The organism is Paenibacillus sp. P4_A9 (assembly GCF_056402415.1).
Genome location: NZ_JBFUHL010000018.1, coordinates 1 through 91,438, shown reverse-complemented (window position 1 = coordinate 91,438; position 91,438 = coordinate 1). Strand labels below are relative to the sequence as shown.

The following is a 91,438-nucleotide window of genomic DNA, read 5'->3' as shown; positions in this document are numbered from 1 at the left end:
GGGTGCCACTCTTCGCTTACCTGGCTGATGGCGATCCTTGCCGATCGGTTCATCGATCCATCCTTCCTTCTCTTTGAAAATTCCTTGAGCCAGCGCTACATAGCGTCTATCAATTTGCTTCTCTCGCATAGCTTCATCCAAGAGGACATGCGCCCACTCATTTTTGGCATACAGAACAACGCCCGTCGTATCTTGGTCTAAGCGATGAATATGGCGAATTTCACAGGCTTGTCCAGTCTCTTCATAATAGTAAGCTACTGCGTTAGCAAGCGTCCCTCCTTGGCCGACTTCTGCCGGATGGACAGACTTACCAGCTGGTTTATTCACGACTAGAGTGAACTCATCCTCGAATAGAACGTCTAATGGGTAAGATTCAGGTTTAAACGCCGCCTTTTCCTGAGGAAAAACCTTTAATCGAATCGTACTGCCTTCAACACGAATTAGCCCCTGTGAAGCTAAGCGCAGAAAAAATTTGCGAGGTACAGGCAGGAACGCCGATAATTCTTCGACAGCACCCGGCTTAAGCGGTTTCCAATGCTCATTTGGAAGTGGCAGCTCCAACCATTCGCCATTACGAGACCACTTGATCATGATTCTATGCCTTTACGAAATGATAGGAAGATTGCTAGCAGAACAAGTAGAAATACAAAAACAATCGCCATGAGGTCGATCGGAAAATCAAAAAAGTAATAACGTTTCATAAAAGAACGATCTCCTTAAGAAAGAGGGATTATGTACACTTTATTTTAACAATTACCATTACCATTTGCATGCAAAAATATGATACTATTAGTCTTGTATTATTTTTTTTCGACAATTTCTATCAATTTATTAATAGAGCAGGAGAGGTTTACCTTGGGTAGTTCAATTGCAAATCATTTTCGAAATTATAGTTGGCTGAAGCGGACTTTACTTGTTATAGCAGTATGTACATTTCTAAGTTCTAGCTTTTTATTTCTTACCCCGCCAGGGACATTCATTCGTGAGTATTTGGCTAAAACAGTCATTACCACACAGCATCGTGATTGGGCTTGGATCTTTGTAGGTGCTGGGCGACGAGATCAGATGGTTCTTGAAATGCAGAATTTAACTGAAGTCAACTCCATCGAAAAACAAGATCTTGAGGCTGTACAATTTAATACAAATCGCCCTATCGAAAGCCTAGTTAAGGTAGAAGACATTTCAGGCACCCTATGGAAGGGTAAACGGATGTATGTATATGACCCACGTTCCATTCGTGTTGTCGTTCCTGCTAAACAAGGTGAAGGAGAACGAATTACATCCATGGTTCAGAGAACGGGAGCCGTTGCTGGCGTGAATGGTGGAGGATTCAACGATCCTGACGGCCTTGGAAACGGATTTGCCCCAATCGGTGCTATTATGTCCGGTGGTGAAATACTTTATACCGACCAAGAAGGAAGCAACCCGCAACAAATCGTCGGTTTTACTAAAGAAGGAACACTCATTATCGGTAAGTATACGATCAACGATCTATTGAAACTCGGCGTATCCGAAGCGGTTTCCTTCTACCCGCGTGTCATCGCGAACGGTAAACCGCTCATTACAAGCGGTGATGGCGGATGGGGACGTGCACCGCGTACCGCGGTTGGCCAAAAAGCAGACGGTACGGTTATCTTTATCGTCATTGATGGCCGTCAAACTTCAAGTGTTGGAGCTACACTGAAAGAAGTTCAGGATCTATTCTTAGAAGACGACGTCATCAACGCTGGATTCCTTGATGGCGGAGCATCTTCCGAAATGGTTTATAATAATGCGCTCATTACCAAACCATCTAGCCGTTATGGCGAGCGACGTTTACCTTCAGCTTTCTTAGTGTTCGATCATCCTGAGAAAGTTGACGTAAAGAACGTGTGGGCTGGTTTGACTACGATTGATGCAGGTGGTGCTTCTACACACCCTGAATTCTTGAAAGAACAAGCAGAACTGAGAGCACAAGGGAAATTACCAACACCAACGCCAAAAGCAACGCCTACACCATCTGCTAAGCCAGAAAATACGACCGAAGCAGGTAAAGTTGGCGGATCTTCATCACCTTCGAGTACGGATTCTTCGAAACCGAATTCGACCGACAAGCCGTCAACCGGTACACCAACAAATTCGACAAGCCCTACACCAACACCTACACCAACGTCAGGTAATGGTAGCACACCGGGTAGCAGCGCGAAGCCGTCATCAACACCGTCGCCATCAGTACCGAGTGCCACACCTAAGCCAACAACCAATGGAACAGGGTCATCAGTACCTACGGTTACTCCATCTCCAACGGTTAAACCAAATTGAGAAAAACTTCTATCGAAGTCATTCGAGGATGTGCGACCGCGTTTTAAAGGTTGTTTTTATCGCCAATAAGAATTTGTACTTCCGAGTATCGGAAACTAATAAATTCTTATGTGGTAAAAATTAAGGGCTGCTCTCACGTAGAGATTCTACGGAGGGCAGCCCTTTTCTCATTCTTATAGACGTTTCAACGCTTCGCGATGCGCACCAATCGTCGTTTCAATATCCTCATCGGTATGAACAGTCGAAACAAACATCCCTTCAAACTGTGAAGGTGCAACGGAAACACCCAAATCCAGTAGATGACCGAAGTAGGAATTAAATCGGCCAAGATCGGATGTTTTTGCCGTGTCATAGTTCGTCACAGCCGTCTCCGTGAAAAATGGACAAACCATCGAACCTACACGATTGATCGTGCTGGCAATACCGAACTCAGCAGCATTCGCTGCGAAGCCCGCTTCCAGTCTTGCCGACTTGCGTTCCAGCTCCTCATATACATTCGGCTCGCCTAGTAAGGACAATGTTGCAAAGCCCGCCGCCATAGCAAGCGGGTTGCCAGATAATGTACCTGCTTGGTATATCGGACCTGCTGGGGCAATCTGTTCCATGATGTCCAAGCGACCGCCATATGCGCCTACAGGCAGCCCACCGCCGATAACTTTGCCTAGACATGTTAAATCAGGCGTTACACCGTATAAACCCTGTGCGCAGTTTTTATGTACACGGAAACCAGTCATAACCTCATCGAAAATTAGCAAAGAGCCATATTGCTTGGTAATGTCACGAAGACCTTGCAAGAAGCCTGCCGCGGGAGGAACAACACCCATATTCCCTGCAATAGGTTCCACAATAAGCGCGGCGATTTCTTCACCAAACTTTTCAAAAGCCAGCTTCACTGATTCCAAATCATTATAAGGAACCGTAATCGTATTCGCAGCCACACTGCTCGGAACACCTGGACTGTCCGGTAATCCAAGCGTCGCAACGCCTGATCCAGCCTTGATCAGTAAGGCGTCTGCATGCCCGTGATAGCTTCCTTCGAATTTCATAATCTTGTCGCGCTTCGTAAATCCACGAGCCAATCGCAATGCACTCATGGTCGCTTCTGTACCGGAATTGACCATCCGAACCATATCGATAGACGGTACACGCTCAATTACAAGCTTCGCCATCTCTGTTTCCAACAGCGTCGGAGCTCCAAAGCTTGTCCCTTTGATTGCTGTAGCCTGAATCGCTTCCAAAACAGTCGGATGTGCATGACCCACGATGAGTGGTCCCCATGAACCTACATAATCAATAAAGGTATTCCCATCAATATCCGTTACCCGCGAGCCAGATCCACTCTCCATGAATAAAGGTGTTAAGCCCACCGATTTAAACGCGCGAACTGGACTGTTCACACCTCCAGGAATCAGCTTTCTTGATTCTTGAAAAGCTGCTGCTGAGCGTTTGTCGATTCTGCTCGAATTTCCCATTATTTAGCCCCCAATAACGTGATCTTGTGATAAAATGAGGTCATACCTTAACCAAGAACTACCACAAAGGCGGTACAACCTATGCTAGAGCTTATCAAAAAAGTTCCTTTATTCGCCCAATTAAATGAGCATCAATTGAACGCCGTTGTTCAAATATGTACAAGACGCACTTATAAAACGGGTACCATCCTATTTTCAGAAAAAGAAGTAGGTTCTGTTTTCTACATGGTGCTTAGCGGCTCCGTTAAGATCTACACGACAAGCAACTCAGGTGAGGAGAAAATTTTGTCGATCTGCAAAACCAGCGAAAGTTTCGGCGAGCTTTCCCTCATTGATGGAAAACCTCGTTCTGCATCTGCTCAAACCTTAGAAGAATGCGTACTGCTAACGATAACTGACCAGAGCTTCCTTGACTTGCTCCGTACTCATTTTGACATTAGCTTAGGTATCATGCAAGAACTTAGCAATCGTCTGCGCGATACGAATCAACAAGTCCATGATCTGACCTTTCTAGATGCGAGAACACGCGTCATCAAGAGCTTGATCAAGATGGCTAATTCGCACGGATTACGAAAAGGAACCTCGATTATCATTAAGCTTGTCCTGAACTATGATGAAATTTCACAGCTAGCTAGTGTTCAGAAATCAACGCTCATGCAGGTCATTCGTGATCTCGAAGAGAAGCAAATTCTGACGATATCCTCTTCTGAATTCACGCTGGATCTGACCAAGCTGCGGTAATCAGCTTACTATGACATCCTGCTTCTTCTGTGCAAGGGTGAGCTCGGCTAGCTGATTCGCCGCCTCTTTTCCTTGCCTTATACAATCGGGCAGTCCTACGCCATGAAATCCTGCACCTGTGACGAGAACTCGCGGCATTGCTGCCGTTAGTTCTTTTTTGAAATGAGCAATCTCCTCTAAATGACCAACGGGGTATTGCGGCATAGAATGCATCAACCTCGTCACTTCAGCGAATCCTGGTTCAGCCGTAATCCCAAGTAGATCCTTCATATCATGACGTGCTTTACTTATTAATTGTTCATCGGACCATGCCGGCCAATCTTGCTCGCCAGAACGACCTATATAACAGCGCAGCAGCACCTTGCCTTCAGGCGCAGTATGCAGCCACTTGGCTGAGGTTAAGGTACAGGCCGTAATGGTATATCCTTCATGCTTAGGAACAAGGAAACCGGAGGCATCTAGTTCAAACGGGATATCTTTACGTTCGAAAGTCATGATCACATTGGCTACGGATATATAGTCAATCTTCGCCAGCTTGCTTGCTGCCGGAAGCTCCGAAAGCAGCTTAGCCGCTTGATACGTAGGCGTCGTCACAATGATCCCGTCAACGATCTCACGATGACCGTCATCAAATGTAACCTCTGTTTGTCCATCCGCTATTTTACGCACGGAGTTAATACCAACACTCGCACGTAAATCCACCGTACTTAAAGCGTCTACTAAACCATTCACTAACGATTGCAACCCTCGCTTAAACGTCACAAACACCGAATTACGAACGGCCGCGGGCAAATGCGCGCTTTCCTCGGTCACATTTTTGCGACTCGCCATCATCCCCAGAATTAAGCTGCGGTTCTTCTGCTCCATAGCCCGAAATTGCGGGAATGTGGACTTCAAGCTCAGCTTATACGTATCTCCCGCATAAATCCCTGCAAGCAGCGGCTCAACAATGCGTTCAAGCACTTCCTTGCCTAATCTGCGCTCAAGAAAATGTCCAAGCGACTCATCTTCGGCAATCTCTCGCTTCGGCAAGATTAGATCCATGGCAGCTCGCAGCTTGCCCATTGGTGAAATAAGGCCTGTCTTCATAAAAGGTGTCATTTGTGTCGGAATCCCTAGGACCAAGCCAGGAGGCATGCGGTGCAGCTTTCTCCCACGAACAATGAAGGTTTTCTTGGCTTTCGGATTCGTACCCGTCAGCTCGTTCTCCATGCCAAGATCATAAGCCAAATCAATAATGGGACGTTTACGCGCAAGGAAGGAATCTGGACCCTTTTCGATAACAAAACCGTCACGCTCGATGGTATGAATTTTCCCGCCGAAAGACGGTGATTTCTCCACAACCGAAATGCGGAAGGGGGCACCTCCGCCATCCATCTCCAACCGCTTTTTCAAATAAAAAGCAGCGCTTAGCCCAGTAATACCCCCGCCTATAATCATATAATGAGGCACTTGAGTACTCATCTTGAACTCGCTGTCTCTTGCCATTTCTTGTATACAACATCACTTAATGTTTCCATGTAAAGGGGATCGGTATTGAGCGACTCCGTCCTCTCCAAATGTACGCCGAGCTCTTTCGCCAACGCTTGCGCTTCGATATCGATATCATAAAGAACCTCTAAATGATCGGAAACGAAACCGATTGGACAAAGTAGAATCTGATCCACACTTTCTTCTTGCTTGATCGTGCGCATGACGTCCAGAATGTCCGGACCTAACCAAGGCATAGCCGTCTGTCCCGCACTCTGCCAACCAAACTGCCAATTCGTAAGACCGACGCGTTCAGCAATTGCTTTGGACGTAGCCAGCAATTGATCCGGGTACGGATCCTTCATCTCCAGAATTTTCTCTGGCAAGCTGTGTGCTGTAAAGATAACTCGCACGTTATCACGATCCGCTTCCGCAAATTTCCCCAAAGCGTTCTCTACACGAGTTTGCAAGGCATCCAACAGTTTCGCATGCAGATGATAATCCAGAACGAAAGTCATGTTAAGACCAAGCGAGTCCGCTTTATCCTTCGCTCTCTTCACATATCCACCGACACTCATCGTCGAGTAGTGTGGCGCTAGAACGATCCCTACGGCCTCTGTGATGCCATCCTTGACCATCTGTTCAACGCCGTCTTCTACATAGGGCTGAGCGTGCTTAAGGCCTTGGTAACAGACGAATTCAAGCTCAGGGTGCTCTTGACGCAACACAGCTTCAAGTCCCTTCACTTGTTTATTCGTATTTTCACGCAGCGGGAAGAAGCCGCCAACAATGGCCTCGTAGCGCGTCGTTAATTCATGTAATTGCTCAGGCGTCGGCGGATGCCCCCGTCTGATATGTGTATAGTACGCTTCAACTTGATCCAAGCTTTCCGGCGTACCATAAGACATGACTAATACGCCAATGCGCGTTTTGCTCACGTTAAACACCACTCTTTTCTGCTTGCTGGGTTAAAACGGAATGAGAATAGCTATGAATAAACGTCGTTAATTCTTTCAATTTCTCTAGCGATGCTTCTGGGAATAGGCCATGTCCTAGGTTGAAAATAAACCCTGGCTGCTTCATCCCATCATCCATGATCGCTTTCGCTTGCGCTTCAATCACACTCATCGGCGCAGTTAGAATATACGGATCCAGGTTTCCTTGAACCGCATAGCGGTTCTGAAGTCTTTCACGACCAACGGAGATCGGTACCCGCCAATCCAGACCAATCACATCCGCTTGAATCGTCGTCAGATACGGAAGCAATTCACCCGAGCTAACGCCTGGGAAATAAATTTTCGGTTCTTTCAAATCGGACAGCTCTTTGAAGATTCTCATCATCGTAGGCCGTACATAGACGTCGAAATCGGCTGGAGAGAGTGCACCCACCCAGCTATCGAATACTTGCACGGCTTTCGCTCCATTGGCGATATGCGCACGTAGATACGTGATTACCATATCCCCAAGCTTATCCATTAACGCGAACCAGACTGTTGGCTCCGAATACATCATTTGCTTCGTACGAATATAGCTCTTCGAAGGTCTTCCTTCGATCAAATAGCTGGCAATTGTAAAAGGAGCACCCGCAAACGAAATCAACGGAACTTCCAATTCCTTGTCTAAAATACGAATCGTTTGTAGAATGTGGGACAAGTCCTTCTCCACATCAATAGGACGAAGATGTTCCACATCTTGAGCCGTACGAACCGGCGTATGTATGACAGGACCGATATCTTTGACAATATCAAAATCAACACCAAGAGATGCCACGGGATTCATGATATCCGAATACAAAATAGCAGCATCTACGCCAAGCTTTTTGATCGGCATCATTGTCACTTCAGCTGCAAGTTCTGGTTGCTGACAAATTTCGAGCAAGGAGTACTTTTCCTTGATCTTACGGTAGTCTGGGTCGTAGCGACCTGCTTGACGCATATACCACACGGGCAGCGTGTCTACCTGTTCTTTCCGGCATGCTTTAATAAAATTATCGTTATAACTCATGAGGCACCTTCCTCTTGTTTCCATCTATTCACATCCATTATGCCCTAATTATACCCCTCTCACAACCAAGGTAAGCTTATCTATTGCGACAAAAGTATGACAAAAAGAACCACCGAACTCTGTTTTAGATCACAGAGGACAAATGGTTCTCGTTCCAGCTTATTTTTGTAGGTATCTTGCGATATCTTTAGCAAAATACGTTAGGATAATATCGGCTCCTGCACGTTTGAAGCTCATCATGGTCTCCATCACAATCGCTTCTTCATTCACCCAACCTTGCTGCGCCGCAGCCTTCACCATGGCGTATTCTGCGCTCACATTGTAAGCGACAACAGGCAAGTCAAAGTTATCCTTCAGCATCCGTATAATATCCATGTAAGCGAGCGCTGGCTTCACCATGAGGAAATCAGCTCCCTCGACGACGTCGCTTGCCGCTTCACGAAGGGCTTCACGGCTGTTAGCCGGATCCATTTGATACGTTTTACGATCGCCGAACTGCGGTGTGGAATGCGCAGCATCACGGAAAGGACCGTAGTAGGCTGAAGCATATTTGACGGAATAGGCCATGATCGGCGTGTTCTCGTATCCAGCCTCATCAAGTCCAGAACGAATGGCTTGCACATAGCCATCCATCATGTTAGAAGGAGCAATAATATCAGCACCTGCTTTGGCTTGCGAAACGGCTGTACGAACGAGAAGCTCCAATGAAGGATCGTTAGCTACATCCGCTTGCCCTGTAATCGGGTGGTGATGAATGACACCGCAATGACCCGTATCAGTGAATTGACATAAGCACGTATCTGCGATAATTAGCAAGTTAGGGTTTATCTCTTTAATAAAACGTGTAGCTTGCTGAACGATGCCGTCGTCCATAAAAGCGGATGTTCCTGTTGCATCTTTATAATCAGGTACGCCAAACAAGAGAATCGCTTGAATGCCTAGCTGCGTAATTTCATCAATCTCCTCTTTCAAGCGGTCTAGCGAGAAATGATACACACCAGGCATCGATGCTATCTCTGACTTTACATTGGTGCCGTGAGTAACGAATATCGGTTGAACAACATCGTTAACTGTAACTTGATTCTCACGTACAAGATTGCGAATGGCTGTATTTCCGCGCAAGCGGCGGTTACGAACGATTGGAAAACTCATGATGGATTTCCGCCTCCTTGAATCATGCTTTGTACCAAAGAAGCAACGGTCGCTTCTTCAGCCATATATGTAATCGACAGACCTGCTTGAACAACGGTTTCTCCCGTTTTGGGACCAATAACTGCGATCTCCACGCCTTGCAGCAACGATAACGGATCTTCCATACCGAGTTGCTTCAAAGCTTCGAGTAAATTCGTAACGGTAGATGAGCTTGTAAAAGTTATGATATGAATGCTTTGATTTTGTAAAAGGTGAATGATCTCGTCTCCGTCATCGGTGGTCAGCACATTCTCGTACACATCCACTTCCGTAACTTCGAGCCCTAGCTCCTTCAGTTTAGAAGGCAAATAATCGCGTGCAAGATCGGCCGTCGGCAATAATACCTTCTGACCAGCGTTCAAATCCCCTTTAATGGCATCTAAGATGCCTTCCCCCGTATATTTAGTTGGAAGTACGTCGGCAATAATACCTCGCTCTGCGAGTGCTTCTGCTGTCTTAGGACCCACAGCGGCAATACGCGCGTTCCCCATTCTACGAACATCAATGCCTTTCTCACGCAATCTGCGGAAGAAGAACTCGACGCCATTCCCACTCGTAAAAAGAATCCAGTTAAATTCCTGCAAATGATCTAGTGCTTGGTCTAGCGCAAGTTGTGCTTCGGGGCGACTCGGCGGTTGCAAGCGAATCACAGGGAACTCAACGGGCTCTCCACCGAGATCATCGATGAGATCCACAAGCTCACTTGCTTGGCTTCGAGCTCTCGTAACGAGTACTCGCTTACCAAAGAGCGGTTTCTTCTCAATCCAAGCGAGCTTTTCACGGAGTTTAACTACCTCACCAACAATAATAACAGCAGGGGATTTGAAGTTCGCTTCCCGCACTTTTTCTGTAATATCTGCAAGTGTTCCTGTAATGGTCGCTTGATCAGCCCAAGTTCCCCATCTGACTAGCGCAACCGGCATTTCTGGCGGCTTACCGCAACGAATCAATTCACGGCATATTTGCTCTAGATTGGCAACACCCATGAGGAATACCATCGTGCCAATCGCTTTGGCTAGGTGTTCCCAGTTCAGACTGGAATACGTTTTATTCGGGTATTCATGACCCGTAACTATTGCAACAGATGATGTGAAATCACGATGCGTGACAGGAATTCCCGCGTAAGCTGGAACAGCGATCGACGAAGTAATTCCCGGGATGATATCGTAGGTAATGCCGTTATCAACTAGAAGCTCAGCTTCTTCCCCAACACGTCCGAACACACTAGGATCTCCGCCTTTAAGTCTTGTTACGATTTTCCCTTGTAAAGCCAAATCTACGAGTAATTGATTGATTTCTTCTTGTTTTAGTACATGTTTATCTGGGAGCTTACCAACAAAGATGAGTTCTGCTTCTGGTCTACGATGCTTTAATAAGCGTGGATTGGCGAGACGATCGTAGACGATAACGTCCGCTTTCTGGATCGCTTCCATGCCACGAACCGAGATAAGCTTAGGATCTCCAGGACCCGCTCCAACAAGAAAAACTCTTCCTTTGTTCACAGCTATCACTCCCTCACCTCAGCTAGAATCTTTTCAGCTCCTTGTGCGATGAGCATCGAAGCAACAAGTTCCCCTAACGCTTCCGGATCGTTACCGGAAGCTGTTTCCTTGAGCATGGTCACGCCATCCGGCGTACCTACCATGCCTGTGAGGGTCAGCAGCGAGGCGTCCCCGCTGCTCGTTTCGTTCACGCTCGCGTATGCGCCGAGCGGCACCTGGCAGCCTCCGTTGAGTCTGCCGAGGAAAGCCCGCTCCGCTCGCACCGCGAGCGCCGTTGGCTCATGCTGGAACTTGCCCAGCAAGTCCAGCACGAACGTGTCGTTGCCGCGGCACTCGATGCACAGCGCTCCCTGCCCTACGGCAGGGAGGCATAGCTCCGGCGGCAAGTACGCGCTGATGCGATCTTGCCAGCCGATCCGGTGCAAACCGGCAGCGGCAAGCATAATCGCATCGAAGTTCTCTTCTTCGAGCTTACGCAGCCTCGAATCAATGTTGCCCCGGATCGACTCGATCCGGAGGTCCGGGCGGTAGTGCTGCAGCTGGCTAGCACGGCGCAGCGAGCTTGTGCCGACGAGCGCGCCCTGTGGCAGCTCGTCCAAAGAGCTGTAGCCGCGCGTGATCAGTGCATCGCGCGCATCTTCGCGCTTGGGAATCGCGCCTACAACAAGACCTTCGGGTAGCTCGAAGGGCATGTCCTTCATGCTATGAACGGCGATATCAATCTCGCCGTCTGTCAACGCCTGTTCAATTTCCTTAACGAACAGGCCCTTGCCTCCGACTTTGGATAACGTGACGTCCAGAATACGATCGCCTTTCGTTACAATTTTCTTAATTTCAAATTGACATTCAATGCCATGCTCTTTCGCAAGTTGCTTTAAGAGCTCCACGGCTTGTCCCGTTTGAGTCAGTGCCAAGGCACTCTGTCTTGTCCCTACTATAATCGTTTTCATTCGTCTCCGCCTCCTAAACGTGCTGCCTACAATAAACGACTACACCGTCCTTCTTGGACTTGTCGAAGTGTTTATCCAAAAATATAAGCATTGTATGTCGTGAAACATATACTCGCTTATATTTCAATCTCATTGATGAAAGACCAAGAAGGCAGTTCATTCTCTACCTGCTCTTGCGTTTGCATCCAAGCGGCGCTCTGTAATGCTATGTCAAACTTCTGTTTCCAGTCTTCAAACGTCCCATCACGGATCAACCGTATGAGATCCCATGCCAACATTTCTTTAAAAAGGTTCTGTCTAGCTTCTTTATCCTTCACATGGTTCTGAATCATCAAGCGAGTTTCGCTGAGAAAATCCAGATAGATTTCATACTCATCGCCGTAAGTCTTGTCGATCTCTTTGGCAATTTTGCGTGCTGCTGATGGACTAGCGCCCCCTGTCGAGACCGTAATCACCAGCTTGCCCCGTCGTACAACGGAAGGTAAAATAAACGAACTCATCTCGGGTTTATCGACAATATTGACGAGTGTATCATAAATATTCGCATCCTGTGCAATCTGCCTATTTACATGAGCCGCATTCGTTGCCGCGATAACCAACGCATAGCGTGCCTCGCCCTGAGCCTTCCATATCGCTGGGTCATAGGGCTGCTTCTTGAGGATCACGTCAGCGTGATGCTCAAGCTCCAGGATGCCAGTCGTGTATTCCGGACTGACTAGCGTCACTTCTGCACCTGCCTGAAGCAACGAGCGTAATTTCCGTTCTGCAATCGGACCCCCGCCGACAATAAGGCACCGGCGTCCAGCTAAATTCATCATAATCGGATACGGATAATGCCAACCATTTAGCTCCATATCCAACCATGAAAATCAGAAACCAAATTTGAAACAACGAAATTCAACACAACAATACAGAAGGCTGCTAAGTTCCACATAGCTAGCTTATTGCCCGAAATCCGCATGGATTTATGTTGAAATAAGTAAAACGCGTAGGCTGCTAATACAAAAAAGGAATTAATTACTTTGGCATCATAAAGTAGATTGCGATCTCCTTCAAGCACAACCCAAACTACGCCAAGACTTAAAGCCATTAGAAGTAGCGGCCCCCCGATAATGACCGACAAATAGGTATAATGCTCGATTTTTTCAAGGGACGGGAGTCTCATAACAGCCTGAGAGAAATTTTTGGTCTTTAACCTTTTATGTAAAAATACGTACATGCCTGAAAAGATAGCGGCAATCGAAAATGCGGCATAGCTGCCAATCGCTAATGAAATATGAATGAATAATAGCTCATCATTGATGTCCCAATCGGATTTGATCGGCATGACATTTGGGTTTCCGAATATATTGAGTGCGAGAATTGCAAAGCCGAGTACATTCACAAAGAACACAAACAATTCAATTCGGAAAAAGCGGTTAATAATCAACGAAATCGTTACAATTAGCCACGAAAACATGAACAGGACATCTGACCGTCCGAAAGCCCACTCCGTCAAATGACCATACATACTGATAGCCAAGTAAGCGGTTTGCAAAACCCATACAAACAAAAGCAGCCCCGTCCCCATCCGTTTCGCGCTTCGGCTCGCATTCGCGAAATCCGAAAAGTAAAACAGTAGGCTCAGGGCATACATATAAATCATCGCATCAAACAACCAGCTACGTGTTACCATGGCACCTCTCCTAGGCGGTTAGCGCCTCTTTATCAAGATGGGGCTAGAACATCCGTGTTTTGTAAACCACGAACGGACAACTTCTCATCCAGCGTTTGTTTACTTTCCACTTTGTTAAAGCCAGACTCTAGCTCTTGTGCTATTTGATCTGCCTGTTCTTGTTGTTTAAGCGTATCTTCTAATGCGAAAAGCTTCGTAAAAATTTCAAGGGCATCATCGCCATGACGCTCTCCCGCCATTTCTTTGATCCGTAGAATCGGATCACGCAACACTTGATTCACAATGCTTTTCGTTAATTTGCGAATGATCTTTATTTCACGTTCATCTAGATCAGTCAGCTTATTCAGCATGTTTTCCATGGTTTCTTCGTGTATCTGATTCGCTTTCGTTTGCAGAGCACTAATCAGTGGGCTAACACCTAGTGTCTTCGTCCATTGCTCAAAGGCGGCAATTTCCGAAATGATCATGATCTCAATCTTAGCCGCTTCTTTCTTTCTCTCCTGCAAATGCTTATCGACGATATGCTCCAAATCATCAATATCGTAGAGGAACACATTAGGCAAGCCGCTAATTTGAGGATCCAGATCGCGCGGTACCGCGATATCCATCATGAAGAGCGGACGTGATTTTCTCTTTTGCACATAAGACTGAATATCGTTCTTAGTCAGAACATACCCTGGCGCACCAGTCGAGCTAATGATGATGTCCACCTCAGGTAAATACGTAGGCATTTCCTCTAGGGTACTAGCCACACCGTTGAATTTACCGGCTAAGTCCAAAGCCCTTTCCAACGTGCGATTCACAACGATAACTTTGTTCGCGCCATTCGCATACAAATGCTTCACGGTTAACTCACTCATTTTACCAGCACCAATAATCATGATGGTCTTGTTCACATAGCTTCCGAAAATCCGCTTTCCGAGTTCTACGGCTGCATAGCTAATCGAGACTGGATTATTGCTGATGCCCGTCTCTGAGTGTGCTTTCTTAGCAAGTGTAATCGCCTGTTTAAACAATGTGTTGAAATAAGATCCTGTAGCTTTCAATTGTTGGGACGCTAAAAAAGCATCCCGCACTTGACCAAGGATCTGAGTTTCCCCAATGACCATCGAGTCAAGCCCAGTTGTTACACGGAACAAATGCTCAATGGCTTTTTCATTTTCATACGTATATAAATGCTTCTGGAACTGATCCTTCGTCACTTGAAACCAACGCTCAATAAAATGAGTCAAGTAATGACTGCACAGCTGAGGCCGATCCACGACAGCATAAATTTCGGTGCGATTGCAGGTGGCAACAATGACACATTCTAAAATGCTCTTCGTCTCTTTCAATTCAGCGATTGCCATCGGTAAATCTTGATCTGAGAACGCAAACTTCTCACGAATTTCCACCGGGGCTGTCCGATAATTCAAGCCGACCGCGATAATATGCATTGTTACCACCTACCTTTCTTACTATTTATAGACCATTATAGCACAGCAAAACACGCAATCCGACAAAATTTTTGAATAAATTATGAATGCTTTGGTACTGTTCGTTAGTTTTAACAGCTCTGTGTTCCTCTATACCTAAGGCAGCAAGAATACCCTATTGAAGCCCTTTTTTTCTTAAAAAGACCGTCAGATCGCGATCCAGTTTTGATAACTCCGCATTCTGAGATGAAATGATATCTCCGTTAGACGCCATCATTTTCTCATAGGCCTCATACATGTTGCCAAATTGCTTCTGGGTTTCCTTCAGCGTTTGGGTCTCATCAGCCTTCAAGGCTCTAGATCCCCCAAGCTGCAACCTCTGAATGTATTGACTTAATTGCGTCATGAAGCTGAGGGAAGTCAACTCATCACTTCCTCCTGCCGCTAGGATCAGACGTTCATGTGTGTATTCTGCTGAATACAGCGCTTGCTTCACCGGATCCAGTTCATTCGTATTTTTACTCTGAAAGGCTTCTTCTAAGCTGCTATTCAATATCTCCATTTGAAATAAGGATACTTGGAACAATAAATGTGTGGCATCATGATCTTCCTTATGATGACCTAACATTTGGCTAAGTTGATAAATAGGCCAAATGATCAGAAAGAGTACAACGACATACAAAACCGTTTTTCTTATTAACTTTTGCTTCAAGCTTCTTCCCCCACTCCAAATGAATTGGACATGTATCACCAATATCATTGTATGGGTATCTGAACAAACAAATAACCACGGATTTCTCCGTGGTTATCGTTATGGTAAGGTGCAGAATTTTATTTAACAAGCTCTGCTTGCTTTATTTCAGGAGTTTCTACTTGTAATTCACCCATTCCGCGAACAAGCTTCTTCGCATAGAACGTTTCTGGTTTTAGTACGGATACCATAAAGTCGATTGCTAATTGAGGGTCGACTGTCTCACCGCATGTATAACAATCAAGTGCGGCAAAACCTCTCTCAGGATAAGTATGAATGGAGAGATGACTCTCGGACAACATTACAAGAACTGTTGCTCCTTGTGGTTCGAATTGCTTGGATTGTACAGATAAAACAGTTGCTCCACATATTTCGGCAGCTTCAACCATCTGAGCTTGCAGCCATTCTGCATTGTTCAGAAGTTCAAAATCTACCCCCCAAGTATCAACAGCAACGTGTCTTCCGAAAGTTGAGTATTCTGTTTCCATCTTTCGGTTCCCCCTTCCTAGGAATAAAATGTGTGAAAAAAATTTCATCCGCTAGGACCTACGTCATTCACTTCCCGAGGGTATAATCTCTCGCAACATTCAATGTCCTGAGTGAATCCTGGTTCCTATATTGTTTCAACGAGAATAAAAATAACATCTATCGACGATAAATGCAATACTTTTTTTTGCCACAACGTCATCTGTCACACTGACGCCATATCTAAATTATGTCGTTAAGCCATCGCGTGTGCGTCAAAACAAAAAGAGACCCAAAAATGGGTCTCCATTAATTTTTTCATGTATGGGTGATTATGCCTCCAAAACGAACAAACGATGTGTAAGTTCATTGAGGCGAATGTCGATTTCTTCGAGTTCATTCTTTGCCTGCAGCATGTTGCGCATATCAAGAAGATGATTGATTTGATCGTAGATCATTTCAATTTCTTGCTCAACTTCTCGCTTCTGGAACATCATCTGCATGAGACCAATGGTATCTTTGTGTTCATAAACAATCGTTAATAGTTGACCTTTGATTTCCTCGATCTTCACAACTGTTCCGCGTTCATAATAATAAACCATTGTATAGCTTGGGTAAATCCGGTTGACCTTTGCGCTGCCTTTGAATTCCGATACTGCTTTTCGCATTAAATTCGCTAATAAGGTATTACTTAATCTGCAGGATCCTGTGCATTCATATAGGCCCGATTTCTTTTCAAATGAAAGGACGATTTCTTGACCTTCGCCATCTTGAAAAACAACCTCTTGATTTCCGTTTTCCAAAACTTTGACTTGCAGGGTCACTTGATGATCCACAAACATTTGAAAAAACTTCAACATATCGGCTTCTGTTAACTGGAGGCAGGTTTTGACATATTCAGTCGCTAACCTTTGTGCCATAAAAATCCCTCGATTCTTTGTTTTCAAGCCATTAACTATTACCTTGTTTATTATTATACTACATGACCCGCGAATATTCCTGCCCGCAATTCATGATAATCAGCCAAATATTCTGAAAAAAGCTTGATAAACTGGAATGCCATCAAATTTCCCCCAGTTTACCTCGCTTTCCCGTATGCTTCTTTTTGATTTCCTCTATCTTTTAAAGCTATTCGCACATTTACGCAAAAAAAACCGCCCTATGACTAGGACGGTTGCGGATCGGTTACAGCGACTGTTTGTTCTTCGTCGGTTTGAGGCACCGGCTCGCCATAAGCTATCGCTTGCTCTAGAATTCCCCACAGTTCATCTTTGCCAAGCCCGAGCTCGGAAGAGAACATAAGCGGCTGAACMCCTTTATCCATCCCTAATGTTTCACGCACAATTTTTAAGTGCTTTGGCCATCTGCTTTTGGGGATCTTGTCCGCTTTGGTTGCAACAACAAGCACAGGTACATCCATGTGGCGAAGCCATTCGTACATCGCTTGATCATCTTTGGATGGCGGATGTCTGAGATCGACTAACTGCATCACAAGGCGCAGAGGCTCACGATTCAATAAATAGCTTTCAATGAATTTGCCCCATTGCTCACGCTTGGTTTTGGATACCTTCGCGTAGCCATATCCAGGAAGATCAACGAAATATAAGTCCTGATTAATTTTATAATAGTTAAGAGTTTGCGTTTTGCCCGGTTGTGAACTGGTTCTAGCTAAATTTTTACGAGAAATCAAACAGTTAATGAGTGACGATTTCCCGACATTAGAACGCCCTGCCAGCGCTATCTCTGGCAAGGCATCCTCTGGATATTGGCTAGGTCCAACCGCACTGATGATAAACTCAGCTTGATTGACTTTCATGAATGTTCAACTACTTTCTAAGTCGATCCGACGTTAACCGTCGGCTTATTTTTGATAAGTGCATGTTCCAGCACTTGATCCATATGGCTGACGGGGATGAAGGTCATCTCCGTGCGGACACTTTCTGGAATTTCAATGATGTCTTTCTCATTGTCCTGTGGAAGAAGGATCGTACGAATACCGGCGCGATGCGCGGCTAGTGCCTTTTCCTTCAAGCCCCCGATTGGTAGTACGCGGCCGCGAAGCGTGATCTCACCCGTCATCGCGACTAAGCGAGAGACTGGGATGTTGGTCAAAGCAGAAATTAACGCGGTTGCCATCGTAATACCGGCTGATGGACCATCCTTCGGAATTGCTCCTTCAGGAATGTGAATATGCACATCATTTTTCTCATGGAAATCAGATGCTATACCAAGGACCTCAGCTCGCGAACGTGTATAACTGAAAGCCGCTTGAGCCGATTCCTTCATAACATCCCCTAGCTTACCAGTTAAGGTTAACTTACCAGTGCCAGGCAAGACAGATACCTCGATGACAAGTGTATCTCCACCTACTTCTGTCCAAGCAAGACCGGTGACTGCACCTATCTGATCCTTCTCTTCAGCAACATTATATTTATACTTGACGGGACCTAAATAGTCGGTCAGGTTTTCTTCTGTTACATGAACAGGCGTTTCAGGGTCAGATACAATCTTTTTAGCTGCTTTACGATTCATACCTGCAACTTGCTGCTCTAGATTACGCACGCCTGCTTCTCGCGTATATTCGCGCACGATCTTCATCAAAGCGGCCTCATCAACGACAAGCTGCTCTTCTTCCAGACCATGGTCACGTTTCTGTTTAGGAAGTAAATACTTCTTGGCAATTTGGAGCTTCTCAATCTCCGTATAACCTGGAATATATAGAACCTCCATCCGATCTAACAGAGGACGAGGAATATTATGCACAGCATTGGCCGTGGTCACAAACATCACATTGGATAAATCAAAGGGTACTTCAATGAAATGATCACTAAAAGTGCTATTTTGTTCGGGATCCAGAACCTCAAGCAGGGCTGACGCAGGATCTCCGCGGAAATCCATTGCCATCTTGTCAATTTCGTCTAACAAGAAAACGGGATTATTCGCACCTGCATTCTTCATTCCTTGAATGATTCTACCAGGCATAGCGCCGACGTAAGTACGACGATGACCGCGAATTTCAGCTTCATCTCTTACGCCGCCAAGAGAGATACGTATGAATTGTCTTCCCATGGATCTAGCTATGGAACGTGCAATCGAGGTTTTACCTACCCCAGGAGGACCTACTAGACATAAGATTGGGCCCTTAAGCTTCTTAACCAGCTTCTGAACAGCTAAGTACTCCAGCACCCTTTCTTTCGGCTTCTCGAGACCAAAATGATCCTCATTTAGAATTTCTTCTGCTTTATCTAGGTCCAAATCGTCATCCGTCTGCTTGTGCCAAGGTAACCCCAACAACCAATCGATGTAATTGCGGATAATGCCGCCCTCTGCAGAGGTTGCAGGCATTTTCTCCAGTCGATCAATCTCTTTCTCAACCTTCTCGCGCACTTTATCTGGAAGCTCTGCTTCGGTAAGCTGATTACGTAGCTCATCAACCTCGCCAGCACGGCCTTCTTTATCCCCGAGCTCCTTCTGAATCGCCTTCATCTGCTCACGGAGATAATATTCCTTCTGTGTTTTCTCCATTTGCTTCTTCACACGCTGACTAATCTTGCGTTCGAGTTCAAGTACTTCTCGCTCATTGTTCAAAATATTAAGCATTTTCTCGAGCCGTTCACGTACATCAACGGTCTCAAGAATATCTTGTTTATCTTTGATTTTAAGCGATAAATGACTACAAATCACATCAGCCAAGCGACCAGGCTCATCGATATCTGATACCGCGGCCAGCGTTTCTGGCGTTACTTTTTTGGATAAATTGATATAATGCTCAAATTGACTTAGCACGCTTCTCATCAAAGCATCGATTTCAGGATCCGAAATTTCTTGCTCCGGTAATTCTTTTACCGTGACTTCGTAATACTCGTCATTCGTCAAATATTCAACGATTTCTGCACGTAATACGCCTTCTACTAGAACGCGAATCGTACCATTCGGTAACTTGAGCATTTGCCGCACTTTAGCAATGGTTCCAATGCGATAAATATCCTCTTTCGTTGGTTCTTCTATGTTGATCTCTGATTGAGAGCAGAGGAGAATCATGCTGTCATCCACCATTGCCCGCTCGAGTGCTTTAACCGATTTTTCTCGCCCTACATCCAGGTGTAGAACCATGCTCGGATAGACCAGCAGTCCCCTAAGAGGCAATAACGGCAATCTGCGCACCTTCATTTTTCCAGGCCCCATCCTCTGCACCTCCAAATAATAGGGATACTTGAACTAGTGTTCAAAGTGTCTCCTTGTCTATGTGGGATTTTCTCCCTGCGTTGCCCTTTACATTTTAACAAAACTCTAAACAAAACACCAATTGAGAGCTAACGTGAAATGTTAGATAACAAAAAGTCTCCCTTTAAGAGTCAATTGTATGCTGCGAATTCGCATGTAGAATGGGTAAAGTAGTAGCCGGAATGGTTCTTTCCATAGAGAAAGGTAATGGTATCACATTATCATGAAGCTCAATGCCTAGTGCTGCTGCAAGCACTTCCTCAATCGTATCTGCCGCGACAACTTCAACACCTGGTAAATCTACAAACAGCGCTTGCCAATTCTCCTTTGGAATAATAACTCGGGTTGCACCAGCTTGGAAAGCCGCCTCTACCTTAGCCACAACTCCGCCAACAGGCTTCACTTTCCCATGTATGCTCATTTCACCAGTCATCGCCAGCTTGTTGTCTACAGGTATTTTATGTATGGCAGAGGCAATCGCCGTCGCCATCGATATACCTGCGGATGGTCCGTCGATCGGCACACCGCCAGGAAAATTAATATGCAGATCATAATCTGACGTATTAAAACCCAACTTACGAAGAACAGTCAACACATTTTCCACAGAACCTCGGGCCATGCTTTTACGACGAATCGTCCGGGAACCTCCGCCCATTTCTTCCTCATCAACAACACCCGTAATATTGAATTTCCCTGTTCCAGCAACAGCAATGGGAATAGCAGTAACTTCAATCTCCAATAGTGTGCCCAAATTAGGGCCGTAGACAGCCAAGCCATTAACGAAGCCAATTTGCGGTTGAGCAGGCACTTTGCGCTCTGGTCTAGGCGGGATTTGGGATGAATTTACAACCCATTCAATGTCTGCAGCAGTTATCTCATCCCGCTTATCTGTTAAAGCGATACCCGCGGCCAATTGAATTACATTCACAGCCTCGCGACCATTCGTTGCATATTTGGTCACAACATTTACGGCATCTTCACATTTTTTGAAACCAATTTTATCAAGAGCTTTCCGTGCAATTTCTCCTACCTCACCCGGCAGAAGCGGTCGGAAGAAAATTTCTAAGCAGCGCGAACGAATTGCCGGAGGAATCTCGCTTGGTGTGCGAGTCGTCGCTCCAACTAAACGGAAATCAGCCGGTAGTCCGTTCTGAAATATATCGTGGATATATCCTGGAATATTTGCATCCTCAGAGCTGTAATACGCGCTCTCCAAGAACACCTTACGGTCTTCGAGCACCTTTAATAATTTGTTCATTTGCGTTGCGTGCAATTCACCAATTTCATCGATGAACAAGATTCCACCATGCGCCTTAGTTACAGCTCCCGGTTTAGGCTGAGGAATGCCGGCAACGCCCATGGCTCCGGCTCCTTGATAAATAGGATCATGCACGGAGCCAATCAACGGATCGGCAATACCTCGCTCATCAAATCGAGCTGTCGTAGCATCAATTTCTGTAAACTTGGAATCGGGTCTGAAAGGAGACTCATGATTTTTCTTAGCTTCTTCTAAAATGACGCGAGCTGCTGCAGTTTTGCCAACTCCTGGTGGGCCGTAAATAAGCACATGTTGAGGATTCGGACCACAAAGTGCCGCCTTCAGCGCCTTCAAACCTTCAATTTGGCCAACGATATCCTGCATATTAGAAGGTCTTGTTTTCTCCGATAAAGGTTTGGTTAATGAAATGGATCTCAATTTGCGTAGTTTTTCTAATTCTTTCCTAGACTCTCTATCCACTGCAGACTTGTTCGTCTGTTGATTTCGCAGCAAATTCCAGAAATACAACCCGATTACAACCGCAAAAAACACTTGAATAACCATTAGAATGATGCTTAAACTCATGTGTTGAACCTCCTTAAATACGCCATCTTCGCGCCATCTTCGATTATGTACATGTATCTCTAACCTATCTGCATTTGTTAATTTCCATTATTCCCGTGTAAAAGAAGGTTAATCCAATCCATGCAAACTTTTGCATCACGTATGATAGCCTCCTTGCGGAAGAAGGATAAGGGTAGATATTCTTGCAAAAAGGATGTGGCGAGATTTGAAGCAAAACCTATTGATTATCGTACTTACACTAATTCTTTGTGTGCCAAACTCACAAACAATAGCAGCTGCGTCAGCTAACGATCCCTTGCTTCCTTCTGCAGATGTGATTCTAGATGTCGGACATGGCGGAATCGATAGCGGAACCATGGTTGGCAAATATGAAGAAAAAGATATGAACCTTGCCATCGCCAAGAAAACATATAAGTCTCTTCAAAAAAGAGGCTATCGGGTTATCATAAATCGAACCGAGGATTATGCTTTGAGTGATGATAACAAGTGGTCCTACGGGGGGAGACACCGCAAAGATCTGGCGCAACGTTCTGGACTAGCCAACACCATCAAGCCGAGTATGATGCTTAGCCTGCATATTAATTGGTCCAAAAAATCGGGTACACGAGGTCCACTTGTTATTTATCAAAATCAATCTGAAAGTATTTTGCTAGCAAGTCTACTACAAGATTCTTTGAATAAAGTCTATGGAACGGAATGGCTCCCTGTTCTTGGCAAAAAGTATCATGTAATCAAATACACAAAATGCCCTACCGTCATCGTTGAACTCGGATTCCTATCCAATAAGTCGGATCGCAAACTGTTGAATGATAGTCATCATCAATCCAAACTTGCCAAAGCGATTACACAGGCGGTCGAGCAATATTTTAGCATGACCAATCCGAAGTAGCTTATTTAACCATTTGTGAAATGGGGACAAAGGTGGCTTCCTTTTGAATACTAGGAATTGCCTCTTTAATCACATGTGCCGTCTTCTTCCCAGGAGGGCCGACATGTCCAATAGCAATCACTTCATCTTTGTCATGAATTAATTTCTTCAGCTTGACCATTTGCTTATTAATATGACTGTACGTATACAAATCATCGAAAAATAGCTGATTGTCCGCATGCGGTACGCCACGTGAATCTGCAATTTTGCCAATTAAGCTCTTCGGCGTTGTCCGACTATCCAGCAATATCAGATTTCGTTCTTTGCAAATCTCTATAAGGATCTTCATTACTCTTTCATCCGCTGTCGCTTTGGAGCCCATATGATTATTAATACCTATGGCAAAAGGAACATCCTCAATCGCCGCTACCATGCGTTTATGAATTTCTTCGCTGGATAAGTCTGTTGTTATTGCACCTGGACCCAACCAACTCTTCTTCCCTCTTACAGGCTCCATTGGCAGGTGCAGGATAACCTCTAATCCTCTATCATGAGCTAGCTGTGCATCCTGCTTGGTTGAGGGCAGGAAGGGCATGACAGCCACTGTGAAGGGAATGGGCAGCTTAAGCATTTCAGCTGTACCCTCCATATTATTACCAAAGTCATCAATGACGATGGCTACCTTCTTCGTCACGGCTCCTGTGGGCTGCTGCAGGTTCAAACCGGGCTCTGCTCCTGAATACCCTGGATTAATTATCAAGATAGTCCCGGCAATAAAGGTAAGTGCCACCTGTCGACATACTGCAAATGTTGGAAAAAACTTCATCTTCTTCTCCTCCTGTAAATTAAGCCATGCTTTCCAGTTTTACTCATTATGCTTCTCTTCCTCTTCAAATATGCGTATAGACATGGGCATACAAAAAACCGTTAAAGACCTCAAGGCTGAGTTCTTTAACGGTTTGTATTTGTTGTATTATCTTAGTGCTCTTTGCGTCCAGGAATGACCCCAGTCTGTTCATAGGAAGCCACAATAATATCAATTTCCTTTTTCAACTCCGTAAGTAGTTCTGCCTCAGGAACTTTACGAATCATCTCTCCATAACGGAACAACATGCCTTCTCCGCGAGCTCCCGCGATACCAATATCCGCTTCTCTCGCTTCACCAGGTCCATTCACGGCACAACCCAAAACTGAAACCTTAATAGGCACTTTGATTTTAGCAATGTAATCCTCAACTTCATTCGCAATTGAGAATAAATCAATATCCAAGCGACCACATGTCGGGCAGGAAACCAGCGTCGCGGCGTTCGTAATCAAACCAAACGTCTTAAGTAGCTCTCTTGCGACCTTGATCTCTTCTACGGGGTCAGCACTCAAAGAAATACGAAGTGTGTTACCGATACCCATATTCAGCAGAGTTCCTATCCCAGCAGCGCTTTTCACAGCCCCTGTAAAGAGCGTCCCAGCTTCTGTAATCCCAAGATGAAGCGGATAGTTAAACGCCTTCRCAGCCTGTGAATACGCAGCAATGGCCATAGGGACATCAGAAGCCTTCAAGGATACGATGATATCATGGAAATCGAGTTCTTCCAAAATGTTAATATGGAATAAGGCACTTTCTACCATAGCTTCAGGCGTTGGATACCCATACTTTTCAAGAAGATGATTCTCAAGAGAGCCCGCGTTAACACCAATACGAATTGGAATTCCGCGCTCTTTACATGCCTTAACAACCGCCTCGACCTTCTCACGGCGACCAATATTACCTGGATTAATACGTACTTTGTCAATCCCATTCTCAATCGCGGCAAGCGCCAAACGATGATCAAAGTGGATGTCAGAGACAAGTGGAATATGAATTTGCTTCTTGATTTCCTTAATGGCTTCTGCGGCTTCTTTATTGTTTACGGTCACGCGTACTAGCTGGCAGCCTGCTTCTTCTAGGCGAAGAATTTCCGCTACTGTCGCTTTCACATCAGCCGTTTTCGTTGTGCACATGCTCTGCATGATCACTTCGTTACTGCCACCGATCGTTAGATCGCCTACACGCACGGCTCTAGTATCTCTTCTATGGAACATTTTGGTTTCTCTCCCCATGACACCAAACATCCTCCGCTCCAATTCCCAGAATTGGAAATCGGATTGGAGGCTGCCTGTTATTTTATTAAATTATATGTTAAGCACTTTCTTCCTTCTTCTTACCGGATGACTGTGCACCCTCTTTGGTTGTCAGAACAGGCGTGATCTTGTTTTGGATCGTTTCTTTGGAAACGACACAAGTAGTTACGTCTGTTCTTGAAGGAACTTCAAACATCACATCAAGCATAATGCTTTCAATGATGGCTCTCAGACCACGAGCACCAGTATTCCGTTTAATCGCTTCTTTGGCAATAGCATCAAGTGCTTCTGCGTCGAATTCAAGCGATACGTTATCCATCTCGAGCATCTTCTGGTATTGCTTCACAAGCGCGTTCTTAGGCTCGGAAAGAATACGCACAAGGGCAGCTTCATCAAGCGGCTCTAGCGTTGAAATGACCGGCAAACGACCTACGAATTCCGGAATCAATCCGAATCTCAATAGATCCTCTGGAAGGACCATGGATAGGTATTCACCTGGTTTCAAGTCAACTTTCATGCCATCTGTGCTAAAGCCAATGACTTTTTTACCGATTCTACGTTTGATAATTTGCTCTAATCCATCAAAAGCTCCGCCACAAATAAACAGAATATTCGTCGTGTCGATTTGAATGAATTCTTGATGCGGATGCTTACGACCACCTTGAGGAGGTACGGAAGCTACTGTGCCTTCAAGAATTTTGAGAAGAGCTTGCTGTACACCTTCACCAGAAACATCGCGTGTAATGGATGGATTCTCGGATTTACGTGCAACTTTATCAATCTCATCAATATAGATGATGCCGCGCTCTGCTTTTTCAACATCATAATCAGCAGCTTGGATAAGTTTGAGTAAGATGTTCTCAACATCTTCACCCACATAACCAGCTTCTGTTAAGGAAGTTGCGTCCGCAATAGCAAAAGGCACATTTAAAATTTTCGCAAGAGTTTGCGCAAGAAGTGTTTTACCACTACCTGTAGGTCCTAAAAGCACGATATTACTTTTTTGAAGCTCAACATCTTCAAGCTTGTTCTGGGAATTGATCCGTTTGTAGTGGTTATATACTGCAACTGCCAACGATTTCTTCGCTTGTTCTTGACCAATGACGTATTGATCCAAAATATTACGAATTTCTTTTGGTTTCGGAACATCCTTCAGATCTAGCTCTTCTTCATGCCCTAATTCTTCTTCTACAATCTCCGTACAAAGCTCTATGCATTCATCACAAATGTAAACTCCCGGTCCGGCAACAAGTTTGCGCACTTGGTCCTGGGATTTTCCACAAAAGGAACATTTGAGTTGGCCTTTTTCATCGTTAAATTTAAACATGGGATCACTCCTTTATTTCAAGTCGTTTCGAGTGATAACCTCGTCGATTAACCCATATGCCTTCGCTTCATCAGCGCTCATAAAGTTATCTCGGTCGGTGTCTCTTTCGATCTTTTCAAGCGGCTGTCCCGTTCGGTCCACGTAAATCTGGTTGAGTTTATTCTTGGTCTTGATAATCCAATCCGCATGGATTTTGATATCGGTTGCTTGACCTCTAACACCGCCGAGCGGTTGGTGAATCATTACTTCTGCATTCGGCAGCGCGTATCGCTTACCTTTGGCTCCTGCCGTCAAAAGCAAAGAACCCATACTTGCGGCCATACCTACACAAATCGTAGATACATCCGGTTTAATAAACTGCATGGTATCAAAGATACCCATTCCAGCCGTAACAGACCCACCAGGTGAGTTGATATATAAGTGTATATCTTTTTCAGGGTCCTGGGCGGATAAAAAGAGCAGCTGGGCAATGACCAAATTAGCCACATCGTCATCAATAGCGGTCCCGATGAAGATTATGCGGTCCTTAAGTAAACGCGAGTAGATATCGTAGGAACGCTCCCCACGAGCCTCTTGTTCTACAACCATAGGAATAAGACTCATTGTACCAACTCCTTTTGCGGCAATCGCCATGTTCTCTCATTTGAGATTCATTTACAGTTTAACACGATTGGGCAACAATGTCATTTTTCTGAAATCAGCTATGTAAGCGGTAATACGTATGTACTAAGGAGTTTAGACGTAAATTAGGGTAAAAGAAAGGCACGTTGCTTGCGTACGTGCCTTTACTTACCTTATTTACACGGCTGCGGAAACATGCTTGCTATTTTGAAGCAAGTAATCAACCGTTTTTCTGATAACTAGATCGTTGCTAAGACCTTCAAGAGATCCGTTTGAAGCGAACAGCTCACGAAGCTCAGCTGTTGATTTTTGGTATGACGCTGCATATTTCTCAAGTTCCACGTCAACTTCTTCATCGGATACTGTGATTTTTTCTGCAGCTGCGATAGCTTCAAGAACAAGGTTGTTACGAACACGCTTGTCAGCATCTTCTTTCATTTGTTCTTTCAACGCGCTCTCGTTTTGACCGGAGAACTGGTAGTAGATCTCAAGCGTCATGCCTTGGGAGCGAAGACGTCTTTCGAATTCTTTAACCATGATATCAAGCTCAGATTCAATCATCGAACCTGGAATTTCAACTTCTGCGTTAGCAGCAGCTTTCTCAACAACAGCTGTTTCTAGAGCAGCTTCGGAATCTTTCGCTTTACGCTCTTGCATACGTTTTTGAAGCTCTTCTTTGTACTCGACAAGTGTATCGAACTCACTTACGTCTTTTGCGAACTCATCATCAAGCTCAGGCAGGTTTTTGCGTTTGATGTCGTGAAGTTTCACTTTAAACACAGCAGCTTTGCCTTTCAGATCTTCGGAATGGTAGTTTTCAGGGAAGCTGACGTTAACGTCTTTCTCTTCGCCTTTACCAAGACCTACGAGTTGCTCTTCAAAACCTGGGATGAAAGAGTTGGATCCAAGCTCAAGGGAATACTTCTCCGCTTTACCGCCTTCGAATGCTACTTCATCAACGAATCCTTCGAAATCGATGATAACTACGTCGCCGTTAGCAGCTTGTCCTTCTTCAAGAACAACCAATTCAGCGTGACGTTGTTGCAAACGTGTAAGCTCTTCATTCAATTCATCTTCAGAAACCACAGCGTTAACTGCTTCTACTTCGATTCCTTTGTAATCGCCAAGCGTTACTTCAGGCTTCACAGTTACTTTCGCTTTGAATTTCATAACTTGACCTTTACCAAATTGCTCAACGTCTACTTCAGGGCGATCAACAGGCTCGATTTTAACCTCTTCAATCGCTTCAACGTAAACTTCTGGTAAGATGATGTCGATCGCATCTTGGTACAAGCTCTCAACGCCAAATTTAGCTTCAAAGATTGAACGTGGCACTTTCCCTTTACGGAATCCTGGAACATTCACTTTCGCTGATACCTTTTTAAATGCCTTATCCAAAGCATCTGCAACGCGCTCTGCCCCAACTTCAACTTCAAGAACGCCAACGTTCTTCTCTATTTTTTCCCAACTTGCTTTCATTTTATGCCTTCCCCTCCAAAAATGTATCATGACAATATATTTTTCACGTTAAGCTCATTATAACCATTCTATTATACCATATAACATTTTCATTTCAAGCGAGCTTTGTTCTTAGCTAGGATCTGGGCTAAATTGCTTAACAAATGCGGTAAGCACGTTGTGCGCCCTCTTCCATTGCAACGTCATCTCATCCACAATTCCATAGGTCTCTAACAACTCATCGCGATCAACCGTACCAAACAATTTGTCTTGCAAAATCGCATGCAGCGCGGAGGCCCACACGTCTACCGCACTTTCTTCTGTCCTTAGTAACTCAGAGTATATCGAAGTTCCATATGCATAGGCAAGAAACTCCTGCCAAGTCTGGGTAGCAAAGTAGACAAAGTCAGGCTGGCTTATTTCACTAATGTCCCCGACTCTGCGAATCATATCACGAATTCGTAATGGAAAATCCTCCGCTGTTAGCGGCGTCTCTTCGATTTCGACGAGAACGGTTTTACCATTTTTGGGAAACTCGATATAACCATGCTCCCCCATCTGTTTTAGCGTCTGAAGGGCTTTGAATTGAAGATGAGGGTGTCTTGCCCTTTCGCAAAGCCAGGTTTTCACGTACTGGCTCACCTCAGGTTGTTCGATATAAGCAAGCTGCTCCAAGGCACTAACTTGATCTTCTAACGTACCCTCTTGGAGCATCGTTTGAAGTTTGCGAACAAATACACCATCATCCGAAGCTGCCTTCTCATGAATGTATTGCCGCAATAAAGCGGATTCTTCCTCGGAATCCTCTTCTTCTGTTTCTGTTGATGGAAACATCGTTTCCGGAAACATGGTGAGCAACCAGTGGCGCAGGGCTTCCCATTGATCAGACTTATCGGCATCGACATTGGGAAATTGCAAAAGAAAAGTAAGCATCTCTAGTGCTTCTCTATATTGCTCGGAGCGTAACAGCTTCGTTAGCTCGTCTTCATAGAACTGCACTGTTTTAGGAAAAAGAATGACATTATCCAAATTAGGGTCTGACATAGGGATCACCTCTGTTCGTGGTCTCGCTTGTGCCAGTTTACTCCATCGCCCAAATGATTGCAAAAATAAATATTAAACGAAGTGTTGACTTCCTACAAAACGATATGATATTATAACTCTTGCTTCGCCAAACGGATTATGTCCAGGCGGTAAGAAGTGACATGGGTCTCAGTAGCTCAGCTGGATAGAGCACACGCCTTCTAAGCGTGCGGTCGGGGGTTCGAATCCCTCCTGGGACGTTGCAGTAAGAGGAAAGACCGCGAGAAATCGCGGTCTTTTTTTGTATTCAATCATGCAAATCAAGCGGCTACGCCGCCAAGGTAGGGACGAATTCTGAAGTTAGTCGATTTATTCGACTAACTCCATCTGCAGGGCGCCCGCCCTACACAAATCCGCTTGAAACAAAGCGGATTTGTGCTATAAAAACAAAGTCTTTGCATACTCAAAGATTTCATGTATAGTATTCATCAATTGCATATTGTGGGAATAGGTGCTCTTGTTTAGCCAATAAACGAGAGCTTAAAAGGGAAGTTCGGTGCAATACCGACGCGGTCCCGCCACTGTAACAGAGGAGTCGACGCCACCGGTGCCACTGATCGAAAGATCGGGAAGGCGAGCGTTTGACGAGGATTCTGGAGCCAGGAGACCTGCCTAATTCTGACAGCACTGTTTTACCTACGGGAGATAGGGAGGTGTTAGAGATCGTAAACACTGTATACACATACACAGGGTATCTTTAACCTTTTTTATTAAGGTTAGAGATGCCCTTTTTTTAACCACATAAGAAAGTATAAGTTTTCGGCTCTCGAAAACTGCTTTCTTATTGGCGATAAAACCTACATCTAAACGCGGTCGCTCATCAATGAACGGCCTCGATAGAGGTTTTCTCATTTTCCGGGATTCGTAAACAAGAAAAATTGAGGAGGATTACCCCATGTGTGCATTGATAAGCAGTAATTTAGGATATCCAAGAATTGGCGAGAACCGCGAGTGGAAGAAAGCGTTAGAGGCCTTTTGGGCCGGCAAGCTAGACGAGCACGAGTTTACAAAGCAAATCGAAGACATCCGTCTAAATAACCTGCGCCTGCATCAGCAAAAAGGCATTGACCTTATACCTGTCGGTGACTTCAGCCTTTATGATCACGTGCTGGACACATCCACGATGTTCGGACTTGTTCCTAAGCGTTTCCCCTATGAAGGCGGCGAAGTTCCACTTGCCACTTACTACGCGATGGCTCGCGGCAGCCAAGGGGCTACAGCTTGTGAAATGACCAAATGGTTCAACACCAATTATCATTACATCGTTCCTGAATTACAGGACGCACAGCCTGCACTTACGATCAACAAGCCGCTAGAGGCCTATAGGGAAGCTAAACAAAAGCTGGGTATTCAAGGCAAGCCTGTGGTTTTAGGCCTTTTCACTTTCCTTAAGCTAGCTAAGGGGTATAAAACAGAAGAAATCGATGGCCTAATCGAGTTGTTTCTACCGCTCTATTCACGTATTTTGACGGAGCTGGCAGAGGAAGGTGTGGAATGGGTACAGATTGATGAGCCAATTCTCGTGCAGTCTTTAAGCTCAACAGATTTAGGACGTATAAAGCATATCTACGCGACGCTAAAGGCAGCTGCGCCGTCACTAAAAATCATCATTCAAACGTATTTCGATGCCGTTGATCATTACCAGGATCTTATTTCGCTTCCCGTTCATGGGATTGGATTTGATTTTATCCATGGATATGAGTTGAACTGGCGTCATCTCCAGACACATGGGTTCCCAGCGGATAAAGTACTTGGCGTTGGTATTGTGGATGGACGCAATATTTGGCAGACGGATTTGAGCAAGCAGCTTGATTTCCTTGCTCACCTTGAAGCAATCGTTCCTTATGAGCGCATGCTGCTGCAGCCTTCATCCAGCCTGCTTCATGTTCCTGTTTCAACTCGTAAAGAAAGTAAGCTTGAGCCTGTATTGCGGGATGCTCTAGCATTTGCGGAAGAAAAGCTGACTGAACTTTCGATCTTGACCAGAGCTGTTCAACACGGCCAAGATTTCATTCAATTGGAATTAGACATCAACCAAAAGGCGATCGCGAAGCTTAATGCTTCCTCCTATCGGAATAAAGCTATAGTCCAGCAAGCGATTGCGAATATCGGGCTACAGCGCTCTGATAGAAATAGCAGCTTCTTAACACGCAGAGGTCTTCAAGCAGCAAAATGGCAGCTTCCATTCCTGCCAACTACGACGATTGGATCATTTCCACAAACGGCCGAGGTCCGTAACGCTCGTAAAAATTGGCGCAGCGGCGAATGGAAGCCTGAGCAATATGAGTCGTTCATTCAAGATCAGATTACGGAATGGATTAAGCTGCAAGAAGAGCTTGGACTAGATGTGCTTGTACACGGGGAATTCGAGCGTACGGATATGGTTGAGTTTTTCGGCGAAAAACTGGATGGCTTTGCTTTTACCTCGAACGGCTGGGTTCAGTCCTATGGTTCTCGCTGCGTGAAACCGCCAGTTATTTTTGGCGATGTGGAATTCGTCCAAGAGATGACGGTCAAAGAGACGAAGTTCGCCCAATCGCTTACTAAGAAACCGGTTAAGGGCATGTTGACAGGTCCGATCACGATTCTTAACTGGTCATTCGTGAGAAGTGATATTTCCCGTGAACAGGTTGCTTACCAAATCGCGCTAGCTCTGCGCGAAGAAGTTGAAGCACTTGAAAAAGCGGGTATTGAGATGATCCAAGTAGATGAGCCTGCGTTGCGAGAAGGTTTACCTTTGAAAAAAAGAGACTGGCAAGCTTATCTCGACTGGGCTGTACTCGCCTTCCGTTTGTCCACAGCAACAGTCGGTGATGAGACGCAAATTCATACGCATATGTGTTATTGCGAGTTCCATGATATTATTGACGCCATCCGCGCTCTAGACGCTGACGTTATCTCTATTGAAACCTCGAGAAGTCACGGTGAGCTGATCCATAGCTTCGAGGAGCATACGTATGACCAAGGAATCGGGCTTGGTGTCTATGACATTCACAGTCCGCGAGTCCCATCCGTAACTGAAATGGTAGAAATGATTGAGCGTGCTCTTCAGGTGCTAGAGCCTGAACTATTCTGGATTAATCCGGATTGTGGCTTGAAAACACGAGGAAAAGAAGAGACTATCGCTGCTCTACGCGTGATGGTTGAGGCCGCTAAACTGTTCAGAGCAAGCCGAAGTGATCTTATCCCTTCTTAAGATATGTATAAGAAAAGCACCCCTGCTGCTTCTGCAAGGGTGCTGCGATTACMTTCCTTTTACACAGATGGCCTGTTCGGTTGATGGTGACCTGGCTCCGTCGAATCCAGATTCGATTGAATACGCGATGATTGCTTCGAGTGATCGACTGCACTTTGGGTTTTCTGGTCCATACTTTTCTTTTTGCCCATGGTAAGCAACTCCTTCTACTCATAGAATGAAAGCTACATTAGTATGGAGGGTTTCCGTGCTGAATATGCTGGATATTCTAGGGAGCGCTTAGATTTGAAGTGCTTATGCCCGGATTCCGAGCCTATCTAAAACAAAGAGCCTGTAGGGATCAATCCCTACAGGCTTTTGCTCATGCCAAACGACGTTAGTGCATCTTATGAGGCAAATTCTTGCCTGTATGACCGTCACCTTGTGTCCTTTTATTCTTCTCGGCTTTCCTCTGCTTCTCATGCAGCTTGCTAATGAAATGACTATCCATGAGCACTCGCCTCCTGAAGAAAGAATGGCATTACCCTTTTATCATGTGTCGGTAGCTCAAAATTTAAACACCCTGCAGCTCTCCCGCTTTCTGGACAGACATTTAATACCTTCCATTTGCATACCCTTTATCATTATGCTCTCTCCAAAAGAAAGGAAGGAACGTCTATGTGCGGAATAACGGGTTGGATAGATTGGCGGAAAGACTTGACCGGGTACCCGTCCATTCTAGAAAATATGACGGAAACGCTCCAACTGCGTGGACCCGATGCCTCAGGCACCTGGATTTCACAGCATTGTGCCCTTGGACATCGACGTCTTAGCGTGATGGATCCTGAGAACGGCGCTCAGCCAATGGTCCGCAAACAAGGCGACTATACGTATACCATCGTATATAATGGCGAACTCTATAATGCTCCAGAGTTAAAAAAGGAGCTTGAGCTCCGCGGTCATCACTTTCGCACGACTTGTGATACCGAAGTGCTGCTGGTTGCTTTCATTGAATGGGGAAAAGCTTGCATTGACCGCTTGAACGGTATTTTCGCCTTCGCGGCGTGGAATGATCAAGAACAATCACTAACCTTGGTACGAGACAGACTCGGCGTAAAGCCGCTTTTTTATTCTCATCAGGATAGTGTGCTATTGTTTGGTTCTGAACCGAAAGCGATTCTAGCTCACCCTGATTTCAAAGCAGAGGTTGGCGCTGAAGGCTTAGCAGAAATATTCGCAATTGGACCGGCTCGGACGCCTGGACATGGGATTTACCGCAACATGTCGGAGCTAAAGCCAGGTCAGTTTGCTATTTTCGACCGCAACGGATTATCTATTCGAACGTATTGGAAGCTGGAAAGTCATCCGCATCCTGACGATATTCCCGCTACCGCCGCACAGGTACAGCATTTGCTAAATGATACCGCCGCGCGCCAGTTAGTCTCTGATGTTCCCATTTGTACGTTATTGTCCGGCGGTCTTGATTCTAGCGCACTTACCGCGCTCGCTGCCGCTCATTACAAAGAAAGCGGGCAAGGGCCGCTCCACACCTTCTCCGTTGACTACAAGGATAATGATAAGCATTTCAAGGCGAATATTTTCCAACCCAACTCGGATGCACCTTGGATCAAGCGCATGACCGACCATTTGGGCACCGAGCATCATTATATTGAATTTGATACGCCTGAGCTCGTAGAATCCTTGAAGGCCGCTGTGATAGCTCGTGATACCCCTGGGATGGCCGATGTCGATGGGTCTCTTTATTTATTTTGCCGCGAAATTAAAAAGGAAGCCACGGTTGCCATCTCTGGTGAAGCAGCCGACGAAATATTCGGTGGATACCCTTGGTTCCACAATGAAGAAGCGCTCGAAGCGAACACGTTCCCTTGGTCACTCAAGCTTGCAAATCGGGTCGATCTGCTTGCGCCGGACTTCAACGATTGGATTAAACCTGTTGAGTACGTAAGCAACCGGTATCAGCAAGCCTTAAGCGAGGTACCTCGCTTAGCTGGTGAAACGAAGGCACAGAACCGGATGCGAGAAATGTCCTATTTGAACATTACGCGCTTCATGCCGACTCTTCTGGATCGTAAGGATCGTATGAGCATGGCCGTTGGCCTCGAGGTCCGCGTTCCGTTTTGCGATCACCGACTTGTTGAATACGTGTGGAACATTCCTTGGGAGATTAAGACTTCGGGAGATCGGGAAAAAGGCATTTTGCGTAAAGCATTAAGAGGCGTATTACCTGAAGATGTGCTCACACGGAAAAAAAGTCCATATCCCAAAACACACAACCCGAATTATTTAACAGCTGTACGAAAATGGGTACTGGAAATTCTGGATGATCCTTCGTCCCCTATCTTACCTTTCATCGATGTCAAAAAGATTCGCGCACTCGCAAGCTCAGAGTCGAACGATTTCGATCTGCCGTGGTTCGGTCAGTTAATGACGGGTCCTCAGCTATTCGCTTATTTGGCTCAAGTGGATATGTGGCTGCGGACATATAAGATATCGATTAGGTAGAAAATGAAAAGACCTGCGTCCACAAATTCATGTGGTTGCAGGTCTTTTTTGCTTATATTAGTTGGTTTGATCCGGAAGTTGATCTAAGAACATGCGAAGAGCTTTGGCGCGGTGGCTCATTTCATTCTTCTCTTCCACTGTCAGCTCTGCCATCGTTCGGCCTAGGGATGGAATATAGAACAAGGGATCGTAACCAAAGCCACCCTCGCCTCGTTCCTCATGAATAATGTACCCCTGGCAGACATCCTCAGCTTCGATCACTTCATTCGCCACGGGATCAATCAAGGTGAGCGCACAAACGAAGGAAGCCTCACTTAGTAACGGGGGATGGCCTTCCCCAACAGACAGCTCACTTTTATCCTTCAGCTCATGTAAAACTTGGATAAGCCGTGCATTATTGTCAGCATCCGTTGCGTCTTCCCCCGCGTAGCGAGCCGAAAATACACCTGGATCACCACCTAATGCCGTAACGCATAATCCAGAATCATCAGCAAGTACAGGTACATGAAGATGCGCGGAGATAATCTGTGCCTTGATCCGCGCATTTTCAGCAAAGGTTTTACCACTCTCAACGATTTCCGGTAAATCCGTGTAATCCGCCAAGCTGCGAACTTTATATCCTTTAGCTCCGAAAAGCTTCGCGAACTCCTTCACCTTGCCTTCGTTACGCGTTGCGATGACGACAAAATTACTTTGTAGCCGCATGCTGAGCACCTCGAATACGATCAGCGATCGGTCCTAGCACACCCGATTGCACTTCAATCATGGTGTTAATACCTGCTTCGGCTAACGCCAATAATTCATCCAGCTCCTTACGGGAAAAAGGTGCATCCTCGCCCGTTCCTTGGACTTCAACGAATTGACCTTGCCCCGTCATAACGACGTTCATATCAACCTTTGCTTTAGAATCCTCTTCATAATTAAGATCCAGCTTTGGTGCATCACCAATGACACCCACGCTGACTGCTGCAAGGAAATCGTTTATTGGAAACTTGCCTAAATGTTTATCATTCGCAAGCTTGTTCATGGCAAAAGCCATTGCAACAAATGCGCCAGTAATAGACGCTGTTCTTGTGCCGCCATCAGCTTGAATCACATCGCAGTCCAATGTTATGGATCTTTCGCCTAGCGCTTCCAAGTTGACAACGGAACGAAGTGCCCGCCCAATGAGACGTTGGATTTCCATCGTCCGTCCACCGAGCTTACCTTTTGCCGCTTCACGTTGATTCCGAACTTGCGTTGCTCGCGGCAGCATGGAATACTCTGCTGTAACCCAGCCTTTCCCTTGCCCTTTCATAAAAGGGGGAACACGTTCTTCAATCGTAGCTGTACAAATGACTTTCGTATCCCCTACCTCAATGAGGACCGAGCCTTCTGCGTGTTTTATATAATGAGGGGTTATTTGCATAGGTCGCAGTTCTTGATCGGTTCTTCCGCCAATTCTCATAAATGTCTTTCTCCTCCTGTTGCTCCATCTAATGCGCTGATCCTTACGCCCATTGTAACAAACTCACCAAGGAAAAGCATCCTGCCGCAAATGAATACGGAATAAATCGAAAAACTACTAGGTTACTCCCCTGTTTGTGAACAGTTGGGTAACCTAGCAGTTCGTGGGTTCATCTGATCTTTTAGAGCTTAGAAGCAGGATTGATATGGGTAGGTCGAAGGACAGGCTTACTATAGTTTTGATTATCCGTGGACGTAATCTTCACTGCGCCATCCACTTTAATTTGCACTTGTTTAAAAGTAGTATTCTCTGTTAAAGACAAGATGACAGATTGCAACGCATCCGCAGAAGCTTTCTGATCAGCACCTAGAAGCTTATTGGAGAAATCCACCGTGATGAGTCCCTCGCCTGGCTTGATGCTATTCACGATCGTTGTTGCATTCAAGACAGCTCCAAGGCCCTTCTTCTGATCCGGCCCTTTAATCAACTGCTCCACAACCGCCTTAGCAACATCATCTGTTCGCTTAATAAGGCGAGTCACAGGGACATAATATTTGTAATTTTGATCATTTTGATTTAAGAAGTAGAGGGTTACCGGTGTGGCTTGACCAAATTCAGTATCCTCTGCTTTCTCCAAATTGATCCCCATAGAACGAGCTAATGGCGCATCCAGTGGTGTCTTTCCTTTCGGCATTTCTTTCAAATCCTTGCCGTCCACACGCAGCTGAACCTTATCAATCGTAGGGAAGTTCGTTAAGTTCCACGTAATGGCCTCGAGAAGCTTACGCTCATCCTTCACATCATAGTTGAGGAACTCCTTGGAGAAATCAACCGTGGCGCTTTTGTCTGCTTTCACATTTAAGCTAATGACTTTAGTCCCTTTAGGTAGTAGAGCTTGGAACCCGGAAGGCAGCTGACTCGTTTCTGGTCCGCCGTCTACCATGTTCTCTAATGTTGTTTTAGCAACGGAGAGTGTCTTAGGTAATGCTAGACTTAACGGAGTGACAAAGCCTTTAGCATCTTTCACATAAACGGTCATCTGGGATGTAATATCTTCGGTCATGTCGACTGTAACCGCAGCTGAAGTCGTTTTCGCGTCTACCTCTGCACCCGTTGTCGGAGGTGCATCGATGTCACTCTTCTTTCCGCTGCCCAAAATCGAACATCCCGTGGTCAGTAGAACAATCACCCCCGCTAAAGCGGCTGAACGTATCCAATGTTGATGTTTCATTTGCTTATTTCCTCCTTCGAGTTTTGCTATTCGCATGGCCTGTACGATGCTTTTTCGTATTATTATGTATACGAGGCTTTGTCCGATTTATAACTACTTTTTGTCCACCTTTTCGTAAAAAATCCACTTGTTATTTATATAAGTAACCCATCTTCGTCAATTCGAACTCATATGCTATACTGAATACCTGTACGAACTCAAAATATTCATCAAGTGAAACATAACCTTATTGATATTTGAACAAGGAGGTGCTTGTTATGAGAACATTTTTGAAAGAAAAGACCCTCATTTTCAATGAATTTCGAGAAGAGGTTTTCAGTCATTATCCACAAGCTGTCATCGAGGAAGCTGTTGCAAGATTGCTCGTTGAAATAAAAGGCATTAAGAAGATCCCCACCGACTTGATCACAACCACCTTATTAGGTGTCTTAAGTAAAACAGAAACATTTAACGTCATGTCCACCCTGATGGAGCTGCAGAAAAAGGTGAAGCATGATGCTGAGCTGCTAGCCAGCATGAAAGATCCTGCCTATAACGTACATCGCACCATTGCGATGTCGATCTGCGGTTTATATGGAAGCGGTGCGATATCGCTTTTCGGCTTCATCGACTGTAAATTCCGCTTCTTTTTTCCCACAAAAAGACCCAAATCCTTCATCTCCAAGGGAATTTGTGCGATTGTCGCATCAACCGCCAGTGTGATTATTTCGGATAGTGTGAAAAGCGATTACTCCAAACGCAATCTGCAGATGCTCGAGGCACGAGGGGTGCTTTTGGATGATATGGTCGAGATTCTTGATCAGCTGCAGCGTCCCTACAATCCAGATATGCCACGAAGTCTCTGCGAGGAAAATATCCTAGCCGTACTTCGCAAGCAGCAAACCTTTCATGCACTTCAGCTCGCGATCAAAATCGATACGGCTGTCGAAGCCAAAGAATTCAATCCCCAATACAATCACATTGTAGGGATGGACGAAGGTCTCTTCGGCGTAGATGAAAGCATCGCAACCGCTGTCCCCCTCATGTACGGGACCATTGCACTCACGAATTTCGGATACCTCGATAAAGCAAAAATTGGAATTATCGAAAGGCTCGATAGTGATCACGCGGATGGTAAATGCAATACCTTTATCGATGATATGGTATGCGGTATTGTGGCGGCGGCTTGTGGTCGGTTGGCGCATAATCATACACCGACGTATAGTAAGCCGTTGAAGTGAGACAAGTACAAACAACCAGTACCCAATTGCTTGGTTACTGGCAGTCTCAAAGTAGCTATTTTTTCAAACGATTAAAAGCTGCAGACCGCTTTCCTTACGTGAGTTAGTCGGTTTAGTTCGAAATTGTCGAATTAATCTCACTGACTGCGTCATTAATTTTTAATTAGTTCGAAATAACCTAACTAAATCGCCCCAAACAACCCTCACGCAAGAAGATTAAGTAGATAGTTCGGCGGAATCTGACTATTGGTCATTTTTAACTTGGAAGCCTCGTTTTAATTCGGTAATATCGGACTAACGCAGCTTCCGGCGAAGAGCTAAACACAAAGGAGCTAAGCCGCATTTAAGCAGCTTAGCTCCTCTTTGATTTTAAAAATTCACTTTTCTAACTCTCGAGAATGACCTAAGTCAATAACTAGTACTTTTGGACACCCTCTTCTTTCGTTATACGGTTGTCGCGACGTAGTACACACGATCTGCAAGCGGATCCACCTGCTGGATGCGGCCTTCGGCCTCCAGCAGGATCAAGTGCGCGATCGTCTCCGACAGCGCGAATCGCAGCTGATGGACGCTCAGCCGGTCGCCGAACGTCGCCCGGCACACCTCATAAGCGCTCTGCGGTGCGCTTAGCTGCCCTGCCATGAGCGCGAGCCGCTCATGGTGATGGCGCACAAGCTCCTCTGCGCGCGCTCCAAAGCCCTGCCACGGCTCCCGGTGCCCCGGGTAAGCCATCACAACCGACAGCCTGCTGATCTCCTGCAGGCTGCTCAGGTACGCGCCGAGCGGGTTTTCTTCCACCTGCGGGAGGAAGGAAACATTCGGCGATATTTGCGGCAGGACGTGGTCGCCGCAAAACATCACCTGCGCCTCAGCGTCGTAGAAGACGAGATGACCCGCGGCATGGCCGGGGGTCTCGATGGCTTCATAGACGCGGTCGCCGAGGCGCACAGGCCCTTCCCGCAGCAGGGTTATCTGCGGCTGCGGGGAAACCAACTCGACGAAGCTCACCATGTGCTTCGTCATCTCTTCCAGCCCGGCTTCGGGGAAGCCGTGCCGGGCGAAAAGCTCTAGGAGCAGCGGAGACATCGGCTGCTCTGGGCCCCAAAGGAGCTGCACTTGCGCGTATCCGGTCTCCGATAGGAGAACCGGCGCGCCCGTGCGCTCCTGGAACCAACCGGCCATCCCGTAGTGGTCGGGATGGTGGTGGGTGAGCACGATTTGTTCGATGTGCTCGAACCCAATCCCTTGCTCCTGCAGCACCTGCAGCCAGAGCGCCTCAGCATCCGGTGTGTGCAACCCTGGATCGATCACGGTATATCCGCGGCTGCCGCGAATTAGGTAGGCATTCACCCAACGTAAAGGGAATGGCAATGGCACCTTCACTTGTGTAATTTCATCTGTATGTACAATCACGACGTTCATTTCCGAGTTGTCATCCTTCCTTATGTCCAACAAAAATCATCCGACTTGAAGCCTCTGGCGAATAAGCCTGTCCTTCATAGCCCCCGTAAACATGATCAATGTGTAAACCAGCTTTTTGCATCATAGCCTCAAAGACCGGACGCTCATACAGCTTAACCTGCTCCAAATAATGACGATCAGGTTCTCCCTCTTGCGAGATCACGATCCGTTTGCGCACACAGCCATCTTCGATCACCCTCGTCTCGCGAATGGTCAAATCATTTTCCTTACGTTCAGACTGCGCCACCAAGTTCGCCTTCACAAAGACTGGATTCAGAAAATCGATGATGAATCGACCTTCTTTTTTTAACAGCCGATGCATTTCATGAAGCACCTTCTCGTTCTGCTCATCCTCATCAAAATAACCGAAGGACGTAAACAAATTCACAACTGCATCAAACGGCTCGCTTAACGGCACATCCCGCATATCCCCGTGAACCCAATTCACTTGCCCATCTCCATCGAGCTTGACCGCTTCCTGCAGCAGCACATTTGACAAATCCACACCAGTCACTGTAAAACCAGACTCCGAAAGCGCCATCGAATGCCGCCCCATCCCGCAGCACAGATCCAAAAGACGAGCCCCTTGCTCCAGATCTAACCAATTCACCATTTTTTTCACTTCGTGATAAGCGCCTTGCATGTCTCTATGTTTATAAACAAGTAAATAGTCATTTCCAAAACTTTCTTGGTACCACGCCATCTTTTCAACACCTTCAGCTTTATGATTAAAATTCTACGAATAAAATTATAAGAGCAGCCTTTGTTTCACAATCCGCAAACCCTCAATCGCTTCTTCCTTGCTAAAATTACCCGCCTTCAATTGCTCGTCCTCTACCTGCAACAGCTTTTCGTAAAAAATAAGACCCTGCCTCGGCAGCTCTGACTTCTGGGGATAGTCTTCCATATAATAAAACAAAACATCTTCGACCTTCGCATAATTGCCTTGTTTCTCATAATGTGAAAAAAGCATCCTCAGCGGCTCTTCTGGGATTTCCCAGCCTTTAAGATGATCCAAGCTCTGGGCCATACGAGAGGCAATTTCCTGATTGACCTCATCTTCCGGCTCAACTTCTTCCGATAGTGACAAATGTAAAAGCAGATCCAAGGACTTCAGGTATGCCCAATAGGCCTCGCCTTTCTCCTCATGCTGGTATAGCAAATGACCTCTCCCCACAAACATATCACTGATCACGAGTGCCTTCGCCGTATCAATACTCCCCTGGTAGGATAGCAATTCTAGAATATCCTTACTGGACAAAGACTGGAGGGAACGAATATTCAAACCCAATAAATGACGACTGACTTCATCTAACTGTCTCTGCGCATCCTCAATCGGGATATGTTCTTTATTAAAAAGAATCCGATGCAGCACCACCGTCAATTGTTCAATCTGTCGCATCAAATAATCACGCCTGAACATCTGTAGCAGCCCCTTTCGGTTTCAAATACACCTCAATTCAGCTTACCACGCCTAGCGATGAAACTCAAAAATAGATCACTATTCAAACATAAAAGCCCCCGTTTCCCTCCGAAGGAGGGTGGGTGGCTTGCATGGATCCCTTTGCTGACGGAATCAGATCTTTAATTCCCCAAGCTTAATCAGTTCTACAACCGCTTGTGAACGACCCTTTACGTTCAGCTTTTGCATGACGTTCGATATATGATTCCTCACAGTCTTTTCACTTATGAAAAGCTGCTGTGCGATATCCTTTGTCGTTTTGTCCTGCACTAAGAGTTCGAATACTTCGCGTTCGCGGTTCGTAAGTAAAAATTTGTTTTTGTGGTCGCTGCCCATGGATGTGTGTCACCCCTCCTTGCTCGGGTATTGGGAATTACAAGGTTAAGGGATACAGTCAAAATTAGTTTATGAAGGGCTGGTGTCAATGGTGCGGTATCTAGAGAAAAATAGGCGGAATACTTTCAACTGTTTAGAAGCCTATACAAGTTATACATTAACTGGATTTTCCGCAGCTATTTCTTGAGAATTTCATCGAAATACCCGATTAGATGGAAAAAATGTAGTTATTTTCACCCATTTCTTTCGATCACGCTAAAATGAGATAAATTAACTACATAAAATCCATCTCTATCCATTTTTTGATTATTTCCAGTGAAAATAGATGCACAAAATCCAGTTATTTTGATTCAGATTTGGTGTGTTCCTGTTACCTTGTTATACGGATCGGAATTAGGGGTTCCAGCGGGTCGTTCAGTGTTTTGCGTGTTCAACCAAACAACAAAATAGCCCAGTTGGAGACGCCAACTGGGCTGCATTGCTGCATGTCATCTATTCCACTCGCTCAACCTTCACTGCGCAAATTTTAAACTCCGGCATACGACTCGTTGGATCCAAGGCATCGTTCGTCAACACGTTGATCGAATGCTCGTCGCCCCAATGAAAAGGAACGAAGATGGTACGAGGTTGAATACCCTCGGTGACCTTGACTTGAATAACAAGTGAACCACGCCGGCTTGTAATCCGGATTTTCTGTTCCATCGTTAGGCCAATTCGCTTGGCCAAGGAAGGATGAATCTCGGCAACCGGAACGGGTGCCTTCTTATTCAAGGCTTCGGTTCTGCGCGTCTGCGCACCACTTAAATAATGGTTGGCCAGACGGCCAGTTGTGAGTACGAAAGGATAGTCGGCATCAATAGGCTCTGCTGGCATTTTTGGCTGAATGCCGAATAATTTGGCTTTACCATCCGCATGATGAAAACGATCTTGGAATAATTGCGGTGTACCTGGATGGTCAGCCTTCGGACAAGGCCAGTATATCCCTTTCTCCGCTTTCAGGCGCTCATAGGTGATACCGCTATAATCAGCTTTACCACCTTCGGTTGCTGCAGCTAGTTCACGAAACACCTCTTCAATACCCGCATATTGAAAGTAGGTACCACGTCCAAGTGCTTCAGCAAGTTCACTGATAATGTGAAAGTCTAGCTTGCAATTCCCCGGTAGCTCCATAGCCTTCTGCCGATGGAACACACGCCCTTCGAGGTTGGTCATGGTTCCTTCCGCTTCAGCAAACGACGAACCAGGTAACAAATAATGCGCATACCGTGCCGTTTCAGTCTCGAACATATCAACGACCACGAGTAAATCTAGCTTTTGTAAGGCACGCTCTACCATCTTGTTATTCGGACTAGAAACCAATGGATTGGAGCCTAGCACGACTAGCGCCTTAATCTCACCTTCGTCGATCTTTTGCAGAAGCTCATAGGCGGAGACACCTTTACCCGGCAGTTCGCTTGGATCGATCCCCCATACCTTCGCCACATGCTCGCGTGCAGCAGGATCTTCGATCAAGCGGTAGCCTGGGAGTTGATCAGCTTTTTGCCCATGCTCGCGGCCTCCTTGACCGTTCGCTTGACCAGTTACAGCCCCATAGCCGCAGCCTGAGCGCCCTATTTTACCCGTGAGCAGCGTCAGGTTAATGTAATTAAGTGTGTTTTCAACCCCATTCACTTGCTGCTCCAAGCCTCTTGCAGTTAGCACTATTCCTGTCTCTGCCTTCGCAAAACCACGAGCAATTGTACGAACAACCGCTTCAAGCACGCCTGTTAAATACTCAACGCGAGCTGGGGTAAACGATTTGACAGCTTCTTTCACTTGTTCGAACCCCGAAGTTCGTGATTGAATGAACTTCTGATCAACGAGGTTCTCCGCAATCATCACATGAAGGAGCCCATTAATGAATACCGAGTCAAATCCTGGTTGAAGACGCACATGAATATCCGCTGTTTTGGAGGTCATCGTATTGCGCGGATCGATGGTCACGATCACGGCGCCTTTTTTCTTTGCTTCTAGTAGATAGGGCATCATCGTAGGTTGGCACTCTGCGATATTCGTACCTGCTAGAATGATATATTTCGCATTGGGAATTTCCGATAATGGCATCGTCATCCCACGATCGATTCCAAAAGCTTGATTACTCGCCGCAGCAGCCGATGACATGCAATAACGACCGTTATAATCAATATATTTGGACCTCAATGCCACACGCGTAAACTTACCTAGTAAGTAACTTACTTCGTTCGTCAACGACCCGCCGCCATAGACACCGATGGCATCACGACCATGTTCAGCCTGCAACGCTTGTATCCTCTGAGCAATATCTGAATACGCGCCTGCCCAGGACACAGGTTGCCACTGACCTACTCTAGCCTTCTCCCGATAAAGCGGCTCAAGGATACGTTCCGAATGCACTACGTGCTCCAATGCGTTCAAGCCTTTCTGACATAGACGACCTGTCGCAACTGGGAAATTTACGCTCGGTTTAATCGTGAGACCTTCTGTTTTTTCACTTGGTAAGATCTCCAATCCACACTGCATACTGCAAAAGCAACAATGGGAGGAGGGCTGTTCATCCGATAATGTGACAAGTGCTGATTTCACGCACCCCACCCCCGTTGATCAATCTCTTTTTATAGTAAAAAAGAATTAGCTCGCCATTTCCTTTCCTCTCGGAAACCCAATGAAGACCGTTCCATTATCCACTTTGGTCAGATACGTTTTCACGCAGCCTGTATCCGGAGCTTGCACGAGTCCGGAAGGCAAATGAATCTTGCGATCATGCATGGGGCAGAACACATGGTCATCACAGACTATGCCTTCGGCAAGCACACCCTCTTTATGCGGACAACGATTCTGAATCGCTTGAAGCTTACCGCTTTTCAATTTGAACAGCGCAACCTCTTCCCCTTGATAACGAATCGTCTTCCCTGTATTAAAGGCTAAATCCTCGTAGGAAACGGCTTGCACCCAAATCATTTGCTCATTTTGTGTAATCATGTTCTCTGCTCCTCCCGGTTTATCTCTCTATTTCTATTTCAATTCAACAACTTCATATAGATCGCGTTGGATTTTCTTGCTATCAATGGCTTGTTTCCATGGATCTTGTGTCACAGATAGCGCCAAATCCATACGTTCACACAATTGCTTACGCTCATCATCATTTTGTACAACATCACGGATATGATCGATGCCAAGACGGTGTACCCACTCGCTCGTACGCTCGCCGTATTTGCCAGTCTCACGGTAATATTGCAGATATGCTTCGGTATATTCAATAATCTCAGCTTCGGTTTTAACTGTGCTCATCAAATCACCAACACGTACCTTCACGCCGCCGTTGCCTCCAGTATATAGCTCCCAGCCACCATCAACAGACACGACACCTAAATCTTTGATCCCGGATTCAGCGCAATTTCGCGGACAACCCGATACGGCAAGTTTCACTTTAGCTGGCGTATTCAACCGTTCGAAACGTTTCTCTAGCTCAATACCCACACCCATCGCATCCCCAGTACCGAAGCGGCAGAAGGTTTCGCCGACACATGTTTTAACCGTCCGCAAAGCTTTCCCGTAAGCATATCCGGATGGCATATCCAACGCTTCCCACATAGCGGTTAAGTCTTCTTTTTTCACACCTAGCAAGTCAAGACGTTGTCCTCCAGTAAATTTCACCGTTGGTACGTTAAATTGCTCAGCAACCTCTGCAATGCGCTTGAGCTCCGTTGGATTGGTCACACCGCCATAAATCCGTGGAACAACAGAGTACGTACCGTCTTTTTGAATATTGGCATGCATACGCTCATTCACGAATCGGGACGTGCTGTCATCTTTATATGTCTCAGGGCTAATCATGCCCAAGTAGTAGTTCAGTGCAGGGCGACATTTGGAGCACCCTTCTTCATTCTTCCACTCTAGGACGTTCATCACTTCACGCACATGGGATAATCCTTTTTCACGAATCGCAGTAACGACTTCATCACGCGTATGCGTTGTGCAGCTACAAATCGTTTCTTTTGCTGCATTTTTATCATAAGAATCGCCTAGCGTAAAGGCCAGCAAGTCGCTGACTAACGGCTTACAGCCACCGCAGGAACGTGATGCTGTCGTGCAATTCTTGACTTCATCTACGGTTGTTAAGCCTTGATCTCTAATCGCGGAGCAAATCGTCCCTTTCGTTACGCCGTTACAGCCGCAAATAATCGCGTCATCTTTCATATCTGCAACGCCGGATGCGGCTCCACCACCGCCAGAGGAATCCGTCAGTATCGCCGTTTTCCCCATGCCGCTAATATCCGTTTCTTCCCGAATCATTTGCATGAGTCGCGTACCGTCAGCTGTATCGCCAAAGAGTACGGCACCGATAATTTTATTTTCTTTAATTACAACTTTCTTATAGACACCGGTGAATTCATCGTGAATACGAATCGCTTTGGTTCCTTCAGCGTCAACGAATTGACCGCCTGAGAATACATCAACACCAGATACTTTGAGCTTCGTGTACAAAATAGAGCCTTCATACGGGCCGGTTTCAACGCCAGCCAAATGCTTCGCCAATACAGCACCTTGCTCATAAAGCGGTGCTACCAGACCATACGCGACGCCTCTGTGCATCGCACATTCGCCGACCGCATACACATTCGGTACGTTCGTTTGCAAATAATCATTGACGATAATTCCTGGATTGCACTCGATACCAGCTTCTTTCGCAAGGGCTACATTTGGACGAATCCCTACTGCCATTACGATGAGATCTGCTTCCGCAATCGTACCGTCCTTAAATTTCAGGCCAGTTACACGTTTGTCTCCCACAATTTCCGCTGATTGTTTCTCTAGCAGGAAGTTGATGCCTTGCTCTTCAAGAGCTGCTTGCAGCATTTTCGAAGCTGTCCGATCCAGCTGACGTTCCATAATCGTATCGACAATATGAACGACATCGACCTTCATACCGAGATTAAGGAAACCTCGTGCAGCTTCTAACCCTAGCAAGCCGCCGCCGATGACGATCGCTTTTTTGTACTTTGTAGCCGATTCAATCATAATTTCACAATCACGGATCGTTCTGTAGGCCATTACGCCTTCTTTGTCCGCACCAGGCATAGGAATCATGAATGGATTAGAGCCCGTTGCCAATATCAATTTGTCATAAGAAACGGTCAGTCCTTGATCACTCGTTACCGTTTGCGCTACGGTATCTACGGCTGTTATCGTTTGATTCGTGTATAAGGTAATGTTATTGTTCGCGTACCATTCATAGGGATGAATAACGATATCTTCGACTTTTGAATCGCCGGAGAGCACATAGGATAACAAGATTCTATTATAGTTGGGATGTGGTTCACTGCCGAATATCGTAACCTCATATTTATCAGGTGTCAGCTTCAGTAAATGTTCAACGGCGTTTACGCCCGCCATACCGTTTCCGACCAGGACTAGCTTCTCTTTTTTGACTGTCATTGTGATCATCCTTCCATCCGTTTACTAAGGTATCATTTCGAAATTGAGTAGTTGTGAAAAAGGGGTCATTTAGGAGCCAGGCCCCCAAATGACAAATTGGGATATGGAGCTTGAGCAGTTCGATTGAACCGAGGTTCACATCTACTGCAAAGACGCTAGTCGTAACGTCTTTGCTCATACAGCTTGCTGACAAGCTGCATGAGCAAAAACTTTACTGATTGCCGCCAGCCTAATGGCTAGCGGCATCATTAGCAAAGTTATGCTTGAACGGTATCGATTCCAGGTGAAGCAGCTTTTACTTTACCGCCCTCACCAATCCAGGTACGTTTCCATTGTCCTTGAACAACCGCAATCATCAGAATACAAGCAATTGCAATCCCACTAAGAATGAGAAACCCTGGTGTAAAGGAGCCTGTGGAGAGCTTCAGATTTCCGAGGATTTTCGGTAAGAAATAACCACCTAAACCGCCTGCTGCTCCTACAATTCCAGTTATCACTCCAATTTCCGTCTTAAACCGCTGTGGCACGAGTTGGAAAACCGAACCATTCCCCATTCCGAAAGCCATCATGGCAATAAAGAGCATGACTGTTGTTAGTGAAAGTGACGGCAGTGTTGAAATACCCGCCATCATGATGCCAACAACTCCGTAAAGAACCATTAACATCCGAATTCCACCTATTTTATCAGCAAGCCAACCGCCTACCGGGCGGAAGAAGCTGCCGCCAATAACGCACAATGTAGTGAAATCAGCTGCCTTAACTGGAGCAAGACCATATTGCGTATTGAAGAAAATTGTCAAATACGATGCCATCCCTACGAAACCGCCAAAGGTTACACTATACAAAATACAGAACAACCAGGAGTCCTTTTGTTTTAAAACTTTGCCGTACTCAGCAACTGTTTTGGGCTTCGGTTTATTGGGGCTATCCTTAGCCAAAATACTAAAAATGACCAGTGTTAACACAATTGGAATCATGGCAATTCCGAATACAACGTGCCAATCGCCATAATGCTGAGCTAATCTGTTTGCAAATAAAGTAGCGAAGATCGTTCCGCTATTTCCTGCTCCTGCAATACCCATCGCTAATCCTTGATATTGCGGCGGGTACCAGCTGCTCGCTAGTGGAAGTGCTGCCGCAAAGCTTGCTCCAGCGATACCAAGCATGAGAGCTACGAAATACATATCTCCCATCGTGTCCGCGAATTGCCACCCCCAGAATAATGGAATTAAGGTTAAAGAAAGACCAATCTGCCCTGTTATTTTGGGACCAATCTTATCCGTCAGCACCCCAAGCACAAGTCTTAGTACCGATCCACCCAAGATTGGTAATGCAACCAAATTTGCTTTTTGCGCGGCATCCAACCCAAAGTCTTTGGCAAGAATGACGGCTAACGGCCCCAGGAGTACCCATACCATGAAACTCATGTCAAAATACAAGAATGAACTGAATAAAGACCCTTTGTGTCCCACTTGCAAAAAACTCTTCCGATCTACCATGCAATCCCTCTCCTTCTTTGAGGCTTTTCGCCTTCTCTTATTCCTACCCGTTTGTTTTTTGACTGCACGTTGACAGAAAAGGCCGACAAACATACCCCAATTAATCGCGGGATGCTTATCGGCCTCATTGCCACTGCTGCCACTTCCTCGTGATCAGCATGATAGATGAAATTTTTTCATTACTTGCATTACATTGCACATAAAAAGCCTATCCATTTACGTATTTGTAAGGGGATAGGCGCCGTTGCCTTCGTTAAGTGGCACATCATTGTGCCGTTTTCTTAACTTGATTATACGATGCAAGCAATCTTATGTCAATAAACATAACACAAAAAAATTATACATGAGATTCAGAGAAGCATATCGACAAATTTTAGGTGCATATGCTATAGTATTGCCGTATAATATAACCAAATAGCACTAAAACCTAACATGTAGTTGTCATGAGATAGAAGTTATTCAAGATGGAGGTATTCCCATGTTACAATCTTTCATACTGATCGACGAGTTTATACCAACTCGCTCAGCAACCTCCTCTGAGCCTCCACATGCTGTTCGAACGGAAGACATTCATGGAAAGGAATCTTTGCCTGATGAAATATTGAAGGATTTAGGATTCCGAATTTTTACTTCATCTAATATGAAAGAAATTTCATTTATCATTCCTAAGGTCGATGCTGTATTATTATCTGTAAGTCCTGAACGTGTAACGGATTGGCGTACACGCTTGCTAGCAGAGCGGAGTCTTCCGATGTTCTGGTGGTGTGATACACTTACTTTTCCTTCTAATGAATGCAAAATGGATGGGGGCATTGATGGGTTAATCGGTCCCATGATGAGCCAACTGGAAATTCATTGTGCTTTGATACTTGGTGTCAACCATTATTTCCAACGTACCGAGTGGCAGCAAGAACGCGAACAGCTGCTTTCCAAACTCGAAGAACGCAAGTGGGTCGATCAGGCCAAGCGAATTTTATGCGAAATCAAAGGTATCTCTGAGGCAGAAGCTTATGATTTTCTCCGCAAACAAGCTATGAATGAACGTAAGCGAATGGTAGACGTCGCAACCTCCATCGTCAAGGTATATCAGATACTACAGGATCAGAACAAAGGAGGCCGCAAACGATGATATCCCTATTAAAAGAAGTTGGCCGCGGTAAACGCGGAGCCAGAGATCTCTCCTATGAGGAAGCTGCCCAAGCAGCCGAACTTATTTTATCCGGTGAAGCCACTCAAGCCCAAATCGGTGCATTTCTCGTAGCAGAACGTATTAAAATGGAATCCCCAGATGAAATTAAAGCCTTCATCCAGGCTTTGCGCGAGCGCACAACAACATTCCCCATGGCTGGCAGCATGGACTGTGCAGGACCTTATGATGGTCGCACGCGTACATTCATCGCTACGTTGCCGACCGCATTCGTGCTCGCAGCCTGCGGACTGCCAACTACGCTGCACGGCAGCCCAAGCATGCCGCCGAAATGGGGCATAACGATCTCCGATGTACTTGCAGCGTTAGGTGTGCAGGCACTCGAAGCATCACGTGAAGCTTTAACCTCTGCAGCAGCGCGAACTGGCTTTCTTTTTACGCCTACTGAGTCTTGGTGTCCACCGCTAGGCGAGCTCCGTCAGATTCGCAAAGAACTCGGACTGCGTACGGTGTTCAATACAGCGGAGAAATTGCTTCGCTTCACAGAAGCCCCGTATATGGCTGTCGGCGTGTTCCATGGTACTGTTTTTGAGAAAATCACGAATTTATTAATTGAATTAGGCGTTTCTCGAGGAATTGTGGTACAAGGAATGGAAGGATCAGAGGATTTAAGTGTAGAAAAACGGACTCGTACCTATTTAATCCAAGGTGAGACAAGTGAGTTATTCATTGTTGATCCTGAAATTTATGAGCTTATGGTTGAAGTTCCTGTCGTGGAATGGACGGCTGAACTGCAAGCAGAAACCACACTGTCCGTTCTGCGCGGCGATGCTCCACTTCCCTACTTGAATATGGTTTTGCTCAACAGCGCCGTTCGTTTGTGGGTAGCCCAAAAAGCTGGCTCGATTGAAGAAGGTATTTATATGGCTCGACATGCGATTGATCAAGGCATTGCTCTTCAAAAGTATACGGAATGGACCGAAGCGATCAAGCCCGTTTCCGCCACTTAATTAGAAAAAGGACTTCACGGATGTGCGATTCCTCGCATCCATGAAGTCCTTTTTTCATTTACCTATGAATTGTTGCGTAAACATTTTACCACAAGGTCCTCCATCCACGATACCGATGCCGATATGGGTGTAGTCTTTGCTTAAAATGTTAGCTTTATGACCTGGCGAGTTCATCAGCGCTTCATGCGCAGCTTGAACACTTTGATTGCAGGCAATGTTCTCACCTGCCGCATTATACGTGATACCGAACTTCTCCATCATATCGAACGGTGAACCATAGGTCGGTGAATCATGCGAGAAATACTTGTTATCCACCATGTCTTGGCTCTTGAGACGAGCTGTTTTGGTAAGCGCCAAGTCTGCCGTCAACGGCGATAACCCCATAGCTGTACGCTCTTTATTCACCAGATCAAGCATCTGCTGTTCTTCTACAGTTAAGCCTGACGTCGATGGCACCTGTGGTATAGGTGTTGGCGCAGGTGTAGGCACTGGAGCAGGTGTCGGGGTTGGCGCTGGTTTCTTCGGTATTTTGAGATTGCCATATGCCCAGAGAATGGATTGCAGCGTTTGATCGTCTACATTTCCTGTTACGGGTAACCCATATCTACTTTGAAACGATTTAACCCCAGCTTGTGTTTGATTACCATAATAACCCGTAATCGGTCCCGAATAATAACCTAGCGACTTCAACATCCCCTGAACCGCATAGACATCTGGTCCTTTAGCCCCTTTGCCATAGGCAAAGACTGTCGTCGTGGAAGCACTGAACAAGACCACACAGATGAGAGCAATCCAGATCAACCTTTTTTTCCCTTGTAGCATGYGTACGTTCACTTCCCGTCGTCTTCAGTATCTTCGTCACACATTGGACGATAGGATTAGCGTTACCTCTTTACAAAAATTTATCCAAATTAAGAAATGTTATGTATGCCGTTTTTGATCATAAATCATACCATTTTTGGAACTCTAACAATAACGTGAACTCAGACTCTAGACTGAGATGAAACCCGACTCAAGCCATATACAATCTTGGATAAATATTGCTATACTTGGAACTGGATGAATAAAGAGGATTGTTGAAAGGGAGCGAGACGTGTGACGTGGTTTACTAAATGGGCTTTTGGAAACAAAGCAGCAGTTGTTTTTATGATTATTTTAGTTCTTGGAACTGGTATCGGAAGTTACTTCAAACTACCGATGGAATTTTTACCTAGCGCAGATTTCCCGCAGATTAGCGTAACAGTTGTCGGTCAAGGCTACGACGCCAAATCCATGTTAGATAGTGCAACGACACCTATTGAAAAGGCATTATCCAGTGTGCCTGGCAAGAAAGAGGTTTTCTCAACATCTTCGGATGGTTTTATGAAAATCGATATGACATTTGACTCGGATATCAAAATGAAGGATGCCCAAGCGAGTATACAAGAAGCGATCAGCTCCATTGTTCTACCAGCTGGCATGTCGAAGCCTTTCGTTATTCGTTTGAACACTTCGATGATCCCACTTTCATGGGTATCCTTGAACTTCAAAGATGGCATTACGAAACAAAATATTGAATTAACACAAGAAAAAATCTTACCCGAATTTCAAAAAATCAAAGGTCTAGCCAGCGTAGTACTTGGCGGAACCTCGGTATCTCAAGTCATTATTCACCCAGATAAAGACAAATTAGCTAAGGCGCAATTGCCAGCACAAGCACTTATGGGTGTGCTGCAAGGTCAGAATGTAGCTGTCAATGTCGGTGAGAGACCAATCGACGGCAAAACAAGTGCAATTAAAGTCGTTGGGAACCTCGACGATTTGAATACCTTGAACAATTTGACTGTGGCACCAGGCGTTAAATTGAAAGATGTGGCAACGGTTGAAGTTGCTGCAAATAAAGATACATTAACACGAATCAATGGTAAGGATTCTCTTACATTAGTTGTAACGAAAGACACAAGTTCCAATGCTGTAGATATCGGTAAAGAAGTTGAGAAAATTTCCGAAGAGGTTGCGACCAAATATCCGAATGCAACAGCAGAGGTCATTTACTCTACGTCAGAATCCGTTGTAACTTCTGTTAACAGCATGATGAGAGAAGTATTGTTAGGCGCATTATTCGCGACGATCGTCATTCTGATCTTCCTTAGAAACATTCGTTCCACGTTCATTACGATTGTTTCGATTCCATTGTCTCTTGGTTTAACATTGTTCCTGCTTTCCCAATCAGGGGTAACGCTAAACATCTTGACACTAGGCGGGGTCGCCGTCGCCGTCGGTCGACTCGTGGATGACAGTATTGTTGTCATCGAGAATATTTTCCGAAGAACTCAGAAGGCTGAATTCTCCAAGGAATTAATTATCGATGCGACACGTGAGGTAGCTAGAGCGATTACGGCTTCTACCTTAACTACGGTAGCTGTTTTCTTACCGCTTGGCCTTCTGAAAGGTTCACTTCAAGCGTTCCTGCTTCCCTTCGCATTAACCGTTACGTATTCCTTGCTTTCTTCCTTGCTTGTTGCCTTAACCGTTGTACCGGTTATGAGCGCATGGTTGCTTCGCAATACGAAGTTGAAAGAACATAAAGAATCAACAAAACTAAGAGGCATTCTATCCTGGAGCTTGAATCACAAGTTCATCTCCATACTGTTATCTATTATCCTTTTCGGTGGTTCTATCGCCCTTTACTTTGTAATGCCAAAAGGTGCAGTTGGTGGTTCAACAGCAAGCCAGATATCTGTTAGCCTTTCTTACACACCTGAAACACCAATCACAACAGTTCGTGAAAAAGCAATCGAATTAGAAAAATTCATGCTTGAGCAAAGTGAGCTTGATCACATTATTCTTCAACAAGGGAACACCGAAGATAATGCCAAATGGGGAAGCGTAGCTCCTCCAACGATTGCAAATTATACTGTGTTTATGAAAAAAGATGTAGATACTCAACATTTCATCGATCAAGTGAATAGCCAAAAATCGAAATTCCCTGGAGCAGATTTAGCTGCTGGCGGCGGCGGTTTTGATGGTGGTACGGGTTCCGCTATTACAGTTGATCTAACTGGCGATTCCGCAAAGAACTTGGATCAAGCAGCCGCAGATGTCATTGCCGCAATTAAAGACATTGAAGGCGTAGAAAAAGTAACAAGCAACCAAAATGTAACGAAACCAGGATATTCGATTACGGTAGATCCTGCGTTAGCGAAACCACAAGAAATTGCAGGTACGATCCGTTCCCTAATGAACCCTACACCGATCGGTTCCATGAAATTAGAGGACAAAGAAATTCCAGTTGTATTAGATGCTTTGATTAATCCAAGCACTGTTGCAGACTTGTCCAATATTCAAATCATGACAGCTACTGGACCAGCCTCGTTAACATCGGTTGCTAAGATCGAAAAAACGAATGAGTCCAATACGATTCTACACAAAAGCGGTCAACAATTCTTACGTGTGACTGCACTTGTAGACCCAGCTAAATTATCCAAAATCAATACTGAAATTACAAAAAACACAAAAGACTTGAAACTCCCTGAGGGTGTTGCCTTAGTAGTAGGCGGAGCTTCCGCCCAACAATCCAGTGATTTTGCTGACTTGTTCATGACAATGGGTATTTCCATCGGTATCGTATTATTGATCATGGTCATCACGTTCAAATCGTTCCGTGCACCGATTGCTAGTATGGTCTCCCTTCCATTCGCAGCAGTAGGCGCGATTGTTGGAATGATGATTACGAAAACGTCCTTCGACGTTACTTCGATCTTCGGATTCTTGATGTTGATCGGTATCGTTGTTACGAATGCGATCGTGTTGATCGACCGTGTGAAGCAAAACGAGGAACACATGACGATTCGTGAGTCCTTGCTAGAAGCCGCGGCAACGCGGATGCGTCCAATCATCATGACAGCTGTTGCGACAATCTGCGCAATGGTGCCGCTTGTACTTGCCAAAGCGGAGGAAGGTAGTATCGTATCCAGAGGCTTGGCCGTTGTTGTTATCGGCGGACTCACTTCTGCAACGATCTTCACCCTGGTAATGGTACCTACTGTGTATGAACTCATGCATGCACGCAAAGCAAGACATCAAAGAAAACAGCTTGAAAACGCTGGTTAGATAGTACAAAAGGCGACCTAAGTAGATTTATCTGCTTGGGTCGCCTTTTTTTTACTTTAAGCTTTCCATTTAAAGTTTGGCAGGATAGGGTTGGGGGAACACCACCCATTGACAAAGATCACCCCCATGCCTTAAACTAAATTTAGTACTTGGTACTAATACTTGATACTAATTTAAACTTGATAATATATTCCAAAGGAGTGACACCTCATGCCTTCCTTCCGTCCCTTGCAGGCGCGAATTTCAGCTATCGGCACTTATGTGCCTGAGCACATTTTAACCAACGAGGACCTCTCCAAGATGGTGGATACGAACGATGAGTGGATCGTTCAGCGCACTGGAATTCGAGCGCGCCGAATTGCCGAAGCACATGAGTTCACAAGCCATTTATGTATAGCTGCCGTACAGAATCTTCTTGATCGTTACCCTAGCTCCCTTGACGATGTAGAGCTCATTATTGTGTCCACACATACGCCGGATTTACCTTCCACACCAGTTGCGTGTCAGGTTCAGGCGCACTTCGGCATCGTGTCCGCGGGAGCCTATGATCTGGGTGCGACATGCGCTGGCTTCGCCTATGCGCTTCATACCGCTGGTGCACTCGTTGCTGCAGGCGTGCATCAGAAGATTCTCGTGATCGGCGGTGACGCCTTATCTAAAATCACAGATTACACCGACCGATCCACCTGCATCTTATTTGGCGATGGCGCTGGCGCAGTTGTCGTTGAGAGAGAAGAAGCTCATCCCGCCTTCCTCGCTCATCATGTGGGATCCGATGGCACAGGTGCCAAGCATGTGTATCGAACCGGTCTTGCGACTGAGCTGAACGGAGCTCCATTAGAGGGTGAGGGGAAGCTTGTCCAAAACGGCCGTGAAGTGTACCGATTCGCTGTTTCAACGGTACCGCAAGGCATCGAGATGCTGCTTCAAAAAAGCGGTTTGCCACATGCAGCCATCGATTGGTTCATCCCTCATAGCGCGAATTTGCGCATGATTGATTCCATCTGTGAGAAGAGCGGTATACCGATTGAAAAAACGCTATACAGCCTTGAATACTTCGGCAACACTTCCGCGGCTTCCATCCCGCTAGCGCTGGATTTGGGAATTAGAGAAGGGAGAGTACAAGCCGGCGACAACCTGTTACTTTATGGATTTGGCGGCGGATTAACACACGCAGGATTAATTATACGCTGGGGTTAAGGCTTCACACGCTTACTAATCCAAGGCTTTCCAGGCTTACCAACAACGCGCGACGACTTGCTTGGATTCATCAATTTCAACATCAGAGCACGTTGATACTCGCTTATCGTCTTTAGATTATCTGCGACATGGCCAGCAAGCTCTTCAGAACCCTCCATGTGATCCGCGACAGCTTCAATGATTCTGCTCAAAGCTCGCTGGCTCCTCGCCAGCGAGGTCATCATGTGCAGCTCCAAGCGCTCCCGCTCCTGATTCCAATCCTTCACAGCTTCCCATCCTCACCAAATGGAAGTAAACCACCGAACCCTGTGTCATCGTCGGACCCTAAAGCTAAAGCTGAACTCGAATGATTTTTCCCAAGCAAAGCCTTCATCTGATGATTTAGCGCATTCTCCAGCTTCGTTAAGCCATCTATAAGGTCAATGACGCTCTCATGGATTTCACCAGTTACTTTCATTTTATGCTCATGCCCCTCCAAATTCGCCCCGTTTATATGCTGACAAATCCAGTTTTGCGATTTCGTCGCTTCGACGACTCTCGCTTCCAACATCAGACTTATTTCATATTGCAACTTGGCTGTCGCATCTAGCATCTGCATATAGAGATCCGTTCTATCCAAGGCCATTCCCTCTATTCCTCATCAGGTACATGAATTTCCTTCATAACCATTTCCGTTTGCTTCGCCATAGCTTCTTCCAATGCAGCAAGGCTATTTAAATAGGCCGTTACATTTTTGGTTAGTTGTAACGCCCGCACCTGCAGCATCGCTAATCCTGCAAATTCAGGATGTGAATCAGGCAGATCTCCAGCAATTGCTGCCATTTGCGTAGACACATGCCGATGTGTTTCTAAGATCTGTGCCATCTGGCTATGCGAAGCCGCTATATGAGAAACAATTTCCGTCACCCGCTCCTCCACGCTAACCCCTCCTACAACCTTTTTCACTCTACGTTATGCAGCTTTTTGTGTAACGGTGCCTAAACTAAATAAACCGAAATGGATCCACGCCCCATTTGCGAATAAATTTCTTGCGATTGCGTCGCAGCAGGAGAATCTTAGATCGACGACTATTTTTCCGAAAACTGACACTTCCACGATGATAAACAAAGCAATCTCCAGCTATGAGCAATTGAAATCCAGCTAATCGTGCGCGATAGCATAAGTCATCGTCCTCGTAATACCCAGGAGCAAATCTTTCATCTAAAAAACCTACCTGCTCGAACATCGCTCTCTTAAATAACAGACAGAAGCCGACCAACCGCTTCGTTTCTCGCCAGTTTCCAGGGTTTACATGGTTATATTTATGGACCATATTCGAAATTCCCGTGAAGGGGACTCGAATTTTTTGCTTACCAGTTACATGATTAGAGACGGGTCCTACCATGCCAATATCTTCACGACTATTTAAGCAGTTAAGCAGATTAGGAAGCCAATTTGGCGTGACGATTGTATCGTTATTCAAGAGCATTAATGTATCACCTTCAGCAAAACGCAACCCATAATTACAAGCTGCAGGAAAACCGAGATTAGCGGGCAGCGCCACAAGCTTTACATTTTCACTGAGACAGTAAGTTAAAGTTCCGTCTTGTGAGCCATTATCAACAACAATAATTTCATAAGGCACGGAGGTGTGCTTACGGATGGATGCCACACAGGCTTTCAACAAAGCTAGACCATTAAACGTAGGAATAATTATGCTCGTAAGCTGCAAGTTCATGCCTCCTCGTTAATGTGCCATTTTCAATTCCTTTTTGGACATCCTGAATACATGGGATAAGCTCTTCTATTTTGACGGCCCTGTCCCCTTCTATGAAAAGCAGGAAGTCCGACTGCGATATCTTCGCTGCCAGAGCTCTCGCGACATCGTGTTCGATTAGTTCGGGATGATGAACAATAATTGCGTGGGAATGCCCTCTGACCTTTGCAACCGTGCGGTCTTGAGAGCCATGATCAAAAACAATGATTTCATTAAGCGGTAAACGCTTCAGCTGCTCCAGCACATGAAGGATGGTTCCTTCTGCGTTGGAAGCTATAATAATCGCACCGACAGGATGGACACTTATCCGACTTCCCCTAATTAGAGATCGCTTAGGCCTAGCGACGAATCGGCGTAACAGCGGCTTCTTAAGGCGATTTCGTTTTCTTCTTTTCCTAATAGAAACCATAATTCGTTTCTTGCTTTTTAGTTTCATCAACCGGGCTCACCTCATGACTTAACTTTATGCGATCGTCGGATTCGTGAGCTCCCACGTATATCCTTGTGCGAAGCCTTCGCCATAGGCGACATTGTAAGCCTCATTGAATGCCCGATCATAAGCCTGTTGGGCTCTCCTTGCTCTAGGACTTAGAATAATGCGGCGATTGACTTTAGGGCGGCGAGCTACGATTCGACTACCCTTGCGTCTAGGAAATCGGATCAGACGACGAACTAATCTGCGTTTCCCCTTACGCCCTGTTATAGGCCTCACACGACGAATTGCACGTCCCTTTTTTCTAACCATAATCCGTTTTTTTAGACCCAGCTTTCTTGGCGATCCCACTCGCTTCTTCCGAATCTTCCTGCTCACAGTCAGCTTGCTTACCTTTCTTTTCGTGATCAAGTTCCTACACCTCCACTTTCTAAAATACGTCTTCTTTCTCGCCCCTATCTAGGCCCAAAAATGACAGAAAGCATTGTAATTAAACGATTGGTATAAGTATGATCGCGCATCGTCCGATACAATCCCCGCATGGCAATCAGTTTACGTTCCTCTTCGTTAATTAAATAGTGATTCATTTTGTRCAGCATTTCTTCCGGTGACCCATACGTCACGATATCATAGTCGGGTGTATAGAAATTGACTAAATCATCCCGAACATCCGTCAATTGAAAGGCTCCACAACCAGAAATTTCAAATGTCCGGGGATTAGGCGAGGCACCGCTAATTCGGCGAGAGTTATGGTTATAAGCTTGGTCATCGAAGGCGCGATGCATATTAATGACGATACTCGCCCCGTTATAGAACGTGGCCGTCTGTTCTGGCGACATCCACATATTCAATTGAATTTGCGGTGCAAGCAGACGATAATGCTTCAGACGTTCCCACCATATCCCTGAGATAATGACACGTTTGGTCGCTAAATACGGAGCAATCTGATTGAACATGCTCACACGATTCCAATAGGCCGAACCAATAAAACAAATATCGCGGTATACACCACTCGGCACTGGCCTTGGTCGAAACATCTCCGGTTGAAAGGCTAACGGCAAGTAATGGACCTGCCCGCCCCCCATCTCCTGATAGAACTGAACACAATTAACTTCCAATGTAAATATGAAATCATAGTGCTTCGCAAACGCAGCTGTAATATCGGTGTAATAGGGATCATCCGTTAACCAGATAGCTGTCCGAATGCCCATATGGCGGACACGATCAACAACATTCAGTGAAAGGTTCATCCCTTCCAAAACTATCATTACATCAGGACGGTACTTAGCTGCCAAAGTTTCGACATTGTCTTTGGGATGACCGATATGCGTCGCATCTTTCTCACAGTTCCCGACTATTAATTCGCGAACTAAAGGACGAAGGCTGTTCATAACGGCGATATCCAATGGCTCGTAAGGGTAGCCTTTTCCCGAAGTAACAAACAACACACGCACGTCCCAAAAAGGACTTGGCGCACGGTCACGAACCGCCTTTTGGATAATCGCTTCACATTGTCCCAATCTGAGGCCATTTGCATGACCTAATTGATAGCCGTCAGCAAGTCCTCGTTCTCGCGCATGCGCATTATTGATAAATTTCATTCATTTCACTCCCTTCTAAGCAAATACAAGATTGAGCAGCTTAACTAATCGATCAGCAAATGAATGCTCCATGCGTGTTCTTCTCAACCCGCCCACTGCAATACGTAATCGATCCTCTTCATGAATTAAATAATGACTCATTTTATTGAGGAGTTCATCCTTATTATGGAAGGTTTCTATTTCATGACCTGGTCGATAATACTGCTCCAAATCTTGACGGTAATCCGTTAACTGCAGCGTGCCRCATCCTGCAATTTCATACGTTCTAGGATTAATCGAATATCCTGGTATATTTCTACTATTTTTATTGTAGGTTTCATCATAGGTGAGCCGATGGATATTCAACACAATTTTGGCCCCGTTATAATACTTTACGGACTCTTCAATCGGCACCCAATGCGGCTTAATCCCATGTTCGAGTAGCCTATAGTGAGCTAATCGATCCCACAATCCCCCGGCAATGACCACCTTTTTCCCTACTAAAAAGGGGGTAATCTCGTTGAAGAGGGTGATTCGGTTGGGAAATCCCATGCCAATAAAGCAAATATCGCTTCGATACGCTGGACTAACAGGCTGGGGTTTAAACACAGCTGGATTAGCTGCTAAAGGCAAGTAGTGAACTTGCCCACAGCCGAGCCCTTGATAGAAAGGTACACAGGACATTTCGTGCGTAAATACATAATCATAATGAGGTGCTAATGCGGCTGTGTGGTCAGTAAAATAGGGATCGTCCGCAAACCAGATAGCGGTCCGAATCCCCATCTGTCTAACAAGATCTATCTGACGAGCATGATCCGCAGGGAAAACATGAAGACCGTTCATGACAAGTACGAGATTCGGATTAAGCTCTCTAGCTAGTCCAAGCATATCCGCTGGTGCCGCTGCATGCACGACTCGGACCGTTTGTTGTAAGCCCTGAATAATACCTTGGTCGATCGCATGAAAGCCTTGAACGATAAATAATACAGTTACTTCTCGAACCGGAATGGGTGCCGGGTGGCAGGTGTCGAGTGCATACTGGCATCTTCCCAAGCGAAAGCCACTTTCCCATCCTGCCTGAAATCCCTGGCTGCGCCCCTCCGCTATGCCGTTACGAATCACCATGTTCCTTTCACCCTCTTCGTCATAACAGTGGTATCGTAATAATCAAGCTGTAGAAAAAAATCAAGTGCCGATTGCCAATCTCGCATTGGCGTAAAACCATTGTCCCGCATTGCCTTATGTGCAAATGCCGTGTACATCGGCCTTGCAGCTGGTGCTGGAGGAAATAAATCAGTAGGAACAGAATTGACGAAAACATGCGCCATCCCTGCCGCTTGAAGAATATACCGGGCAAATTCATATCTGGAACATACGCCTTCATTAGAGGCATGATAGAGACCATATCGATCCGTTTCTATGAGTTCACGAATAAATATAGCCAGATCCAAGCAATAGGTCGGAGAGCCAAATTGATCATCCACAATAGAAAGTGTCGGATTTACTCGCGCCTTTTCCAATACTTTGGTTACAAAATTGGTTCCCTTCATTCCATATAACCAAGAGGTTCGTACGATAAAATGCTTGGCGCAGGTCATCGCAACGAATCTCTCCCCAAGATGCTTGGAGTGTCCGTAGACATTGAGCGGATTGGGCGCGTCTTTCTCGTCGTAGGGAATATCCTTTGTTCCATCGAACACATAATCCGTACTGACATAGACGAGCTTAGCCCCAAAGGTTTCACAAGCCTTCGCGATATGAAGAGCACCCATTGCGTTCACTTGATATGCGGACTCCTTCTCCCATTCAGCCTTATCTACATTCGTATAGGCAGCCGCATGCACAACAACGTCCGGTCTTTCGTACAATAGCATCTCCCTGACTTCATGTTCTTGACTAACATCTAATTGGGCTTTATCCCAAGCAACGACCTCATGCATGGGGTTCAGYACCCGCTTAAGGTCATAGCCTAGCTGCCCGCCGGCACCCGTAATCACTATTTTCAAGTGCGATCAGCTTCTTTATCTAATCGGTACGAACCGTCTGCAATACGGGCGCACCACTCGTTTTCATGTACATACCAGTCCAACGTCTTTTGAAGGCCTCTCTCAAACGAATAGGCCGGCGTCCAGCCTAAGTCGCGACGTAACTTCGAGCTATCAATCGCATATCGCCGATCATGTCCTAGGCGATCCGGAACATATTGAATCAACGAATCTGGTTTGCCCAACAGCCTCAGAATGCTTTGGACGACCTCCAAATTCGTTCGCTCATTCTGACCGCCTATGTTGTACACTTCCCCAGGTATACCAGCTACAATCACTCGTTCAATGGCAGAGCAATGATCGTCTACATACAACCAGTCTCGTACATGTAATCCATCACCGTATAGGGGTATTGATTCATCACGAAGGGCACGGGTAATTAAGAGAGGGATCAGCTTTTCGGGAAATTGGCGGGGACCATAATTGTTGGAGCAACGTGTAATTACTGCTGGAAATCCATATGTTTCATAATAAGCTCTAACGAGCAGATCAGAGCCCGCTTTACTTGCGGAGTAAGGAGAATTCGGAGCTATTGGCGTCATTTCACTGAAAGCCCCCTCAGCCCCAAGTGAGCCGTATACCTCATCTGTGGAAATATGAATAAACTTCTTCACCTGACTATGGCGAGCACTTTCAAGCAAAATCTGTGTGCCAACTACATTGGTCATCACAAAGCTTCCTGGGTTATGAATACTTCGATCCACATGGGACTCAGCTGCAAAGTGAACAACCACATCGACCCCTTGCATCAGCCTCATCATGAGCGTCTCATTGCCAATATCCCCATGTACAAATTCATAACCAGCTTGCCCAGTGAATAGCCTGACGTTGTCCTTATTTCCTGCATACGTAAGTAAATCAAGATTGGTCACATGATCTTCTGGATGATGTAGCTTCCAATAATGAATAAAGTTACTTCCAATAAACCCCATGCCACCCGTGACAAGCAACGATTGCATTAGCTGTTCTCCTTCCTGACTAAAAGAGTGGCCTGAAAGAGCGATTCATGTGTCCCCGCGTCAATCCACCATCCCGTGAGAAACATATGGGAGAGTGCGCTTGACGCCGCATACACATTATTTACATCTGTGATTTCCATCTCGCCTCGTGCAGAAGGTAACTGCGATTTAATAATGCTAAACACCGTAGAATCATATAAATAAATACCTGTAACCGCATAGGATGAGCTCGGATCCTCCGGCTTTTCGTCAATGCGTTCAATTTGTTCTTTCTTCATCTGAGCTACGCCATACCTTCTAGGATCCCCTACCTCTTTTAAAATGACCATGGCCCCTTCGGTCTGATGCTTATAGGCTTCAATCATAGGCACAAGTGAATCTTGGAATAAGTTATCCCCTAGAATAACCACGAATTTCTCACCCTCAAGCACGAAATCCTCTGCCAAAGCCAAGGCTTGCGCAATACCGCCGGCTTTCTCTTGAATCTTATAAGTCAGATTGACGCCTAGCGTTTCACCACTGCCCAAATAGTCTAAAAATAAGCCGGCAGATTGTTTCCCGGTGATGATGAGTATATCCTGAACTCCTGCATGGCCTAGTTTATTTATTGCGTATTGAATCATGGGCAGATCACCAACAGGAAGCAAATGTTTATTGATTATATGCGTCAAAGGGCGTAAACGACTTCCCGTTCCTCCTACAAGTACGACACCTTTCACAAGTCATCCCCCTTCACGAGCAATCGTATGTTTCGTATGGTGCGTAGTCACATACATTTCTACTATCATATGCTTTCGTAATAGACGGAAATTGGACGAACACCCCTAAATTGAAAATTGGTCATCTATCTATCGAATAGCAAAAAAACAAAAAAACGGTAGTCTCGCATAGGATGCGAAACACCGTTTTGGGTATTGTTCTAAGACGCACAACTTACGAAACATTACATACTTTTACCGATCGCCATCCAATTTACCATGCCTTGCTGATCGGGTGAAAACTTAGCTCGAATAATGGACAGTACCGCGCTGCCTGTAGACTTCTGACTGATAATGACATAGCAAGCTGGATGATTCGTAATCGCTGTTAACACATAATTGGTATCCGCATATGCCTCTTCGAAATTAAGTACCAGCTCAATGGTCTCATCCTGGATCTTCATGACAAATGGCTCAAGTCCAAACTGCTGCAACACATTCCTTTGCTTCGCAGGTGTTCGCACAACACTATCTGACAATTTAGCCACAGTTAGCGAGTAGTCTGCGATATGCTCATTCGTGATAGTTCCAGATTGCAGCTTCGTTCCATCAATACTGTCAGGTGCAAGATGATAATCAGTTACTGCCCATTGTGACAGCTTATAACTATTTACACTGCCATCTGCAAGTTTAGCTGTATCGATCGCACCATCGATAATTTTGCTGGTATCGACACAGTTAGCGGATAGCTTCGAGCCTGTTACAGCTTCATCTGCAAGGTGATCACCATTCACCGCGCCTACTGCGAGTTTACTGCTGTCCACACTGCTTGGTGCTAGCTTATCTCCAGTGATGGCTTCATCTTGAAGGTGCTCGTTTCCAATCGCTTCGGAGGATACTTTCGAGCTGTCCACGCTGCCATTGAGCAGCTTCCACCCATCTATAGAACCAGGCGCAAGATGGCTGCTTGTCACAGAGCCCAAGGCGAGCTTCAAGCCATCAATGATAAAGTCCGATAAATGTTCACGTTGAATCGCACCATAGACAATTTTACTGCTATCCACACTTCCTGATGCCAGCTTAGAGGTATCAACGGACTGCTCAGCCAGGTGCTCACTGTTCACAGCCCCTGCTCCCAGCTTGCTTCCATCCACGCATCCCGGAGCCAATTTCATCCCATATACAGCTTGATCAGCCAAATGGTAGTTATTCACCGAGCCAGACACCAGTTTACTGCTATCAACCGAGTTCACTGCCAGCTTTTCATTATCTATAGCGCCTGCCATGAGGTGCTGATTACTCACAGAACCATGCGCAAGCTTCGTGCCATTTACCACACCAAGTGATAAATGTTCATCCGTGATCGCGCCAGGCATAATTTTCGAACTGTCTATACTGTCTTTCGCCAGCTTCGTCCCAACGACTGCACCTTCTGAAAGATGCTCACTATTGATCGCACGAAAAGCGACTTTCGAGCTAATAACGACCCCATCTGCCAAATGTCGTGCGACAACCGCACCAGCTGCCAGCTTGCTGCCATGTACACTCTCATTGGCTAATTTCGAAGCCGTGATAGAGCCATCTGTTATGTGCTCTGCGTTCACCGCTTTGTTCGAAATCTTAAGACTGGTCACACTTCCATCAGCCAGCTTATCTGTTGTCACCACTTGATCCACTAGCTTCGAGTTCGTCACTGCTTGATCTTCAATGATTCTCGTGGTTACCGATTCCGCTTGGAGATGCTGTGTACCTACAGCCCCATTCGCAAGCTTATCCTCGGTGACTGCACCGTCCGTTAAAGTATCCGTCGAAATGGAGTTTTCCTGCAACTTGCTTCCTACCAGACTTCGGTCTGCAAATACATCCAGCGTTATGGATCCATGGCCCAAATGCTCCGAAGTAATCGTCCCCGGTTTAATATGGGTTCCTTCTATGATGCCATCCTGCAGATGACGTGATTCAATCGACATCGGCGCAATTTTTGCCGTGGTTACGGCTTCTTCTGCAAGTTTACTTGTTGTAATTGTTTCTTCTTGAATATGCCTAGTTGTGATGGCTTCGTCTGCAATATGGTTGCGATGAATCGCCTGCAATTCGATTTGCTTCTCACCTATAGCACCTTTGGCGATGTGTTCGCCAATAATGATTTCCTCCTGAAGATGAGCTGCAAGTATGGTGCGGTAGGCAATTTTATTGGAAGTTACACTCTCATCCTTTAGTTTTGAATTCGTTACACTGCCATCTGCTAATTTATCCGTTGAAACCGATCCTGCCCCAAGCTTTGAATTAGACACCACATTTTCTTCCAAATGTTCTGTTTTTACCATCTGTGGACCAATGTGTTTGGCATTAACGGCACCTTGTGCAAGTTTATCCGCATTAACCGAACCGTCTTGCAATTTGCTGCTAGAAATGACTTGATCATTCAAATGAACAGACTCAATCGCATGTGGCGTTATATGTCTGCTTGCTACAATCTGCTCGCCCAATTTAGCAACGGTGATTGCGCCGTCTTGAATTAGCTTCGCATCTATGGCACCTTCCCCAATATGTTTAGTCCGAATTGCTTGATCAGCTATGTGATAACTGGTTATTTCAGCAGCCTCAATATGATTGCCTTTCACCGCGGATTGTGCGATATGCATCGAATCTACGGCACGCGCAGCTAGCTTAGGACCCGTTACAGCTTGATCAACCAGAATGTCACTTGTAATCGACGCGTGATCCAAATGCTCACTCGAAATGCTCTGTCCCTTGATATGGATCGAGCTAATGCTGCCAAGCCCCAACTTATCTTCCGTGACGGCTCCATCTCTAATTTTATCAGAGGTGATCGATGCATCCATGAGCTTAGCCGTGTCAATGATATAATTGGCCAAATGCCTCGTCTGTACAGCACCGCTAAGAATTTTATCTGACGTGATCGCTTGTTGATCAATCAATTCACTTGTAATGATCAGTTCTGATAAATGTTGCGGCAAAATGGCACCGTCTGCCAATTTCGTGGCATCCACCGATTTATCTGCAATTTTGGCGGTTGTAATGCTGCTATCGAACAGCTTTCCGCCAGACAATGTATTATCTTGAATCTTATCTCCCGCTATACTGTTTGGAGCAACATGTTCATCATGGATAGCTTGGTTGGCAATTTTCGGACGAGTTACGCTTGCCTGGGCTAGTTTGGCATGTTCAATGGCACCATCCTTGAGCGATCTGGCACCAATGCTAAACGGTTTAATTTTCGTATCATCTATCGACCGGCTTGCGATTTTGTCCCAGGTTACCGCTTCATCTACAATGTCGTCCGTATAGACAACGGGGTCAACGAATTTACCTGTTTTACGTTCACTTAGTAATAAATCAGGTGTGATCTGCTCGGCGACCTTGGATACATGCAAGACTTTGATTGGCTCCGTTTTCTCAATAGGAGATGGATTCGTTTTCGCTATTAGTTTGGGCTGCTCTACCGCTTTGTCTTGCTTTATTGGTGCTTCATCGAGCCATTTTAATTCATTCATGTTGGCGTTCACTTTATGCACGTTCACCTTCTGGGTACTGCTGGTCTTTCGCTTACTCATATGACACCTCTCCATTCCCCAAGAATTATCATTGGTAACATATTCATTCTCGCCTTAATAAGTACATTAGCCCCCAAAAATGTGCGCTAACCTAGACATGAGCCGTTTCCTTCAACATTTGACTGTACAAAGCTGACCTCACCTCAGCAGCTCTCTGCCACGTGAAATTTTCTTTCACTCTACTAATCCCGTTCTCACCTAACTTACACTGTAAGCTCTCATCTTTCAGTAAACGCACAATAGTTAGAGGGAGGTCCGTTCGAATGGTCGCTAGATCAATTAAGCATCCGGTTTGTTCGTCTTCAACAACCTCTTGAATCCCGCCCACTTTGGTTGCGACCACGGGAACACCCGCTGCCATAGCCTCCACATTGACAAGCCCGAAAGCTTCATTTCCAATCGAAGGTACGACTAGAATCTCGGCAATTCGAATCCATTTGGGCATATCTTGATGTCTCACGTACGGAATGAATGTCACATGATTCGGTATGGCCCTGGCTGTTTTCATGAGTTGTCTTACATAATTCGTTACTTTTTTGGATCCATAAAAGGCCGCCCCCACGATAACCAACTTGGCTGTTGGTTCACTTTGAATGACACTTTTCATCGCATCTAGCAAATGGTGAACACCCTTCTGTGGGATTAATCGCCCAACAAATAAAATAATTTTACGATTCTCACAATCGATCCGCTTACGCATGACATTCCGTGATTCACTAATTTCCACTGCCCATTTGGATGTAAACTGACTGATATCCACACCTAAATAATGTGTGACTATTTTTTCGGCAGCACTCGGTACGAGTTGTTGCAGAAATCGCTTTAGAAAATCACTATTGACGATAATGACATCAGCTGCACGTAAATAAGCAGTTAACACTCTCGCGGAAATATACGGTTTCGTAATAAATGAAGTGGAATGGAGGACGAGACTTATAATGGCATTTGGATATCGTTTACGAAGAAAACGAAGAAAACGCGGCCTGTTTTCCACTTGAATAATGCCAGGATTCAGGTGCGAAATCTGTGTATTGAGGTGTGACAAATAGAAGGTTGGCCCTCGATACAGGACTCTTCGATAGGTTACACCACGCCTATTTTCATGCCACGGTTGATAGGACGTCTTCCGCCCAAGAACAAACACAGGCATGCTCTTGGCCAATTGCTCCGCTGTCTTCTGAACCACCTGCTCAACCGAGCTGCTAGTCCCCGAAGGTATAGGAAAGGATCCGGGAGTGACAATAACCAGACGGTTCGATGGGGGCTTCTGTGATTTCTTCAATTTCTGACCCTCCTGGAAACAATGAGGCGTAGATCTAGCCACATTTTTCTTCTTCCTTCTATACATATGCGGATATATGGCTAAAGCATGGGCATCTGTCCTGATTTTCCAAGAAAGTATCAGCATTTGTACAAACAAGCAGGACTCCTTTTCCATAAACTAAGAGTGATTCGGTTTTCGGTGAACATTCAATCCCCAGTAGGAGAAGGAGTGAAGTCAATGAGTAATCCCTATGTGGGTATTTTAGTTAACGATTCCTTGTTTGCAGGTATTCCTCTAGGGAACACACAATACGAAGCTATTCGTTTTTACGAGGATGCTGGCAAACTCTATGGCTTAACGCCTTGTTATTTCCGAATTCAAGATGTTCATTTGAAAACAATGAAAGTACATGCCTATGTTCAGGATGGTCAGCATTTCAAAAGAAAATGGTCAGATCTGCCCAAAGTCATTCATAATCGGGCCATTTATTTGGACGCTGCTTCTGCGAGAATTTTGGGAGCATGGACTCAGCGAGGCGTTACGTTGTTTAATCATTGGAACCGCTATAGCAAAATGCGTATCCATGATCTATTAATGAAAAATGAGAGCCTACGACCCCATCTCCCCTGTACATTTCCCGCTACAATTGAAAATGTTAAGGCCATGATGGCTTCCTATGACTCGCTCATTATCAAACCAACCAATTCTAGCATCGGACGCGGTGTAATGAAATTAGAGCGCCAGGGAAATTTATGGAAGCTTATCTATCCATTAAATATGAAGCTAACCAATCGAACTTGGCGAACCCTCAAATTCCGTCAACAATTGCCTATCCTTCTCCGCCGGAGGATTCAAAGGAGCAGCTATATGGTTCAACAATGTCTGCCCCTTGCCACTGTCGAGGGACGACCCTTTGATCTCCGCGTTTCCGTTCAGCGTGGAGCAGATGCCGCCTGGGGCGTTACCGGCATTGTAGCCAAGGTTGCCTCCGGCAAGCACTTCCTCACGAATGTCGCACAAGGCGGGACAGTGAAATCCTTATCCGATATTTTGAATGATCACTATTCGCATCTTGATCCAGTGACAGTATGCCTCCAGATGACGAATTTCGCTATCTTGGTCGCCCAGCATCTCAGCACAGAATTGCCGAACTTAGCTGATTTAGGACTCGATATTGCCATGACCAATGATGGGTTTCCATTATTTATCGAATGCAATAGCAAGGATCAACGTTACAGCTTCCGTGAAGCAGACATGGAAGATTGTTGGAAGGCTACCTACTTCAATCCCATGGCCTATGCCAAATTCATCCTAGGTGGCGGTACGCCTCCTTGCTGAAGCCAAAACCTCCATGCGAGAGGCAAAACCCTTGCTAGAGTCACAACTTCCATAACAAAAACACCGTACCTCCGAGATTCTTCTCGGTGATACGGTGTTTTTTGGGATGGTTACGCCCCCTGATTATGAATAACTGGAGCCAAAAACTGGAGAAATCCTGAAATTTAGATGTAGTTTAGTTTTCCCAGTTAATTCAAAGTGCCGATGGCATGGCAGTATGAGAATCGCCAATCACTCGCTGCCAAATTTCTATTTAGCACGAAGCGGAGCGAGCACGCGCTGCACTTCTGCGTTCAGTAGCTTCGGATCCGGAGCAGTCACAGGATGATCCTGAAGCTTATACTTTTGCTTCAGTTTATAGACTTGCGCCACACTCTGGTCAATCGTGTCCATTGGAATCCGACCCGCTTGAACAGCGTCACGCAAAGCTTGGATGACGGCTATCGCTTTCTGCGGATCGTGACCGACCATCACGACATTGGTACCCGCTAGAACGGACTTCACAGCGGCTTCACCCATTTCATAATTTTCCGCAATGGCGCCCATCGTCATATCATCTGTCATAATGAGCCCATGGAAGCCAAGCTCCTTGCGTAGAAGATCCATCATAATGGTCTTCGACATCGAAGCGGGATACTTCGCATCTATTTTGGGCAGCAGAATATGTGCGATCATAATGGCATCCGCCTGATGCTTGATCGCATCAGCAAAGGGAATCAGCTCGAGCTTTCGCAAGCGAGCGAGGTCATTTTGAACAACAGGCAGGCCAATATGTGAATCTATAGCGGTATCGCCATGTCCCGGAAAATGTTTCACAACCGGAACGACCTTCATCTCTTGCAAGCCATTCATCATAGGTATACCGAAGCTGCTAACGAGAGTTGCAGTCGCACCAAAAGAGCGATCGCCTATAACCGGATTTTTGGGATTGCTATTAATGTCCAGATCAGGAGCAAAATCCATATTAAGCCCATAGGCATTCAACTCTTTCCCCAGTAGTTGACCGATATTGCGGGCCATTTGGATTTTCCCTGACTTTCCTATCGTCTGATTTGTCGGTGTTTTCGAAATTTCATCAGGCAGACGCGTTACCCTGCCGCCTTCTTCATCGACACCAAGCCAAAGCGGAAGCTTGTTTTCCGCATTCGTCTTTTTCAAATCATTGATTAAGCCAACCAACTGTTTCGTATCCTTCACATTCGGCTTGTACAGAATAATGCCACCCACATGATAGGCAGCAATCAGATTCCGTGCTTCTTCGTTCATCGTGTAGTCATCGATACCTGCGATAATCATCTGACCTAGCTTCTCATCCAAGGTCATTGGAGGAATACCTATGGATGCCACTGGGGATGTAGCAGGAGAAGCAGCGGTCGTCGGGATTGGGGTAGAAGTTGGTATCGATGACGGTGAAACACTTGCGGACGGCGAGCTTGGTACAGGTGTTCCACTTGGCTGAACTTCATTGTGTGACATACACCCCGTCATAAGCACCAAAAGGCCGCCCACGCTTCCAATTCTATGTAATGTATGGGAGAACACTCGTTTCAATTCGTCACCTTCCTTTACTTCAACAATCAAGTATATTGAGTAGACGCTCCCAACACAGAAATCGTTGAATTCCCGTTTCAATCACTTCGAAGTCCTTTCAGCAAACAATGCATTAAGACATAAATGCCAAAAGCACCTAGATAAGCCCCAGTGAACAGAAACAGCTTGTTTGTAAAAACAACATGAATATTCGTCATGAATACTGTATCATCCCGAAGGATTTGGTACACACTCAGGGCACTAATTGCACCAAACACATACGCACATAGAACGGCCGCGCCTGCGAATGCATGTTTGAAAGATTCAATTAACCATGCACTACACAGCATGACTATCGGAATCAAAATAACAAATATAACGATTATTATCGACATCTTCGCTTTCACCTCATCAACAGCATTGACGAATTTGTTGTCGAAAATACAGATAAAGCCATTGCAGTTCCCAAGGAAATGAGCAATAGGCAATTGATTCTTTTACCTTTCTGTGGCAAGATTAGCGAAGAACCGCTAATAGGAGACTTTGTGCGTATGCCAGAGTCCCTCCTAACCAACGAATGAACAGGAGTTTATGATCTATGTCTAAACCTTTTTTCCGACTACTGACCGAGTTATCTTCACGCAAATGGGTTTCTCAAGTGACAGGTACCGTTGCCCGTTCCAAAATAAGCCGGCTATTTATCCCTCGTTTTGCCCAAACCTATGGCATTCGAATTGAAGACGCTGAGAAGCATATCAAGGATTATAAGTCCCTGAATGATTTCTTCACTCGCAGATTGAAACCAGGCTTGCGCCCGATCCACGAAGACACAACACGAGTTGTTAGTCCCGTAGATGCCATGATTACAGGTATTGGCGATATCAAAGAGGGCCAGATCGTCAATGTCAAAGGTCAAGATTATACGATTGACGAGCTGCTTAACCGCTCACCGCGTACGGTGAACTACAATAATGGCTTTTATTTCGTCTTGTATCTGAGCCCAACAGACTATCACCGTATTCACTCGCCAATTTCAGGAGATATCCTGGAGAAAGAGCATGTAATCGGAAGAGTCTATCCTGTTAATGAGTTCGGCCTTCGTCATATGAAACGCGTGCTAAGCCGTAACGAGCGACTGATTACATTCATTCAACATGCAACCGGAGAAGTAGCCGTCGTCAAAGTCGGCGCACTGAATGTGAGCTCCATTCAATATGTGACACCACTTCCGAACACGCTCGAGCGCGGTCAAGAGCTCGCTTATTTCGAGTTCGGCTCCACAGTCGTTCTACTTTTTGAAGATGGGATGTTCGAACCACGTCCTGATCTAAAGCTAGGCTCTAAAGTTAAAATGGGCGAAGACCTCGGACGTTTCTTGGACACCTAGTCAAGAAACAGAACCTGAGAGGAGAAAACCATGGCATCCATTTCAACACCATCTCCTAATCATAGCTCGAAGAGCTTGCAAGGAACGGGAGATATCAAACCTACTGTTTATCGGATTTTAATCGCGATCGGGCTTGTTCATTTGCTCAACGATTCCATTCAATCCGTCATTCCTGCCATTTTCCCCATTTTGAAAGATGAAATGGGGCTCAGCTACGCGCAAGTCGGCTGGGTGCAATTTGCCATTAACTTTACAGCATCAATTATGCAGCCTGTTGTTGGTCTCTACACGGACCGTAAGCCATCGCCTTACATGCTTCCGATAGGGATGACATCGACATTGATCGGTATGCTGCTGCTAGCTTTCGCTCATTCCTATTGGGTCGTTCTCTTGTCTGTCTGTTTTGTCGGTCTAGGCTCGGCTGCCTTCCATCCAGAAGGATCACGCGTTTCGCATATGGCCGCTGGAAGCCGTAAAGGTCTCGCCCAATCGATCTTCCAAGTAGGCGGCAATGCTGGACAATCATTGGCTCCAATTATGACCAAATGGATCTTCATTCCGTTAGGATTGTTCGGGTCGATCTGGTTTACCGGCGTCGCGGCTGTCGCGATCGCTGTACAATTGTACATAGCACGTTGGTACAAGGTTGTCCTTCAAGACGCCCCAGTGAAAGCCAAATCCGTCGTGAAGCGTGTCGTTAGCCCGCAGCGGCGCAAGCAAGTCATGTTCGCTATCAGTGTATTGATTTTCCTTGTGTTTGTTCGCTCTTGGTACGGTGCGGCAATGAGCGGCTATTTCGCCTTCTTTCTTCAAGATACGTACCACATCTCCATTGATCGCGCGCAGAATTTCATTTTCTTATTCCTAGCCGCTGGAGCTGTTGGTACTTTCTTTGGCGGGCCGATTGCGGATCGCTTCGGTAAGCGCAATGTCATTTTCTTTTCCATGCTAGGAGCTGCACCTTTCGCCTTACTTCTGCCGCATGTGTCCGTCGCTTGGGCATATGTGTTGCTCGTTATTATCGGTGTTATTCTGTTATCCAGCTTCTCCGTTACCGTCGTTTATGCACAAATGCTTTTCCCAGGCAAAGTTGGAACCGTATCCGGTCTTATTACAGGATTAGCCTTTGGCCTTGGCGGTATCGGAAGCGTCGTGTTAGGAAATCTGTGTGATGCCATCGGAACGGCCCGTGTCATGGAGCTATGTGCATTCTTGCCGCTGCTCGGGGTACTAACTTTCTTGCTTCCTTCGGATCGCAAATTGAAGGAATGGACGGAAGAACAGGCGTAACAACAAAAAAAGCAGTTCGGCACGCTGGATCCCAGCGTAGTACCGAACTGCTTTTTTCAATTAATCGTGATGTGCTTCTTTTGCCTCACTTTGTCTGCGACGACGAGCGACGCCTGATTCATAGGCTGCTTCCATGACGGCTTCTCTAACTTTTTCCACAACCGCATGATTGAATACACTTGGAATGATGTAATATTCGTTCAGCTCATCCTCATTCACAACCGCTGCAATTGCTTTGGCTGCTGCAAGCTTCATCTCTTGCGTGATCTTGGAAGCCCGGCAGTCCAACACGCCGCGGAAAATACCCGGGAAACAAAGTACGTTATTAATTTGATTCGGATAATCCGAGCGCCCAGTAGCCATAACGCGTACATATGGCTCCGCTTCCTCTGGTGTGATTTCCGGCGTTGGATTCGCCATTGCGAACACAATCGGGTCTGCTGCCATACGCTTCACATCATCTTGCTTAAGCACACCTGGTCCTGAAAGTCCGATGAAAATATCCGCACCAGAGATGACATCCGATAATGTACCCCGTTCTAGCCCTGGATTTGTATTTGCAGCGTACCACTCCCAAGCCTTATTCGTGAATTCATCTCCGCGAACGATAGCTCCTTGACGATCCACACCAATGACATTGGTAACACCAGCTGAGATCAGCATTTTGGTACACGCAATACCTGCTGCCCCAATACCTGTGATAACAACCTTACACGATTCCAACTGCTTACCTACCAACTTAACTGCATTCAGCAGTCCAGCAAGAATGACAACGGCAGTTCCGTGCTGATCATCATGGAAAACAGGAATATCAAGCTCCTCAATAAGGCGCTCTTCGATTTCAAAACAACGCGGCGAGGAAATATCCTCCAAATTAATACCGCCAAATCCGGGTGCAATCGCCTTCACCGTACGAATAATCTCTTCCGTATCCTGCGTGTTCAAGCAAATAGGAAAGGCATCTACGCCTGCCATTTGTTTAAAGAGCATCGCTTTCCCTTCCATAACGGGCATTGCCGCTTCTGGTCCAATATTACCAAGTCCAAGAACGGCCGTGCCATCTGAAACGACAGCAACGGTATTCCTTTTTATCGTCAATGAATGTGCCTTGCTCGGGTCTTCATGAATTGCCATACAAACCCTAGCTACACCAGGCGTATATACGCGGGACAAATCATCCCGATTTTTAATAGGTACTTTGGGAGTGACTTCAATTTTACCACCCAAATGAAGCAGGAAGGTCTGATCTGACACGTTAATGATACGGACACCAGGAATACCTTTAAGTGCCTTCGTAATTGTTTCTGTATGCTCGGGATCACTTACTTTGACCGTTATATCGCGTGTTGTCGTTGTTTTGCTGGCACGTGTGACGTCAATCGCCACAATATCGCCGCCTGCGTCACCAATCGCGGTAGCAATTTTTCCGAAGGTTACGAGTTCTTTATGTATTTCCAGACGTACGATCACACTGGTGCCTCCGCCATTTAATCCAGCCATACAAGGATCACTCCTACGATTATTAGTTTAATTGACCACATGTTAGATAATAACATACATACAATAGCAATCAAAGTTATCAGCCAAAAGACTTCTTTTGCGCACTGATAGAGACTTTTTATGGCAAGTGAAAAAAGTTAGGAAAGGCCTTCATAAATCGAACGGAGTAGGCTGACGCCTCGTCTGATCTCTGCCTCCGTCAAATGGGCAAATCCGAAGCAGGCGCCTGCTCTGCCGTCTGGGAGCGCATAGTTGCCGGCGTCTGTCCAGGTAACGCCGGAAGCTCTGCATGCGGCTGCGTAATCGGTGTAGGTGCCCAGGTCTCCGCGCCACCAACCGAACAGATGCAGCCCGCTGTCGCTGTCCACCCACTCGAAGAGGGTGGACAGCTGCTCCTGCAGCAGCGCCTGCAGGAGCAAGAACTTGCTCGCGTACACCCGCCGCATGCGGCGCAGGTGTCGCTCGTAGCCGCCGCTCGCCATGAAGGCGGCGAGCGAGCGCTGTTCGAGCAGCCCCGTTGGGTGCGGCTCGTATAGCCGCTTCGCGGCTACAAAAGCGTCGTGCAGCGCCTCTGGCAGCACGACATAGCCGATGCGCAGGTCCTGCAGCATCGTTTTGGAAAAGGTGCCGATGTATACCACTCGGCCCTCTTGGTCCAGCACCTTGAGCGGCTCTATCGGCCGCCCGCGGTGCCTGAACTCGCTGTCATAATCGTCTTCTACGATGACAGCGCCTTGCTCCGCCGCCCAGCGCAGCAGCTGCTGGCGGCGCTCCAGGCCCAGCACCGCCCCCGTAGGGAATTGGCGGCTGGGCGTCACGAACAGCAGCCGCGCGTTCCACGGCTGCGGGATGAGCCCTTGCCCGTCCACCGCCGCGTGGACGGGCACGCCCCCAGCAGCCAGCACAGCGCGGCTGGCGCCTTGATACCCGGGGCGCTCCAGCATCACGGGATCGCTTGGGTTTACAAGCAGTTGGGTCAGCAGGGCGATCGCCTGCATCGACCCATTGACGATCACGATGCGCTCCGGAGGCGCATCGATGCCTCGCATCCGCCTCAGATGCACCGCAATCGCTTCGCGAAGTGCGTAGTGCCCCTCGGCGATGTGAGCGTCCTCTTGCGGCGACTCCGTCATCCGCCGCACCTGCTCGTACATCCCGCGGTTCCACTGCTCTCGCGGGAACTGATCCATCTGCGGTCGCGCCACAACAAACGCAATCTCCACTCCAGCAGCTTTACCTACATGTTCCCGCTCTTCCCACTCCTTAGCTCCAGCAACACTTACACGTTCCCGCTCTTTCCCCCGCTCCTTAGCTCCAGCAATTCCACCTTCGCCTTCACGCTCTCTTCCCTGTTCCCTGGCCCCAGCACTCCCGTGCTCGCCGTCCCGCTTTTCTCCTTTACTCGAACGCCCTCGCTCCCCCTCACTCACCCGCATGCCCCAAGCTGACAATTCAATATTCTTTCCCGTATGCGACTTAGACATTAGCAGACCATCCGCATAAACAACGAAAGTGCCCCTGCCGACATCCGCTTGCAAATATCCCTCTGCGATCAGCATATCGTACACCTGATTAACCGTCCCTCTGGAAATGCCAAGCATATCGGCTAATTCCCGACTTGAGGGTAGCCTGGTATTGAACTTTAGCTTATTCCCCACCATTTCATCGCGAAGCGCATGATACAAAGCAGCATATTTACTAGGGTGTTGTGTAAGGTACACTTGATACGGCAAATAAAAAGCCATAATCCCCCTTCTTTCTCTTTTATAATGGTATATAAAAATTGATCGAAATTGGTTCTTTTTATGAATCCAATTTTACAGTATGCTATCTAAAATCACATTAAAAACTTTCACATGTAAGGAGAAGACGTACAAATGAATCTACTGCCGCCAACCTTAGAAGGAACACGCATCACCCTGCTTCCCCTGCACGAATCACATATTTCTGGCCTGACCGAGGCTGCGAACGACCCTAACATTTGGTCTAACATCATGACACCCTTGCTTAGCTCTGGTGAGGTCCATAAATTTGTATACCAAGCGCTCAATGAGCAGGAAGCAGGACAAGGCATCCCCTTCAGCATTTATGATAAGCTTACCGATACGATTGTCGGCAGTACGCGACTTTTCGATATCTCTGTTCCTCATCGGAATTTGGAGATTGGGCACACCTGGTACAATCCTAGCGTTTGGCGCACCCGCGTAAATACAGAATGTAAGTATATGTTGCTCCGATACTGCTTTGAGTCCCTGAACCTGCTCCGTGTTCAAATCAAAACCGACCTTCGCAATGAACGCTCACAAGCCGCTATTGCCCGTTTAGGAGCGCAAAAAGAGGGCATTCTGCGTCAACATCGCGTGCTTTATGATGGCTATGTTCGAGATACGGTCATGTACAGTATCCTTGATAAGGAATGGCCGCAGGTGAAACAACGACTGGAAGGTTTTTTGATCAATTAAATGTTCATCCATGACACTTGCTTCATTATGTACCCGTTATATAGAAAATTTATTTAGCGCAGTGACGTATAGGTGCGAAAGTGATATAATAACTGGGAAAAAATGAAACGCTCATTGGAAGGAATGACCCACTCTTATGAATCCTTTGGCAAGTCAGTTAAACGAGACCCTGCAACGTGAAAATTCTCACGTACATGACATGCTTTCCGCATTAGGTAAATCGATTTACTTCCCGAAAGAAGGCATTCTCAGCCAATCGGCTGAAGCGAAGGCCAAAGCCAAGAAATTCAATGCTACTATCGGTATTGCAATCGAAAATGGTCAACCAATGCATCTGAAGGTCATTCAAGATACACTCTCCACCTACAATCCTAAAGATATATATGAATATGCTCCACCTGCTGGTAAGCCTGAGCTTCGTACGGCTTGGCGCAAAAAAATGCTCGAAGAAAACCCGGGCATTGGCAGCAAACTCATCGGCAACCCGATTGTAACGAATGCTCTGACACATGGTCTGAGTATCGCTGCCGATCTTTTTGCAGATGTAGGTGACGCTGTTATTATTCCTGATAAAAACTGGGAAAATTATGAGCTCACGTTCGAGATTCGCCGCGGCGCTCAAATCGTGAATTACCCGCTTTATAACGAACAAGAACGATTTAATTCCGCAGGATTGCGTGAAGCGCTTCTTGCTCAAAAGTCCAAAGGCAAAGCGATCGTCGTTCTGAACTTCCCGAACAATCCAACGGGCTATACGCCTGATGTCGAAGACGGCAATGCCATTACAGCCGCGATCCAAGAAGCTGCAGAGGCAGGAATTAACGTCGTTGTCCTGACCGACGATGCGTACTTCGGTCTTTTCTTTGAAAATTCATTGCATGAATCCTTGTTCGGTCAATTGGCTGACCTTCACCCTCGTGTGCTTGCTGTCAAAATCGACGGAGCAACCAAAGAGGAGTACGTTTGGGGCTTCCGTGTAGGCTTCATTACGTATGCTGGTCAAAGCGACGCACTTCTTAGTGCACTTGAACAAAAAACAATGGGGATCATCCGTGCGACAATTTCCAGCGGACCTCATCCATCCCAAACCTTCGTGCTTCATGCACTGAACTCACCCGAATTCAATGTACAGAAGCAAGAGAAATACGAAATTATGAAAGGCCGCGCGAATCGTACGAAGTCTATTTTGGACAGCGGAAAGTTCGATGATGCATGGGGCTACTACCCTTTCAACTCCGGCTATTTCATGTGCTTGAAGCTCAAAACCGTCGATGCTGAAACATTACGCGTACATTTGTTGAATCAACATGGTGTAGGTACAATCGCGCTAGGTGCGACTGATCTTCGTGTGGCATTCTCTTGCATCGAAGAAGGCAACTTGGAAGAGTTATTCAACATCATTTATCAAAGTGTTAAAGAAATAGAGACGGTTGCCGCAAGCAAATAGTAAGGCAACGTAAAAAGAGGGCGTCCCAAAGCCATGTATGTGGCGGGAACCCTCTTTTTACATTTCTCATGAGAAAAACTTCTATCGAAGTACTTCGAGGAGGAGCGACCGCGATTTAATACAGCTGTGAAGCATGTAAAATGCGAAAGTGCATCCTTTTTTTCGAAGTTACTTCTCCATCTGATATGCTTGCAAAAGTGCAACTAGTTCCGGCGGCACTTTTCACTCAAATTGGAAGTGTAAGCGTCAAACAGCCCCCATCTTATCACCAAGTTGAGGGCTGTTTGACACTTACTCGGAAGTTACATACGACAAATTAATACTTAGATCATTCCCTGACCTCAGCGAGTAACAGTAAACACTGATGAAGTAAACCGCTCACCTATTTAAATCGAACATTGCGGTGGCGGAGCTAGCACAAAGGTTGAGCTGCTTCGTGAATAGCGACCGCTACCCAACTTCACCTCAGCTTCGTCATATTCCTCGACAAGACCCCCGCCAATCATTTTCCCATCCAACAACACCATTATGTAAGTTCCAAACAACATTGCATTAGTAAAATCGACATCTGTATGTATGATAGTCATGTGCCCCCTGAAATGTAGTATATATACTACTTATACTACTTCTCTATTAAATTCACAATACCTTTTAGTTTAGTTACAGGTCATACTTACTCGTATAAACAGAAAAAACAAGGCAAGGAAAGATCCCTGCCCTTTCGTTCTAGCTGATCGCAACTAAATTACGCTCTAAACTTTTCACTTTGGGTCATCACAGGTGCCGTCTGCAGCCACTTAACCGCTGGCAAAATGAGAATCGCGACAGCGGCTAACACGCCTATCGCAACAATTCGGTTGTTTAACAAGAGTTGAACAACCAAGGAAAGTACAATGCCCCCTAAGTTGCCAAACAGCAGCAGCAGGCCTGTGACGGCGCCGACGGATTGCGGATCGGATTTGGCCTCAGCCAGCGAGAGCATCACGGGCAAATCGGCGAGGAGAAGAAAACCGCACACGGCCAGCAAGCTGATGAACATCCACTGCGGCATTCCAACCGCAAGCCCGAGCAGAAGTAACACGCTCGCCACAAGTGAACAAAGAACGACCACTCGCGCGCGCTGCCCGCGTAGCGCCCAACGTGGCACAACCGCAGCGCCGACAATACCTGCCGCTGTCATAACGCCGATGCCAATGCCGACTTGCTGGGCACTGTAGCCGATCGCGCTGGCTAGCACTTCCAACCATGTCGCCAGCGTAATGAAAATGCCGAAGCCTGCGAACAATAGCAGGCTGAACAGTCTTACCCAACGCTGCGACCATAGGGTTGCAATCGCGATGAACCCGAACGCGCTGCTCGTTGCCGCCGCCGCATCGACCTCAAAGACCGGCGCTCGTCTTAGCGCCACAAGCATCGCCACGGCGGCAATTACGCTAATGGCTCCTTGCGACCACAGGACAGCCGACATTCCCTGCCACGCCAATAGAAAAGGTACGGAAACGGTGGAGACAAGGATACCGACGAACAAACTGGCCGTACCTGCCGCAATCGCATTGGCTCGTTGCTCTGGACGTACATAGAGCACGGCTAATTTATTCACCGCATTGAGCACAAGCGGCTGACCTATGGAGATTACAATCTGTCCGATGAGCGCATATTCGTAGCCTGGTAGTATGCGAATAAGCGCTCCAACCGCAGTCAATGCAGCACCAACGAGCAGCGATCCGCGAAACCAACGGTCAGCAGACAAGCCAAATGGAATGGAAAGCAGTACGTAAACTAGCGGGAATACGAGTGATAACCAGCCTACGGCATCGACAGAAACATTCCACTCACTAGAAGCCGCCGTCGTAATAGGCGTAAATGTTACCCATAGCAGCTGAGTCACCGCCGCCAATATGGCGTAAGCAGTGACGACCGACCAGCGAGATCGAGGCGCATTTGGCTCCATCATCAATACTCCTCCCCTTTTTCTTTTCCTTGAATAACATGAGACTTACCTCTTCCTAGTGAGCCGTAATTAAGGCTTAGTCAGCATGCGAATGATTTTCAAGCCGATTTTGCTAGACGGATATCGGAAAGGGATATCGAACCTCGTCGTCTGCTTTAATATACTTTTCATATGTGAAAATATTTGAAAGCTCATCTCGCCATGATAGCTGCCCATTCCACTCTCGCCGACTCCACCGACAGGCAAATGCGTTGAACCAAAATGCATCAGCGTATCATTGACACAACCGCCGCCGAATGAAATTCGCTCGAGCATGGCATTCTGCACCTTTTTATCCTCCGAAAATACATACAGTGCCAACGGTTTCGGTCGCGCATTGATCATAGCTACCACTTCATCCAGACTGTCATAGGTCAGGACAGGAAGAATAGGGCCAAAAATCTCCTCCTGCATGACCGGCATATCCCATGTAATCTGTTCAAGTACCGTCGGTTCGATTTGCAGCGTCTGATCGTCAGCCAACCCACCGATAGCGACCTTACCGTCACTCAAAAAATGATGCAACCGCTCGTAATGACGGCGAGAAATGATTTTGCCGTAATCGGGGTCTTGCAGCGGCTTGTCGCCATAAAAGGAAGCAATCGCTTCTTGAAGATAGGACAGCAGCTTTTCTTCCACGCTCCGATGAACAAGCAAATAGTCTGGAGCAACGCAGGTCTGTCCAGCATTAGAGAACTTCCCGAAAGCGATCCGCTGCGCCGCCAGCTTTAAATGCGCGTCATGATGTACGATGCAGGGGCTCTTTCCGCCGAGCTCTAGCGTGACTCGCGTGAGCCGCTTCGATGCTGCCTCCATCACAATTTTCCCGACGGCTACACTGCCCGTAAAAAAAATTTTGTCAAACGGCTGCTCCAGCAACGTACGACTTTCCTCCACGCCACCTTCCACAACAGCTATATACTGCGGCTCGAACGTTGCACGTAATATCTCGGTCATCACTGCAGATACCGCTGGCGCTAACTCAGAAGGCTTCAACACAACCGTATTCCCAGCCGCAATCGCTCCTACTAACGGATCAAATGCCAGCATAAACGGGTAATTCCAAGGTGCAATGATAAGTGCCGCACCCAGCGGTTCAGGAATGATGTAGCTGCGGCTCCCCGAATGCGTCATCGGCGATTTCACTTTCTTCGGCTTCATCCAACGCTTCAGATGCTTCATGACATGCGCTATTTCTTGATAGACGATGCCTATTTCAAACGCGTACGCTTCCTTCTCACCCTTATTCAAGTCGGTGCGAAGCGCCTGGATAATCTCTGATTCCCGTTCAACAATCGCTTGCTTCAGCTTTTTGAGCTGTGATAGACGGAAATCGAGTCCTCGCGTAGCACCTGTGTGATAGTACCTTTTTTGCTGATCCATTAATTGGCTTATCGCCATACGGCTCTCATCCTCTCGGATATTTATATCCAGAACTGTGCAATCATCACTTATTGCAAACGCTTACAAATTACTGTGTTGAACAATTACATATCATATTATTTTACCACCCCAATCCCCACAGTGACAATATCACGATACATGTTGAAAAAAGCCCTGATTGCTCAGGACTTCTCTGATTATAACTGAAAAAATTATGCACTCTTTTGCTTTCTTACACTTCTTTTAGTTCTTCTTATTTGCTTTGTTACACTTCTTTTAGGTCTTCTTACTCGTTTGGTTACACTTCTTTTAGTTCTTCTTATTCGATTTGTTACACTTCTTTTAGTTGTTTTCTTTTTCTTTAAGATGTACCTTTTTCTTCTTAGCAGTTTTAATTTTTTTCTTCTTAGCAGTTTTAATTTTTTTCCTCTTCGCAGTTTTAATTTTCTTCTTCTTAGCAGTTTTAACTTTACTCGTCTTTTCATAAATTCATTAATTTTCTGTTCATACAACGTGATATATTGGTCCACCATTGTAGAAGTCGTGAATTTGTTAAGCACATATTCTCTTAGGACATGGGATGGCGGGAATGACTCATTTAAAGCTTTGTGCGCAAGTTCATCTATGCTATTGCAAACTAACTGAGGAAAGCCTCCGAGTACCTCTAAAGCGGCACCATTGTTCAAGGCTAATACCGGGGTGCCTGAAATCATAGCCTCAATCAAAACAATTCCAAAAGGCTCCTTCCAAATAGACGGAAAGAGGACACATCGAGCTCTCTTAAGGAGCTCCTGCTTTTGTTTGCCTGCAACAGCACCTATATAGTGGATGTTTTCATTATTATCAATACGGGGACGTAAAATGTTTTGGAAATATGCTTCATCTTTAATGGGCCCGGCTATAATGAGCTTTTGGTGGTTGCGTTCAGCGACTTCAATTGCATGAATGACGCCCTTGTCGGGGAGTATCCTCCCGATAAACAATAAATAGTCATCTTTTTCTTCACTATACTCGTATTCATCCGGGTTAATTCCGTTGTGAACGACTTGACCGTTGGCGCTGACATTTTCCCGAGCAGCGTGACTGACATAAACGGAATCATGGAATGCTTTATTGGTAGGTAAATGATGAGTGGGTAACACGGGAGTTCCCATTTTTCTTAATCTGACAATAGATGTAAAAGTGTGATCATGAATCAAATCTACTTTCGAAGGTCTTGTTTTACGGATAAATGCGGGTAAGTGTCGATCTTCGAAATATTTGGGGTAGGGTACTAACTTTGCTGAAACTCTACTTCCCTTAGGAGCATATAAAACAACCCTATGTCCACGTTTTACCAATTCCTGCGTAATTTCGTAAACAATCTTCTCCGTTCCTGCTGTGTCAACAGCTGATACAGGGGTACAGATTGGTGAAATGACTTGTATGATTCTCAAGGATCGTTTTTTGGGAGTTGCCTGTTTTTGTGTTGCATGTTTTTGCGTGCTAGTGTTAAATAAACCAAATAAGTCACGAATTTCTTTCGTTTCAACTGCTTTGCGATTGTACTCTCCGCCGCTTAATAGTTCTCGATGCATCCTTGCATATGCCCAGAAATGATCAGCATACTCCGGTTTAAATCCAATATAATAATCAATACATTTGGTTACAAAAAAGAGAATTTCCTCTTTAAACCTATAATCCGAGTGTGCATGTTCGATTAAACGGTCCCAGGCTCGTAAAATATCTAACACTTTGGGTCCGCTGCTATTTGCGATAGAACCTGCTCTGGCCCTTTTATAATAATATAAGGGAATATTCAAATAAGCTGGTGCATTCGCTAGACTGATCAAAATTGGAGTTGATGCAACATCCTCATACCAAATATTCAAATACTGAATTTTTTGTAGTAATTCCTTTTTGTAGAGCTTATTCCAAGGGACCACTTGAGCGTAAAGAATAGCCTGTTTTTGCGTAAAGATGTCTTGTGAATATCCCTTTTCTGGAATAGTCAGATCTTCCTCTTCATACCTGCTAAAATAATCACAAATCACCATGTCATGCCCATCTAAAGCTTTAGAATACAACATCTCAAACATATTGTTAGCGATCCAATCATCCGAATCAACGAAACCGATATAGTCACCTCTAGACTGAGCAATCCCTACATTCCGAGAGTTACCTACACCTTGGTTTTCAGCAAAATGTATACTTTTAATACGTTCAGGTTCTTGTTTCACGAACTCTTTAATAATTTCAGAGGAATGGTCTGCTGAGCCATCATTGATAATAACTAACTCCATGTCACGCCATATTGTTTGGTTAATTATAGATTGCAAACACTTACTGAGGAATTCCCCAGTATTGTAAACAGTTACGATAACTGAAATTTTGGGATGAGCTGGTCCTGCCTTTTTTAAAATGATCTCTGTCCAGTCAAAAATAGGTTCCCCCTCCGCTTCTGTTGATTTTCATACATTCATATTCCCTCTTAATGACTATGGCTTGTGTATGTGCTGACTTCTCCTATAAATAGGTTGCAACCACAGTATGTATATAAATAGAAAATGAACCCCTACATTTAATCGAAATAAGATACTTGTTGACCAAGTTCGTCAATATGTGGTCTTTTTTTCAAGTTCATACTCCATAAAGTTATCAATGATCACAGTGAGTGATACCTCTTTACCTCCATGATTGAGATTGAACTTGTGCAAGCACTTCTGGAGTCGAATCCTGTCCAAAAATTTTTCCATATAGACCATCTACGGGTGTAGTCACAGCTTTGATGTCACCCGTGCAGCGCGTGAGATACATTTTGATCCCGCGAGCCATACCCAAGTTCCCGATCAAGATTTAGTGGCTACACTCATGGAGAAGGACGCGGAAATACTGATCAGGGGCTTGTTTTGATTACCCGCGTATAAGGTTGTAATAGATAATCCCGATAAATAACTGAGTAAATATTTTTATTATCTAACGATCTCCTACAAAATCGACTATAATTCAGACAAAGGAGGTCGATTATGAATAGTTACTTTTGTGTTCAGTGTAATTTGGTCCATCTACTATCTTATTCAGCAAAGGAAGCAATTTTCAAATCTGGCTTCTACTATGTCAATTCAATATTGTATAATGTTGGTGTTTGTAATAAGCACATAAACATATACAGATAGAAGATCAACCGATATTTAACTCATTCCTGCTTCAGGAGTGAGCTTCTTTATTTTGGTTTTACCACAAAATGTTTGAAACTCGATCAAGGTCATTAGATAAGTTTCAATCGTTCTTGGTGATAAATTCTTGTACTTACGATCATCTTTGAACTCTTGGATTGCAAACTTTAACAACAAAAAAACCACTCCCCAATCAGAATTAATGTTCTGATAAGTAAGTGGTCTAAGTTATAGCAATCATGTGCAGTTATGCACACTATCTAAATTCAACCTTATAAAACCTGCAAAGCTTTACTGGGATGCGGTCGGGGGGATTTGAACCCCCACGCCTTGTGAGCGCCACCCCCTCAAGATGATGGAGTGGCTTTGCTCAGCTCTGTTATAGTGAGTAAAAACCTTGATCTAATGCGGATTTTCTACTCACGATTATGTTGCATTTGATTGTTCTTTGATACTTGTTAACCAAGTTCGTCAACAGTTCGTCTCATTTTTTTGTTATTTTATTTAGTGGATTATTCATACCAGCAACCTCGATTACCATTGTGGTTATCGGAGATAACTGAACTAAAATATTCTTAGACCGCGAGTTTCTCCTATGACCGTTATCAGCATCATGACGGTAGCCTGCATTATCGTCATTAACTTTAGTTATCGATAGAGGAAAATAGTGCGTAATATCAAGGTTTTTGCACAGTGTCAGCTAATTTCCAAACATTTTTATTTGGAGTTATTGTCAGATTCCACTCATGCTTTCTTCCATCAGGAAACACCTCTGCGAACGCACCGGAATATGCTTAAACATAGGCAGTTATCCCATATACGCTTATCTCCGTATGATTAGACGGAACCTGTATCTTTTACGAAGTACAGGATAGGCACAAAGGAGTGTTTCAAGTTGACCGAAAAAGCATCCCACTACTTTGCTCGCGGCAACACCGCGAAGGGCGTCCATTTCTTGTATCATTCCGCATTCCAAGGACTGGAAAAGATCTTCATCCTAACAGGTCCTCGAGGTACGGGCAAATCGACAGTCATTCGCAGCTTGGCAGATACTTTGTTGGAAAATGGTCAGGACGTGCAATGCTTCCACTCTCCCCTCCGTCCCGACGAGCTAGACGGCTTCATTGCAACAGAATTGAAGATCGGATTCGTCGATGAGCAAGCCTCAGAGGGCATCCCGCTGAACGGCTGGAATGAAAGCGTATTCATCGACTTCTCAGAGGCACTCGATAACTCGCGGATTTCTCCGGAGAATTATGAAACGATCGAAGAGCTTAGAAGGAATCTCGCAGCTGCTTATTCGATCGCATATGGAACGTTCGCGACAGCATTGGGGATTCATGACGAATGGGAAAAATACTATATCGAGAGTATGGATTTCGTGAGGGCCGACCAGGTTGCGCAGGAATTGATTCAGGAATTATTTGCTGGGGAGGGAGATGGTATTCCGACCACCGGGCGTCACTTGTTTTTCGGAGCTGCGACTCCGAAGGGCGCAATAGATTTCATTCCAAGCTTGACAGCTCAATTGGAACGGCGAATATTCATCAAAGGAAGACCAGGATCCGGAAAATCCACATTGCTGAAAAAGCTTGCCGCTTCCGCCGAAAAGAACGGAATCGAAGTTCAAGTATTTCATTGCGGCTTTGATCCGAACAGCCTTGATATGCTGATTTTCCCAACGCTCAGCACAGCCATCTTCGACAGCACCGCCCCACATGAATACTTCCCAGTGAGACGCGGCGATGAGGTACTGGATATGTATGTGCGCGCCATGGTCCCAGGCACCRATGAAGCCTATGCAGTCGAGCTGACCGCTATTAAAGAATGTTATTCGGCAAAAATGAAAGAGGCCATCTCCCATTTGGCATCAGCCGAAGCAATTGATACACAGATTAAGGCGTTTTATACGACGGCAACGGATTTTTCAATTATAGAGGGGTTGCGCTTGAAGTTGAAGGCGGAGTTGGGGAAACTGATTAGCTTGTAGATTTGAAAGCGTGGAACGGCACCGGGGGCGGCTAATTGATCGTATCGGCCGAGGTTCTATTCATGTTCCTGTGCTTTTCACTTCCGTTGTCGGGGGGATTCAGCCGGGAAAGCTTATGACTTATATTCATGCTGCAATCCAAACTGAACACCTATTCACTCCGTCATACGCATACGTCTTTGTTTGCTGCACATGGTGACGTTTAGAAACAATAATGGCTCGGTCACAAGGATGATGACACCACCAAGAGTGTTTATCTACACGTTACCAACCCAAAGATAAAAGAGGCCGCCCATAAGTTCAGTGAACTCATGAGAAGCCTCTAATTCTCATTACCAATATTACCCTCGCGACAATTGCCTCGAAGAACATGTTCATGCTTGGACTTATCAGGCTTCCGATTTCATCATTTCCCGGTTTCCTTTTTGCAGCAAAAAAACAAGTGTTCCAATACACCCGCAAATGGAAGCCGCAATTAACAAGCCGGAAATCGGCATGTAATTGGATAGACCTGTGCTTATTAAAGGAGCGATAGAGCCACGAATACCAAACAGCATTAAATGCAGGCCAAACACGACCGCCTCTCGTCCAGGTATGACCCGAAATATATAAGCAAGAATACCAATATCCCAGATAGCATCCCCAATCCCTTGAATGCAGCTACCAATAATAACAGCAGAGTAATTTCCAAAAAACCCGTAAAGTAAAGGTATAATCGTGTACGCCCCTAAACCATAGACAAGCGTTTGCTTGGCAGAAAATCGATCGATCACCCAACCAACAATGAAAAACGCCACTAATAAACAGACATAATAGGAAATACGTGCAACCCCTATTTCGATATTATTCAATTGCAGCTCTCTGACTTGGATGATCTGATATAGCGGACTCGCCAATATATTGCCAAAACCCGCTAGTGTCGTTGCTGCAAAAAACACCACCAGCTCACGGTGATCCTTAACTAGCTTTAGCTGTTCCTTAAAAGAAGATCTTTGTGCTCTAACCTTTGTTGGTAAAACAATCTCCTTAACCCGGGCAAAGCAAAGAATGGATAGTACGCCGGTTATAGCCGCTGCAATCAGCGGTCCACTTGGTCCCGACTTATCCGTCCATGAACCGACTAAATAAGCAAGAGGAATCATAATTGCTCCCATTGCAACTCGAACGTAGCCCATTAGTCTGCCACGCAATTCAGGCGGGTACATACGTGTAACTAGCGCAGGATAAGCCGGTGCCTGTACCCCATTTAATAAATAAAAGACGAGTGCAGTCACAACATATACGATGGGAGCACCGAAGAACGCTGGAAACAACAATAGAGCCCTTCCAATTAAATTCGGGATGATGATATAAGGCTTTGGACTCGATTGTTCAACCCTCCCCGCCCAAATCGGCGAGAACAGCAAACCAATCGCCGGAGCTGCTGCCAGAATCCCTACTTCCAGATTCGTAGCCCCTTGCCTAATCGCAAGTGCGATGTAAAACTGATTAAAGACCACACTAAAGAGACTAAGTAAACAGGCAGCACCCAAATCACTATACAAGTTATGTTTAGTTGCCGGGCTCATGTGTAAGCCTAATTTTTGAAATACTTTGTTTGCCAGCATGGATTTATTTCCCCTCACTTCTCTCATTATGTCCTCATTATTATCTTCATAATAGCAGGTTTTCTCGCTGGTTTCTCTTAAAAAAGAAAGACCGCTAAGGTATCTAACTCCCTCACGGTCACAAGACGAGCTCATCATTTTCAACCCTAGCCACTACACATTGTCACTTTTCTTGATGATCTAAGCAAGCCAGGAGCTCGAAGGGACGGACAAAGTGACATGCTCTCTAAAGGAACCATTGAATACATTTACCGCGTGATCAAGAGTCTCTTTAACCGTTCTATGGACTGGCAGATGCTTAAGAAACACCCCATCGAAGGTATTAAAAAGCCTAAAGTGATTCAAATGGAAATGCAGTACTACGATGAGAATGAAGCGCAGCTTGCAATCGAAGCACTATATAAAGAACCAACTATGTGGCAATTGTTTTACTATATCTATAAACAAAAGCATCTCATTAACTGTCAGTGGTCAAGCTCAAGTAAGGCTCTTAAAAGTAAAGCATCTAAACGAACAATCACGATGCCGGAATGGTTTATGAAGAAATGAAGGCTTTTCAACATAACTGGAAGGTTGATAAGTTGAAAGCTGGTGAACTTTGGGAAGGGCAAGAACATCAATATGTATTTCAAATTGGATTTGGTAAGCCCCTGCACCATTCATCACCGACTCATTGGTGGAAGAAGTTCATAGATCGCCATAACCATTAGAAAAGTTCAATCCTCATTTAGTTATTTCGTCAACAGTTCGTCAACAAGGGTGATTTATTAAGCTGTACTACTGCATTCTTTCCATCTGTTATAAAACAGAAAAAACCCTTATACATCAAGGGTTTCATGCTTGTAAAACTGGGATGCGGTCGGGGGGATTTGAACCCCCACGCCTTGTGAGCGCCACCCCCTCAAGATGGTGTGTCTGCCGTTCCACCACGACCGCTTAAGTATACTGGGAATCTTAGAAATAGAAAAAGGGCGGACGACGGGACTTGAACCCGCGAATGCTGGATCCACAAACCAGTGCGTTAACCCCTTCGCCACGACCGCCACAGTAGGGATTTATTCCCTGAAGACTAGATACGAAACTCACGTAAAGTTAGATTACTTAGATATCTGAGAGACTTTGACTTACGTCAAAGATCCCTATATATGGTTAAGCCCTCGACCGATTAGTATTCGTCAGCTGCATACGTTGCCGCACTTCCACCTCGAACCTATCAACCTCGTCGTCTACAAGGGGTCTTACATACTGGGAAATCTCATCTTGAGGGGGGCTTCGCGCTTAGATGCTTTCAGCGCTTATCCCCTCCGTAC

At 45.7% G+C, this 91,438-nt stretch carries 77 protein-coding genes, 3 tRNA genes, 1 rRNA gene and 1 riboswitch; of the genes, 19 read left to right on the top strand and 62 right to left on the bottom strand.

Annotation, left to right across the window (positions count from 1 at the left end):
* On the bottom strand, positions 1-591 hold a 591-nt coding region (locus AC1DVJ_RS14635), incomplete at its 3' end, for an RluA family pseudouridine synthase (RefSeq protein ID WP_477591839.1).
* Positions 592-855: 264 nt separating this feature from the next.
* Between AC1DVJ_RS14635 and AC1DVJ_RS14630 the strand changes: the two genes are divergently transcribed.
* Positions 856-2,301 carry a phosphodiester glycosidase family protein gene (locus tag AC1DVJ_RS14630; protein WP_477591837.1) on the top strand — a complete coding sequence of 482 codons (1,446 nt, stop codon included), beginning with the start codon at positions 856-858 and terminating at the stop codon, positions 2,299-2,301.
* Positions 2,302-2,474: 173 nt separating this feature from the next.
* Here the strand turns inward: AC1DVJ_RS14630 and hemL are convergent, their stop codons facing one another.
* Positions 2,475-3,773, bottom strand: coding sequence for a glutamate-1-semialdehyde 2,1-aminomutase (gene hemL / locus AC1DVJ_RS14625; protein ID WP_477591835.1), 1,299 nt, complete (start codon positions 3,771-3,773; stop codon positions 2,475-2,477).
* A gap of 81 nt (positions 3,774-3,854) precedes the next feature.
* Between hemL and AC1DVJ_RS14620 the strand changes: the two genes are divergently transcribed.
* Positions 3,855-4,514, top strand: coding sequence for a Crp/Fnr family transcriptional regulator (locus AC1DVJ_RS14620; RefSeq protein WP_477591833.1), 660 nt, complete (start codon positions 3,855-3,857; stop codon positions 4,512-4,514).
* Here AC1DVJ_RS14620 and hemG read toward each other — a convergent pair whose 3' ends face one another.
* From hemG to lonB, 15 genes are all read right to left on the bottom strand, one after another.
* Entirely contained in the window at positions 4,515-5,978 is a 1,464-nt protein-coding gene (gene hemG / locus AC1DVJ_RS14615) for a protoporphyrinogen oxidase (protein ID WP_477591831.1), read from the bottom strand. It abuts the gene before it with no gap.
* Positions 5,975-6,922 carry a ferrochelatase gene (gene hemH, locus AC1DVJ_RS14610; protein ID WP_477591829.1) on the bottom strand — a complete coding sequence of 316 codons (948 nt, stop codon included), beginning with the start codon at positions 6,920-6,922 and terminating at the stop codon, positions 5,975-5,977. The genes hemG and hemH overlap by 4 nt, the downstream gene beginning before the upstream one ends.
* Position 6,923: 1 nt before the next feature.
* Positions 6,924-7,988: a uroporphyrinogen decarboxylase gene (hemE, locus tag AC1DVJ_RS14605; protein WP_477591827.1), complete on the bottom strand. Its 1,065-nt coding sequence runs from the start codon at positions 7,986-7,988 to the stop codon at positions 6,924-6,926.
* 159 nt (positions 7,989-8,147) lie between these two features.
* The gene (hemB, locus tag AC1DVJ_RS14600; protein ID WP_477591825.1) at positions 8,148-9,140 is read right to left on the bottom strand and encodes a porphobilinogen synthase; all 993 of its coding nucleotides are present in this window, start codon (positions 9,138-9,140) and stop codon (positions 8,148-8,150) included.
* On the bottom strand, positions 9,137-10,681 hold the full coding sequence (gene cobA / locus AC1DVJ_RS14595; RefSeq protein WP_477591823.1) for a uroporphyrinogen-III C-methyltransferase: 1,545 nt from the start codon (positions 10,679-10,681) through the stop codon (positions 9,137-9,139). Before cobA ends, hemB begins: the two co-directional genes overlap by 4 nt.
* Positions 10,682-10,686: 5 nt before the next feature.
* A complete protein-coding gene (gene hemC / locus AC1DVJ_RS14590) occupies positions 10,687-11,631 on the bottom strand; it encodes a hydroxymethylbilane synthase (RefSeq protein WP_477591821.1) in 945 nt (314 codons plus the stop codon).
* Positions 11,632-11,747: 116 nt separating this feature from the next.
* Positions 11,748-12,446 carry a precorrin-2 dehydrogenase/sirohydrochlorin ferrochelatase family protein gene (locus AC1DVJ_RS14585; RefSeq protein ID WP_477591819.1) on the bottom strand — a complete coding sequence of 233 codons (699 nt, stop codon included), beginning with the start codon at positions 12,444-12,446 and terminating at the stop codon, positions 11,748-11,750.
* 29 nt (positions 12,447-12,475) lie between these two features.
* Positions 12,476-13,306 carry a cytochrome C assembly family protein gene (locus tag AC1DVJ_RS14580; protein ID WP_477591817.1) on the bottom strand — a complete coding sequence of 277 codons (831 nt, stop codon included), beginning with the start codon at positions 13,304-13,306 and terminating at the stop codon, positions 12,476-12,478.
* A gap of 32 nt (positions 13,307-13,338) precedes the next feature.
* Complete coding sequence (gene hemA, locus AC1DVJ_RS14575; RefSeq protein ID WP_477591815.1) at positions 13,339-14,742, bottom strand: glutamyl-tRNA reductase; 1,404 nt, start codon at positions 14,740-14,742, stop codon at positions 13,339-13,341.
* Positions 14,743-14,896: 154 nt separating this feature from the next.
* On the bottom strand, positions 14,897-15,433 hold the full coding sequence (locus AC1DVJ_RS14570) for an S-adenosylmethionine decarboxylase (protein ID WP_477591813.1): 537 nt from the start codon (positions 15,431-15,433) through the stop codon (positions 14,897-14,899).
* Positions 15,434-15,552: 119 nt separating this feature from the next.
* Positions 15,553-15,960: an adenosylmethionine decarboxylase gene (gene speD, locus AC1DVJ_RS14565; protein ID WP_477591812.1), complete on the bottom strand. Its 408-nt coding sequence runs from the start codon at positions 15,958-15,960 to the stop codon at positions 15,553-15,555.
* Between the two features lie 309 nt (positions 15,961-16,269).
* On the bottom strand, positions 16,270-16,857 hold the full coding sequence (locus AC1DVJ_RS14560) for a non-ribosomal peptide synthetase module (RefSeq protein WP_477591810.1): 588 nt from the start codon (positions 16,855-16,857) through the stop codon (positions 16,270-16,272).
* A 245-nt stretch (positions 16,858-17,102) separates the two neighbouring features.
* Entirely contained in the window at positions 17,103-17,753 is a 651-nt protein-coding gene (yihA, locus tag AC1DVJ_RS14555) for a ribosome biogenesis GTP-binding protein YihA/YsxC (protein ID WP_477591808.1), read from the bottom strand.
* Positions 17,754-17,770: 17 nt separating this feature from the next.
* A complete protein-coding gene (lon, locus tag AC1DVJ_RS14550; protein ID WP_477591806.1) occupies positions 17,771-20,122 on the bottom strand; it encodes an endopeptidase La in 2,352 nt (783 codons plus the stop codon).
* A 163-nt stretch (positions 20,123-20,285) separates the two neighbouring features.
* Entirely contained in the window at positions 20,286-22,004 is a 1,719-nt protein-coding gene (gene lonB, locus AC1DVJ_RS14545; RefSeq protein ID WP_477591804.1) for an ATP-dependent protease LonB, read from the bottom strand.
* 205 nt (positions 22,005-22,209) lie between these two features.
* Between lonB and AC1DVJ_RS14540 the strand changes: the two genes are divergently transcribed.
* On the top strand, positions 22,210-22,893 hold the full coding sequence (locus AC1DVJ_RS14540; protein WP_477591802.1) for an N-acetylmuramoyl-L-alanine amidase family protein: 684 nt from the start codon (positions 22,210-22,212) through the stop codon (positions 22,891-22,893).
* A 1-nt stretch (position 22,894) separates the two neighbouring features.
* On the opposite strand, the gene AC1DVJ_RS14535 is transcribed toward AC1DVJ_RS14540, so the two are convergent.
* From AC1DVJ_RS14535 to AC1DVJ_RS14510, 6 genes are all read right to left on the bottom strand, one after another.
* On the bottom strand, positions 22,895-23,698 hold the full coding sequence (locus tag AC1DVJ_RS14535) for a divergent polysaccharide deacetylase family protein (protein WP_477591800.1): 804 nt from the start codon (positions 23,696-23,698) through the stop codon (positions 22,895-22,897).
* 152 nt (positions 23,699-23,850) lie between these two features.
* The gene (gene ispG / locus AC1DVJ_RS14530) at positions 23,851-24,951 is read right to left on the bottom strand and encodes a flavodoxin-dependent (E)-4-hydroxy-3-methylbut-2-enyl-diphosphate synthase (RefSeq protein WP_477591798.1); all 1,101 of its coding nucleotides are present in this window, start codon (positions 24,949-24,951) and stop codon (positions 23,851-23,853) included.
* A gap of 97 nt (positions 24,952-25,048) precedes the next feature.
* On the bottom strand, positions 25,049-26,317 hold the full coding sequence (gene clpX / locus AC1DVJ_RS14525) for an ATP-dependent protease ATP-binding subunit ClpX (RefSeq protein WP_477591796.1): 1,269 nt from the start codon (positions 26,315-26,317) through the stop codon (positions 25,049-25,051).
* A 12-nt stretch (positions 26,318-26,329) separates the two neighbouring features.
* Positions 26,330-26,920 (bottom strand): ATP-dependent Clp endopeptidase proteolytic subunit ClpP, encoded by a 591-nt coding sequence (gene clpP / locus AC1DVJ_RS14520; RefSeq protein ID WP_028556985.1) that lies wholly within the window; start codon positions 26,918-26,920, stop codon positions 26,330-26,332.
* 195 nt (positions 26,921-27,115) lie between these two features.
* A complete protein-coding gene (gene tig, locus AC1DVJ_RS14515; protein ID WP_477591794.1) occupies positions 27,116-28,417 on the bottom strand; it encodes a trigger factor in 1,302 nt (433 codons plus the stop codon).
* A 111-nt stretch (positions 28,418-28,528) separates the two neighbouring features.
* Positions 28,529-29,440: a VHS/ENTH/ANTH domain-containing protein gene (locus tag AC1DVJ_RS14510; RefSeq protein ID WP_477591792.1), complete on the bottom strand. Its 912-nt coding sequence runs from the start codon at positions 29,438-29,440 to the stop codon at positions 28,529-28,531.
* A gap of 165 nt (positions 29,441-29,605) precedes the next feature.
* Here AC1DVJ_RS14510 and AC1DVJ_RS14505 point away from each other — a divergent pair.
* Both AC1DVJ_RS14505 and metE read left to right on the top strand, forming a co-directional pair.
* Positions 29,606-29,679: transfer RNA gene (locus tag AC1DVJ_RS14505), tRNA-Arg, on the top strand.
* 232 nt (positions 29,680-29,911) lie between these two features.
* Positions 29,912-30,110: riboswitch (cobalamin riboswitch) on the top strand.
* A 264-nt stretch (positions 30,111-30,374) separates the two neighbouring features.
* Entirely contained in the window at positions 30,375-32,675 is a 2,301-nt protein-coding gene (gene metE, locus AC1DVJ_RS14500) for a 5-methyltetrahydropteroyltriglutamate--homocysteine S-methyltransferase (protein WP_477591790.1), read from the top strand.
* A 59-nt stretch (positions 32,676-32,734) separates the two neighbouring features.
* On the opposite strand, the gene AC1DVJ_RS14495 is transcribed toward metE, so the two are convergent.
* Positions 32,735-32,866, bottom strand: coding sequence for a hypothetical protein (locus AC1DVJ_RS14495; RefSeq protein ID WP_477591788.1), 132 nt, complete (start codon positions 32,864-32,866; stop codon positions 32,735-32,737).
* Positions 32,867-33,051: 185 nt separating this feature from the next.
* Positions 33,052-33,165: a DUF4023 family protein gene (locus AC1DVJ_RS14490; RefSeq protein WP_082595252.1), complete on the bottom strand. Its 114-nt coding sequence runs from the start codon at positions 33,163-33,165 to the stop codon at positions 33,052-33,054.
* A gap of 167 nt (positions 33,166-33,332) precedes the next feature.
* Between AC1DVJ_RS14490 and asnB the strand changes: the two genes are divergently transcribed.
* Entirely contained in the window at positions 33,333-35,177 is a 1,845-nt protein-coding gene (asnB, locus tag AC1DVJ_RS14485; RefSeq protein ID WP_477591786.1) for an asparagine synthase (glutamine-hydrolyzing), read from the top strand.
* Positions 35,178-35,234: 57 nt separating this feature from the next.
* Here asnB and rdgB read toward each other — a convergent pair whose 3' ends face one another.
* From rdgB to AC1DVJ_RS14470, 3 genes are all read right to left on the bottom strand, one after another.
* Entirely contained in the window at positions 35,235-35,882 is a 648-nt protein-coding gene (gene rdgB, locus AC1DVJ_RS14480; protein ID WP_477591784.1) for an RdgB/HAM1 family non-canonical purine NTP pyrophosphatase, read from the bottom strand.
* Positions 35,866-36,624, bottom strand: a complete 759-nt coding sequence (gene rph, locus AC1DVJ_RS14475) for a ribonuclease PH (protein ID WP_477591782.1) — start codon at positions 36,622-36,624, stop codon at positions 35,866-35,868. Before rph ends, rdgB begins: the two co-directional genes overlap by 17 nt.
* A 181-nt stretch (positions 36,625-36,805) precedes the next feature.
* Positions 36,806-37,855, bottom strand: a complete 1,050-nt coding sequence (locus AC1DVJ_RS14470) for a GerMN domain-containing protein (RefSeq protein WP_477591780.1) — start codon at positions 37,853-37,855, stop codon at positions 36,806-36,808.
* A gap of 257 nt (positions 37,856-38,112) precedes the next feature.
* Between AC1DVJ_RS14470 and AC1DVJ_RS14465 the strand changes: the two genes are divergently transcribed.
* Positions 38,113-39,075, top strand: a complete 963-nt coding sequence (locus AC1DVJ_RS14465; protein WP_477591778.1) for a phosphatidylglycerophosphatase A family protein — start codon at positions 38,113-38,115, stop codon at positions 39,073-39,075.
* Between the two features lie 444 nt (positions 39,076-39,519).
* Here the strand turns inward: AC1DVJ_RS14465 and AC1DVJ_RS14460 are convergent, their stop codons facing one another.
* The 8 genes from AC1DVJ_RS14460 to AC1DVJ_RS14425 form a co-directional block, all read right to left on the bottom strand.
* A complete protein-coding gene (locus AC1DVJ_RS14460) occupies positions 39,520-40,497 on the bottom strand; it encodes an MBL fold metallo-hydrolase (protein ID WP_477591776.1) in 978 nt (325 codons plus the stop codon).
* 10 nt (positions 40,498-40,507) lie between these two features.
* Positions 40,508-41,239: a class I SAM-dependent methyltransferase gene (locus tag AC1DVJ_RS14455; protein ID WP_477591775.1), complete on the bottom strand. Its 732-nt coding sequence runs from the start codon at positions 41,237-41,239 to the stop codon at positions 40,508-40,510.
* Between the two features lie 45 nt (positions 41,240-41,284).
* The gene (locus tag AC1DVJ_RS14450; protein ID WP_477591773.1) at positions 41,285-41,959 is read right to left on the bottom strand and encodes a DUF6483 family protein; all 675 of its coding nucleotides are present in this window, start codon (positions 41,957-41,959) and stop codon (positions 41,285-41,287) included.
* Positions 41,960-42,112: 153 nt separating this feature from the next.
* Positions 42,113-42,334 carry a helix-turn-helix domain-containing protein gene (locus tag AC1DVJ_RS14445; RefSeq protein WP_028556998.1) on the bottom strand — a complete coding sequence of 74 codons (222 nt, stop codon included), beginning with the start codon at positions 42,332-42,334 and terminating at the stop codon, positions 42,113-42,115.
* 492 nt (positions 42,335-42,826) lie between these two features.
* Positions 42,827-44,935 (bottom strand): molybdopterin oxidoreductase family protein, encoded by a 2,109-nt coding sequence (locus AC1DVJ_RS14440; protein ID WP_477591771.1) that lies wholly within the window; start codon positions 44,933-44,935, stop codon positions 42,827-42,829.
* Positions 44,936-44,980: 45 nt separating this feature from the next.
* Positions 44,981-45,331, bottom strand: a complete 351-nt coding sequence (gene nirD / locus AC1DVJ_RS14435; RefSeq protein WP_477591769.1) for a nitrite reductase small subunit NirD — start codon at positions 45,329-45,331, stop codon at positions 44,981-44,983.
* Between the two features lie 33 nt (positions 45,332-45,364).
* On the bottom strand, positions 45,365-47,788 hold the full coding sequence (gene nirB / locus AC1DVJ_RS14430) for a nitrite reductase large subunit NirB (protein WP_477591767.1): 2,424 nt from the start codon (positions 47,786-47,788) through the stop codon (positions 45,365-45,367).
* Positions 47,789-48,045: 257 nt separating this feature from the next.
* Positions 48,046-49,287 (bottom strand): nitrate/nitrite transporter, encoded by a 1,242-nt coding sequence (locus AC1DVJ_RS14425; protein ID WP_477591765.1) that lies wholly within the window; start codon positions 49,285-49,287, stop codon positions 48,046-48,048.
* Between the two features lie 478 nt (positions 49,288-49,765).
* Here AC1DVJ_RS14425 and AC1DVJ_RS14420 point away from each other — a divergent pair, with 478 nt between their 5' ends.
* Positions 49,766-50,416 carry an ANTAR domain-containing response regulator gene (locus AC1DVJ_RS14420; protein WP_477591764.1) on the top strand — a complete coding sequence of 217 codons (651 nt, stop codon included), beginning with the start codon at positions 49,766-49,768 and terminating at the stop codon, positions 50,414-50,416.
* Positions 50,413-51,444, top strand: coding sequence for an anthranilate phosphoribosyltransferase (locus AC1DVJ_RS14415; protein WP_477591762.1), 1,032 nt, complete (start codon positions 50,413-50,415; stop codon positions 51,442-51,444). The genes AC1DVJ_RS14420 and AC1DVJ_RS14415 overlap by 4 nt, the downstream gene beginning before the upstream one ends.
* Before the next feature lie 54 nt (positions 51,445-51,498).
* Here the strand turns inward: AC1DVJ_RS14415 and AC1DVJ_RS14410 are convergent, their stop codons facing one another.
* Positions 51,499-52,266: a peptidoglycan-binding protein gene (locus AC1DVJ_RS14410; RefSeq protein WP_477591760.1), complete on the bottom strand. Its 768-nt coding sequence runs from the start codon at positions 52,264-52,266 to the stop codon at positions 51,499-51,501.
* 273 nt (positions 52,267-52,539) lie between these two features.
* On the opposite strand from AC1DVJ_RS14410, the gene AC1DVJ_RS14405 reads away from it, so the two are divergent.
* Positions 52,540-55,536: an efflux RND transporter permease subunit gene (locus AC1DVJ_RS14405; RefSeq protein ID WP_477591758.1), complete on the top strand. Its 2,997-nt coding sequence runs from the start codon at positions 52,540-52,542 to the stop codon at positions 55,534-55,536.
* Between the two features lie 210 nt (positions 55,537-55,746).
* Positions 55,747-56,736 carry a beta-ketoacyl-ACP synthase 3 gene (locus AC1DVJ_RS14400; RefSeq protein WP_477591756.1) on the top strand — a complete coding sequence of 330 codons (990 nt, stop codon included), beginning with the start codon at positions 55,747-55,749 and terminating at the stop codon, positions 56,734-56,736.
* On the opposite strand, the gene AC1DVJ_RS14395 is transcribed toward AC1DVJ_RS14400, so the two are convergent.
* The 13 genes from AC1DVJ_RS14395 to AC1DVJ_RS14335 all read right to left on the bottom strand — a co-directional run bounded on the left by AC1DVJ_RS14395 (position 56,733) and on the right by AC1DVJ_RS14335 (position 69,067).
* On the bottom strand, positions 56,733-57,002 hold the full coding sequence (locus AC1DVJ_RS14395; RefSeq protein ID WP_477591754.1) for a hypothetical protein: 270 nt from the start codon (positions 57,000-57,002) through the stop codon (positions 56,733-56,735). The two genes, AC1DVJ_RS14400 and AC1DVJ_RS14395, sit on opposite strands and share 4 nt — an antisense overlap.
* Entirely contained in the window at positions 56,999-57,361 is a 363-nt protein-coding gene (locus AC1DVJ_RS14390; protein WP_477591752.1) for an alpha-helical endospore appendage domain-containing protein, read from the bottom strand. Before AC1DVJ_RS14390 ends, AC1DVJ_RS14395 begins: the two co-directional genes overlap by 4 nt.
* Positions 57,362-57,366: 5 nt before the next feature.
* Positions 57,367-57,654 (bottom strand): nucleoside-diphosphate sugar epimerase, encoded by a 288-nt coding sequence (locus AC1DVJ_RS14385; protein WP_477591750.1) that lies wholly within the window; start codon positions 57,652-57,654, stop codon positions 57,367-57,369.
* 64 nt (positions 57,655-57,718) lie between these two features.
* Positions 57,719-58,453: a glycosyltransferase family 2 protein gene (locus tag AC1DVJ_RS14380; protein WP_477591749.1), complete on the bottom strand. Its 735-nt coding sequence runs from the start codon at positions 58,451-58,453 to the stop codon at positions 57,719-57,721.
* The gene (locus AC1DVJ_RS14375) at positions 58,413-58,928 is read right to left on the bottom strand and encodes a glycosyltransferase (protein ID WP_477591747.1); all 516 of its coding nucleotides are present in this window, start codon (positions 58,926-58,928) and stop codon (positions 58,413-58,415) included. The genes AC1DVJ_RS14380 and AC1DVJ_RS14375 overlap by 41 nt, the downstream gene beginning before the upstream one ends.
* Before the next feature lie 27 nt (positions 58,929-58,955).
* Positions 58,956-59,336, bottom strand: a complete 381-nt coding sequence (locus AC1DVJ_RS14370; protein ID WP_477591745.1) for a hypothetical protein — start codon at positions 59,334-59,336, stop codon at positions 58,956-58,958.
* A 44-nt stretch (positions 59,337-59,380) separates the two neighbouring features.
* Positions 59,381-60,526: a CgeB family protein gene (locus tag AC1DVJ_RS14365; protein WP_477591743.1), complete on the bottom strand. Its 1,146-nt coding sequence runs from the start codon at positions 60,524-60,526 to the stop codon at positions 59,381-59,383.
* Positions 60,527-60,541: 15 nt separating this feature from the next.
* Positions 60,542-61,630 carry a CgeB family protein gene (locus AC1DVJ_RS14360; protein ID WP_477591741.1) on the bottom strand — a complete coding sequence of 363 codons (1,089 nt, stop codon included), beginning with the start codon at positions 61,628-61,630 and terminating at the stop codon, positions 60,542-60,544.
* Positions 61,624-62,502: a dTDP-4-dehydrorhamnose reductase gene (rfbD, locus tag AC1DVJ_RS14355; protein WP_477591843.1), complete on the bottom strand. Its 879-nt coding sequence runs from the start codon at positions 62,500-62,502 to the stop codon at positions 61,624-61,626. Before rfbD ends, AC1DVJ_RS14360 begins: the two co-directional genes overlap by 7 nt.
* A 5-nt stretch (positions 62,503-62,507) precedes the next feature.
* The gene (rfbB, locus tag AC1DVJ_RS14350) at positions 62,508-63,509 is read right to left on the bottom strand and encodes a dTDP-glucose 4,6-dehydratase (protein ID WP_477591739.1); all 1,002 of its coding nucleotides are present in this window, start codon (positions 63,507-63,509) and stop codon (positions 62,508-62,510) included.
* Positions 63,509-64,228 carry a sugar phosphate nucleotidyltransferase gene (locus tag AC1DVJ_RS14345; RefSeq protein WP_477591738.1) on the bottom strand — a complete coding sequence of 240 codons (720 nt, stop codon included), beginning with the start codon at positions 64,226-64,228 and terminating at the stop codon, positions 63,509-63,511. The genes rfbB and AC1DVJ_RS14345 overlap by 1 nt, the downstream gene beginning before the upstream one ends.
* Positions 64,229-64,452: 224 nt before the next feature.
* Positions 64,453-67,785: a WIAG-tail domain gene (locus AC1DVJ_RS14340; RefSeq protein ID WP_477591736.1), complete on the bottom strand. Its 3,333-nt coding sequence runs from the start codon at positions 67,783-67,785 to the stop codon at positions 64,453-64,455.
* A gap of 91 nt (positions 67,786-67,876) precedes the next feature.
* Entirely contained in the window at positions 67,877-69,067 is a 1,191-nt protein-coding gene (locus AC1DVJ_RS14335; protein ID WP_477591734.1) for a glycosyltransferase family 4 protein, read from the bottom strand.
* Positions 69,068-69,286: 219 nt separating this feature from the next.
* Between AC1DVJ_RS14335 and AC1DVJ_RS14330 the strand changes: the two genes are divergently transcribed.
* Positions 69,287-70,387, top strand: coding sequence for a YheC/YheD family endospore coat-associated protein (locus tag AC1DVJ_RS14330; RefSeq protein WP_477591733.1), 1,101 nt, complete (start codon positions 69,287-69,289; stop codon positions 70,385-70,387).
* Between the two features lie 249 nt (positions 70,388-70,636).
* Here the strand turns inward: AC1DVJ_RS14330 and nagZ are convergent, their stop codons facing one another.
* Positions 70,637-71,710, bottom strand: a complete 1,074-nt coding sequence (gene nagZ / locus AC1DVJ_RS14325) for a beta-N-acetylhexosaminidase (protein ID WP_477591731.1) — start codon at positions 71,708-71,710, stop codon at positions 70,637-70,639.
* 13 nt (positions 71,711-71,723) lie between these two features.
* On the opposite strand from nagZ, the gene AC1DVJ_RS14320 reads away from it, so the two are divergent.
* Complete coding sequence (locus tag AC1DVJ_RS14320; protein WP_477591730.1) at positions 71,724-71,846, top strand: hypothetical protein; 123 nt, start codon at positions 71,724-71,726, stop codon at positions 71,844-71,846.
* Between the two features lie 169 nt (positions 71,847-72,015).
* Here AC1DVJ_RS14320 and AC1DVJ_RS14315 read toward each other — a convergent pair whose 3' ends face one another.
* Positions 72,016-72,312 (bottom strand): transposase, encoded by a 297-nt coding sequence (locus AC1DVJ_RS14315; protein WP_477591728.1) that lies wholly within the window; start codon positions 72,310-72,312, stop codon positions 72,016-72,018.
* Between the two features lie 203 nt (positions 72,313-72,515).
* Between AC1DVJ_RS14315 and asd the strand changes: the two genes are divergently transcribed.
* Both asd and AC1DVJ_RS14305 read left to right on the top strand, forming a co-directional pair.
* The gene (gene asd / locus AC1DVJ_RS14310; protein WP_477591726.1) at positions 72,516-73,304 is read left to right on the top strand and encodes an archaetidylserine decarboxylase; all 789 of its coding nucleotides are present in this window, start codon (positions 72,516-72,518) and stop codon (positions 73,302-73,304) included.
* Positions 73,305-73,334: 30 nt separating this feature from the next.
* Positions 73,335-74,594 (top strand): MFS transporter, encoded by a 1,260-nt coding sequence (locus AC1DVJ_RS14305; RefSeq protein ID WP_477591724.1) that lies wholly within the window; start codon positions 73,335-73,337, stop codon positions 74,592-74,594.
* Between the two features lie 60 nt (positions 74,595-74,654).
* Here AC1DVJ_RS14305 and AC1DVJ_RS14300 read toward each other — a convergent pair whose 3' ends face one another.
* Both AC1DVJ_RS14300 and AC1DVJ_RS14295 read right to left on the bottom strand, forming a co-directional pair.
* Positions 74,655-76,094, bottom strand: a complete 1,440-nt coding sequence (locus tag AC1DVJ_RS14300) for an NAD-dependent malic enzyme (protein WP_477591722.1) — start codon at positions 76,092-76,094, stop codon at positions 74,655-74,657.
* A 137-nt stretch (positions 76,095-76,231) separates the two neighbouring features.
* Positions 76,232-77,839: an aminotransferase-like domain-containing protein gene (locus AC1DVJ_RS14295; protein WP_477591720.1), complete on the bottom strand. Its 1,608-nt coding sequence runs from the start codon at positions 77,837-77,839 to the stop codon at positions 76,232-76,234.
* Positions 77,840-77,971: 132 nt separating this feature from the next.
* Between AC1DVJ_RS14295 and AC1DVJ_RS14290 the strand changes: the two genes are divergently transcribed.
* Positions 77,972-78,556: a GNAT family N-acetyltransferase gene (locus AC1DVJ_RS14290; protein ID WP_477591718.1), complete on the top strand. Its 585-nt coding sequence runs from the start codon at positions 77,972-77,974 to the stop codon at positions 78,554-78,556.
* 136 nt (positions 78,557-78,692) lie between these two features.
* A complete protein-coding gene (locus AC1DVJ_RS14285) occupies positions 78,693-80,003 on the top strand; it encodes an aminotransferase class I/II-fold pyridoxal phosphate-dependent enzyme (protein ID WP_477591717.1) in 1,311 nt (436 codons plus the stop codon).
* Positions 80,004-80,389: 386 nt separating this feature from the next.
* On the opposite strand, the gene AC1DVJ_RS14280 is transcribed toward AC1DVJ_RS14285, so the two are convergent.
* From AC1DVJ_RS14280 to AC1DVJ_RS14265, 4 genes are all read right to left on the bottom strand, one after another.
* Entirely contained in the window at positions 80,390-80,590 is a 201-nt protein-coding gene (locus AC1DVJ_RS14280) for a hypothetical protein (protein ID WP_477591715.1), read from the bottom strand.
* A gap of 158 nt (positions 80,591-80,748) precedes the next feature.
* Positions 80,749-81,957, bottom strand: a complete 1,209-nt coding sequence (locus tag AC1DVJ_RS14275; protein WP_477591713.1) for an MFS transporter — start codon at positions 81,955-81,957, stop codon at positions 80,749-80,751.
* 66 nt (positions 81,958-82,023) lie between these two features.
* Positions 82,024-83,394: an aldehyde dehydrogenase gene (locus AC1DVJ_RS14270; RefSeq protein ID WP_477591711.1), complete on the bottom strand. Its 1,371-nt coding sequence runs from the start codon at positions 83,392-83,394 to the stop codon at positions 82,024-82,026.
* Between the two features lie 194 nt (positions 83,395-83,588).
* The gene (locus tag AC1DVJ_RS14265) at positions 83,589-85,745 is read right to left on the bottom strand and encodes a glycosyltransferase (RefSeq protein ID WP_477591841.1); all 2,157 of its coding nucleotides are present in this window, start codon (positions 85,743-85,745) and stop codon (positions 83,589-83,591) included.
* A 1,681-nt stretch (positions 85,746-87,426) separates the two neighbouring features.
* Between AC1DVJ_RS14265 and AC1DVJ_RS14260 the strand changes: the two genes are divergently transcribed.
* The gene (locus AC1DVJ_RS14260) at positions 87,427-88,521 is read left to right on the top strand and encodes a PRK06851 family protein (protein WP_477591709.1); all 1,095 of its coding nucleotides are present in this window, start codon (positions 87,427-87,429) and stop codon (positions 88,519-88,521) included.
* Positions 88,522-88,910: 389 nt separating this feature from the next.
* On the opposite strand, the gene AC1DVJ_RS14255 is transcribed toward AC1DVJ_RS14260, so the two are convergent.
* Positions 88,911-90,128: an MFS transporter gene (locus tag AC1DVJ_RS14255; protein ID WP_477591707.1), complete on the bottom strand. Its 1,218-nt coding sequence runs from the start codon at positions 90,126-90,128 to the stop codon at positions 88,911-88,913.
* Between the two features lie 255 nt (positions 90,129-90,383).
* Between AC1DVJ_RS14255 and AC1DVJ_RS14250 the strand changes: the two genes are divergently transcribed.
* Entirely contained in the window at positions 90,384-90,677 is a 294-nt protein-coding gene (locus tag AC1DVJ_RS14250) for a hypothetical protein (RefSeq protein ID WP_477591705.1), read from the top strand.
* A 305-nt stretch (positions 90,678-90,982) separates the two neighbouring features.
* Here AC1DVJ_RS14250 and AC1DVJ_RS14245 read toward each other — a convergent pair.
* The 3 genes from AC1DVJ_RS14245 to AC1DVJ_RS14235 form a co-directional block, all read right to left on the bottom strand.
* Positions 90,983-91,064, bottom strand: a tRNA-Leu gene (locus tag AC1DVJ_RS14245).
* A gap of 34 nt (positions 91,065-91,098) precedes the next feature.
* Positions 91,099-91,171 (bottom strand) — tRNA-His (locus tag AC1DVJ_RS14240).
* 102 nt (positions 91,172-91,273) lie between these two features.
* Positions 91,274-91,438: ribosomal RNA gene (locus AC1DVJ_RS14235) — 23S ribosomal RNA — on the bottom strand; the annotation flags it as partial.

Excerpts from the sequence above, each read along its gene's own strand:
- hemL (WP_477591835.1), bottom strand. The coding sequence starts at position 3,773 with ATGGGAAATTCGAGCAGAATCGACAAACGCTCAGCAGCAGCTTTTCAA.
- AC1DVJ_RS14620 (WP_477591833.1), top strand. The coding sequence starts at position 3,855 with ATGCTAGAGCTTATCAAAAAAGTTCCTTTATTCGCCCAATTAAATGAG.
- hemG (WP_477591831.1), bottom strand. The coding sequence starts at position 5,978 with ATGAGTACTCAAGTGCCTCATTATATGATTATAGGCGGGGGTATTACT.
- hemE (WP_477591827.1), bottom strand. The coding sequence starts at position 7,988 with ATGAGTTATAACGATAATTTTATTAAAGCATGCCGGAAAGAACAGGTA.
- hemB (WP_477591825.1), bottom strand. The coding sequence starts at position 9,140 with ATGAGTTTTCCAATCGTTCGTAACCGCCGCTTGCGCGGAAATACAGCC.
- hemC (WP_477591821.1), bottom strand. The coding sequence starts at position 11,631 with ATGAAAACGATTATAGTAGGGACAAGACAGAGTGCCTTGGCACTGACT.
- AC1DVJ_RS14585 (WP_477591819.1), bottom strand. The coding sequence starts at position 12,446 with ATGAATTTAGCTGGACGCCGGTGCCTTATTGTCGGCGGGGGTCCGATT.
- AC1DVJ_RS14580 (WP_477591817.1), bottom strand. The coding sequence starts at position 13,306 with ATGGTAACACGTAGCTGGTTGTTTGATGCGATGATTTATATGTATGCC.
- hemA (WP_477591815.1), bottom strand. The coding sequence starts at position 14,742 with ATGCATATTATCGCGGTCGGCTTGAATTATCGGACAGCCCCGGTGGAA.
- speD (WP_477591812.1), bottom strand. The coding sequence starts at position 15,960 with ATGGAAACAGAATACTCAACTTTCGGAAGACACGTTGCTGTTGATACT.
- AC1DVJ_RS14560 (WP_477591810.1), bottom strand. The coding sequence starts at position 16,857 with ATGGCACAAAGGTTAGCGACTGAATATGTCAAAACCTGCCTCCAGTTA.
- lon (WP_477591806.1), bottom strand. The coding sequence starts at position 20,122 with ATGGGGCCTGGAAAAATGAAGGTGCGCAGATTGCCGTTATTGCCTCTT.
- lonB (WP_477591804.1), bottom strand. The coding sequence starts at position 22,004 with ATGAGTTTAAGCATCATTCTAATGGTTATTCAAGTGTTTTTTGCGGTT.
- AC1DVJ_RS14535 (WP_477591800.1), bottom strand. The coding sequence starts at position 23,698 with ATGAAGTTTTTTCCAACATTTGCAGTATGTCGACAGGTGGCACTTACC.
- clpX (WP_477591796.1), bottom strand. The coding sequence starts at position 26,317 with ATGTTTAAATTTAACGATGAAAAAGGCCAACTCAAATGTTCCTTTTGT.
- clpP (WP_028556985.1), bottom strand. The coding sequence starts at position 26,920 with ATGAGTCTTATTCCTATGGTTGTAGAACAAGAGGCTCGTGGGGAGCGT.
- tig (WP_477591794.1), bottom strand. The coding sequence starts at position 28,417 with ATGAAAGCAAGTTGGGAAAAAATAGAGAAGAACGTTGGCGTTCTTGAA.
- AC1DVJ_RS14510 (WP_477591792.1), bottom strand. The coding sequence starts at position 29,440 with ATGTCAGACCCTAATTTGGATAATGTCATTCTTTTTCCTAAAACAGTG.
- metE (WP_477591790.1), top strand. The coding sequence starts at position 30,375 with ATGTGTGCATTGATAAGCAGTAATTTAGGATATCCAAGAATTGGCGAG.
- AC1DVJ_RS14495 (WP_477591788.1), bottom strand. The coding sequence starts at position 32,866 with ATGGGCAAAAAGAAAAGTATGGACCAGAAAACCCAAAGTGCAGTCGAT.
- AC1DVJ_RS14490 (WP_082595252.1), bottom strand. The coding sequence starts at position 33,165 with ATGGATAGTCATTTCATTAGCAAGCTGCATGAGAAGCAGAGGAAAGCC.
- asnB (WP_477591786.1), top strand. The coding sequence starts at position 33,333 with ATGTGCGGAATAACGGGTTGGATAGATTGGCGGAAAGACTTGACCGGG.
- rdgB (WP_477591784.1), bottom strand. The coding sequence starts at position 35,882 with ATGCGGCTACAAAGTAATTTTGTCGTCATCGCAACGCGTAACGAAGGC.
- rph (WP_477591782.1), bottom strand. The coding sequence starts at position 36,624 with ATGAGAATTGGCGGAAGAACCGATCAAGAACTGCGACCTATGCAAATA.
- AC1DVJ_RS14470 (WP_477591780.1), bottom strand. The coding sequence starts at position 37,855 with ATGAAACATCAACATTGGATACGTTCAGCCGCTTTAGCGGGGGTGATT.
- AC1DVJ_RS14465 (WP_477591778.1), top strand. The coding sequence starts at position 38,113 with ATGAGAACATTTTTGAAAGAAAAGACCCTCATTTTCAATGAATTTCGA.
- AC1DVJ_RS14460 (WP_477591776.1), bottom strand. The coding sequence starts at position 40,497 with ATGAACGTCGTGATTGTACATACAGATGAAATTACACAAGTGAAGGTG.
- AC1DVJ_RS14455 (WP_477591775.1), bottom strand. The coding sequence starts at position 41,239 with ATGGCGTGGTACCAAGAAAGTTTTGGAAATGACTATTTACTTGTTTAT.
- AC1DVJ_RS14450 (WP_477591773.1), bottom strand. The coding sequence starts at position 41,959 with ATGTTCAGGCGTGATTATTTGATGCGACAGATTGAACAATTGACGGTG.
- AC1DVJ_RS14445 (WP_028556998.1), bottom strand. The coding sequence starts at position 42,334 with ATGGGCAGCGACCACAAAAACAAATTTTTACTTACGAACCGCGAACGC.
- nirD (WP_477591769.1), bottom strand. The coding sequence starts at position 45,331 with ATGATTACACAAAATGAGCAAATGATTTGGGTGCAAGCCGTTTCCTAC.
- nirB (WP_477591767.1), bottom strand. The coding sequence starts at position 47,788 with ATGACAGTCAAAAAAGAGAAGCTAGTCCTGGTCGGAAACGGTATGGCG.
- AC1DVJ_RS14425 (WP_477591765.1), bottom strand. The coding sequence starts at position 49,287 with ATGGTAGATCGGAAGAGTTTTTTGCAAGTGGGACACAAAGGGTCTTTA.
- AC1DVJ_RS14420 (WP_477591764.1), top strand. The coding sequence starts at position 49,766 with ATGTTACAATCTTTCATACTGATCGACGAGTTTATACCAACTCGCTCA.
- AC1DVJ_RS14415 (WP_477591762.1), top strand. The coding sequence starts at position 50,413 with ATGATATCCCTATTAAAAGAAGTTGGCCGCGGTAAACGCGGAGCCAGA.
- AC1DVJ_RS14410 (WP_477591760.1), bottom strand. The coding sequence starts at position 52,266 with ATGCTACAAGGGAAAAAAAGGTTGATCTGGATTGCTCTCATCTGTGTG.
- AC1DVJ_RS14400 (WP_477591756.1), top strand. The coding sequence starts at position 55,747 with ATGCCTTCCTTCCGTCCCTTGCAGGCGCGAATTTCAGCTATCGGCACT.
- AC1DVJ_RS14390 (WP_477591752.1), bottom strand. The coding sequence starts at position 57,361 with ATGGCCTTGGATAGAACGGATCTCTATATGCAGATGCTAGATGCGACA.
- AC1DVJ_RS14380 (WP_477591749.1), bottom strand. The coding sequence starts at position 58,453 with ATGAACTTGCAGCTTACGAGCATAATTATTCCTACGTTTAATGGTCTA.
- AC1DVJ_RS14375 (WP_477591747.1), bottom strand. The coding sequence starts at position 58,928 with ATGAAACTAAAAAGCAAGAAACGAATTATGGTTTCTATTAGGAAAAGA.
- rfbB (WP_477591739.1), bottom strand. The coding sequence starts at position 63,509 with ATGCAATCGTTGCTTGTCACGGGTGGCATGGGGTTTATTGGAAGTAAC.
- AC1DVJ_RS14340 (WP_477591736.1), bottom strand. The coding sequence starts at position 67,785 with ATGAGTAAGCGAAAGACCAGCAGTACCCAGAAGGTGAACGTGCATAAA.
- AC1DVJ_RS14330 (WP_477591733.1), top strand. The coding sequence starts at position 69,287 with ATGAGTAATCCCTATGTGGGTATTTTAGTTAACGATTCCTTGTTTGCA.
- nagZ (WP_477591731.1), bottom strand. The coding sequence starts at position 71,710 with ATGACCTTGGATGAGAAGCTAGGTCAGATGATTATCGCAGGTATCGAT.
- AC1DVJ_RS14320 (WP_477591730.1), top strand. The coding sequence starts at position 71,724 with ATGGATGCCACTGGGGATGTAGCAGGAGAAGCAGCGGTCGTCGGGATT.
- AC1DVJ_RS14315 (WP_477591728.1), bottom strand. The coding sequence starts at position 72,312 with ATGTCGATAATAATCGTTATATTTGTTATTTTGATTCCGATAGTCATG.
- asd (WP_477591726.1), top strand. The coding sequence starts at position 72,516 with ATGTCTAAACCTTTTTTCCGACTACTGACCGAGTTATCTTCACGCAAA.
- AC1DVJ_RS14305 (WP_477591724.1), top strand. The coding sequence starts at position 73,335 with ATGGCATCCATTTCAACACCATCTCCTAATCATAGCTCGAAGAGCTTG.
- AC1DVJ_RS14300 (WP_477591722.1), bottom strand. The coding sequence starts at position 76,094 with ATGGCTGGATTAAATGGCGGAGGCACCAGTGTGATCGTACGTCTGGAA.
- AC1DVJ_RS14295 (WP_477591720.1), bottom strand. The coding sequence starts at position 77,839 with ATGGCTTTTTATTTGCCGTATCAAGTGTACCTTACACAACACCCTAGT.
- AC1DVJ_RS14290 (WP_477591718.1), top strand. The coding sequence starts at position 77,972 with ATGAATCTACTGCCGCCAACCTTAGAAGGAACACGCATCACCCTGCTT.
- AC1DVJ_RS14285 (WP_477591717.1), top strand. The coding sequence starts at position 78,693 with ATGAATCCTTTGGCAAGTCAGTTAAACGAGACCCTGCAACGTGAAAAT.
- AC1DVJ_RS14280 (WP_477591715.1), bottom strand. The coding sequence starts at position 80,590 with ATGACTATCATACATACAGATGTCGATTTTACTAATGCAATGTTGTTT.
- AC1DVJ_RS14275 (WP_477591713.1), bottom strand. The coding sequence starts at position 81,957 with ATGATGGAGCCAAATGCGCCTCGATCTCGCTGGTCGGTCGTCACTGCT.
- AC1DVJ_RS14270 (WP_477591711.1), bottom strand. The coding sequence starts at position 83,394 with ATGGCGATAAGCCAATTAATGGATCAGCAAAAAAGGTACTATCACACA.
- AC1DVJ_RS14255 (WP_477591707.1), bottom strand. The coding sequence starts at position 90,128 with ATGCTGGCAAACAAAGTATTTCAAAAATTAGGCTTACACATGAGCCCG.